General features: G+C 67.6%; 104 protein-coding genes, 3 tRNA genes and 1 pseudogene (1 of these 108 cut by a window edge). 63 read left to right on the top strand and 45 right to left on the bottom strand.

Annotated features, from left to right (window positions below; translation table 11 throughout):
* The 6 genes from BLV63_RS01165 to BLV63_RS01140 all read left to right on the top strand — a co-directional run.
* Window positions 1-1,137 carry the 3' portion of an amidohydrolase gene (locus BLV63_RS01165; protein WP_066216641.1) on the top strand. The gene continues 540 nt to the left of window position 1, outside the view, so the window shows 1,137 of its 1,677 coding nt (coding positions 541-1,677); its start codon lies beyond the left edge, outside the window; its stop codon occupies window positions 1,135-1,137.
* The gene (locus BLV63_RS01160; protein ID WP_082724287.1) at window positions 1,134-2,876 is read left to right on the top strand and encodes an ABC transporter substrate-binding protein; all 1,743 of its coding nucleotides are present in this window, start codon (window positions 1,134-1,136) and stop codon (window positions 2,874-2,876) included. Before BLV63_RS01165 ends, BLV63_RS01160 begins: the two co-directional genes overlap by 4 nt.
* Before the next feature lie 2 nt (window positions 2,877-2,878).
* A complete protein-coding gene (locus BLV63_RS01155) occupies window positions 2,879-3,955 on the top strand; it encodes an ABC transporter permease (protein ID WP_082724288.1) in 1,077 nt (358 codons plus the stop codon).
* Complete coding sequence (locus BLV63_RS01150; RefSeq protein ID WP_066216644.1) at window positions 3,952-4,809, top strand: ABC transporter permease; 858 nt, start codon at window positions 3,952-3,954, stop codon at window positions 4,807-4,809. The genes BLV63_RS01155 and BLV63_RS01150 overlap by 4 nt, the downstream gene beginning before the upstream one ends.
* Window positions 4,806-6,416, top strand: coding sequence for a dipeptide ABC transporter ATP-binding protein (locus tag BLV63_RS01145; protein ID WP_066216648.1), 1,611 nt, complete (start codon window positions 4,806-4,808; stop codon window positions 6,414-6,416). Before BLV63_RS01150 ends, BLV63_RS01145 begins: the two co-directional genes overlap by 4 nt.
* A gap of 92 nt (window positions 6,417-6,508) precedes the next feature.
* Window positions 6,509-7,921, top strand: coding sequence for an NAD(P)/FAD-dependent oxidoreductase (locus BLV63_RS01140; protein WP_066216649.1), 1,413 nt, complete (start codon window positions 6,509-6,511; stop codon window positions 7,919-7,921).
* A gap of 71 nt (window positions 7,922-7,992) precedes the next feature.
* On the opposite strand, the gene BLV63_RS01135 is transcribed toward BLV63_RS01140, so the two are convergent.
* From BLV63_RS01135 to BLV63_RS01110, 6 genes are all read right to left on the bottom strand, one after another.
* Window positions 7,993-8,664 (bottom strand): TetR/AcrR family transcriptional regulator, encoded by a 672-nt coding sequence (locus BLV63_RS01135; RefSeq protein ID WP_066216652.1) that lies wholly within the window; start codon window positions 8,662-8,664, stop codon window positions 7,993-7,995.
* The gene (locus BLV63_RS01130; RefSeq protein WP_074784403.1) at window positions 8,661-11,237 is read right to left on the bottom strand and encodes a beta-glucosidase family protein; all 2,577 of its coding nucleotides are present in this window, start codon (window positions 11,235-11,237) and stop codon (window positions 8,661-8,663) included. Before BLV63_RS01130 ends, BLV63_RS01135 begins: the two co-directional genes overlap by 4 nt.
* A gap of 107 nt (window positions 11,238-11,344) precedes the next feature.
* The gene (locus tag BLV63_RS01125) at window positions 11,345-11,950 is read right to left on the bottom strand and encodes a hypothetical protein (protein WP_066216655.1); all 606 of its coding nucleotides are present in this window, start codon (window positions 11,948-11,950) and stop codon (window positions 11,345-11,347) included.
* A gap of 159 nt (window positions 11,951-12,109) precedes the next feature.
* Window positions 12,110-13,669, bottom strand: coding sequence for an alkaline phosphatase family protein (locus BLV63_RS01120; RefSeq protein WP_139244615.1), 1,560 nt, complete (start codon window positions 13,667-13,669; stop codon window positions 12,110-12,112).
* Between the two features lie 177 nt (window positions 13,670-13,846).
* Complete coding sequence (locus BLV63_RS01115; RefSeq protein WP_066216662.1) at window positions 13,847-14,185, bottom strand: YnfA family protein; 339 nt, start codon at window positions 14,183-14,185, stop codon at window positions 13,847-13,849.
* Entirely contained in the window at window positions 14,182-15,282 is a 1,101-nt protein-coding gene (locus BLV63_RS01110) for an Lrp/AsnC family transcriptional regulator (RefSeq protein WP_139244614.1), read from the bottom strand. The genes BLV63_RS01115 and BLV63_RS01110 overlap by 4 nt, the downstream gene beginning before the upstream one ends.
* A gap of 97 nt (window positions 15,283-15,379) precedes the next feature.
* Here BLV63_RS01110 and BLV63_RS01105 point away from each other — a divergent pair, with 97 nt between their 5' ends.
* Both BLV63_RS01105 and BLV63_RS01100 read left to right on the top strand, forming a co-directional pair.
* Window positions 15,380-16,714 carry a M20 metallopeptidase family protein gene (locus BLV63_RS01105; RefSeq protein ID WP_066216669.1) on the top strand — a complete coding sequence of 445 codons (1,335 nt, stop codon included), beginning with the start codon at window positions 15,380-15,382 and terminating at the stop codon, window positions 16,712-16,714.
* A 28-nt stretch (window positions 16,715-16,742) separates the two neighbouring features.
* Window positions 16,743-18,056, top strand: coding sequence for an MFS transporter (locus BLV63_RS01100; protein ID WP_066216672.1), 1,314 nt, complete (start codon window positions 16,743-16,745; stop codon window positions 18,054-18,056).
* 67 nt (window positions 18,057-18,123) lie between these two features.
* Here the strand turns inward: BLV63_RS01100 and BLV63_RS18580 are convergent, their stop codons facing one another.
* Window positions 18,124-18,279: a hypothetical protein gene (locus tag BLV63_RS18580; protein WP_169795534.1), complete on the bottom strand. Its 156-nt coding sequence runs from the start codon at window positions 18,277-18,279 to the stop codon at window positions 18,124-18,126.
* Window positions 18,280-18,366: 87 nt separating this feature from the next.
* Between BLV63_RS18580 and BLV63_RS01095 the strand changes: the two genes are divergently transcribed.
* The 3 genes from BLV63_RS01095 (at window position 18,367) to BLV63_RS01085 (ending at window position 20,727) form a co-directional block, all read left to right on the top strand.
* On the top strand, window positions 18,367-19,749 hold the full coding sequence (locus BLV63_RS01095) for an FAD-binding oxidoreductase (protein ID WP_066216678.1): 1,383 nt from the start codon (window positions 18,367-18,369) through the stop codon (window positions 19,747-19,749).
* Window positions 19,750-19,884: 135 nt separating this feature from the next.
* A complete protein-coding gene (locus BLV63_RS01090; protein WP_066216680.1) occupies window positions 19,885-20,193 on the top strand; it encodes a GNAT family N-acetyltransferase in 309 nt (102 codons plus the stop codon).
* Between the two features lie 264 nt (window positions 20,194-20,457).
* Window positions 20,458-20,727 (top strand): hypothetical protein, encoded by a 270-nt coding sequence (locus tag BLV63_RS01085; RefSeq protein ID WP_066216682.1) that lies wholly within the window; start codon window positions 20,458-20,460, stop codon window positions 20,725-20,727.
* Between the two features lie 123 nt (window positions 20,728-20,850).
* Here the strand turns inward: BLV63_RS01085 and BLV63_RS01080 are convergent, their stop codons facing one another.
* Genes BLV63_RS01080 through BLV63_RS01070 form a run of 3 tightly spaced genes read right to left on the bottom strand, consistent with a single transcriptional unit; the run spans window position 20,851 to window position 24,694 of the window.
* Window positions 20,851-22,929 (bottom strand): PTS fructose transporter subunit IIABC, encoded by a 2,079-nt coding sequence (locus BLV63_RS01080; protein WP_066216685.1) that lies wholly within the window; start codon window positions 22,927-22,929, stop codon window positions 20,851-20,853.
* Complete coding sequence (locus BLV63_RS01075) at window positions 22,926-23,915, bottom strand: 1-phosphofructokinase family hexose kinase (RefSeq protein ID WP_066216687.1); 990 nt, start codon at window positions 23,913-23,915, stop codon at window positions 22,926-22,928. The genes BLV63_RS01080 and BLV63_RS01075 overlap by 4 nt, the downstream gene beginning before the upstream one ends.
* Entirely contained in the window at window positions 23,912-24,694 is a 783-nt protein-coding gene (locus BLV63_RS01070; protein ID WP_066216690.1) for a DeoR/GlpR family DNA-binding transcription regulator, read from the bottom strand. Before BLV63_RS01070 ends, BLV63_RS01075 begins: the two co-directional genes overlap by 4 nt.
* A 233-nt stretch (window positions 24,695-24,927) precedes the next feature.
* Here BLV63_RS01070 and BLV63_RS01065 point away from each other — a divergent pair, with 233 nt between their 5' ends.
* Both BLV63_RS01065 and BLV63_RS01060 read left to right on the top strand, forming a co-directional pair.
* Entirely contained in the window at window positions 24,928-25,572 is a 645-nt protein-coding gene (locus tag BLV63_RS01065) for an alpha/beta hydrolase (protein WP_066216693.1), read from the top strand.
* 31 nt (window positions 25,573-25,603) lie between these two features.
* Complete coding sequence (locus BLV63_RS01060) at window positions 25,604-26,530, top strand: hypothetical protein (RefSeq protein ID WP_066216696.1); 927 nt, start codon at window positions 25,604-25,606, stop codon at window positions 26,528-26,530.
* 20 nt (window positions 26,531-26,550) lie between these two features.
* On the opposite strand, the gene BLV63_RS01055 is transcribed toward BLV63_RS01060, so the two are convergent.
* Window positions 26,551-27,873 (bottom strand): DUF445 domain-containing protein, encoded by a 1,323-nt coding sequence (locus BLV63_RS01055; RefSeq protein ID WP_066216699.1) that lies wholly within the window; start codon window positions 27,871-27,873, stop codon window positions 26,551-26,553.
* A gap of 50 nt (window positions 27,874-27,923) precedes the next feature.
* Here BLV63_RS01055 and BLV63_RS01050 point away from each other — a divergent pair, with 50 nt between their 5' ends.
* The 11 genes from BLV63_RS01050 (at window position 27,924) to BLV63_RS01015 (ending at window position 47,213) form a co-directional block, all read left to right on the top strand.
* A complete protein-coding gene (locus BLV63_RS01050) occupies window positions 27,924-28,817 on the top strand; it encodes a glycerophosphodiester phosphodiesterase (protein ID WP_066216702.1) in 894 nt (297 codons plus the stop codon).
* 128 nt (window positions 28,818-28,945) lie between these two features.
* Entirely contained in the window at window positions 28,946-31,930 is a 2,985-nt protein-coding gene (locus BLV63_RS01045) for a LamG-like jellyroll fold domain-containing protein (protein ID WP_139244613.1), read from the top strand.
* Window positions 31,931-32,523: 593 nt separating this feature from the next.
* Window positions 32,524-38,241 carry an RHS repeat-associated core domain-containing protein gene (locus tag BLV63_RS01040; RefSeq protein WP_175533602.1) on the top strand — a complete coding sequence of 1,906 codons (5,718 nt, stop codon included), beginning with the start codon at window positions 32,524-32,526 and terminating at the stop codon, window positions 38,239-38,241.
* On the top strand, window positions 38,231-38,464 hold the full coding sequence (locus BLV63_RS01035; protein ID WP_074783914.1) for a hypothetical protein: 234 nt from the start codon (window positions 38,231-38,233) through the stop codon (window positions 38,462-38,464). Before BLV63_RS01040 ends, BLV63_RS01035 begins: the two co-directional genes overlap by 11 nt.
* A gap of 311 nt (window positions 38,465-38,775) precedes the next feature.
* Window positions 38,776-40,569 (top strand): RHS repeat-associated core domain-containing protein, encoded by a 1,794-nt coding sequence (locus tag BLV63_RS01030; protein WP_139244611.1) that lies wholly within the window; start codon window positions 38,776-38,778, stop codon window positions 40,567-40,569.
* Window positions 40,566-40,910, top strand: a complete 345-nt coding sequence (locus BLV63_RS18245; RefSeq protein WP_139244610.1) for a hypothetical protein — start codon at window positions 40,566-40,568, stop codon at window positions 40,908-40,910. Before BLV63_RS01030 ends, BLV63_RS18245 begins: the two co-directional genes overlap by 4 nt.
* Before the next feature lie 517 nt (window positions 40,911-41,427).
* Complete coding sequence (locus tag BLV63_RS01025; RefSeq protein WP_139244609.1) at window positions 41,428-43,335, top strand: RHS repeat-associated core domain-containing protein; 1,908 nt, start codon at window positions 41,428-41,430, stop codon at window positions 43,333-43,335.
* A complete protein-coding gene (locus BLV63_RS19190; protein ID WP_437438218.1) occupies window positions 43,332-43,697 on the top strand; it encodes a DUF7674 family protein in 366 nt (121 codons plus the stop codon). The genes BLV63_RS01025 and BLV63_RS19190 overlap by 4 nt, the downstream gene beginning before the upstream one ends.
* A gap of 202 nt (window positions 43,698-43,899) precedes the next feature.
* Window positions 43,900-44,436: a hypothetical protein gene (locus tag BLV63_RS18240; protein WP_139244608.1), complete on the top strand. Its 537-nt coding sequence runs from the start codon at window positions 43,900-43,902 to the stop codon at window positions 44,434-44,436.
* Window positions 44,437-45,002: 566 nt separating this feature from the next.
* On the top strand, window positions 45,003-45,227 hold the full coding sequence (locus tag BLV63_RS01020) for a hypothetical protein (protein ID WP_066216959.1): 225 nt from the start codon (window positions 45,003-45,005) through the stop codon (window positions 45,225-45,227).
* 201 nt (window positions 45,228-45,428) lie between these two features.
* Window positions 45,429-47,213, top strand: coding sequence for a carboxypeptidase-like regulatory domain-containing protein (locus BLV63_RS01015; protein ID WP_066216962.1), 1,785 nt, complete (start codon window positions 45,429-45,431; stop codon window positions 47,211-47,213).
* A 98-nt stretch (window positions 47,214-47,311) separates the two neighbouring features.
* Here the strand turns inward: BLV63_RS01015 and BLV63_RS01010 are convergent, their stop codons facing one another.
* The gene (locus BLV63_RS01010) at window positions 47,312-47,938 is read right to left on the bottom strand and encodes a TetR/AcrR family transcriptional regulator (RefSeq protein WP_066216965.1); all 627 of its coding nucleotides are present in this window, start codon (window positions 47,936-47,938) and stop codon (window positions 47,312-47,314) included.
* A gap of 89 nt (window positions 47,939-48,027) precedes the next feature.
* Between BLV63_RS01010 and BLV63_RS01005 the strand changes: the two genes are divergently transcribed.
* The 3 genes from BLV63_RS01005 to BLV63_RS00995 are packed head-to-tail and all read left to right on the top strand — an operon-like array spanning window position 48,028 to window position 49,963.
* Window positions 48,028-48,351, top strand: coding sequence for a thiamine-binding protein (locus BLV63_RS01005; protein ID WP_066216968.1), 324 nt, complete (start codon window positions 48,028-48,030; stop codon window positions 48,349-48,351).
* A gap of 52 nt (window positions 48,352-48,403) precedes the next feature.
* Window positions 48,404-49,081: an O-methyltransferase gene (locus tag BLV63_RS01000; protein ID WP_066216971.1), complete on the top strand. Its 678-nt coding sequence runs from the start codon at window positions 48,404-48,406 to the stop codon at window positions 49,079-49,081.
* Between the two features lie 42 nt (window positions 49,082-49,123).
* A complete protein-coding gene (locus BLV63_RS00995) occupies window positions 49,124-49,963 on the top strand; it encodes a spermidine synthase (protein WP_174521292.1) in 840 nt (279 codons plus the stop codon).
* A 34-nt stretch (window positions 49,964-49,997) separates the two neighbouring features.
* Here BLV63_RS00995 and BLV63_RS00990 read toward each other — a convergent pair whose 3' ends face one another.
* Both BLV63_RS00990 and BLV63_RS00985 read right to left on the bottom strand, forming a co-directional pair.
* On the bottom strand, window positions 49,998-50,555 hold the full coding sequence (locus tag BLV63_RS00990; RefSeq protein WP_066216977.1) for a GNAT family N-acetyltransferase: 558 nt from the start codon (window positions 50,553-50,555) through the stop codon (window positions 49,998-50,000).
* A gap of 76 nt (window positions 50,556-50,631) precedes the next feature.
* Window positions 50,632-51,207, bottom strand: coding sequence for an RBBP9/YdeN family alpha/beta hydrolase (locus tag BLV63_RS00985; protein WP_066216979.1), 576 nt, complete (start codon window positions 51,205-51,207; stop codon window positions 50,632-50,634).
* Here BLV63_RS00985 and BLV63_RS00980 point away from each other — a divergent pair.
* The 6 genes from BLV63_RS00980 to BLV63_RS00955 all read left to right on the top strand — a co-directional run bounded on the left by BLV63_RS00980 (window position 51,206) and on the right by BLV63_RS00955 (window position 57,293).
* Window positions 51,206-51,613: a MerR family transcriptional regulator gene (locus BLV63_RS00980; RefSeq protein WP_254780420.1), complete on the top strand. Its 408-nt coding sequence runs from the start codon at window positions 51,206-51,208 to the stop codon at window positions 51,611-51,613. The genes BLV63_RS00985 and BLV63_RS00980 overlap by 2 nt on opposite strands.
* A 199-nt stretch (window positions 51,614-51,812) precedes the next feature.
* Window positions 51,813-53,528, top strand: a complete 1,716-nt coding sequence (locus BLV63_RS00975; protein WP_066216982.1) for an ABC transporter substrate-binding protein — start codon at window positions 51,813-51,815, stop codon at window positions 53,526-53,528.
* Window positions 53,529-53,564: 36 nt separating this feature from the next.
* Window positions 53,565-54,539 (top strand): ABC transporter permease, encoded by a 975-nt coding sequence (locus BLV63_RS00970; protein WP_066216985.1) that lies wholly within the window; start codon window positions 53,565-53,567, stop codon window positions 54,537-54,539.
* Window positions 54,536-55,486, top strand: a complete 951-nt coding sequence (locus BLV63_RS00965) for an ABC transporter permease (RefSeq protein ID WP_082724302.1) — start codon at window positions 54,536-54,538, stop codon at window positions 55,484-55,486. The genes BLV63_RS00970 and BLV63_RS00965 overlap by 4 nt, the downstream gene beginning before the upstream one ends.
* 5 nt (window positions 55,487-55,491) lie before the next feature.
* A complete protein-coding gene (locus BLV63_RS00960) occupies window positions 55,492-56,373 on the top strand; it encodes an ABC transporter ATP-binding protein (protein ID WP_139244607.1) in 882 nt (293 codons plus the stop codon).
* Window positions 56,370-57,293 (top strand): ATP-binding cassette domain-containing protein, encoded by a 924-nt coding sequence (locus tag BLV63_RS00955; protein WP_066216990.1) that lies wholly within the window; start codon window positions 56,370-56,372, stop codon window positions 57,291-57,293. The genes BLV63_RS00960 and BLV63_RS00955 overlap by 4 nt, the downstream gene beginning before the upstream one ends.
* A gap of 81 nt (window positions 57,294-57,374) precedes the next feature.
* Here BLV63_RS00955 and BLV63_RS00950 read toward each other — a convergent pair whose 3' ends face one another.
* The gene (locus BLV63_RS00950; RefSeq protein ID WP_066216992.1) at window positions 57,375-58,676 is read right to left on the bottom strand and encodes an MFS transporter; all 1,302 of its coding nucleotides are present in this window, start codon (window positions 58,674-58,676) and stop codon (window positions 57,375-57,377) included.
* Window positions 58,677-59,166: 490 nt separating this feature from the next.
* On the opposite strand from BLV63_RS00950, the gene BLV63_RS00945 reads away from it, so the two are divergent.
* The 7 genes from BLV63_RS00945 (at window position 59,167) to BLV63_RS00915 (ending at window position 65,977) form a co-directional block, all read left to right on the top strand.
* Window positions 59,167-60,372, top strand: coding sequence for a branched-chain amino acid ABC transporter substrate-binding protein (locus BLV63_RS00945; RefSeq protein ID WP_243874700.1), 1,206 nt, complete (start codon window positions 59,167-59,169; stop codon window positions 60,370-60,372).
* An 81-nt stretch (window positions 60,373-60,453) separates the two neighbouring features.
* On the top strand, window positions 60,454-61,485 hold the full coding sequence (locus BLV63_RS00940) for a branched-chain amino acid ABC transporter permease (protein WP_066216998.1): 1,032 nt from the start codon (window positions 60,454-60,456) through the stop codon (window positions 61,483-61,485).
* Window positions 61,482-62,678, top strand: coding sequence for a branched-chain amino acid ABC transporter permease (locus BLV63_RS00935; RefSeq protein ID WP_082724304.1), 1,197 nt, complete (start codon window positions 61,482-61,484; stop codon window positions 62,676-62,678). Before BLV63_RS00940 ends, BLV63_RS00935 begins: the two co-directional genes overlap by 4 nt.
* Window positions 62,671-63,558 carry an ABC transporter ATP-binding protein gene (locus BLV63_RS00930; RefSeq protein ID WP_066217001.1) on the top strand — a complete coding sequence of 296 codons (888 nt, stop codon included), beginning with the start codon at window positions 62,671-62,673 and terminating at the stop codon, window positions 63,556-63,558. The genes BLV63_RS00935 and BLV63_RS00930 overlap by 8 nt, the downstream gene beginning before the upstream one ends.
* Window positions 63,545-64,258, top strand: a complete 714-nt coding sequence (locus BLV63_RS00925; protein WP_066217004.1) for an ABC transporter ATP-binding protein — start codon at window positions 63,545-63,547, stop codon at window positions 64,256-64,258. The genes BLV63_RS00930 and BLV63_RS00925 overlap by 14 nt, the downstream gene beginning before the upstream one ends.
* Before the next feature lie 519 nt (window positions 64,259-64,777).
* Entirely contained in the window at window positions 64,778-65,269 is a 492-nt protein-coding gene (locus BLV63_RS00920) for a MauE/DoxX family redox-associated membrane protein (protein ID WP_169795537.1), read from the top strand.
* Between the two features lie 21 nt (window positions 65,270-65,290).
* On the top strand, window positions 65,291-65,977 hold the full coding sequence (locus tag BLV63_RS00915) for a hypothetical protein (RefSeq protein WP_066217009.1): 687 nt from the start codon (window positions 65,291-65,293) through the stop codon (window positions 65,975-65,977).
* 963 nt (window positions 65,978-66,940) lie between these two features.
* On the opposite strand, the gene BLV63_RS00910 is transcribed toward BLV63_RS00915, so the two are convergent.
* Complete coding sequence (locus BLV63_RS00910; RefSeq protein WP_066217011.1) at window positions 66,941-67,381, bottom strand: SRPBCC family protein; 441 nt, start codon at window positions 67,379-67,381, stop codon at window positions 66,941-66,943.
* A gap of 235 nt (window positions 67,382-67,616) precedes the next feature.
* On the opposite strand from BLV63_RS00910, the gene BLV63_RS00905 reads away from it, so the two are divergent.
* On the top strand, window positions 67,617-68,402 hold the full coding sequence (locus BLV63_RS00905) for an IclR family transcriptional regulator (RefSeq protein ID WP_066217013.1): 786 nt from the start codon (window positions 67,617-67,619) through the stop codon (window positions 68,400-68,402).
* A gap of 13 nt (window positions 68,403-68,415) precedes the next feature.
* Here the strand turns inward: BLV63_RS00905 and BLV63_RS00900 are convergent, their stop codons facing one another.
* Window positions 68,416-69,474, bottom strand: coding sequence for a LacI family DNA-binding transcriptional regulator (locus BLV63_RS00900; RefSeq protein ID WP_254780418.1), 1,059 nt, complete (start codon window positions 69,472-69,474; stop codon window positions 68,416-68,418).
* Window positions 69,475-69,628: 154 nt separating this feature from the next.
* On the opposite strand from BLV63_RS00900, the gene uriH reads away from it, so the two are divergent.
* The 10 genes from uriH to BLV63_RS00850 all read left to right on the top strand — a co-directional run bounded on the left by uriH (window position 69,629) and on the right by BLV63_RS00850 (window position 82,504).
* The gene (gene uriH / locus BLV63_RS00895) at window positions 69,629-70,615 is read left to right on the top strand and encodes a uridine-preferring nucleoside hydrolase UriH (protein WP_066217015.1); all 987 of its coding nucleotides are present in this window, start codon (window positions 69,629-69,631) and stop codon (window positions 70,613-70,615) included.
* Window positions 70,612-72,033 (top strand): uridine transporter UriT, encoded by a 1,422-nt coding sequence (gene uriT / locus BLV63_RS00890; RefSeq protein ID WP_066217016.1) that lies wholly within the window; start codon window positions 70,612-70,614, stop codon window positions 72,031-72,033. Before uriH ends, uriT begins: the two co-directional genes overlap by 4 nt.
* A complete protein-coding gene (locus BLV63_RS00885; protein WP_066217019.1) occupies window positions 72,030-72,968 on the top strand; it encodes a ribokinase in 939 nt (312 codons plus the stop codon). The genes uriT and BLV63_RS00885 overlap by 4 nt, the downstream gene beginning before the upstream one ends.
* A gap of 127 nt (window positions 72,969-73,095) precedes the next feature.
* Window positions 73,096-73,875 carry an SHOCT domain-containing protein gene (locus BLV63_RS00880; RefSeq protein WP_139244606.1) on the top strand — a complete coding sequence of 260 codons (780 nt, stop codon included), beginning with the start codon at window positions 73,096-73,098 and terminating at the stop codon, window positions 73,873-73,875.
* 40 nt (window positions 73,876-73,915) lie between these two features.
* A complete protein-coding gene (locus tag BLV63_RS00875; protein WP_066217025.1) occupies window positions 73,916-74,872 on the top strand; it encodes a nucleoside hydrolase in 957 nt (318 codons plus the stop codon).
* 242 nt (window positions 74,873-75,114) lie between these two features.
* On the top strand, window positions 75,115-76,842 hold the full coding sequence (gene hutU, locus BLV63_RS00870; protein ID WP_066217027.1) for a urocanate hydratase: 1,728 nt from the start codon (window positions 75,115-75,117) through the stop codon (window positions 76,840-76,842).
* Window positions 76,843-76,950: 108 nt separating this feature from the next.
* Entirely contained in the window at window positions 76,951-78,540 is a 1,590-nt protein-coding gene (hutH, locus tag BLV63_RS00865) for a histidine ammonia-lyase (RefSeq protein ID WP_066217029.1), read from the top strand.
* Window positions 78,541-78,733: 193 nt separating this feature from the next.
* The gene (locus BLV63_RS00860; protein ID WP_074783906.1) at window positions 78,734-79,333 is read left to right on the top strand and encodes a TetR/AcrR family transcriptional regulator; all 600 of its coding nucleotides are present in this window, start codon (window positions 78,734-78,736) and stop codon (window positions 79,331-79,333) included.
* A complete protein-coding gene (locus BLV63_RS00855) occupies window positions 79,330-81,138 on the top strand; it encodes an alpha/beta fold hydrolase (protein WP_066217034.1) in 1,809 nt (602 codons plus the stop codon). The genes BLV63_RS00860 and BLV63_RS00855 overlap by 4 nt, the downstream gene beginning before the upstream one ends.
* A 136-nt stretch (window positions 81,139-81,274) precedes the next feature.
* Window positions 81,275-82,504 carry a cation:proton antiporter gene (locus BLV63_RS00850; protein WP_082724306.1) on the top strand — a complete coding sequence of 410 codons (1,230 nt, stop codon included), beginning with the start codon at window positions 81,275-81,277 and terminating at the stop codon, window positions 82,502-82,504.
* On the opposite strand, the gene hutG is transcribed toward BLV63_RS00850, so the two are convergent.
* The 4 genes from hutG to BLV63_RS00830 all read right to left on the bottom strand — a co-directional run bounded on the left by hutG (window position 82,494) and on the right by BLV63_RS00830 (window position 85,950).
* Window positions 82,494-83,483 carry a formimidoylglutamase gene (gene hutG / locus BLV63_RS00845; protein WP_066217037.1) on the bottom strand — a complete coding sequence of 330 codons (990 nt, stop codon included), beginning with the start codon at window positions 83,481-83,483 and terminating at the stop codon, window positions 82,494-82,496. The genes BLV63_RS00850 and hutG overlap by 11 nt on opposite strands.
* A gap of 185 nt (window positions 83,484-83,668) precedes the next feature.
* Window positions 83,669-84,022 (bottom strand): GntR family transcriptional regulator, encoded by a 354-nt coding sequence (locus tag BLV63_RS00840; RefSeq protein WP_066217040.1) that lies wholly within the window; start codon window positions 84,020-84,022, stop codon window positions 83,669-83,671.
* A complete protein-coding gene (locus BLV63_RS00835) occupies window positions 84,023-84,883 on the bottom strand; it encodes a hypothetical protein (protein ID WP_074783902.1) in 861 nt (286 codons plus the stop codon).
* Between the two features lie 191 nt (window positions 84,884-85,074).
* A complete protein-coding gene (locus BLV63_RS00830) occupies window positions 85,075-85,950 on the bottom strand; it encodes an NAD(P)-dependent oxidoreductase (RefSeq protein ID WP_066217045.1) in 876 nt (291 codons plus the stop codon).
* Between the two features lie 126 nt (window positions 85,951-86,076).
* Here BLV63_RS00830 and BLV63_RS00825 point away from each other — a divergent pair, with 126 nt between their 5' ends.
* The 6 genes from BLV63_RS00825 to BLV63_RS00800 all read left to right on the top strand — a co-directional run bounded on the left by BLV63_RS00825 (window position 86,077) and on the right by BLV63_RS00800 (window position 92,528).
* Window positions 86,077-87,126 (top strand): D-2-hydroxyacid dehydrogenase, encoded by a 1,050-nt coding sequence (locus BLV63_RS00825; protein ID WP_066217048.1) that lies wholly within the window; start codon window positions 86,077-86,079, stop codon window positions 87,124-87,126.
* A 62-nt stretch (window positions 87,127-87,188) separates the two neighbouring features.
* On the top strand, window positions 87,189-87,995 hold the full coding sequence (locus tag BLV63_RS00820; protein WP_066217050.1) for an IclR family transcriptional regulator: 807 nt from the start codon (window positions 87,189-87,191) through the stop codon (window positions 87,993-87,995).
* Between the two features lie 380 nt (window positions 87,996-88,375).
* Window positions 88,376-89,794, top strand: a complete 1,419-nt coding sequence (locus BLV63_RS00815; RefSeq protein ID WP_066217053.1) for an MFS transporter — start codon at window positions 88,376-88,378, stop codon at window positions 89,792-89,794.
* Entirely contained in the window at window positions 89,791-90,573 is a 783-nt protein-coding gene (locus BLV63_RS00810; RefSeq protein WP_066217055.1) for an SDR family oxidoreductase, read from the top strand. The genes BLV63_RS00815 and BLV63_RS00810 overlap by 4 nt, the downstream gene beginning before the upstream one ends.
* A complete protein-coding gene (locus tag BLV63_RS00805; protein ID WP_066217058.1) occupies window positions 90,573-91,322 on the top strand; it encodes a fumarylacetoacetate hydrolase family protein in 750 nt (249 codons plus the stop codon). The genes BLV63_RS00810 and BLV63_RS00805 overlap by 1 nt, the downstream gene beginning before the upstream one ends.
* 177 nt (window positions 91,323-91,499) lie before the next feature.
* Window positions 91,500-92,528, top strand: coding sequence for a zinc-binding dehydrogenase (locus BLV63_RS00800; RefSeq protein ID WP_066217060.1), 1,029 nt, complete (start codon window positions 91,500-91,502; stop codon window positions 92,526-92,528).
* Between the two features lie 96 nt (window positions 92,529-92,624).
* On the opposite strand, the gene BLV63_RS00795 is transcribed toward BLV63_RS00800, so the two are convergent.
* Window positions 92,625-93,845 (bottom strand): MFS transporter, encoded by a 1,221-nt coding sequence (locus tag BLV63_RS00795; protein ID WP_066217063.1) that lies wholly within the window; start codon window positions 93,843-93,845, stop codon window positions 92,625-92,627.
* A 165-nt stretch (window positions 93,846-94,010) separates the two neighbouring features.
* On the bottom strand, window positions 94,011-95,453 hold the full coding sequence (locus BLV63_RS00790) for an NCS2 family permease (RefSeq protein ID WP_066217068.1): 1,443 nt from the start codon (window positions 95,451-95,453) through the stop codon (window positions 94,011-94,013).
* Window positions 95,454-95,595: 142 nt separating this feature from the next.
* Between BLV63_RS00790 and BLV63_RS00785 the strand changes: the two genes are divergently transcribed.
* Window positions 95,596-96,237, top strand: coding sequence for a copper resistance CopC family protein (locus BLV63_RS00785; RefSeq protein WP_082724307.1), 642 nt, complete (start codon window positions 95,596-95,598; stop codon window positions 96,235-96,237).
* Window positions 96,238-96,338: 101 nt separating this feature from the next.
* On the opposite strand, the gene BLV63_RS00780 is transcribed toward BLV63_RS00785, so the two are convergent.
* The gene (locus tag BLV63_RS00780; protein WP_066217070.1) at window positions 96,339-97,427 is read right to left on the bottom strand and encodes a hypothetical protein; all 1,089 of its coding nucleotides are present in this window, start codon (window positions 97,425-97,427) and stop codon (window positions 96,339-96,341) included.
* A 110-nt stretch (window positions 97,428-97,537) separates the two neighbouring features.
* Complete coding sequence (locus BLV63_RS00775) at window positions 97,538-98,212, bottom strand: FAD-binding protein (RefSeq protein WP_083369895.1); 675 nt, start codon at window positions 98,210-98,212, stop codon at window positions 97,538-97,540.
* A 465-nt stretch (window positions 98,213-98,677) separates the two neighbouring features.
* Here BLV63_RS00775 and BLV63_RS00770 point away from each other — a divergent pair, with 465 nt between their 5' ends.
* Window positions 98,678-99,691 (top strand): universal stress protein, encoded by a 1,014-nt coding sequence (locus BLV63_RS00770; protein WP_066217073.1) that lies wholly within the window; start codon window positions 98,678-98,680, stop codon window positions 99,689-99,691.
* 127 nt (window positions 99,692-99,818) lie between these two features.
* On the opposite strand, the gene BLV63_RS00765 is transcribed toward BLV63_RS00770, so the two are convergent.
* From BLV63_RS00765 to BLV63_RS00755, 3 genes and pseudogenes are all read right to left on the bottom strand, one after another.
* Window positions 99,819-101,330, bottom strand: coding sequence for a C40 family peptidase (locus tag BLV63_RS00765; RefSeq protein ID WP_066217075.1), 1,512 nt, complete (start codon window positions 101,328-101,330; stop codon window positions 99,819-99,821).
* 193 nt (window positions 101,331-101,523) lie between these two features.
* Window positions 101,524-102,434: pseudogene (locus tag BLV63_RS00760) on the bottom strand (cation diffusion facilitator family transporter).
* A 157-nt stretch (window positions 102,435-102,591) separates the two neighbouring features.
* Window positions 102,592-103,080, bottom strand: a complete 489-nt coding sequence (locus BLV63_RS00755; protein ID WP_074784397.1) for a metallopeptidase family protein — start codon at window positions 103,078-103,080, stop codon at window positions 102,592-102,594.
* A gap of 138 nt (window positions 103,081-103,218) precedes the next feature.
* On the opposite strand from BLV63_RS00755, the gene BLV63_RS00750 reads away from it, so the two are divergent.
* The 4 genes from BLV63_RS00750 to BLV63_RS00735 all read left to right on the top strand — a co-directional run bounded on the left by BLV63_RS00750 (window position 103,219) and on the right by BLV63_RS00735 (window position 104,739).
* A tRNA-Glu gene (locus tag BLV63_RS00750) sits at window positions 103,219-103,291 on the top strand.
* A 101-nt stretch (window positions 103,292-103,392) separates the two neighbouring features.
* Window positions 103,393-103,466: transfer RNA gene (locus BLV63_RS00745), tRNA-Asp, on the top strand.
* A 46-nt stretch (window positions 103,467-103,512) separates the two neighbouring features.
* Window positions 103,513-103,585: transfer RNA gene (locus tag BLV63_RS00740), tRNA-Phe, on the top strand.
* 320 nt (window positions 103,586-103,905) lie between these two features.
* Entirely contained in the window at window positions 103,906-104,739 is an 834-nt protein-coding gene (locus BLV63_RS00735) for an Ltp family lipoprotein (protein WP_074783900.1), read from the top strand.
* Between the two features lie 75 nt (window positions 104,740-104,814).
* On the opposite strand, the gene BLV63_RS00730 is transcribed toward BLV63_RS00735, so the two are convergent.
* The 17 genes from BLV63_RS00730 to BLV63_RS18740 all read right to left on the bottom strand — a co-directional run.
* On the bottom strand, window positions 104,815-105,078 hold the full coding sequence (locus BLV63_RS00730; RefSeq protein ID WP_066217079.1) for a hypothetical protein: 264 nt from the start codon (window positions 105,076-105,078) through the stop codon (window positions 104,815-104,817).
* Window positions 105,071-105,985 (bottom strand): hypothetical protein, encoded by a 915-nt coding sequence (locus BLV63_RS00725; protein WP_139244603.1) that lies wholly within the window; start codon window positions 105,983-105,985, stop codon window positions 105,071-105,073. The genes BLV63_RS00730 and BLV63_RS00725 overlap by 8 nt, the downstream gene beginning before the upstream one ends.
* Before the next feature lie 38 nt (window positions 105,986-106,023).
* On the bottom strand, window positions 106,024-106,752 hold the full coding sequence (locus BLV63_RS00720; protein WP_066217489.1) for a collagen-like domain-containing protein: 729 nt from the start codon (window positions 106,750-106,752) through the stop codon (window positions 106,024-106,026).
* Window positions 106,749-106,988 (bottom strand): hypothetical protein, encoded by a 240-nt coding sequence (locus tag BLV63_RS00715; RefSeq protein WP_139244577.1) that lies wholly within the window; start codon window positions 106,986-106,988, stop codon window positions 106,749-106,751. The genes BLV63_RS00720 and BLV63_RS00715 overlap by 4 nt, the downstream gene beginning before the upstream one ends.
* Window positions 106,989-107,062: 74 nt before the next feature.
* The gene (locus BLV63_RS19020) at window positions 107,063-107,197 is read right to left on the bottom strand and encodes a hypothetical protein (protein ID WP_255218052.1); all 135 of its coding nucleotides are present in this window, start codon (window positions 107,195-107,197) and stop codon (window positions 107,063-107,065) included.
* An 11-nt stretch (window positions 107,198-107,208) separates the two neighbouring features.
* Window positions 107,209-108,597 carry a hypothetical protein gene (locus BLV63_RS00710; protein WP_066217493.1) on the bottom strand — a complete coding sequence of 463 codons (1,389 nt, stop codon included), beginning with the start codon at window positions 108,595-108,597 and terminating at the stop codon, window positions 107,209-107,211.
* Entirely contained in the window at window positions 108,590-109,288 is a 699-nt protein-coding gene (locus BLV63_RS00705; protein ID WP_074783896.1) for a hypothetical protein, read from the bottom strand. The genes BLV63_RS00710 and BLV63_RS00705 overlap by 8 nt, the downstream gene beginning before the upstream one ends.
* The gene (locus tag BLV63_RS00700) at window positions 109,285-109,716 is read right to left on the bottom strand and encodes a hypothetical protein (RefSeq protein WP_074783894.1); all 432 of its coding nucleotides are present in this window, start codon (window positions 109,714-109,716) and stop codon (window positions 109,285-109,287) included. Before BLV63_RS00700 ends, BLV63_RS00705 begins: the two co-directional genes overlap by 4 nt.
* 8 nt (window positions 109,717-109,724) lie before the next feature.
* Window positions 109,725-110,840, bottom strand: a complete 1,116-nt coding sequence (locus BLV63_RS00695) for a hypothetical protein (protein ID WP_066217497.1) — start codon at window positions 110,838-110,840, stop codon at window positions 109,725-109,727.
* A gap of 91 nt (window positions 110,841-110,931) precedes the next feature.
* Window positions 110,932-111,432, bottom strand: coding sequence for a hypothetical protein (locus BLV63_RS00690; protein ID WP_074783892.1), 501 nt, complete (start codon window positions 111,430-111,432; stop codon window positions 110,932-110,934).
* A 157-nt stretch (window positions 111,433-111,589) separates the two neighbouring features.
* Entirely contained in the window at window positions 111,590-111,952 is a 363-nt protein-coding gene (locus tag BLV63_RS18235; RefSeq protein WP_139244602.1) for a hypothetical protein, read from the bottom strand.
* 454 nt (window positions 111,953-112,406) lie between these two features.
* Entirely contained in the window at window positions 112,407-112,712 is a 306-nt protein-coding gene (locus BLV63_RS00680) for a hypothetical protein (RefSeq protein WP_074783888.1), read from the bottom strand.
* A gap of 248 nt (window positions 112,713-112,960) precedes the next feature.
* Window positions 112,961-113,179 (bottom strand): hypothetical protein, encoded by a 219-nt coding sequence (locus tag BLV63_RS18230; RefSeq protein ID WP_139244601.1) that lies wholly within the window; start codon window positions 113,177-113,179, stop codon window positions 112,961-112,963.
* A gap of 320 nt (window positions 113,180-113,499) precedes the next feature.
* The gene (locus BLV63_RS00670) at window positions 113,500-113,679 is read right to left on the bottom strand and encodes a hypothetical protein (RefSeq protein ID WP_074783883.1); all 180 of its coding nucleotides are present in this window, start codon (window positions 113,677-113,679) and stop codon (window positions 113,500-113,502) included.
* A gap of 29 nt (window positions 113,680-113,708) precedes the next feature.
* A complete protein-coding gene (locus tag BLV63_RS18225) occupies window positions 113,709-113,852 on the bottom strand; it encodes a hypothetical protein (protein ID WP_139244600.1) in 144 nt (47 codons plus the stop codon).
* Window positions 113,837-114,475: a phage tail protein gene (locus BLV63_RS00665; protein WP_074783881.1), complete on the bottom strand. Its 639-nt coding sequence runs from the start codon at window positions 114,473-114,475 to the stop codon at window positions 113,837-113,839. The genes BLV63_RS18225 and BLV63_RS00665 overlap by 16 nt, the downstream gene beginning before the upstream one ends.
* Before the next feature lie 179 nt (window positions 114,476-114,654).
* Window positions 114,655-115,036, bottom strand: a 382-nt coding sequence (locus BLV63_RS18740) for a hypothetical protein (RefSeq protein ID WP_217640432.1), incomplete at its 5' end; no start/stop codon positions are given.

Genomic DNA, 115,036 nt, shown 5'->3' with positions numbered 1-115,036 from the left:
GCCGGCACGGTGCACGAGGGCGCCATGGACCTCTTCGCCTCCGTCCGCCCGGGCACCTCCGAGGAACTCGCCTACGCCGGGCTCCTCAAGGCCCAGGAACTCCTGCTCTCCCAGGGCATCACCGCCTGGCAGGACGCCTGGGTGACCATGCCGGAGGACGGCAGCGTGGACCTCCTCCAGGTCTACCTGAAGGCCGCGCAGGCCGGGGACCTCAAGGTGCGCGTCCGCATCTGCCAGTGGTGGGACCGCACCGCCGGAGACGCCCAGCTGGAACCCATCCTGGCCCGCCGCGAAGAGGTGGCCCAGGCGGTCGCGCCGGAGCGCCTCACCGCGAGCACGGTCAAGATCATGGTGGACGGCGTCGCGGAGAACTTCACCGCCGCCATGCACGAGCCGTACCGCGACCACCACGGACACCACACGGACAACCGGGGCATCGAATTCTTCGACCCGGAGGAGATGAAGGGCTTCGTCACCGCCCTGGACGCCGCCGGGATGCAGCTCCACTTCCACGCCCTGGGAGACCGCGCCGTCACCGACGCCCTCGACGCCCTGGAACAGGCCCGCGCCGCGAACGGCGCCACCGACGGCCGCCACCACCTCGCCCACCTGCAGCTGGTCCGGGCCGAGGACACCCCGCGCTTCGCGAAGCTGGGAGCGGCCGCGAACATGCAGGCGCTCTGGGCCTGCCACGAGGACCAGATGGACGAGCTCACGCTGCCGTTCCTGGAGCCCGACGCCGAGGAACGCCACTACCCCTTCGGCGAACTCGCCGCCCACGGGACGCGGCTCGCGGCGGGCAGCGACTGGCCCGTCTCCACCGCGGACCCCCTCGCCGCCATGCACGTGGCCGTCAACCGCACCTCGCCCGGCGAGACCGGCAAGCCCCTCGGCCCCGACCACCAGAAGCTGAGCCTTCAGCAGATCCTGAACGCGTACACGCAGGGCACGGCGTGGATCAACCATCTCGACCACCTGACGGGCACGCTGGAGGAAGGACGGCTCGCGGACTTCGTGGTCCTGGACCGGGACGTCTTCCAGCTCCCCGCGGAGCAGATCCACACCGCCCGGGTCGAGGAGACCTGGATCGACGGAACCCGCGTCTACCGCAGGACCGCCCAGGAGGAGGAAGCATGAGGAAGACCCTGCGCGGCGCCGCGCCCCAGGGACGCCGCGTGAGCGCGCTCCGGCGGCTGCGGGAGCGGTTCGGCGCGCCGTCGTCGTCCGCTGCACGCCCGACGACGGCGGCCCGCGGCAAGGCGGCCATCACCCTCGCGGTGGTCGGCGGCCTGGGCCTGAGCGGCTGTGCGGCCCGGCCCGGCGCCACGGGCGATTCCGGCGAAGCGAAGTTCACCCTGAGCCAGGGGTCCCCGGCGCCGACCAAGGAGATCGACGGCTTCTCCTGGGCCATGTACGCCGAGCCGTTCTCCCTGGACTACGCCTACGCGTTCGACTACCCGGACAACACCGTCCTGGCCAACGTCTGCGAGTCCCTCTTCCGCTGGAACAAGGACCTCACCGTGTCGCCCGGTCTGGCCACCAAGGTGGACAACCCGGACCCGCTGCACTGGGTCTACACCATCCGGCAGGGCGTGAAATTCCACGACGGGACCATCATGACGGCCGACGATGTGGTGGCGTCCCTCCGCCGGCACCTCGATGAGAAGGTCGGGTCCTTCTGGGCGTCGGCGTTCCAGAACGTAGCGAGCATCGACAAGACGGCGGCGGACCAGGTGACCATCACCATGGCCAAGCCGGACTACACCCTGAACGCGGCGCTGGTCGGGTCGCCCGGCGTCGTCGAGTCCGCCAAGACCCTCGCCAAGGACGGCAAGGACTACGGCAACTCCACGAAGGGCGTGAACTGCACGGGTCCCTTCTCCTTCGTCAGCTGGGAGGCGGGGGAGAGCATCACCCTCAAGCGCTTCGACGACTACTGGGACCCGTCCCTGAAGGCGAAGTCCAAGCAGGTGACGTTCAAGATGCTGACGGACGCCAACTCGCGCATCAACGCCCTCCAGACCGGCGAGATCGACGGGGCCTTCATGATCCCGTCCAACGCCATGGACATCCTCAAGGCCAACACGGACGCGGGGAACCTCTACTTCGGCGCGGACAGCACCGTCCAGAGCCTCGTCTTCACGGACCTGGCCGGGACCTTCAAGGACGTGAGGGTCCGCAAGGCGCTCATGATGGCCATCAACCGTCCCGCCCTCATCAAGGCGGCCGAACAGGGGTACGCCCGGCCGACCGACGCCCTCACCACCCGCAATGTGTGGAACGCGGCGAAGCCGGCGACGGTGGACAAGGCCTTCGGTGACCTGGAGCCGCTGAAGTACGACCTGGCCGAGGCGAAGAAACTCGTCAAGGAGGCCGGCGCCACCGGCAAGAAGGTGGTCTTCTCCACGGCCTCGCTGAGCGCGGCCTTCGACATCGAGACCCGGGCCATCGCGTCCGCGGCGAAGGAGATCGGGCTCAACCCGGAGATCCGCACGATGTCCAACGACAAGTACACGACCCTGTTCTCCGACCCGGAGGCCCGCAAGGGAACGGACCTCGTGCTGACCTCTTGGTACCTCTCCAGCACCGAACCGCTCGAGATGTACAGCGTGCTGCGGGAAGGGGACTTCAGCAACTACGGCGGCTGGGTCAACAAGCAGTACGACAAGCTCGTCAATCAGGCGATCGGGACCAAGGACCCGGACCAGCGCGCGAAGTTCACCGGGCAGGCGGCGAAGATCGCCAGCGACGAGGTGGTCTGGGGCCCGCTGTACGAGACGGTGACGTCCATGTGGCTGGGCAAGCGCATCACCGGGGCTGACCCGTCCATCAACTACATGTACTTCCCGTGGGCTGCCAAGATCGGAGGCCGTTGAGCATGACTGCTGTTGACGTGAAACCCTCGCCCGACTCCCCGGGCCCCGGCGGCTCCGGCGCGTCCGGCGGCGCGGATGGCCCCGGCGTTCCGGGCGCCTCCGGCAAGGCCCGCAGACGCAAGGGCGGTTCCCGGCCGCGGTTCGTGCTCGTGAAGATCGGCACGCTGCTGCTGACCTTGTTCGTGGCATCGCTCGCGGTGTTCTTCTCCCGCTTCCTGGTCCCCGGCGACCCGGCCCGCTTCCTGCTGCGCGGCCGCAGTCCCAAGCCGGAGGCGCTCGCGGAGATCACCCGCCAGTACGGCCTCGACAAGCCGCCGTGGGAGCAGTACGTGAACTGGCTCGGCGGCATCCTGCACGGCGACTGGGGCCGGTCCCTGACCTACCGGCAGGACGTCTCGGACGTGCTGCTCAACCGGCTCCCCACCACCTTGCAGCTCGTGGCGCTCGCCGCCGTGTTCATCACGGTCCTGGGTCTGCTGGCCGGCATCATCGCGAGCCTCAACAAGGGGTTCGGCGACAAGTTCATCCTCATCTCCCTCACCGCGGCCGGCGCGGTCCCGCCCTTCGTGGCGGCCATCGGCCTGGTGGCGGTGTTCTCCGTCAACCTCGGCTGGTTCCCCTCCTTCGGCAGCGGTGACGGCTTCTGGGACCGGATCTGGCATCTCACCCTGCCGGCCCTGGCCCTCGGCGTCACGTACATTGCGTTCGTGGCCCGGGTGACGCGCTCCTCCATGAACGAACAGCTCATCCGGGAACACGTCGAGGTGGCCACGAGCCGCGGCCTGACGCGTCCCACGGTGGTCCTGCGCCACGTGCTGCGGAACGCCCTGGGCCCCATCCTCACGGTGAGCGGCGTCCTGATCGCCGGCCTCCTGGTCTCCAGCGCCATCATCGAGCAGACTTTCGGCCTCACCGGGATCGGCCAGCTCCTGGTCCAGTCCATCGACCGGCTGGACTTCGGCGTGGTGCAGGCCATCGTCATGGTGGTGGTCACGGCGTTCGTCGTGGTCAACACCGTGGTGGACCTGGTCCAGCCCCTCATCGACCCTCGTATCGCCGCTGGATCGGAGACCCGATGACCCTCTCAATGACGCTCCCGCAGACGGGGTTCCGGCGCTACACCTCCGCCCTGTCCCTCACGGCCTGGATCGCCGTGATCGTCACGGCCGTGGTGGTCGTGGTGTCCGTCCTGGCCCCGACGCTCGCGCCGTACGACCCGGACTACGTCGACCTGGACAACGTGCTCGCCGGTCCCAGCGCCCAGCACCTCCTCGGCACCGACGCCCTGGGCCGTGACCTGCTCAGCCGCCTCATGTTCGGCGGCCGGACCTCACTGCTCGGCCCCACGCTCGTGGTGCTCGGCTCCACGGTCCTCGGTCTGCTGCTCGGCCTGGCCGCCGGCTGGTCCGACGGCTGGCTCGGCAAGGTCCTGGGCCGCGTGTTCGACATCCTCTTCGCCTTCCCGGCCCTGCTGGTGTCGATGCTCGCCGTGGCGCTGTTCGGCAAGGGTCTCGTGGCACCGATCATCGCCATGACGATCGCCTACGTCCCCTATGTGGCGCGTCTGACCCAGGGCCTCGTGGCCTCGGAACGGTCCCGCCCGTACGTCCAGGCGTACCGGGTGCTCGGCTTCCGGACGCCGTGGGTGGTCCTGGGCCGGGTGCTGCCGAACCTGATCCCCACCGTGGGGGCCCAGTCGGCGCTGAACTTCGGCTACGTCCTGGCGGACCTCGCGGCCCTGTCCTTCATCGGCCTCGGCGTCCAGCCGCCCACGAGCGACTGGGGCGCCATGATCGAGGAGTCCCGGGGGGCTCTGCTGGGCGGCTACATCCTGCCGGCGTTCTGGCCGGCGCTCGTGGTGGTCGTCGTCGTGGTCGCCGTGAATGTCATCGGCGAGGAGATCTCGGATCGGATCGGAGGCAAGCTCTCATGAGTCACTTGCTGGAAGTGCAGGATTTCACCCTCGGTTTCGCGGGACGCGACCCGCTGCTGGACCGCGTCTCCCTCCACGTCGACGACGGCGAGGCCGTGGCGCTCGTGGGCGAGTCCGGTTCGGGGAAGTCGCTGACCACGCGGGCCGCCCTGGGACTCCTCCCGGAACGCGCCCAGCACTCCGGGCTGGTGTCCGTCCGGGGCCTCGACACCCTCACGGCGGGCCGCCAGCAGCTCCTGGACCTGCGCCGCCAGCGGGCGTCCATGATCTTCCAGGATCCCCGCGCGGGCATCAACCCGGTGCGCACCGTGGGCGACTTCCTGACGGAGACCCTGGTCCGCTGGCGCGGCCTCTCCCGCGCCGAGGCCACCGAACGGGCCGTGACCCAGCTGGAGCAGGTCGGCCTGCGCCGCGCCAAGGACCTGGTAAACCAGTACCCGCATCAGCTGTCCGGCGGCATGCTGCAGCGCGTCATGATCGCGGCCGCGCTCCTGGACTCCCCGGAGCTGCTCCTGTGCGACGAGCCCACCACGGCGCTCGACGTCACCACGCAGGCCGGGATCGTCCGGCTCCTGCGGGACGAGCAGCAGGCCCGCGGCATGGGCATGCTCTTCATCACCCACGACCTCAACCTCGCCGCGAGCCTGTGTGAGCGCGTCTACGTGCTCCGCCGCGGCAAGGTGGTGGAGCACGGCCGTACCCGGGACGTGTTCGTGAGTCCGCAGCAGGAGTACACGCGGGAGCTCGTGGGGGCCACCCCCACGATCGACCTGGATCGGATCCCCGCCCCGCCCGCCCCGTCGGCGGAGGCGCCGCTGCTGGAGGTCTCCGGCCTGAGCAAGCGGTACGAGCTCGCCCACGGCGAGGTCATCACGGCCCTCGACGACGCCGCGTTCACCCTGCCGCGCGGCGGCTCGCTCGGCGTGGTGGGCGAGTCCGGCTCGGGCAAGTCGACGCTGGCCCGCCTGGTGGTCGCGCTGGAGACCCCGAGCGACGGAGAGCTCCACCTGGACGGGACCGAGCGCCCGGCCCGTCCCCTGAAGGCGTCCGAACGCAAGCTCCTGGCCAAGGATGTGCAGATCGTTTTCCAGGATCCGTACCTGTCCCTGGACCCGCGGATCCCCGTCGGTCACGCCGTGGCGGACGTGTTCCGGCTGCACCGCAAGCAGTCCCGCAAGGCTGCCGCGGACAGCGCCCGTGAGCTGCTGGAACGGGTCGGCATCGGTCCGGAACGGTTCGGTTCCAAGCCGCGGGCGCTGTCCGGAGGTCAGCGTCAGCGGGTCGCGCTGGCCAAGGCCCTCGCGGCGCAGCCCCGGCTCCTGGTCCTCGACGAAGCCACGAGCGCCCTGGACGTCTCCGTGCAGGCCCAGGTGCTCTCGCTGGTCGAGGAACTCCGGGACCAGCTCGGCCTGACCATCCTCTTCGTCACCCATGACCTCGCCGTGGTGTCCCGGATCTGTTCGCAGGTCCTGGTGATGCACCAGGGCCGGATCGTCGAACAGGGCCCCACGTCCGAGGTGCTCGCCGCTCCCGCGGACGACTACACCCGGAACCTCCTCGGCTCCCGGCCGAGGCCCCTCTGGGACGCAGAACCGGCGGCCCTCTGAAGGCCGTCGCCCGCCACCACTCGACGCTTCCTCCGCTCAAGCGTCCTTCCACACCGCTTCATCCACCGCACCCTCAAACAGGAGAAACTCCCGTGCATACCACCGTTTTCGAACGGAACGTCCCCCAGCCCGCCGTCGTCGCGCGTTCTCTGGAAGGGGCCGTTCACCGGCCGTTCTGGATCGACGACCTGGGTCCGGACGTGACCCGCTACCCGCAGCTGGAAGGCGACGCGAGCGCCGCCCTGGTGATCGTGGGCGGCGGTTACACGGGCCTGTGGACCGCCCTGCGGGCCAAGGAACGTGAACCGGAGCGCAGCGTCATCCTGCTCGAGGGCGAGCGGATCGCCTGGGCTGCGTCCGGCCGGAACGGCGGCTTCTGCGAGGCCAGCCTGACCCACGGCTACGAGAACGGCAAGAGCCGCTGGCCGCAGGAGATCGAGACCCTCGAACGGCTGGGTCTGGAGAACCTTGAGCGCATGCAGGAGGCGATCGAACGCTACGGCATGGACTGCGAATGGGAGCGGACCGGCGAGCTGAACGTCGCCGTCGAGCCCCATCAGCTGGAGTGGCTGGCGGAGGAGAGCGGTGGCCACGTGCTGAACCGGGAGGCCACGCGGGCCGAGGTCAACTCGCCCACGTTCCTCGGCTCGGTCTGGCTCAAGGACTCCGTGGCCATGGTGCACCCGTACAAGCTCGCCACCGAACTCGCCCGGGTGGTCACCGAGCTGGGCGTGACGATCCATGAGGGCACCCGCGTGCGGGAGCTGGTGGACGTCGACGGCGGCGTGGACGTCGTGACGGACCGAGGCACCGTGCGCGCCGGGCAGGTGGTGCTGGGGACCAACGTGTTCCCGTCGCTGCTCAAGCGCAACGCGCTCATGACGGTGCCGGTCTACGACTACGCCCTCATGACGGAGCCCCTGAGCCAGGAGCAGCTCGAGGCCATCGGCTGGACGAACCGGCAGGGCATCGGGGACATGGCCAACCAGTTCCACTATTACCGGATCACTCAGGACAACCGGATCCTGTTCGGCGGCTACGACGCGCTGTACTTCTGGGGCCGTCGCGTGGACGAGGGGCACGAGTACCAGCCGGAGACGTGGGAGCGGCTGGCCTCGCACTTCTTCACCACGTTCCCCCAGCTGGAGGGCGTGAAGTTCACGCACAAGTGGGCGGGACCCATCGACTCCAGCACCCAGTTCTGCGCCTTCTTCGGCACAGCGCGGAAGGACCGGGTGGCCTACGCCGCCGGGTTCACCGGCCTGGGCGTGGGCGCCACCGCCTTCGCCGCCGACGTCCTGCTGGACCTGCTGAGCGGCGCGGACACCGAACGGACCCGCGTGGAGATGGTCCGCAAGCGGCCCCTGCCGTTCCCTCCGGAACCGTTCGCCTCGGTGGGGATCAACCTCACCCGCTGGTCGATGGACCGCGCCGACCACAACGAGGGCAAGCGCAACTTCATCCTCAAGGCCCTCGACGCAGTCGGGCTGGGCTTCGACTCCTGAGCGCCGGCTCCTCGGCGCGGGCCCCGGCCCCCCGGGGCCGGCCGGCCTGGTCGCCGGGGGCGCTGGGTGGCTCAGCGGCCCCAGCGCTCCCGGATGGTCTCGACCAGGACGGCGAAGTCGTCCGCCATGGCCGCGCCGTCGTCGTCCGGATCGGACAGCCACTGCATCTGCAGCCCGTCCATGGCCGCCACGAGGCACCGCGCCAGCGATTCTACGGGGGCGCCGGGCAGGAGCCGGCCGTCCTCGGCCGCCTCCCGGAAGGACCGGAGGATCTTCGCCTCCGCCAGCCGGTGGTGTTCCAGGAGCCAGGAGCTGGCGGGGTGGTCGTGGGCCGCCGCCTCTCCGGCCAGGGTGGTGAAGAGCCGGACCATGCCGGGCTGCCGGGTGTTGTGCCGGACCAGGTCCACCAGCCGCTCCACGGCGGCCCAGCCCCGCGGCTCCTCGCGGTCCCGACCGCTCAGCAGCGCCAAGTCCCGTGCGTCGCGCCACTCCATGACCGCCGCCAGGAGCGCGTCCTTGGTGGGGAAGTGGTGCAGCAGTCCTGTCAGGCTCAAGCCGCAGGACCGCGCCAGGGAGCTCATCGACGTGCCCCGGTACCCGTCCTCGGAGAAGACCCGTGCCGCGGCGGCCAGGATCTCCTCCCGCCGGGCGGCGCTGTCCGCGCCCTTGGGCCGGCCGCTGGCACGGCGGGCGATCCCGTCGGACTCGACGGAATCGCCGTCCGCCGTGCCCGTGGAGCTCATCTCCACGACACCCGGGCCCGGACATCGCCGAGGCCGCGGGCCAGGAGGAATTCGCCGCCCGTGAGCTCCCGCCAGGATCCGTCCGCCTCGTCCCAGCGGCGCAACAGGCGCGGATCGGCGCGGACAACAACAGGGACCGAGCCGCCCGCCGGGACCTCGACGTTCGTGTACCCGGCCAGACGGACGGGCTGCCCGGCTTCCGCGGGGACGTAGTAGAGCTGCACCACTTCACGGCTGTCCCGTGCCGAGACGTTCCGAAGCGTCAGGGACACGGAGGGCACGCCGTCGTCGTCCGTGAGAGCGGCGTCCGCGTACTCCCACGCGCCGAAGCCCAGGCCGGCGCCGAACCAGAACAGGGGCTCGGGCGCGTCGCCGGCGTGATAGCCGCGGTAGCCGATGGCGGTGCCGTCGCTGTAATCGAGGGTCAGTGTCTCGTCCGGCTGAGTGCTCCAGGCCGGGGCCGCACCGTCGGCGGAGGGGAAACTCGTGACGAGGCGGCCCGTGGGCTCGGCCTCGCCCGTGAGGACGTCGGCCACGGCATGGCCGCCCTCCTGGCCCGGCAGGCCCACGACCAGCACCGCGTCCACCGCGTCGAGCCACGGCATGAGGACCGGGGTGGCGGCGTTGACCACCACCACGGTCCGCTCGGCCGCCGCGGCGACCCGGGTCACGAGCTCGTCCTGGCGGCCGGGCAGGGCGAGGGTGTGCTTGTCCGCGGCCTCTGTCTCGTCCTCCTCCGTCAGCCCGACCACGACGACGGCGGTCCCCGCCCGGCGCGCGGCGTCCTCGGCGGCGGCGAGGGCGTCGTCGTCGCTGACGGGGATCGGCTCGGCCACGAGGGTGGCCAGCCCCACCCCGGACGCCGCGAACAGGTGGCTCTCCTCGGCGACGCGCACGTGCGGCTGCGCGGCCAGGACAGCGCGCCAGTCCACCGGCCGGAACGTCTGGGTGGCGCTGATCCGGCTGCCCTCGGGAAGGTCGAGGACCTCGGAGAAGGCGGGTGGGCGGAGGATGCCTTCACCCGGGTCGAAGCCTTCGGTGGTGACGTCACGGTCGAGCTCGGCGAGCACCGCGCCGTCCGGCCCGGTGACGACGAGGCGCCAGTGACCCGCGCCGATGCCGCCCACCCGGACGGTCCCGCCGCTGCTGAGCACGGCGTCGAGGCGGACGGCCGCGGGCGATTCCTGGCTCGGGTCGTCGAAGCCGGTGCTGAGGGAGGCCACGGGGGAGTGCGCGCTGGAGATCTCACGGCCGTCGGCGGCGAGCTGGGTGACACGGATCCCGGGCTCGCCCGAGACCGGGTCGCTGAGGAACTCCGCGGAGGCGGCGACCGGGCGGCGGCGGATGGCCACCCCGTCCACCACGGTCAGGCGGTCCCCGAGCCGGGCGCTCAGACCCTCGGCGATGGTGACCTGGTACGGCGGCGTGACCTGCGCCGAGCCGCCGCCCATGCAGACGGTGGCCACGGCGGAGCGGCCCACGAGCGCGACCGGGCCGTCGCCGGCCAGGGGGAGGACGCCGTCGGCGTTCTTCAGCAGGGTCATGCCGCGGGAGGCGATGCGGCGCAGCTGCTCCCGTCGCTCGGCGGAGTCCGGGGCCGGCATACCGGATGCGAAGGGCGAGGCCCCGTCCGCGGCGAAGGCGCCGGTGCGGCGGGCCAGGAGGAGCAGGCGGGCGATGTGCTCGTCCACGGTGCTCTCGGCCACGTCACCGCGTCGGACGGCGGCCACGAGCCGCTCGCCCCACGGGCCGGACGGACCCGGCATGACCAGGTCCAGGCCGCCGTTGGCCGACTCCACGGTGCGCTTGGTGGCGAACCAGTCGCTCATGATGAGGCCGTCCCAGCCCCACTCGCCCTTCACGATCCCGTTCTGGATGTGGTCCTGCTCGGTGGCGGTGATGCCGTTGATGTCGTTGTACGCGGCCATCATGGCCCACGGGCGAGCATCCTGAACGGCCATCTCGAACGGCAGGAGGTACACCTCGCGCAGGGCCGTTTCGGAGACCTGGGAGTTCATGAAATTGCGCAGGATCTCGGATTCGTTGGCCACGAGGTGCTTGAGGCACGCCCCCGTGCCGCCGCCGCGCCGTCCGGTGCCGTCGGGGTCTGGCGCGCCGTCCTGGAGACCGCGGACATAGGCGCTCGCCGCCCGGCCGGTCAGGTACGGGTCCTCCGAGTAGGCCTCGAAGAGCCGGCCGCCCAAGGGGGTGCGGTGCAGGTTGATGGTCGGTCCGAGGACGACGTGGATGTTCTGGCGGTGCGCCTCCTCGGACAGCATCCCGCCCACTTCCTCGGCGATCGCGTCGTCCCAGGAGGACGCGATGAGGGTGGCGTTGGGGAAGAGCGCGACGGCGTCGCCGCCCATGAACTTCAGCCCGCGCACGCCGGTGGGTCCGTCGGAGAAGGCGAGGGGCGCGAGGCCGATCGCGGCGTTTCCGGGCAAGGTGAACGCGGTCTCGCCGGTCAGGAGCCGGACCTTGTCCTCGAGGCTGAGCCGGCTGATCGCCTGGGCGATCGCCTCCCGCTGCTGGGCGTCCGTGCTGGTGCTGTCCGTGCTGGGGCTCTCGGCCATGTCGCTCACCTTCGTGACGGGCAGGGCGGCGGGCACGCCGGAACCGGCCGCCTCCTCGCAGAAATAGTTGACCCTTACTATTTCATGAGGTGACGCGGGTCACAAGGTCAGTCGTTCTCGATGTTGAACGTCCACAGGGCCAGCGCGTGACCCGCGTGGCGCAGCGTCACCTGGGCGGCGCCGTCGTGGAACGTTCCGCGCACCACCAGGTCCGCCTGCGAACCGGCGGCGACCGTCACCGTCGCCGGGCCGACCGGGTTCAGTGCCACGGTGCGGCCCCGCTGATCGCGGCAGTCCAGGTCGCCGGCGCTGATCGCCACGGACCCCGACGTCGCCTTCACCCGCACGGTGATGGTGCCCTCGATCGGGATGTCCGGGGCGGCCGTCGGATGGGAGGTGGGGACGGGGACCGGCGCGGTGTCGGGGCCGAGGGCCGTCAGGATCACCGAGGACCCGTCCGGAAGGGTTGCGGCGACCGGTGCGCCGATGGCGAGCACGGCGCCGTGACTCGCGTTCGCGCTCGCGGTGGGTTCCGCGCTCGGGGCCGAGGGGACAGGGACCGCGCCGAGCGACCGCACCACGGCCTGGGCGGAGTCCTCGGCGGTGGCCGTGGGCGCCTCTGAGGGGACCGACGACGCCGGTGCGCTGCACGCGGCGAGCGGAACCGCCAGTGCGGCGGTGAGAAGGAGAGCGGGGAGGGAGCGGGAGCGCACGATGGCCTTCCTGGGGTCTGGCTTGCTGGCGGTCTGGCCGGCTGACGGTCCGGTCCGCCGAGCTCGCTGGGGAGGGGCCGAGATCGCTACACGGTGCAGCGAGGTCAGACCCTCCCCAGCGAGCTCGCGGGCAGGAGGGGTGAAGCGACGGCGTGAGGGTCAGTGGCGGGCGTAGACGCTGCCGGCCGGGATGACCGGGATGCCCGTGTCCTTCACGCCGGCCACGGCCGGGTACGTGATCGCGCCGGACGGCGTGGGCTGGAGGGCCCGGCCGGACGGGTTGTTGTAGACGTCGCCGCCGAAGGGGCGGAGCCCGTCGGCCGCCGCGAAGCCGAGGTGTCCCCGGCCGTCCGTGCCGCCGTCGTGGACGCCGAAGAGGTCCTCCATGCTGCGCAGCCAGCTGTAGTGGTTGTACGGCTGGTTGCTGACCGAGCCCGGCTTGATGAAGCGGGAGATCATGACGGCGCCCGTGATGCCGCCGCCCGGGGTGGTGTCCTGGTTGAACGCCTGGAAGCCCGGCTGGCTGGTGTTCGGGCCGGGAAGTTCGTTGCAGCACGCGACCACGGACTGGCCCGTGTTGGCCTCGGCCTGAGCGGAGGCGCCGGTGCCGGAGTCGGTCCCCATGGCGGGGCCGCTGTTGTTGCCCCACGGACCCGTCTGGGTGCCGAGGTCCGCGATCGAGTTGCCGTACATCTTGTACGGCGGCATGGCCTCATCGAAGATGATTTGGATCAGGCCGTCCTGCTGGAACGCGGGGGAGTTCATGATCATCGGGACGTACTTCTTGAGGAAGTTGTCCGACGCGTAGAGACCGCCCTGGCGGCTGTTCGGGTCGCCGCTCATGTTCTGGCCGGGGCCCTTGCAGGTGGCATCGTGTGCGTCGGAGCAGTTGCCCGGGGTGATCCAGTTGAACTTCGGCGTGGTGCGGACGGACTTGAGGTCCTCCTCCAGGCCGGTGAGGGCCGGGTGGCCGGGGGTGGCGTGGTAGCCGGAGAGCGGGACCACGTTCTTGCAGTCCTGCGGGTTGTCGATCACGGAGTGGAACCAGGCCGTGGGGTTGTGCTTGGCGACGTACTGGTCCGTGGCGGTCGCGCCGGAGGGGTCCTTCACGCCGGCGCCGGACGGGTCGCCCGGGATGCCGCAGCGGTAGACGTCCTCGCGGCCGGCGTCGTTGCCCATGTCCTGCATGTAGGCCTTCCAGCTGACGTGCTTGTCGTCGAGCTGGTTGAAGAGCGTCTTGGTGGAGGCCGGGTAGACGCAGCCCTTGGACGCCAGGACCTGGCCATCGGCCGCGGGGGTGCCCGGCGAGACGTCCGTGTACTGGGGACAGTCGTTCTGGTTGTCCGGAGCCGGGGACTGGCCGCCGACCAGGCTGATGTAGTTGTCCAGGCTGAAGTGGCCCGTGCCGTAGTACTGCGTGAGCAGCGCGCCGTAAGACGGAAGGGTCTTCCAGAGGTAGTCGTTCTGGTTCAGGCCCGTGAAGGTGGCTTCGTAGGACTTGTTCTCGAGGATGATGGTCCAGACGTGGCCGATCTTCGACGCCCCGTCCCGTCCCTGGCTGTTCTGGCCCTGGTCGTTCTGATGCTGGGAATCGTGCGCGGGGAGGGTGGTTCCGGCGGTGGCGGCGGTGCCGCCCGCCAGCAGGGAGGCGCTCAGGGCGCCCACGGCCAGCACTCCGGCCAAGGTCTTCCCGAGGCGGCTGGTGATCCGCAATTTCATGCTTGCTCCAAAGTTCGCGATGACAGCGTGAATGCCCCGAACCCCCGTGCGAATGACGGGATGACTCTAGGATTCCTGCGCGTCATGCGCTTCGGTGAAGGGCAGATGGCGAACCGGTTAACGTTCGACGACGGCGCTCGCCGCCCGCCGTCGCCGCCCGCGTTCCGCTGCCGGTCCTCAGGCCGCGCCGCGCGGTGCGAACATGATGACGGCGACGCCCGCCAGGCAGAGGAAGGCCCCGATCAGATCCCAGCGGTCGGGGCGGAAGCCGTCCACGATCACGCCCCACGCCAGCGAGCCGGCCACGAACACGCCGCCGTACGCGGCGAGGATCCGCCCGAAGTGCGCATCCGGCTGCAGGCTGGCGACGAAGCCGTAGAGGCCCAGGGCGATCACCCCGAGCCCGGCCCACCACCAGCCCTTGTCCTCGCGCACGGCCTGCCAGATGAGCCACGCGCCACCGATCTCGGCCACGGCGGAGAGGGCGAAAAGGAGGATGGACTTGAGGATGCTCATGCGTCCATGATGCCGGGTCCCACGCCGGGCAATTCCTGCGGCATCCCGGGTCCGGGGACCACCTGGCCCGTGGCGGTGCCGTCCGGGCCGAGCATGAAGCCCACGCGCTTGGCGCTGCGCAGCATGACCGTGCTCTGCACGAGTTCGATCTGGGGGAGCCGTTCCTGCAGCGTCAGTTCGGCGGTGAGGACGTCGGCCACCGTGCGGAGCCACATCATGATGATGAAGTTGGTCCGGCCCGTCGTGGACGCGGCGAGGCGCACGTTCCGCAGCCCGCTCAGCGCCGCGGCCACCTGGGCGTGCTGTCCGGCGGGCGCCTTGGCGAGCCAGCGGCACGCGACAGGGTATCCGGCGGGACCCTGGGCGACCTCGCAGCGGAAGGTCAGGAGGTCGCTGCCCAGGATCTTCGCGAGCTGGCGGTGCACGGTGGCCGGACTCCGGTCGAGGGCGCGGGCCATGTCGGAGACGCCGGCCCGGCCGTTGAGCGCCAGGAACGGGAGGAGGTCCAGGGCGGCGTCGGGGACGGGTCCGTGGTGCGGTTCGACCGCGCCGAGGCGCGTGAAGGCGGCGATCTCCTCGCGGTCGAGCGCGGCGAGCCGCCACGAATGTCCGCCGGAGTGCAGGCGGGTGCAGAGTTCGCTGTGCACATGGAGGACCCCTGGCGCCGAGGCGACCTGCGGCAGGATGCGCTCCGTGCATTCGGCGAGCGACGGCGCCAGCACGGTGAGCGCGAGGTCCGGGTTCCCCGTGGCCACGTCGATCGTGGCCACTTCGGGGATGGCGGCCAGAGCCGTCTGAGCCTGTTCGCGGAGCCCCGGCTCGCACTCGATGTCCGCGAAGGCGAGGATCATGACGGACGGGTCGCCCGCGAGATGGGCCGTGATCCACGCCCGTCCCGAGGCCCGCAGCCGTTCCCAGCGGCGGGCCAGCGTCGCGGGGTGGGAGCCGAGGATGCCGGCGGCGTCGAGCCAGGAGACGCGCGGGGCGATCTGGAGGGCGTGCAGGAGGCGAAGGTCCTCCTCGGACAGCTCGACGGCGGGGACCCCCAGGGGATGAAAACCCGGTAGTGGATGAAAACGCTCACGTGGCACGCTCATCTGAAAAATTGTTGCACCTGACCTTCTGGACTGGAAGAGAAGCGCACACTCTTCATACGCCAGACTATGGCGTGGATCACACATGAGGAGACGGTGCATGGCCATCACGGACGACGCAAGGACGTTGCAGGACCAGCTCATCCAGTGGAGGCACGCCTTCCACCAGGCCCCCGAGATCGGGCTGGATCTGCCCCGGACGCAGGAGAAGGTCCTGGCCGCACTGGATGGCCTGGGGCTGGAGATCTCCACCGGCACGGACACCACCTCGGTCACCGCGGTCCTCCGCGGCACGGCCGGCCTCCCCGCCGCGAGCCCCTCCGCCGGGGCCGCCGGGACGGGGGCACGCCCCGCGGTCCTGCTCCGCGCCGACATGGACGCCCTCCCGGTCCAGGAGCGCACGGGCGTCGAGTACACCTCCAGGATCGACGGCGCGATGCACGCCTGCGGCCACGACCTCCACACCGCCATGCTGCTCGGCGCCGCGACCCTCCTCGCCGACAGCCGGCACCGGATCGCCGGCGACGTCGTCTTCATGTTCCAGCCGGGGGAGGAGGGCTACGACGGCGCGTCGGTCATGGTGCGCGAAGGGGTCCTGGACGCCGCCGGCCGCCGGGTGGACGCTGCGTTCGGCATGCACGTCTTCTCCTCGCTCGAGCCGCACGGCCGTTTCGTCACCCGCCCCGGCGTCATGATGAGCGCGTCGGACGGCCTGTTCGTCCGGGTGCTCGGCGCCGGCGGCCACGGCTCGGCTCCCCACGCTGCGAAGGACCCGGTCACGGTGTCCGCCGAGATGATCCTGGCCCTGCAGACCATGGTCACGCGGCAGTTCGACATGTTCGACCCGACCGTCCTCACCGTCGGCCGCCTGGCAGCCGGCACCAAGCGCAACGTCATCCCGGACACCGCCGAGTTCGACGCCACGATCCGCACCTTCTCCGAGGCGAACCGGGAGCGCATGCAGACCGCGATCCCGCGCCTGCTCCAGGGCATCGCCCACGCCCACGGTCTGGACGTGGAGGTCACCTACCTCCCCGAGTACCCGCTCACCGTCACGGACACCGCCGAGACCGAGTTCGCGGAATCCGCCATCACGGAGCTCTTCGACGGACGGCACTCCCGGCTGGCCCAGCCCCTCAGCGGCTCCGAGGACTTCTCGCGCGTGCTCGCGGAGGTGCCCGGCAGCTTCGTCGGGCTCAGCGCGGTGCCGGAGGGCGTCGATCCCCGGACGAGCGCTTTCAACCACTCGCCCTACGCCACCTTCGACGACGCGGTGCTCGCCGACGGCGCGGCAGTCTACGCGCAGCTCGCGCTGTCCCGCACCGCGCTCCTTGCGACAGCCCCGAGCGACACTGCGCCATCGGGCTCAACGTCATCGGGCTCAGCGCCATCGGACTCAGAGCAGCCGGATTCCGCCCAGCCGGCCGTCCGCTGACCAGCCCCAGGAACCTCAGGAGACCGTCATGACCGCCAGCACGCCCTCAGCCCCCACCGTCGACGCCGCCAAGCCGTCCGCGCGTCGCACCCTCATCAGCACCGGTATCGGAAACGCCGCCGAATGGTACGACTGGGCGATCTACGCGACCTTCGCGCCGTACTTCTCGAAGCAGCTCTTCAACCCCGCGGATCCCACGTCGGCCATCCTCTCGACGCTGGCGATCTTCGCCGTCGGCTTCGTGGCGCGGCCGTTCGGCGGGTTCGTCTTCGGATGGGTCGGCGACCGTTTCGGCCGCAAGAACGCGATGACCCTGACGGTCGCGATGGCGGCGATCGGCAGTCTGCTGATCGGCATCGCCCCGACCTTCGCCGCGGTCGGCGCGTTCGCGTCCCTGCTGCTCCTGGTGGCCCGCCTGATCCAGGGCCTGGCGCACGGCGGCGAGCTGCCGTCGTCGCAGACGTATCTCGCGGAGATGGCGCCGCGGGAGAAGCGAGGCTTCTGGGCCACGCTCATCTACTTCTCCGGCACCCTGGGGAACATGCTCGGCGCGCTGCTGGGCGCGATCCTGGCGGCGCTGCTGCCGAAGGCTGAGATGGCGGCGTGGGGCTGGCGGCTGCCGTTCATCCTCGGCGCCCTCATGGGCCTGTACGGCCTGGTGATGCGGGCGCGGATGCCGGAGACCGAGGCCTTCGAGGAGCTGAAGACCGGGAGTGCGACGCGGGAGCAGGGGTTCGGAGCCCTGATGCGGGACATCGTGGCACACCGGAAGCAGGCGGCACAGGTGATCGGCATGACGCTGGGCCTGACGGTCATCTACTACGTGTGGGCCATCGTTGCGCCGACCTATGCGGCCACGAGCCTCAAACTGGATCCGGGGCAGGCGCTCTGGGCGGGGTTCGCCGCCAACATCGTCTTCCTGATCGCCCTGCCGTTCTGGGGCCGTCTGAGCGACAGGATCGGCCGGAAGCCGGTCCTCATCATCGGCGGTGTGGGGTGCGCGGCGCTGCACTTCCCCATGACCTGGCTGCTCCGGGATTCGGTGTGGCAGCTGTTCGTCTCGATGGCCGTGATGCTCGTCTTCATCGCCGCCGGGGCCGCGATCGCCCCCGCGGTGTACGCGGAGCTGTTCCCGGCGAAGGTCCGCACGGCCGGCGTCGGCATCCCGTACGCCCTCGCGGTGGCGGCGTTCGGCGGCACCGCGCCTTACCTCCAGACCCTGTTCACCGATGTGGTGAAGCAGCCGTGGATGTTCAACCTCTACGCGGTGGTCCTGAGCATCATCTCGATCCTGGTGGTGCTGCGGCTTCCGGAGACCCGGGGCAAGGACCTGAGCAGCTGACGCTCTGCCGAGAGCGCGACCGGGGCCGATAGCGGGGCGGGTGCGTGCGCGCCCGCCCCGCCGCGACTCAGGGGTTGGGTTCTTCCTCGGCTTCGAGGGCTTCGTTCGTGTCGGAGAACGAATCGTCCGTCTCGGTGGCGTCCTCGGCCAGCTCGGCTTCGCGCCGGGAGACCTCCGCCACTTCTTCTTCGTGTTCCTCTTCGCGCTTCTTGCTTCCGAACATGAGGATCCTTTCTCTCCGGCCCATCGGGGATGATGCGCTGGGACCACCGTAACCCTGCGGGCTGTCACGCGGCCTACGCTTAGGACCATGCACGAGATCGCCGCCACCCTCACTCAGCAGCTCGGACCGGACAAGGTCGCCACGGATCCCGTCCTGGTGCGGGAATACAGCCAGGACCGGGCCCCGGATCGTCCGGAGGCACCCGCCCTCGCAGTGGTTTTCGCCGGCTCCGCCGAAGATGTTCAGACCACGGTGCGCGCCTGCGCCGCGGCCGGTGTCCGGGTGGTGCCGCGGGGGGCGGGATCGGGGCTCTCGGGCGGGGCGCACGCCGTCAAGGACAGCGTGATCATCAGCCTCGAACGGATGAACCGCATCCTGGACGTCCGCGCCGAGGACGAGGTCGCCGTGGTCGAGCCGGGGGTGGTGAACGCCGACCTCAACGCCGCCGCCGCGGAGCACGGCCTCATGTACGCGCCGGATCCGGCCAGCTTCACGTTCGCCACGATCGGCGGGAACATCGGCACGAACGCCGGCGGGCTGCGCTGCGCCAAGTACGGGGTGACGCGCGACTCGGTGCTGGCGCTCGACGTCGTGCTGGCCGACGGCGAGCTGGTGCGCCTGGGGCACGCCACCTTCAAGGGCGTGGCCGGCTATGACCTGGTCGCCCTCCTGGTCGGCTCCGAGGGGACGCTCGGGATCGTGGTGGGTGCGACCGTCCGGCTGCGGCATCTGCCGGTCAAGGTCGTGACGATCGCCGCCTTCTTCCCGGATCTCCCGTCCGCGGCCGCGGGTGTCCTGGCGGTCGGCCGGGCCCGCGTCCAGCCCGCGATCATGGAATTGATGGACCGCGCCTCGATCGAGGACGCCGACGCCCTCAACGGCACGGCCTTCGCCAGCCGCGGCAGCGCCCTGCTCCTCGTCCAGACCGACGGCTTCGGCGCGGACGCGGAGGCCGCCGTCGTGCGCGAGGTCCTGCGGGAGGCGGGCGGCGCCCTGGCCGACGAATCGTCGCTTCGCGCCGGCTCCTCGGACGCCGAGCGCTTCGTGCTGATCCGGCGCAACAACCGCGGGTCCGGGGCCGAGGACCGCTTGCGCGTGGGCGAGGACGTCGCGGTGCCGCGGTCGCTCCTGGTGGACTACGCGGCCGAACTGGAACGGATCGCCGCCGAGTACCGGGTGGGGATGAAGCTCGTGGCCCATGCCGGGGACGGCAATCTGCACCCGACGTTCTGGGCCGAACCGCAGCCCGGCGAGGAGGAGGCCGCGGTGGCCGATCTGGACCGGGCCCTGGATGATTCCGTGCGCGTGGCCCTCGCGATGGGCGGCACGATCACGGGCGAGCACGGGATCGGCAGTTTCAAGCTGCGCTGGCTCGGCTGGGAGCAGTCCGAGCGGGTCCGCGAACTCCAGCGCGGCATCAAGGACGTCTTCGACCCCCACGGCGTCCTCAACCCCGGCAAGGCCATCTGAGCCCCTCCTTTTCTCGATCGACTGCTCCCTACGATGTCTTTCCGGGCTGAAATCCCGGGATTCCGGCATCGTAGGGAGCAGTCGATCAGGGGGTGATTCCTTGCCACCCCGGCGACAGGGTGCGAGGCTGGACCCATGAGCCAGGACGACACCTTCAACGCCGATGTGACCACCCGTAACAACCCCGAACTGCATCGCTACGAGGTGTTCGTCGGGGAAAAGCTCGCGGGTTTCGCGCAGTACCGGCTCACCCCGGGCCGGGTGGACTTCGTGCACACCGAGGTCGCCCAGGAGTTCAGCGGGCAGGGCTTGGCGGGGGTGCTGGCGCACTTCGCGATCGACGACGTGGTCGCGGCCGGCCAGCGTGTCGTGCCGCACTGCCCGTTCATCGCCGCTTATCTGCGGAAGCACCACGCCAACGACCAGTTCATCGACTGGCCGTAGATCTGACGCGCAGGGACTGACGCCGCCATCCACGGGACGTCCGGCGCTTCCGGAGGCCGCGGCCGCCGTCGTCGGGAGCTGTTCTTTCGTCGTGCCCGGAAACCGCGCTCCGCACCCCTCCCCGGGAGGATGATTTTCGGTTCCGGATGTCCGTGATCCCTTGATTTTCCGGGGGCGCGGGCGGAGACTGCTGGGACGGCCCTTCCCACCCTCGTGGCCGGACGCGGCCGGTTCCTGGCATCGAACTCCCAAGGAGGCGTCACCATGGCAGAACATGAATCCACCCCCGCAGGCCTGGACGGCGAGATCGTTCAGAAGATGACGGCGTCCCTGGACGGGCCCGCGGCGGTTCCGCAGATTTCACTGGGGGCCTCGGCGGTCGGTGGTGACAGCGCCCGCCCGGTCTGGCCGGACGGCAACGGCAAGCACCGGCACCCCAAGGACCACTTCAGCAACCCTGGTCGCTCCGGCAACGCCGCCGGAGTGAACGCGGTCCACCGCACGAGCCGTCCGCAGATGCCGCACTCGCACTGACCGGCGGACCACACGGAAACACCCCCGGTTCCGTTGCTCACCCACACACATTTCAGTGGGTGGACAACGGAACCGGGGGTGTTTTCGCGTCCCGGGATCCTGGAGGTCCAGCGATCCGAAGGATCAGACGGCGACGGCCTCCTGAGCCTGACGGACCTCGGCCTTGCGAGCCGCGGCCCCCTTCAGGCCCACCACCGCGAAGCCGGTGATGACGGCGCCGACGGCGATCGACAGGATCCAGAGGAGGAAGTTGTCGAAGGCGAAGAAGACGAAGACGCCACCGTGGGGTGCGCGGGAGCCGGCCGCGAAGGCCATGGAGAGAGCGCCCGTCACTGCGCCACCCAGCATGGAGGCCGGGATGACGCGCAGCGGGTCGGCTGCGGCGAACGGGATGGCGCCTTCGGAGATGAAGGACGCGCCCAGGAGCCAGGCGGCCTTGCCGTTCTCGTGCTCGGCGGCGGTGAACAGCTTCGGACGGAGCACCGTGGCCAGGGCCATGCCGAGCGGCGGGACCATGCCGGCGCCCATGACGGCGGCCATGATGAGGTACGGGCCGTGGTTGTCCGCGGTGCCGGCGCTCAGGCCCGCTGCGGCGAAGGAGTAGGCCACCTTGTTGACGGGGCCGCCCAGGTCGAAGCACATCATGAGGCCGAGGACGATGCCGAGCACGATCGCTGCGGCGCCGCTCATGCCGGTCAGCCAGTTGTTCAGAGCGGTGGTCAGCCAGGCGATGGGGCCGCCGAGGACCACGAACATGAGGCCGGAGGCCACGATCGACGCGACGAGCGGGATGATCACCACGGGCATGAGGCCGCGCAGCCAGCGCGGTGCGGGCCGCTGGCCGAGCCAGGATGCCGTGTACCCGGCGAGCAGACCGCCGACGATGCCGCCGAGGAAGCCGGCGCCCATGAAGCCCGCGACGGCGCCGACCACGAAACCGGGGGCGATGCCGGGCCGGTCGGCCAGGGCGTAGGCGATGTAGCCTGCCAGCGCCGGGACCAGGAAGCTCATGGACAGCGCGCCGATCTTGAACAGCACCGCTCCGAGGTAGGCGCCCAGCGGGCCGAGCGCGTGGTCACCGAACTCGGTCGGCAGGCTGAAGAGGTTGTTCTTGACCACGATCGTGTCGGCGAACTTGGTGATGTCGAAACCACCCAGCAGGAAGCCGAGCGCGATCAGCAGACCGCCACCGGCCACGAACGGGATCATGTAGGAGACGCCGGTCAGGAGGGCGCGCTTGAGCTTGGCGCCCACGGACTCGCCGGCCGTGTCCGCGTCCGAGGAGGACGAGGAACCGGTGGCCCTCACGCGGCGGGAGTTCGGGTCCTTCGCGGCGGCCAGGGCCTCCTCGATCATCTCCTTCGGCTCGTCGATGCCGCGCTTGACCGGGGACTGGATGTACGGCAGGCCTGCGAAGCGGTCCTTGTCGCGGACGTCGACGTCGACGGCGAAGATGACGGCGTCGGCGTTGGCGATCACGTCGGCCGGCAGCGGGGTGGCGCCGGCGGAGCCTTGGGTCTCCACCTGGACGTCGACGCCCATCTCCTTGCCGGCGGCGGCGAGGGAGTCGGCGGACATGTAGGTGTGCGCGATGCCCGTGGGGCAGGCGGTCACGGCCACGATGCGGCGGGGACCCTCGGCTGCGGGAGCCGACGACGGCGCCGCGGAGGCTGCGGAGGCGGCGCCTGCCGCGGGGGCTGCGGCAGCCGGTGCCCCGGCGTCGGCGGTCGAGGCGGCCGGTGCCGCCTTGGGAGCGTCGGACAGCGCGCCCTCGACCAGCGCGACGATCTCCTCCGGGCTCGCGGCGGCCCGCAGTGCGGCGGTGAAGTCCTTTTTGATGAGCGAGCGGGCGAGCTTGGACAGGAGCTTGAGGTGCTCCTGGTCGGCCCCGGCCGGTGCCGCGATCAGGAAGATGAGGTCCGCCGGGCCGTCCTTGGCGCCGAACGGCACCGGGTTGCCCAGGCGCGCCATGGCGAGGGCGGGTTCGGTGACGGCGTCGGTCTTGGCGTGCGGGATGGCGATACCGCCGGGGATGCCGGTGGGCGTCTTCTCCTCGCGGGCCAGGGCGGAGGCGAAGAGGCCTTCCGCTTCGGCGCGGCCCAGCGCGGCGACTTTGCCGGAGAGGGTGCGGATGACGTCGGCTGGGGTGGATCCCAGGTCCGCGTCGAGGACCACGAGGTCCGGGGTGATCATCTGGCTCACAGGGAGTCCTTTGCTAGGGCCGTGACGGTCACGGCGTCGGGGGTGGTCTGGTCCAGGCCGGGGACGGTGGAACCGGGGAGGGAGGCGGCTGCGGCACCGTGGGCCACGGCCTGGGTGAGGCACTCGACGGCGGATCCACCGTCCTCGGCCCGCAGGAGGTAGCCGGCCAGCGAGGAGTCTCCCGCGCCGACCGTGCTCACCGCCTGGATGGGCGCGTGGCTCGCGTGCCAGGCGCCGTCGGCGGTGACGAGCACCGCGCCTTTCGAGCCGAGCGTCGCGAGCACGGCTCCCACGCCGCGTTCGACGACGGCGGTCGCGGCCCGGGCGGCGAGCACCGGGTCCGCTTCCAGCTCGTCTCCGCTGTGCTGCTCGCTGAACCCGGCGAGGGCCGCGAGCTCGGCGAGTTCTTCGCCGTTGGGCTTGAGGAGGTCCGGCGCCGCGTCGGCGCCGGCGTTGATGGCCTCCAGGAGCGGCGTCCCGGAGGAGTCGACGGCGATGCGCGGAGCGTCACTGCCGAGCTCGGTGCGGAGCCAGCGGGTCAGTCGCGCGTAGTAGTCGGCCGGGAAACCGGGCGGCAGCGAACCGGCCAGGACCACCCAGGAGGCCTCGCGGGATTCGTCGAGCAGGAGCGCCGTGAGGGCGTCCCGCTGCTCGGCGCTGAGCTCCGGGCCGGGTTCGTTCACCTTGGTGGTGGTGCCGTCCGGCTCTGTCAGCGTGATGTTGCTGCGGAGCGGGGCGCCGATGGGGAGCGCGTGGTGCGGGATGCCCGTGGAGGCCAGGCCGACGACCACGGGGTCCGTCGGATCGCCGGGCAGGACCGCCACGGTCTTCAGGCCCGACGCGGTGAGCGCGCGGGAGACGTTGACGCCCTTCCCTCCGGCTTCGCTCCGGACGGCCGTGGCGCGCTGGACCTCGCCCCGGGCGAGCGCCCCGGGGAGTTCCACGGTCCGGTCCAGGCTGGGATTGGCGGTGAGTGTGATGATCACGCCTGAATCACCTCTGCTTCTGCGGTTGAAAGGGCTTCGGCCAGTTCCAGGGACGGCGTCCCGTCGGTGACCAGGGTGTCCACGTCCTCCAGGGTGGCGAAGCGGACCAGGGTTTCGGCGTCGAGCTTGCTCGCGTCGGCGAGGACGACCGTCCGCCGGGCCGCCTGGACGAACGCCGTCTTGACGGCGGCCTCCTCGGGGTCCGGGGTGCTCAATCCGAAGTCGGCATGGATGCCATTGGTGCCCACGAACGCGATGTCCGGGCGGACGTTCCGCAGCTCGGCCACCGTGCCGGCTCCGACGGCCGCCTGCGTCACCCCGCGGACCTTGCCGCCGAGGATGTGGAGCGCGACGCCGGGGGTGTCGGACAGTGCGGCGGCGATCGGGATCGAGTTGGTGAGGACCAGCAGGGCCGGGGCGTCGGCGTCGCGCTGGGCGATCAGGCCGGCGAGAGCTTCCGTGGTGGTGCCGGCGTCGAGCACGATGCTGGCCGCGGAGGTGCGGGGGAGGAGGGCGAAGGCGGCCGCGGCGATCCGCTGCTTCTGCTCGGAATGGGTTGCCAGGCGCTCGGGGACCGAGGTTTCGGCGGTGCTCCCGCGGTCGACCGCCACCGCTCCGCCGTGGACCCGGCGCAGCTCTCCTTGCTCTTCGAGAAGCGCGAGGTCCCGACGGACCGTTTCCGGGGTGATGGTGAACCGCTGAGCGAGCTCGGTGACCGTGACGCGGCCGTGCGCGGTCAGGAGGTCGGCGATGGTGCTGTGCCGTTCTTCTGCGAACATGCCCGTCTCCTTTCCGCGCCATTGAGGTTGTGACAGTTGTCACAGGAATCTTTGAATGCTTGACTTTATCTGTGTTTGTTTTTGGAAGTCAAGGGGTATGTGGCGAAAACCGGAAACGAGCGGGGGGGATCCGGGGGAGGGGCCACGTACGGCAGGGGACCCCTCGGACTACCGCTGCGTCCTTCCCCGGCCTCGTGCCTCGGCAGGGGACCCCGCGGACTACGCTTAGGGCCATGGAGAAGGTCCTGTGGTCCAAGCCGGAATCTGAGCGTGCCGGCACACCGTTGCTGCTGCTGTTCCACGGCTACGGATCCTCGCCGGAACGCATGGAGAAGCTGTTCCCCCACCTGCCACAGGAATTCACCTGTGCCGCGCCCCTGGGTGTCATGGAGATCGGCGATCAGCACGGGTGGTTCCTGCTCGACTACTTCCTGACCAACGACTTCTCCCAGGTCATGGCCTCCTGCACGCAGGTTCTCGCCTGGCTGGATGGGATCAAGGCGCAGCACAGCAGCGTCTCGCTCCTCGGGTTCTCCCAGGGCATGGCCATGGCGAGCAGCCTCCTGAGGCTGCGCCCCGAACAGTTCCGCGCCACCGTGGGCCTGTCGGGGTTCGTCCTCGACAACGACCTTCTGGCGCTCACCGAGTCCTTCACGCAGCGGCCGCCCTTCTTCTGGGGCCGCGACAAGGAGGACCTGGTGATCAACGAGGACGCCACACTCTTCACGGAGGAATGGCTGGAGGAGAACACGGCCCTGACATCGCGCAGCTATCCCGGACTGGGCCACTACATGGCGGTGCAGGAGATGGTCGATGTGAGCGCGTTCCTCAAGTACTACGTGCTCAAGTCCACGGCTCCCGCCGAAGCCGCCTCCTGAGCCAAGCCCCTCGCGGACTAGGCTTAGGGCCATGGCCAAGCGCAAGAAGAACCCCGCCCTGGGAATCGCTCAGAACGCAGCACAGAACGCCATGTTCGACGAACAGGGCAAGCCCCGTTCCGGAATCCACAACGTCCTGCTGAAGGCGGTGGATGTGCAGCGTCCGCTCGTCGTCGGGCACATCTCACGGCTGCGCCGCAAGCACCCGAACGCCTCGCTGGCGGAACTCGTCGTCCGCCTGGAGCGTCAGTATCTGGCCACCGTCACGACCACCGGCGCGGGCGCCGGCGCCACCGCGGTGATCCCCGGCGTCGGGACCGGGACCGCACTGGCCGTTTCCGGCGTCGCGACGGCTGCGTTCCTCGAGGCCACCGCGCTCTTCGCCTCCAGCGTCGCCGAGCTCCACGGAGTCCGGGTGACCGACCCCGAGAAGGCCCGCACCATGGTCATGGCGATCATGCTGGGCGAGGAGGGCACCTCCTTGCTGAGTGCGTTCACCGGCCAGACCATGGGCCGAGGCCGGGGAGCGAGCCAGGTGTGGGGCAGCGTCCTGACCAAGAAGACGTCGGCCGCCACCTTCGAGCCCGTGAAGGCCGCCATCCAGAAGGCCTTCCTGAAGTCCCTGGTCAAGAAGCAGGGCGGTGCTTTCTTCGGACGGCTCCTGCCGTTCGGCGTCGGCGCGGTGATGGGCGGCGGCGGCAATCTGCTCATGGGCCGCGCGGTCATCGCGAACACCCGTGAGGCCTTCGGGGCGCTCCCGCTCGTGGCCCCCTTCGGCGAGCAGCCCGCTCTCCCGTCCGACGACGGCGCCGCGCAACTCCCGTCGCACGCGCAGCCCCCGCAGCGCGCGCCGTTGGAGCTGGACCCGTCGAGCGCCGATCGGCGGCTCCCCGACGCCCCCGGAGTGGACGCCGCCGGGAAGGACGTTCCCGGAACGCCCGGCGCCGAACCGCGCTGACCCGGACTGCGTGAGGGCCCTCAGCCCAGCAGCAGCGTGGCGACGGTGAAGATGAGCAGGCCGGCCAGTGACCCGACCACGGTGCCGTTGATCCGGATGAACTGCAGATCGCGTCCCACCTGGAGCTCGATCTTCTGTGAGGTCTCCTCGGCGTCCCAGCGTTCCACGGTGTCGGTGATGAGCCCCGTGATCTGGTCGCGGTAGTTGGACACCACGTAGGCCGCGATGTCGGCCACCCAGGTGTTGACCTTGGCCGCCAGCTCGGGGTCGTCCACCAGGCGGCGGCCGAAGTCCCGGATCGCGCTCACGAAGCGCTGGTACAACTCGCTCTGCGGGTCGTCCACGGCGTCCAGGAGTGCCTTCTTGACGGTCTCCCAGGTGCGGCCGGCGATGTCGCGGACCTGCGGATCGCCCAGGATCTGCGCCTTGATCCCCTCGGCACGTTCGATCATCGCCGGATCGTGCTGGAGGTCCTGGGCCAGTTCCTTGAGGTAGGTGTCGATGGCCTGGCGCACCTGGTGATCCGGGTCCGCCTGGATGCCCTTCACGAACTTCGCCAGCTCGATGTACACCTTGTCGCCCACGAGCGAGTCCACGAATCCGGGCACCCAGAGCGGGGAGCGGTCGCTGACCAGGCGGTTCACCGTTTCGTGGTTCCGGCCGACCCAGTCCGCGGCCCGGTCGATCAGCAGGTCCACGAGGTGCCGGTGGTGACCCTCGTCGAACACCCGCTCGGCGAGTCTGCCGACCGGTGGACCCCACGGCGGGTCGACGACGTGCTTGCGGACCAGCGCTTCGACCACGGCCTGGACGTCGTCATCCCGCAGCACGGTGAAGAGGCCGCGGATGGCGGCCGCGCCTTCCTTTGCGATGCGGTCGGCGCCGGTCGGACCGGTGGTGGGTGCGCCGTCGTCGCGCGTGCCGGAGAGCCAGCGGCCCACCGAGCGGGCCAGATCCGTCGCCGCGAGCTTGGTGCGGATGACGTCCTCGGAGAGGAAGTTGGTGCCGACGAAGTCACCCAGCGAGGCGCCGATCTGGTCCTTCTTCCGCGGGATGATCGCGGTGTGCGGGATCTTGAGGCCCATGGGGTGCCGGAAGAGCGCCGTGACGGCGAACCAGTCGGCGAGGGCGCCCACCATCCCGCCTTCGGCCGCGGCTCTGACATAGGCCAGCCACGGGTACTGGTGCTGCAGCGCGAAGGACACCCCGAACACCACGGCCAGGGCGATGAGCAGTGCCAGGGCGATGCCCTTCATCCGGGCCAGCGCGGCGGCCTTGGCGGCGTCACCCGGCGAGGGCAGCGTGCCGCTGTCCCGGGAAATTGGCGCAGTGTTCACGTCCATGCCTCCACCCTATGCCCCTGCCCTGACACGAATGTGGGTAGCTTTATCCCATGACTCAGATCAGCCGCCCCCTCGTCTACGCTCACCGGGGCGCCAGCGAGCTCTTCGCCGAGCACACCCGCGCCGCCTACCTGCAGGCGATCGCGGACGGGGCGGACGGTGTCGAGTGCGACGTCCACCTGACCGAGGACGGCCATGTGGTGCTGCTCCACGACGACGACCTCGACCGCACGTCGAACGGCACCGGGCCCGTGGCCGAGAAGACCCTCGCAGAGCTGCGCGAACTGGACTTCCACTCGTGGAAGGGCGCCGTGATCCCGCAGGAGTTCGGCTCCCCGAGTGAGCAGTTTCTGACCCTGGGCGAGCTCCTGGACATCCTGGCGGGCGCCGGGCGGGGGATCGGGCTGGCGATCGAGTTCAAGCACCCCTCGCCGTTCGGGTTCCGGCTGGAGGAGAAGACGCTGGAGCTGCTGTCGGAGCGGGGGTGGGAAGCCTCGACGGGGATGCTCGGGAACATCCGGGTCTCCTTCATGAGCTTCGACCCGCAAGCCACCGAACAGCTGCTGGAGACCGTCCCCGCTGATGCCGTGTGCCAGCTCGTGGACGACGTGGACACGGACGAGGTCAAAGAAGACCTCGAGATCGGCAGTCTGGCGGCGAGTGCGGTCGCGCTGGTGCTCCGCGCCGCCGTTCAGCGGGCCGCGAGGATGCTGGACGAAGGCACCGCAGGGATCGCCGGCCCCGGCATCGACTACCTGAAGGCGCATGCCGACCAGGCGCGGCAGTGGCTGGCGGACGGGCGCCGCTTCCGGGTCTGGACCGTGGACGACGACGCCGACGTGGACTACTGCGTGACCTTCGGCATCCAAGAGATCACCACCAACCGCCCGGCCGAGGTGCTGCGGCGGATCTCCGTGGCGCTGGGCGAGGTCCCGGCGGTCTGAGTGGGAAACTCGCCGAAGGACACGCGATCCCTTGTTCAGTTGAGGCTCAAGTCATAATGTTCTCTCATTAGTGGTTTCGGAGGAGGGCCCGAAGCCAGTCACTCGCACACAATTTCATTGGGGTCTCGTTGTTCACCATCCGAGATGGCGCTTTGCGCCGACTTTTTGCGTTTTTACTCGCCATCGCCTTCCCGTTGGCCCTCTTGTTCGTCGGTGTCGTGCCGGCTCGGGCCGAGGCGGATCCCGGGACCGGGAGTGCTGCACCGTTAGGGGAGCTGGTCGATCAGACACCTGCGTCGGAGGTGCCGTCGGGACTGAGCGTGGATGAACTCGACGCTTCCGCGCGGGCGAAGACCAGTGGTTCTCCTGTGGTGGTGCAGTCGCTGACGACAGAACAGTCGCAGACAAAGGCGATGCCTGACGGCACCTTCGCTGCGGAACTGTCGTCTTCGCCGGTCCGGGTGAAGGATTCAACCGGATGGAAAGCGCTCGACACGACGTTGCAGGCAGGCGTCAAGGATGGGGAAGCCAGCCTGATCCCGAAGAAGACCATCGCTGACGTGGCCCTGGGGCAGGGCGGGTCTGACTCCATGGCGTACATCGGCGACCACAAGGGTGCAGCCGTCACCCAGAAGTGGCCCTTCGGCGACTTGCCGGTTCCGGTCGTCGACGGTGACACGGCGACCTATCCGGAGGTTCTGCCTGGTGTTGATCTGGTTCAGCTTGTTCGTCCGGCAGGGGTGTCGCAGGTTCTGAAGGTCAAGACGCGCCAGGCCCTTTCGGATCCGAGGGTGGTGCAGATGAGGTTCTTCCTTCACACGGATGGCGCGGTGGTCCAGGACCGTGGGGACGGTAAAGGGCTCGTTGCTTTGACTCGGGACGGGCGCCCGGCGCTGGAGACCGCTGATGGTCAGTGGTGGGACTCGTCCTGGGAGGGCGCAACTGCTGAGGGGCCGGGTGGTCCGGGGCTCAGATATCCGCTGGCGCTGTCGCTCGACTCTGAAAACGGTCAGCAAGTCCAGAAGCTGGGGATGGATGCGATCGTGAATGCGAAGCGGCTCACGTTCCCGGTGTTCGTCGACCCCGATTGGAACACCGGCGAGGCGTCCTACACTTACGTCGACTCCCATTGGCCGTCGATCTCCTACTGGAACGGAGCCGGCGGATCGGATGGAACGGTCCACGTCGGATATCTTCCTGCGGAATGGGACTACACAGAGGGCGCATCCCACGTGACCCGCGGTTTCTACCAATTCAACACGGCCTGGTTGGCAGGTCGGAAGATCATGAAGGCCGTGGTCAACACCACCGAGAAGTGGTCGTCCTCGTGCGATGCCCGCCCTGTGAGCGCCTGGGTTACCGGAGGCATTGGATCGGGGACCACGTGGAACGCTCAGCCGGGCTATCTGCAAAAGGTGAGCACGCAGAACGTGGCGAAGGGTTACTCGGCCTCGTGCCCTGGCGGCGGTGTGGGCTTCGACATGGGGTCGGCCACGAGCTGGCTGACCAATTCCCCACAGTGGACGGTCGGTCTGCGGGCCGACAACGAAGGTGACGATCGGGGGTGGAAGGTGTTCACGAAAGACGCCACCCTGATCGTCACGTACGACACCCCGCCCAACACGCCGGCCCTGTGGTGGATTGAAAACGCACTCTACAGCCCCGCCAAGGGGCAACCGGGCGCTGTCTACTACACGCGGATTCCGACGCCGACATTCGGCATCATGTCCAGGGGCGACGCCGACGGTGCCAAGGGCGGAAACCTGACGATGTCCGTCGTGGTCAGAAATTCCGCAGGAACCGTCGTCGACTCCGGAACGACCGGGCCGGGGTCACCCGCCGCGAACACCCTCTTCACGTGGAAGGGTTCAAAGGTCCTGCCTGATGGCAAATACACCGTGTACTCATCAGTGAAGGACCCGCAAGGTTCCACCTCGGGGACACAGGCGTTCGTCTTCACCGTAGACACGACGCCGCCCGGCGCGCCCGACATCATCGCACCGGCGTCGTTGGGCGGGCAGACCATCACCGGCAGCACCGCGCAGGGCGTCGGCCGCGACGACCTCGGCACCGTCGGAAAGACGGTCTACAACTTCGGGATCCGGTACACCGGAAAATTCGGAGGCACGAAGGGCTTCGTCTATGCCATCACGGACTCCAATGCCCCGCAGCCGGCGTTTCCGGCATCCCTGAAATGCAATGAACGTTCGACGGTGTTCGTGTCCACCGTCCCGTGCGCATCGACCATGAACAAGGTCACCTCACTCAACATTCCCGTCGCGGCGGTAGGCGACGGCGCCCTATTGACCGTGTGGGCTGTGGATCAGGCGGGAAACGTCAGCCCTAACGTTGGAGAACCGCCGCAGGCTGTAGGTCAGCCGCGTTCGTTCAAATTCACCGTGGGCGTGAAGGATCAGCCGCAGAACACTCTGGTCCCGGTGACACCTGCTGGGGGTGCCGCCTGGAAGACGATCGCCGTGGATCCGGCGTCGGGCAAACCGGACACGGCCGACTGCACGACGGGAACCGCGGACGCAAACTCTTCGGCTTCCGGGGACGAGGGCCGTGCCCTGGAGGTCCCTGCCGGTGGCCGGGCGGTCAGCTCTGCACAGGCGGTGGACGCTTCCCACAGCTTCACGACGGCCGCGTGGATCTGCCCCACCCAAGTGGGAGGATCCATCCGTTCCATCATCACGCAGCTGGCTGCTCCGGGAAGCCCGGCCGCCCGGCTAGCGGTGAACCCGGACACGAAGTTTATCCTCCAAGGCTGGCCGCAGGGCGGAACAGCGCCTGACGAGGTGGCGACCACGACCGATATCGTCGCCGGGCAGTGGTCCTATGTGGTCGCCGCGTATGACGAGACGAACCGTCAGCTGCGCATCACGCGGTCGGATTCCAAGGGGTCCCTGACGACATGGGTGACCGCGACCTCGCCTGAAAAACAACTCGCATCGACCGACCAACCCGTCGTGCTCGGCGACAACGGAACAGCTGGCACAGACCAATTCACCGGTCAGATCTTCCGGCCCGTGATGACCCAGTCCATTCTCACGGCCGATCAGGTCAAAGCACTGGCATACACCTACCCTGCAGGCGAAGGAGTCATGAAGTGAGGAACACGTTCTTCGCTGGAAGGCACAGTCGTGTGCGGCGCAGCACCTGGGGGGTTGCTCTCGCAGCGCTCGTTGTATCGAGCGTAGGCCTGTTCCCGGAGGAGTCCTCAGTGGCGTCCGGTTGGAGTGTCCCAGCCGAGCAACAGATTGCACCAATAGCCTCGGCACCCTGGGAAGCGCGGGCGGCGGAGGCCGAACTCCCGTTTGTCCAGGGGAGCGCGCCGGGCAGTGGCGCCAAGGTTGCCGGAACGGTCACTCAGAACGATGGAACAGTCGCCGTCAGGACAGCGTCTCTGGTCCGACCGCGACTGGCCACACCTGCGACCAATGACAAGGGCGCCGGCGACTTCAAGTCTCTGCCGGGTACATCCTCAGCTCAGTGGGGTTCTGCTTCGCAGACGGGTGGATTCACATGGTCCTACCCGATGCCTGGCCGCGGCGCGCCTTCGGGGCCGACGCCGGCGCTGGGTCTCTCGTATGACTCCACTGCCGTTGACGGATTGACCTCGTCGACGAACAACCAGGCATCGACGGTGGGTGACGGATGGGCCCTGACAGGCTTGGGATCGATCACTCAGAAGTTCATGCCGTGCATGGACCAAAAAGTCAGCAAGTCCTACGATCTTTGCGGCAAAAAGGGCGGGCAGGCGTTCACCATCAGTTTCGGTGGCCGCTCTGGGCAGCTCGTCAAGGATTCATCGAGTGGCAAGTTCGTGCTGCAGAACGATGACAACACCAAAATCGAGTACCTCAAAGCTTCTGGCCAGAACGGTTCATTTGACGGTGGCTACTGGAAGCTGACCGACACCGCGGGCACTCAGTACTTCTTCGGACGTAATAAGCTGCCCGGCTGGGCGACGGGGAAACCCACCACGAACTCGGTGAACACTGTGCCGGTCGGTGCGGCGGATTCTTCCCAGCCGTGTTCGGCTGCTAGTTTCGGGGCCTCCCTGTGCCAGCAGGCCGCTGTGTGGAATCTCGACTACGTTGTAGACGTCAACGGCAATTCGCAGGCCGTCTACTACACCCAGGACACGAACTACTACGCCGCGCAGGCCGGCACGGGATCTCGGCTTAGCTATGTGCGGTCGTCGCGGCCTGTACGGATTGACTACGGAATGCGTGCAGGCGCTGAGCTGAATTCCAACGCCGCTCCACTGCAGTACGTCCTCGCGTATACCGGGCGGTGCACCGGCGTCGATTGTGCCAAGGGCAACGACATCCCGACCGGATTCGCTTGCACGGCAACGGGCACGTGCGACACCCAGTCGCCCACCTTCTATTCCGACCAGAGACTTCAGACGGTGACCACGAAAACGTTCGTGGGAACTGCGTACCAGGATGTCGACCGGTGGACACTGGCTCATTCCATGCCGGACCCGGGGGACGGCACAAAACCGGCCTTGTGGTTGGCCTCCGTGACGCATGCGGCACTCGACACCACGGGTGGTAAGACCGCTATCACGGACGCTCCCGTGGTGTTCTCCGGGCAAACCCTTCAGAACCGGGTCTGGGTCGTCGATGGCCAGGCGCCTCTTGACCGGTATCGGATCTCGAGCATCAAGCTGCCAACAGGCGGTGTCGTGTCGGTGAGCTATCTCGGTGCGGACTGCACACCGAGCAGCCTGCCGGCCTCGCCGGAGACCAACACCCGCCGGTGCTACCCGGCGTACTGGTCGCCGACAACTCCGATTCCTCAGCCGGCCCGGATGGACTATTTCCACATCTACCCGGTCGCTGCGATCGGGGTTTCAGCCGGTCCCGGCGGCGGCCTGGGGCTCCTGACGCGTTACCAGTACCTGGGCACGCCGGCGTGGAAGTACCCTTCGGCGCAGTACCAGTCCGGAGAAGGTGGTTCCCAGCTGACCTGGTCGGTGTTCGCCGGGTACGGCCAGGTGAAAACGACGACCGGTAACAACGCCGGGACTAACAACCCGACGAGCACGGTGACGTACCTGCGCGGTCTCGACGGGACGCCGTCGAACGCTTCCGGTGGAACGCGCACCTCGAGTGTGACCACATCTGATGGCACCGTCATCACCGATTCGCCCTGGTTCGCGGGCCAGGCGGTTGAGTCGCAGTCCTTCCTCGGCGACACGGCAACCCGCTTGAAGAGCACTGTGACGGTGCCGTGGGCCTCGGCGCCGACGGCCACCGATGCTGTGTCTGGCGCCACGGCACGGCACTTTGGCGTCGCGTCCTCCACGACCATCCAGACCTCTGGTCAGACCGCACCTCCGGTTTCGGGCAAGCGGTCCCGCACCACCACCTACTCCCACGACGGCTACGGCCGGACGACGGCGGTCAGTCACGGTGCGCAGACCGGATTCAGCGACGCCAGTTGCACCCTGACGAGCTATGCGGACAATGTTGGTGCGAACCTGCTGGCGTTCCCGGCGACCTCGACCGTTCGCGCCGGTGAGTGTGTCAATGGCGGAAGCAATGGCACCGTGCTCTCGGCGACGAGAACGCTGTACGACGCCTCCACGTCGGCCGAACCGGGAAGCCCCGGGTACTCCGCTCCCTCCAAGGGCCTGGTGACCAAGGCTGACACGGCAACCGATGCCGATGGCGGAACGGTGAGCCAATGGCAGCAAGGGCCCGTCCTGGCCTATGACGCTCTCGGTCGGGTGGTTTCGTCCACGGACAACTCGACCGGCAACGCTCGGGTCACCAAAACGGCTTTCACCCCGGCCGTCGGCTTGGCGACCACCGTGACGGACACGAACCCGTTGGGGTGGACCTCTTCGACAACATTCGATGCCGCTCGCGGATCGACGGTTTCGACGACCGATGTCAACGGAGGGGTAGCCACCAGCGAGTACGACGCCGCTGGGCGGCTCCTGAAGCAGTGGTCTGTGATGCGGCCGAAGGCGACTTATCCGACACCGGACCTGTCCGTCACGTACAGCCTCTCGCAGACTGCACCGTCCTGGATCCGGACCGACACCGTCAACGCGACCGGTGCGACCTACCCAGGTTTCAAGATCTTTGATGGTCTGGGTCGTCTTCGGCAGACTCAGCGCACGTCTCCGCCAGGCGGCGTGATCGCGGCAGACGTCTTTTATGACACCACTGGGCAGGTGAGCCGCACCAATAACGAGTATCTGATGACGGGCAGCCCCTCCGGAACCCTGTTGATTCCGACCGTGGCAGTGCCATCGTCGACGACGCTCACCTATGACGCGGCCGGACGGCCGGCGTCGACGTCGGCGATCGCCTACGACAACACGACCCTGTGGACCACCAGCATCGCCTACGGTGGTGCCGACACCACGACCACCACTGGCCCGACCGAACCCGGCAAGACACCTGCAGCGTCGGCGAGCCAGTCCATTTCGGACCTTGGCGGTCAGGTTCTGGTCAATAGGCTGTTCAAGAGCACCACAGCCAGCGGCGCCTCCGACGACACCGTGTACTCCTATGACACGCTGGGCCAGCTGACGTCCATGAAGGATGCTGCGGGAAGCACCTGGAAGTGGACCCACGACGTGGCTGGTCGGGAGACCTCGGCCGTGGACCCGGACACCGGGACCGTGACGAGCAGCTATGACGCCAGCGGCCGCTTGAGCTCGACCAAGGATGCTCTCGGTGTGGTGGCTTCCGCGGAGTACGACTCCTTGGACCGGACCGTCCGGACCAAGGTGCAAGAGCCCGGCAAGGACGCGAAAACTCTCCTGGAGTGGGGCTACGATTCCGTCCAGAAGGGACAGGTGACCTCTGAGACCCGCTACAACGGATCGGAGTACGACCAGCCGGTCGTGACGAGTTATGCGGGTTACAACGCTGCGGGCCAGCCCTCCAGCGTGACGACTTCTGTCCCGTCAGGGCTTGGAAGTTTCGCAGGGACCTACACCCATAAGCTGAAGTACGAGCTGAACGGTAAGGTGTCGTCGTTGGCGATGCCGGCCCTGGGCGGATTGCCTGCCGAGACCATCGGTTTCGGTTACGACGGCTTCGACAACGATTCTTCGGTGTCCAGCTCGAAGGGCGACACGATCGCCGGCGACACCCAGTACAACTCCCTGGGTAAGGTGTCCTCCTTCCGCCAGAGCGATCTGAACAACGCTCTCTCGAAGGATCCCACGGTGGGGGCGACGACCACGGTGTTCACCTGGGATGCGCAGACAGGAAGGCTTGCACAGCAGGAGTCGTCCAACTTGTCCTCCAAGGGTGCGGTGGACCTCGGAAAGACGATGTTCTCCTACGATGCGGGCGGCAAGTTGACCGGCCGGGCCATGTCCTGGACGGGACGCCCGAACAAGCCCGCCGATAACCAGTGCTACGCCTACGACTATGCGGATCGGCTCGCCTCGGTGTGGACGCCCGCAGCATCGTGTGGTGCCGCTCCTGCTGCCTCTGCCACGAGTGTGGCCGGCCTTGGCGGTGTGGCGCCGTACGCCCAGACGTACACCTACACCGATGGTGGCGACCGGGCACAGGTCAAACGCTTCAGCGCGTCGGGTGCTTTGGCCTCGACGGAAAGCTACTCCTACGAAGCCGGCACGCACCACCTGTCTCAGGTGACCACCACGCCGGCCTCGGGAACGGCTTCATCGCAGACGTTTGCCTGGGATGTTGCAGGCCGTATGACCGGTCGTGCCGGTCAGACGCTGAAATACTCGGCAGACGGCAAGATCACGGCCACGTCGGGCACGTCGGGCTCGGCGCTGAATCCTAATCCGAACACCGCAGGGCAATCGCCTGGCACCAGCGCATCTGGTGACAGCTCGCGCTTCTATACGGCGGCCGGGAATCTGATTGGTATCAAGGACGCCACCGGTGTCACGCTGGCGCTGGGCATCACCACAGCATTCGCCCCGGTGACAGGTGAAGCGAGTGCAACCCGGTCCTATTCTTTCCTGGGTAAGACGGTCGCGCAGCGTAGTGCTAAGGGCGGTGTCGTCCAGTACGCGATCGTGCTTGGCGATGGTGTGGGCACGGCTCAGACCCTGGTGCTGCCGTCAACCGCGACGGCCGGGGTCACGACCGTGGCTCGCTACACCGACCCTTACGGCCTGATCCGGGGCCCGACCCAACAAGCCGTGGGCACCGCTGCTCTGACGGCTCAGCCTGTTCAACCGGCAGGATCAGGAACTAATGCTGCAAGCCAGACCGGCTTCGGCGCAGCCCATGGGTACTTGGGCAAGCTCGCCGACACACAAAGCTCCCTGACCCAGGTCGGCGCCCGCGACTACGACCCGGTCCTGGGTGTATTCACCGCCCCAGACCCAGTATTCAACGCAACACCGGTTAGCGGATCAAGCCCCTACGCCTATGCAGGGCACGATCCAATTAACTACTCGGACCCGTCTGGACTGTTGTCGCGGTACATGTGCGACATGTGTGGTGGTAAAGGCGTCGGCGAAATCACCGGAGTTGGTGCGGGCGGCGGCATCAGCATCGCCAGCGGAGAGTCGGCTGCCATGTCTCGTGCAGGGGCATCGGTCGGTGTACGAATAACCGCTGGAGCTACCGCCGCTGGACTGGCTGCAGGTCAGTTCGCAGGAATGCTTGGTGGTGGAGGGCAGAGTCGCACCAGCGACATTTGGTCATGGTTCCTTTACGGCGGTAATCCGCCTCCTATCACAGCCCCCTCAGGTGTCCCCTGGCGAGGAATTACTTTTACAACTACGAGCGTGGGTTCTTCGAGTTCCTACAGTGGTGGCGGTGGGAGTGGTTATGTCGGTGGTGGCGGATGGGGGTACCCGCCTCAGTACGCGGATTGGGGTGTGTCTTCGGAGTCCGCTCAGAGCGGTGGCAGTGGTTCGTTTGGTGGGTATGACCCTTCTGCAGCTGCCGCGGCAGCCGCAGCGGCCAGGCGTGCGGCGGGGCTGGCAGAGAACGCTCGCCTGAAGGCCGCCTCGGAGGCCGCGACAGCTAAACTGGGTAAAGAAGGACTAGCCACTCAGGCGGCCGCCGGCTCAGGTTCAAGCGGTGGGGCCGGCGGGGAGCCTCCGGCTGGAACTGGTTTTTCGACGCCTGATGACGACGATGAATTCAGTCGGATTTTGGGAAATAGTGCTAGGCAAATTCAGAAAAAGTTCAAACATGCTGGCGACTTTGGAGTGAGTGGGAACTTCAGTAACGCAAGCCTTGCTAGGTTTATCAATGCGCTCGAAGCGCATCTCAAAGACCCCGGGACGATGAGAATTGACGGCACGTATCACGGCGAGAGCGTAATCCACTATTTTAATGGTGGAACCAGGAATAATGTAATGATAAGAAACAATCAGTTCTTGTCTGGATGGACTCTCAGCCCCGCTCAGATAGGAAACCTGCTAGAGCACGGAGGACTCGGTGGCGGATGATGTTGTGACGCTTCGGCTCACGCGGCCTGAAGCACTGGTGCTGTTCGAATGGTTGAACAATATAGACGAGGGTTTGGAGGATATTCCTTTCGGGGGCCCGGCTGAAATGAAGACAATTTGGGCTGTTATTGCGATGCTTGAGTCCGAGCTGCCCGAACCCTTTAGGGACGACTACAAGTCCATCGTTGAAGCGGCGAGAAAGCAGCTATCAGGTGACGAATAGACCCTTGAATTGTGGCCTAATTTCGAATTGTGATGATTGGGTTATGTGCGACCTCTTGTGAAGTCGGGGCCTCGGCAGACCTCAGGGCCGTCCAGTTGAGGATGCCCTGCGAGCAGCCGCGTATGTCGCCAATGTGAGAGTAAATGGTGGTGATGCCATTCGAATCGACTTGGAACATTCCGAGAGGGTGGCGATAGTCGTCCTCTTGCCCTGGTGGCGACCGGGCCCAGGTTAAGCGCTTCGGGTCATCGGGAGCTCTTGCCTCGACGGAGAACTACTCCTACGAAGCCGGCACACACCACCTGTCTCAGGTGACCACCACGCCGGCCTCGGGAACGGCTTCATCGCAGACGTTTGCCTGGGATGTTGCAGGCCGTATGACCGGTCGTGCCGGTCAGACGCTGAAATACTCGGCAGACGGCAAGATCACGGCCACGTCGGGCACGTCGGGCTCGGCGCTGAATCCTAATCCGAACACCGCAGGGCAATCGCCTGGCACCAGCGCATCTGGTGACAGCTCGCGCTTCTATACGGCGGCCGGGAATCTGATTGGTATCAAGGACGCCACCGGTGTCACGCTGGCGCTGGGCATCACCACAGCATTCGCCCCGGTGACAGGTGAAGCGAGTGCAACCCGGTCCTATTCTTTCCTGGGTAAGACGGTCGCGCAGCGTAGTGCTAAGGGCGGTGTCGTCCAGTACGCGATCGTGCTTGGCGATGGTGTGGGCACGGCTCAGACCCTGGTGCTGCCGTCAACCGCGACGGCCGGGGTCACGACCGTGGCTCGCTACACCGACCCTTACGGCCTGATCCGGGGCCCGACCCAACAAGCCGTGGGCACCGCTGCTCTGACGGCTCAGCCTGTTCAACCGGCAGGGTCAGGAACTAATGCTGCAAGCCAGACCGGCTTCGGCGCAGCCCATGGGTACTTGGGCAAGCTCGCCGATACACAAAGCTCCCTGACCCAGGTCGGCGCCCGGGATTACGACCCGGTCCTGGGTGTATTCACCGCCCCGGACCCAGTGTTCAACGCAACACCGGTTAGCGGCTCAAGCCCCTACGCCTATGCAGGGCACGATCCGATCAACTACTCGGACCCGAGTGGGCTGACGGCTGTCAAGTGCGATATGTGTGGCGGTAAACCCATTGGCGAAATTACTGGTGTTGGAGGCGGTGGCGCCGCTGGAGGTGCGTCCACTGTACTTAGGACGCTCGGACCGAGCTTCTGGGATCGGATTGCGTCCATCGGGCGTCTCCTTGGGTCGATTGCGAGCTCGCTCCAAAACTTGGGAAGTTCCGGTAGTAGTGGAGCACGTGCCGGCGGCGCTGGCTCGCGATACACCTACTACAGCGGTGATGGCTCGGTCTACGCTGATTCTCGTGCGAGCCTTCGGTTTTACCGAACAAGTGTGGGGTCATCCATTTCGTATGGAGGGGGCAGCGGTGCCGGCTTTGAGGACGACTATGGAGCTGGCTACTCGCCCAACTACGGAGATGGAGGCGCTGACTGGGGCTACGTGCCTGGTTCAGGGCAGTCCTCAAGTGCCGGATATGCTGCTGCGGCTGCCGCTGCGGCTGCCGCAGCTGAGCGACGTGCCGCCGGATTGGCCGAAAATGCTCGCCTGAAAGCAGCCTCTGAGGCCGCGACAGCTAAGCTGGGCAAAGAAGGTCTGGCGGCTCAGGCCGCGTCTGGATCAGGTTCGAGCGGTGGGGCAGGTAACAAGCCTCCGGGTGGAACCGGTTTCTCCACGCCCGATGATGATGAGAATGACCCAGATCCCGCGGAGGGTTTTAGTTCGTTCCGTTCAGCGAAGAGGTCGATGGGATCGCCGGGCGATGGGAACGTCTACGATCACGTGGTGGAGCAGTCCCAGATATCAGATAAACGGAGCGGATTCGACCCTCGAATAATACACAATCCAAGAAACCTCAATCCCGTACCTAGTGCAATAAATCAAGCCAAGGCCAATTACTACTCGTCCGTTCGTGGTTTTACGAGTAACAAGACGATTAGAGATTGGCTATCTGGGCAGAGCTTTAGAGAGCAGTATAATTTCAGCATGAGGATCACGGACATAATTCAGAATGGAGGTCCACTGCCGTGACGTCGCCGAATGAGGGAATTTCCGGTGTGTATCGTGAGATGGCGATCGCCTGGAGTCATCTGAGTTCCGAACCGAGGAAGGCCAATATAGCGTTTCGTAAACATCACGTATTTGCTAAAGCCATTCGAGCTACGGCTGAGGGGCAGCAAGCAATACTTGACCTGCTCAATGATTCAAGCGAAGTGGTGCGGCTTCTGGCCGCGACGGATGCGCTAAAATTTTCGCCAGATGAGGCGATTCGGGTCCTTGAAGAACTTGAGCAAGGTTCCACTCTTTATGCCGTTGACGCTGAGTACACGATTCGTGGATTCCGTGATGGCACCCTGGATCTCGACTGGTAGGTTATCGCTGCGGACATGAGACATTTGCGCCAGGCCCGGATTCCGTAAGTTTCTGCGAAGCGATTGTCGGACCATCAGAGTCTCAGGTGGGCCGAAGCTGGGGTGTCGTGGATACCTCGTCAATTTCACAGCCAACTATCTGCGGGTCTACGTCCGTCGGCTGTGAGTGCGAAGGGATAGCTAACGGGCTCGACACTGAATGGGGAGGTTGTGGTGGCGGGTGCTTGGCTCGCCTCACAACGGTGGGCCCTGCCCAGCGGCGTGGTGGGCTGGTTTGGTGAGATCTTGTTAGTTGGCGCGCGGCGCCAGCGTTCTTCAATGGAGGTCCAGGTCCTTCACGAGCACCTGGTCGAGACTGACCTCGCCGTCAAAAATAGTCCTGTGCCGGTGGCGGTAAACCCGCCGGCACAGGACGTGAGTCATCGGCAGAAGCCCGGCTACCTCGGTGTGGACGCCCGCAGCATCGTGTGGTGCCGCTCCTGCTGCCTCTGCCACGAGTGTGGCCGGCCTTGGCGGTGTGGCGCCGTACGCCCAGACGTACACCTACACCGATGGTGGCGACCGGGCACAGGTCAAACGCTTCAGCGCGTCGGGTGCTTTGGCCTCGACGGAAAGCTACTCCTACGAAGCCGGCACGCACCACCTGTCTCAGGTGACCACCACGCCGGCCTCGGGAACGGCTTCATCGCAGACGTTTGCCTGGGATGTTGCAGGCCGTATGACCGGTCGTGCCGGTCAGACGCTGAAATACTCGGCAGACGGCAAGATCACGGCCACGTCGGGCACGTCGGGCTCGGCGCTGAATCCTAATCCGAACACCGCAGGGCAATCGCCTGGCACCAGCGCATCTGGTGACAGCTCGCGCTTCTATACGGCGGCCGGGAATCTGATTGGTATCAAGGACGCCACCGGTGTCACGTTGGCGCTGGGCATCACCACAGCATTCGCCCCGGTGACAGGTGAAGCGAGTGCAACCCGGTCCTATTCTTTCCTGGGTAAGACGGTCGCGCAGCGTAGTGCTAAGGGCGGTGTCGTCCAGTACGCGATCGTGCTTGGCGATGGTGTGGGCACGGCTCAGACCCTGGTGCTGCCGTCAACCGCGACGGCCGGGGTCACGACCGTGGCTCGCTACACCGACCCTTACGGCCTGATCCGGGGCCCGACCCAACAAGCCGTGGGCACCGCTGCTCTGACGGCTCAGCCTGTTCAACCGGCAGGATCAGGAACTAATGCTGCAAGCCAGACCGGCTTCGGCGCAGCCCATGGGTACTTGGGCAAGCTCGCCGACACACAAAGCTCCCTGACCCAGGTCGGCGCCCGCGACTACGACCCGGTCCTGGGTGTATTCACCGCCCCAGACCCAGTATTCAACGCAACACCGGTTAGCGGATCAAGCCCCTACGCCTATGCAGGGCACGATCCAATTAACTACTCGGACCCGTCTGGACTGTTGTCGCGGTACATGTGCGACATGTGTGGTGGTAAAGGCGTCGGCGAAATCACCGGAGTTGGTGCGGGCGGCGGCATCAGCATCGCCAGCGGAGAGTCGGCTGCCATGTCTCGTGCAGGGGCATCGGTCGGTGTACGAATAACCGCTGGAGCTACCGCCGCTGGACTGGCTGCAGGTCAGTTCGCAGGAATGCTTGGTGGTGGAGGGCAGAGTCGCACCAGCGACATTTGGTCATGGTTCCTTTACGGCGGTAATCCGCCTCCTATCACAGCCCCCTCAGGTGTCCCCTGGCGAGGAATTACTTTTACAACTACGAGCGTGGGTTCTTCGAGTTCCTACAGTGGTGGCGGTGGGAGTGGTTATGTCGGTGGTGGCGGATGGGGGTACCCGCCTCAGTACGCGGATTGGGGTGTGTCTTCGGAGTCCGCTCAGAGCGGTGGCAGTGGTTCGTTTGGTGGGTATGACCCTTCTGCAGCTGCCGCGGCAGCCGCAGCGGCCAGGCGTGCGGCGGGGCTGGCAGAGAACGCTCGCCTGAAGGCCGCCTCGGAGGCCGCGACAGCTAAACTGGGTAAAGAAGGACTAGCCACTCAGGCGGCCGCCGGCTCAGGTTCAAGCGGAGGCTCCGGAGGTGGCCAACCCCCTTCCAAGGCTGGCTTCTCGACTCCCGACGACGACGATGACTTCCTGGCGACTCCTCGCGTAAGTAGTCCAAAATTGCAGAACCTCATTAATAACCTATACAAGGGAGTCCGAAATCCACAGAGAGTCGGGAACGGAACGACCATGGATGCGATCCGAAATGAATTGAGCACGGGAAATGCAACGAGCGGGCGGATGCACCTCGTGAAGGGCCAAGAAACGGTGCGTGGGCTTGAAAACTGGCTCAGGAAAAATGCTGCTGCTTCCTTCTCCGATCGACTTGTTGCCCAAAGTCTGCTTGATGAGCTATCCAGCGCACTGAAGGGTGGGATATGAAAAGTCAAACAGAACAGTTTATTGGAAATTTAGTTCAAGCATTTCCTTTGTTGAGGCCTATTCTTGACGAGTCTCTTGAAGACAATTTTGGCGAGATGTTGCCGCACCTTGTTATGTCGGACATCGTTCGATGGCTGGCAAATAGAAGTCCAAAGGATCGGGATGTCGCAGGTGCAATCCTAAGTTGGCTGGAATGCGCTTATATTGAAGGGTCGGATGAGGTTCAGGAATTGATAGTCGTCAGCGGCGTCGAAATGATTCCGGACCCGGGCGAATTGGGTTCATACCTAAGGGGTCTTTTAGGGCCGCGGCTAAGAGCGTATGATCCGTGGAAGGAGTTCCCAGATGGTCGACGAGAGTAGCTGATAGCGAAAGCCTTTCGCTCCTGTGGTTGTCGTACGACTAAGTACCAAGGACCTTTGGTGCTGATGACATGAGGTGCTTCGGAGAAGGCGTTGGTTACGTGCCCGTCTTGGCCTCGGGGGCATGTGCTCGAATACCGCATCGAAGGAACCTTCAAAGCAACATTGAAGGTCCGACTGGGCTGGCGCGGAGGCGGAACGAATGAGTGAAAACGCGGAGGACGGTCGCGAGATACGCCCGTGGGGGGAGGCTCATGCAAGACTTTCCCGCATATTCGCCCTAGACAGTCATCTTCCGGCAAATCCGTTTCGCCACAGTTTTGGTCACAAGGCTTATTTTCATTGGGATTACTTTCTAAATCGAGATTTTTCTGGCGTGCTAAAGACCTTCGCAGATCGCGTCGGTGATCGTTATATCGATCTTGTGGGAGTGGGCGAATCTCGCAATTCGCGAACCCTGCACTCCCGCGCGGATTCCATCAACGTGGCAAGCATGACGCCTGACTCGTACTGGGGGGCGCTGATGAATCCCGTTGAAGATAACTATTGCGCGGCAACTAGCGCGGCAATCTCCGGAAAATATCCGAACTGGGCTTGCTGGGCGGATAACAGCTGGGAATTGGTGATATTTGGATCCGAATTGGGATTGCCGACACTCGAGCTATTTGGCGTGCCATACTATACCAATATTTCCGATGCGCTGACTCTGATAGAGCCACTTTCCGCCGGACTGTCCTAGGATTTCGAGTATAACCGTGAAATGGAGTCCGTAGGAGGAGGTTTCTGTCCAATTTCGGAGATGCCAGTTCGTCTGCAATTCACGCCGGCTCTGATTTTTGGTGATGGGACGGGTTGAGGGCTGGGCGATCGGGTCCGGCGTTGAAATGTGGTCTAATCCCGAATTGCTACGATTGTGGTATGTGCGACCTCTGCGCTTAATTCCCGCGTTTAGTGGATTCGATCCGTGGAATGGAAGATCGAACGATGGTTCGAACCTCATGCCCTGATGAGCTCACCCCTGCCGAAGCCTATCGGGTCATGCTTCGTTTCGTCGCCGATTATCGGGGGCGTGCTGGAAATGATCTGGCGACCCTGCTCGGAGGGACAGTTCCTATGAGTGACGGAGTTCCGGGCGATCCCGCATCACCTGATGATTGGGGAGTCGCGATCAGGGATGAATTCGGGTGTCTCGACGTCGGGGACATTGAGTGGCCGTCGTCTGCTGAGAACTTTCGGCCAGATGCGTATGGGCGGTCGCTTCCGTTCTGGGCTATTCCGAGGGATCGACTCAGGATCCATGGTGACGTGGCGTACCTGACCCTTCGGGATGCGTTCTCGTTGGCGGCAGATTTTATATGGCGGTTCGAGGACCGTCCTATGGACTATCTGGATGAGTTCATCGCGAGAGCGGAGCTCGGTTCTGACGGCAGGCCCCTCGATCCAGAATATGAACATGACTGGGCTGAGTCACTGGGTGATCTGCTCGATGAATCTCCGGATGCGCTCCGCCGAGCTATTCGGTTCTTCTGACGAGACGGTCTGGTCCTCCCATCGCACCTGGTCGAAGGTGAGAAAACGGTTCATGGAGGCCGAGCGGTGAAGACTATCCGCGATCGCCCCTCCGAGCTGAAGAGTAACTGTCAGTCGAATGTGAGGGATGTTACAGTTCCTCCAGGCCCGCTCTGAGCGGTCCTCTCACTCGCACCTATTCTTGAATACCTTGGGGGATCCATGGCTCGTGCCATATCCAGGGCGCGAACGCGCCTGGCAGTCCTTGCGCTGCTCATCTCCGGTCTGGCTTTCGCGGGCCTCGCGCCGGCGCAGGCGGCCGGAACCGCCGGCATCTCCGGCACCGTCACGGCGCCGGCAGGGATCGACGTCACGCAGACCAAAGTGTCGTTGCTCGTCGTGAATCCCAACGGTGGTGCCATGCTCGATTCGGAGACTTATCCGGACGGGACCGGGGCCTACCACTTCGACGGCAAATGGCCGGGTCAGTACAAGATTCTGTTCGAGAATCCCTCTGCGGCCACCGTCTGGAACTCCGGAGCCCCCACCCGGGATTCAGCACCTTCGGTCGTCCTGGCAGAGGGGCAGTCGCTCACGGGCCAGGACGTCTTGCTGGCCCGAACCGGTTCGATTTCCGGCACGGTGCTGGTTCCGACCCGCGGGACCTCCGTCGACAACGTGAAGGTCGAAGCCTTCTCCGCTGCGTCCGGCGACCACGTTGTGGCCGAGACCGCCCCTGGCACCGACGGCAAGTACACCCTGAGCGGCCTGCTGCCGGGCACGTACAAGCTGAAGTTCACGTACGGCATTCAGTCCGACCCGCCCGTCTGGAACGGTGACGCGGCGACGCGCGCCGCGGCGCCGGGAATCGTTCTCGCCGACGGCGCCGCGGTGACCGGCCAGAACGCCTCCTTCGTCTACACCGGCAGCGTCTCGGGCACCGCGAAGACCCCGGACGGCGTCGCGCTCACGAACCGTCGCGTGATCCTGCAGACCGCCGACGGCGGATTCGCCGGCGACGCGGATCTCGACGCACAGGGCCGCTACCGCATCGAGGGGCTGGCCGCGGGCCGGTACAAGGCCGCACTCACCTCGTCGCTGCCCGGTGGCCCCAGCGTCTGGTACAAGGACGCGGAGAATGAAGCCTCTGCGACCGTCATCACCGTCGGCAAGAATGCGGCCGTCACGGGCATCGACTTCATGGCGCCCGCGGAGAGCCATGGCGTGATGACCGGCCGTGTCGCGGGCTACACGGGGGACGCAGAGGTGGCTGTGGCCATCTATCCGGCGAACGACCCTCACCCCCGATCCGGACCTCCGCTGGCGATCGGCGTGGTCAACCCGGACGGCAGCTATGCGGTCGTGGGCCTGCCGACGGCAATGGTGAAGGCGGTTCTGATCGGGGAGATCGGTGGGTTCGCGAACCAGTGGTACGGCGGCACGCTGGCGACCTCCCGCGACATCTCGGTGGTCGATGGCAAGACCACGCGGGGGATCGACTTCACCGCCGTGCCTGAGGCCGTCATCAAAGGCACCGCGAAGAAGCCGTTCGGCAGCCCTGCTTACGTCCAGGTGGTCGACCTCCAGGGGAACTACATCGGGGACGCTCTGACGAACCACGACGGCACCTACGCCGTGCACGGTCTTCCGGCCGGCTCGTACAAGGTCCAGTTCGAGGGGTTCTCCGCCGGGAGGATCACCGCCTGGTACGGCGGCAAGACCTTCGAAACCGCCGCGGTGGTCACCGTCGTGGCCGGTCAAACGGTCACCGGCATCGACAGCGACGTGATCATCGGGGGTGCCAAGCCCACCCCGGAGCCGACGACCGGTCAGCCCAAGCCGACGGCGCCGCCCGTCGTCGTCCAGCCGGCGGGCTCGACGTCGGGCGGTGAGCTCGCTGCGACGGGCACCCCGGCCACCCTGCAGCCGCTGGGCCTCGCGGGTGGCGCGCTCGGCGCCGTCGGTCTGCTCCTCCTGCTCGCCGCATGCGTCCGCATCCGGCGCTGACGACGGCACACGAAGGGCCCGGGAACCACGGTTCCCGGGCCCTTCGTGTATCGGGCGCGTGGCCGGAACGCCGACCCTCCTCGCCTTGCCCTGGCGGCTCAGCCCAGGGGCAGCTGCAGGCTCGGCACCGGGGTCTGGGGCGGGAGCTCGCGGGTCGCCGCGGCGGGGCGCAGCGAGTCCTCGATGAGGGCGACCGGGCGGCGCCAGGCGCTCGTGCCGCGTTCGATGGTGTCCACGGAGCCGATCAGCATGGCGACGATCCGGATGACGTCCTCCTGGGACACGTCGCCGCGGATCGTGCCCTGACGCTGCGCACGGCCCAGGAGCATCCCCAGGGCCTCGATGATGTTCCCGCTGATGGTGGTCAGGACGCCGCGGCGGCCCACCAGGGCGTCCAGCAGCGCGGATTCCTCGGCCGCCACCTGGACGATCGACTCGATGACCTGCAGGAGGCCGTCGCCGGCATCCGGGGCGGCCAGGGCCTGCACGACCACCGGGTCCACGTGCTCCCGCAGCTGCCGCGAAATGACCGCGAGCACCAGGGCTTCCTTGTCGGCGAAGTTCCGGAAGAGCGTCGCCGGGCCCACCTTGGCGGTCTCCGCGATGACCTGCAGCGGAACTTCCGGGCCACGCTCATGGAAGCATTCGCGGGCGGCCGTGATGATCTTCTCGACGTTCCGCGCCGCGTCTGCACGCAGCGGTCGGCCCCCCTGACGGTATTCCATCTGATCAGCATAGCCAGCCGTGGCACACTAAGGGCGGAAGCGGTCGAAGGTACCGCTTTCATGACATGACCCCGACGAAAGGCAGCCCCATGATCGTCGCATTCTCCGTCGCCCCCTCCGGCGCGCCCGAGGGATCCGAAGCCCCGAGCGACGCCTCCGTTCATGACGCGGTGGCCGCCGCGGTCAAGGTCGTCCGCGATTCCGGTCTCCCGAATCACACCAGCTCCATGTTCACCGAGATCGAAGGTGAATGGGACGAGGTGATGGACGTCGTCAAGCGCGCGACCTTCGCCGTGGCCGAGTACGGTTCGCGCGTCTCCCTGGTCCTCAAGGCCGACATCCGTCCGGGCTACACGGGCGAACTGAGCGGCAAGGTGGAACGGCTCGAAAAGGCCCTCGACGACCTCTCGTGAACCTCCTCACGACCTCTACCGGCGGGCCCGGCCGCGTGCCTAGCATGGCCTCATGAGCGCATTCGAGCACAGGTCCCAGCCGGAATGGGTGGCCATGGAGGAATGGATCTCCGGCACGGTCGTCCACCCGGATCCGGCCCTTGACCAGGCCATCCGCACCGCCCAGGACGCGGGCATGCCTCCCATCGAGGTGGCCCCGAACTCCGGCAAGCTGCTGGAACTCCTGGTCCGTATCCGCGGTGCCCGGCGGGTCCTGGAGATCGGCACCCTGGCCGGCTTCAGCACGCTCTTCATGGCTCGCGCGCTCCCGGAGGACGGGCGGCTGGTGACCATCGAGTTCAAGGCCGAGCACGCCGCCGTCGCGCGCAAGAATCTCGACGACGCCGGCGTCGGCACCCGCGTCGACCTGAGAGTGGGCGCGGCGCTGGACGTCCTGCCCACGCTGGAAGGCGGGGAACCGTTCGATCTGGTGTTCATCGACGCGGACAAGCAGAACAACTCGAACTACCTCGACTGGGCCGCGCGGCTGGGCCGCCCCGGCACCGTGGTGGTCCTCGACAACACCGTCTGGGAGGGCGCCCCGCTGCACCCCGAGATGGACCCGGTGAACGCACCGGCGATCCGGGATTCCCTGGAACTGCTGGGACAGGACCCGCGCTTCGACGCCACGGTCCTTCAGACGGTCGGGTCCAAGGGCTGGGACGGCTTCGCCCTGGCCGTGCTGCGCTGAACCGGGACTCCACGCGTCCCGTCGCCTAGTACGCTGGGCGCTATGAAACAGGGGCAGAAGGCACAGCCGACGGGGCCCGTGGAGGGCGTCCATCCTGTGGACCAGGGTGAAGCGGAACTGATCCGGGACCTCGACCTGGCGAACGGCTGGCTCTTGCGGCTCAACGGCGTGCAGAGTTCCCACATCGACCTCGACGATCCCGGCCACCTGAGCTTCGAGTACATGCGCTGGATCGCGGCGCTGATCGAGGACCGCTGGGCGCCCGGGACGAGTGATCGTGTCCGCCTGCTGCACCTCGGCGGGGCCGCCTGCTCGCTCGCCCGCTACTTCCACCACGTGTACCCGGAGTCCCGTCAGGTGGTGGTGGAGCTCGACGCCGCGCTCGCCACCGCGGTGCGCGGCTGGTTCGACCTCCCCAGGGCGCCGTTCCTCCGCATCCGCGTGGGCGAGGCCCGCGCCGTGACGGAGACGCTCAGTCCCGCCAGCCGTGACGTGGTGATCCGCGACGTGTTCGCGCAGGGGGTCACCCCCGCCTCGCTGACCAGCCGCGAGTTCACCGAGCACGTGGCACGGGTCCTCGGGCCGGACGGGATGTACGTCGTGAACTGCGGCTCCGCTCCGGACCTGAAAGCCGCCCGCGAGGAGGCCGCGACCATCGCCTCCGTCTTCCCGCACACGGCGATCGTCGCGGACGCCCCCATGCTCAAGGGCCGGCGCTTCGGCAATGTGATCATCGCGGGAAGCTTCACTGCCTTCCCCGGCTCGGCGTCCATGGTCCGGACCCTGCTGGGTGGTGGCGTTCCCGCTCAATACCTGGACGACGCGCGGGTGCGCGACTTCGCCCGCGACGCCGCCGTCCGGCACGACGCGCCGTCGTCGTAGTACGGCTTCCGGTGGACGGCCGCCGGGTAGTGGCTCAGACGGTGGGGGAGCCGGCCACCTCGCCGGTCCAGACGCCGAACCACTGCTCGGCGCCGTACTCCTCGAACACCTCGGCTTCGCGGAAACCGAGCCGCTGTGCGAGGCGCAGCGAGGCCCCGTTGGCGGTCTGCGTGGGCAGGACGACCGGTTCGCCCGGGAACGCCGTGCCGAACCACTCCAGGGCGGCCGTGCAGGCCTCGGTGGCGTAGCCCTGACCCCAGGCGCTCGGCAGGAACAAGTACCCGAGCTGGGCCTCGTTCCCCTCCGGACGGACGTGGCCGGGATGCTCCGCGTCCCGCCGGTCGAAGGTCACCATGCCGAGGAACTCGCCCTCCCGTTCGACCACGAAGAAGCCCTCGCGCCGTCCGGGGATCTCCGGCACGGAGGCCTCGAGCTCCTCCCGGGGCCTCGCCCCACCGGTGTAGGTCCCGACCTCGGGCGACGCGAACAGGTCGATGAGGCCCGCGCGGTCCCGTGCTTCCGAGACGCGCAGGGTCAGTCGCTCGGTGGTGATCGGCGGAGGTGGCCACGGGGCCGGTCCCAAGGGCTGCATGGGTCTCATCGTAGGCCGGGGTGTCCCGGGTCTGTCGAGGCCCCGCCCGGTGCGGTGCGGCTCAGCGCGGTGCGGTTCAGAGCCGTGGGGAACCGACGGCGTCGTGGATGGCCGGGGCTTCCGTGACGCCGTCGTCGGCCAGGAAGTGCCCGGCCCCGTCGACGACCTGTGGCTCCGTGCCGAGCAGGGCGGCCAGTCGGTCCGTGTGGGCCGTCGGCACGAACTCGTCACGGTCCGAGCGGAGCACCACGAGACGGTCGAGGCGCTCCGCCAGCCCGTCCACCGGGGAGCCGTCGGCGATGAAGCCGTCGAGCCCCGGAAGAGCGGGCAGGGGATCCAGGAATCCGGCCACGAGGACGAGCGTGCCCAGCCGCCACGGACCGGCGAGCGAGCCCAGCGCACGCAGCACCGTCAGGCAGCCCAGGCTGTGCGCGACGACGATCGTCCCGGCGTCGGGCGTCCCGAGCGCCGTCCGCACGGCGTCCTCCCACACCACGGGATCCGGGCCCAGAGGGTCCGGGAGCGCCGGCACCGTCACCGGGATGCCGTCGTCCTCGAGTCGTTCCGCCAGCCAGCCGAACCAGTGGTCCTCGGGAGTGGCGCCGTAGCCGTGGAAGATCAGAGCCCTTCGGCCCGTTGTCGTAGATGCCATGACAGGGACGCTAAACCTTCACGCCCGTGTGAAGGTCAAGACGGGAGGGAGCCGGATGCGGATCGGCGAACTGGCGGCGGCCAGCGGAGTGAGTGCGCGGGCGCTGCGCCATTACGAGGAGCAGGGCGTCCTGTTTCCCGGCCGCACGCGCGCCGGTTATCGCGACTACGCGGCGTCCGACGTCGTGCGCGTCCAGCAGATCAGGACGATGATCGCGGCCGGCGTGGGCACGGCGACGATCCGGCGCTACCTGGACTGCCTGCGCGACGGCGGGGACGGCGTCGCGCTGGAGCTGTGCCCGGAACTGCGGGCTGAACTCGACGGCCTCGCCGAGCGGCTGACCGCACAGGAGCGGGAGATCCAGGGGAAGCGGCAGCGGCTGAGAGGGCTGCTCGCGGGCGGGTGAATCGTCTGGCCAGTGTGACGAATCATGAACCTGACGGTTCTCATATCGACTTCTTTTTCAACCGGGCTTCTTATTCGTTCACCACGTGAAACATCACTTTCAGAGATTTCCGAGGCCTGCTTAGGCTGTGCGGGTATTCGTTCACAGGGACATCACCAATCCGCCTGTGGATTCCTCCTGCCCCCAGAAGGGTCTCAGAATGACGCTCATCAAGAAGCCGGTCGCAGCCATCGCGGGACTGCTCGCAGGTGCTCTTTTCCTCGGCGCCTGCGCCCCGGCCGTCGAGTCTGACCCGGGCACGGAGAAGGCGGACCTGAGCAAGCTGAAGGACGAGTTCTACAAGGCCTCCGACCCGGGGAAGAGCCCGGCCGCCGCCACCCAGCGCAAGGATTCGTTCGTCACCACCATCAACAAGCCGGGTGGCGTGTTCCTCCCCGGTTTCTATGACAACGGCTGGGACGGGAACGCGGTGCAGCCGATCTTCGCCTCCCTCGTGGTGTTCAATGACGCGGGCGAGCCCGTGCCGGATCTGGCTGAGAAATGGGAGGTGTCCTCCGACAATCTCAGCTACACCTTCCACCTGCGCAAGGGGCTGACCTTCAGCGACGGCTCGCCCCTCACGGCCGAGGACGTCGCGTTCACGCTGACCTTGCTCAACGATCCCGCCTACGCCGGGGGCGTGGACTTCTCCGACATCGTCATCGACGGCACCAAGGAGTTCCGCAAGGGCTCCGCAAGCTCGCTGTCCGGGATCACGGTGGTGGACCCGACGACGATCCGCATCGTCACCCAGAAACCGAACCCGCTCGCCCTGCGCACCCTCGGCGGCCCGGTGATCTCGAAGGCCTACTACGGCAAGGGCTACGTCAAGGGGAAGCTCGACTACCTCAAGAGCCTCTACTCCAAGCCCCTCGGCGCCGGCCCCTACGCCCTGGAACAGTACGTGGAGGGCCAGGAGATCCGGTACCGGGCCAATGAGCACTACTACAACGGCAAGCCCTCCATCGCGCGGGTGATCTTCAAGGTGGTCTCCAGCGACTCCGCTCTGCAGAACTTCCAGAACGGCGACATCGACCACGGCGGCTTCGGCAGTGACCCGGCGACCCTCAAGGAGCTGCAAGGGCTCGGCTTCGCCAACATCCGCGCCCGGGTGGTCTCCGACTACGGCGCCATCTGGGTGAACAACAAGAAGCCGGCGCTCGCCGACACCAAGGTCCGTCAGGCGCTGTACTACGGCCTGGACCGGCAGCAGATCGTGGACGCCAAGTTCAAGGGGCTGGGACAGGTGGCGGACGTCTTCGCCGCCCCGACCCAGTGGTCCTACACGAACGACGGCGTGACCTCCTACGGCTTCGACGCGAAGAAGGCGGGGCAGCTGCTCGACGAGGCCGGCTGGAAGACTCAGGCCGGCGGCACGCGGGAGAAGGACGGAAAGAAGCTCACCCTGTCCTACATCACCACCAAGCAGGACGATCCGGTGATCCCGATCGCGAAGAAGGACTACAAGGACCTCGGAATCGACTTCGTGCCGGAGGTGCTCGACTCGAACACGGCATTCGACCGCCTCAACAACGGGGACTACGACCTCGCAGGCTTCCGCAGCAACGGTCTGAGCGACCCCAACGACGCCGTGTCCGAGTTCGGGACCACTGATCCCGCGATCAATGTCACCGGGTACTCCAACCCGCAGGTGACCGCCTTGATCAAGAAGGGCGTCTCGACCTTCGACCGGGCGGCCCGGCAGAAGATCTACACCGAGCTGTACCAGAAGCTCAGCCAGGACCCGCCGATCATCCTGCTCGACTACCGCAAGTCCCTGTCGGCCTGGAACGCCCGCATCCAGAACGGCGAGCTGTACACGACCGGCAGCGACGAAGCGGCCCTCGCCCTGGCGAAGCTGAAGATCGCGGGCTAGCCCCGGCGTCGTCCGTCACCCCTACGAACGGTTCCCATGACCCGCTACGTCCTCAAGAGACTGGGACTGATGGCACTGCTGCTGTTCGGTGTCTCCATCCTGGTGTTCTTCCTCTTCGCCCTCATGCCGGGCGACTACTTCAGCTCGAACCGCCAGCTCACGCCGCAGCGCAAGGCCGAGCTCCGCGCCCTGAACGGCCTGGATCAGCCGGTGCCGGTGCGGTACTTCATCTGGCTGGGCAACATGCTGCGCGGCGAGTTCGGGTACTCCCTGGTGTACAACCGCCCGGTGACGGAACTCCTCGGGCCGCTGATCGGAAACTCCTTCGTGATCGCCTTCGCGGGATTCGTGCTGACCTGGGCGATCGCCCTGGTGTGCGGCGTGCTCTCGGCGACCCGGCAGTACTCCTGGTTCGACCGGCTCGTGACCGCGGGACTGTTCGCCTCCCTGTCGGTGCCGTCGTTCTTCATCGGTCTGCTCGCGATCAAGGTCTTCGCGGTCGATCTCCGGTGGCTGCCGACGGGCGGCATGCTCGACACCGCGAGTTCCTCCGATGGCTTCGCCCAGCTCCTGGAGATCGCCCGGCACATGGTGCTCCCGGTCGGCATCCTCACCTTCCTCGGGGCCGGTGCGCTCACCCGTTACTTCCGCAGCGGGATGCTGGAGGCGCTGCACGCGGACTTCATCCGCACGGCCCGGGCGAAGGGCTTGCGGGAGCGCAGCGTGGTGTTCTCCCATGCGCTGCGCAATGCCTTGCTGCCCGCGATCACGCTCCTGGCTTTCGAGCTTCCGGCGCTGTTCTCCGGGGCCATCATCACGGAACAGATCTTCAACTGGCCGGGTGTCGGGCGGATCCAGCTCGAATCGGTGCAGACGCGCGACTACGCGGTGCTCATGACCGTCACCATGCTCCTGGCGTTCCTCACGATCCTGGGCAGCTTCCTGGCCGACGTGCTCTATGCCGTCGCGGATCCCCGGGTGCGCCTTCTCGGGTCGAGGAGGGCGGCATGAGCCATATCGACACAGAGCTTTCGACCAGAGGCGCAGGGATTTCGGCAGAAGGCCCGCCCTCGACCAACGGCACGGCGCCCTCGAGCAGGAGTGCGGCGGAGCTCCGCCGCCTGCTGCGGATCCCGGCCGCGAGCATCAGCATCGGCCTGCTCGTCTTCATGCTGCTCTTCAGTTTCCTCGGACCCTTGCTCACGGGCTACACCGGCGAGGAGATCAACCTGCGCATCGCCGAGCACGGACCGGCGTCGAACCACTGGCTGGGCACCGATGAGTACGGCAGGGACGTCCTGACGAGGCTCATGCTCGCGGGACGGATCTCGCTCACGATCGGGGTCGCCTCGATGCTGCTGTCCCTGATCCTCGGCGCCGTGCTCGGCCTCGTGGCGGGGTACTACGGCGGGATCGTCGACACGCTCATCATGCGGTTCGCGGACCTCCTCATGTCCATTCCGGGCCTGCCGCTGCTCATCGTGATGGCGGCCGTGCTCTCGGAGCTGAAGGTCGCGCCCGAGTCGCGGATCTACATTGTGATGGTCCTGCTCAGCGTGATCGGCTGGCCGTCGCTGGCCCGCCTGATCCGTGGACAGGTACTGTCCCTGCGCGAGGCCCCGTACATGCGGGCGGCGGAGGTGCTGGGCCTGAGCGCCGCTTCGCGCCAGTTCCGTCACCTCCTTCCGAACGTCATGCCGCTGCTGATCGTCGTGGCCACCCTGAGCACGGCGTCGGGGATCCTCAGTGAGTCCGCGCTGAGCTTTCTGGGGCTCGGCGTCGTCCCGCCCAATGCCTCCTGGGGGAACATGATCAACGCCGCCAACAACCTGATCGACTTCCAGCAGCACTGGTGGCTGTGGGTGCCGCCCGGCGTCGCGCTCCTGATCACGGTGGCGGCGATCAACGTCCGCGGCGACCGCCTGCGGGACGTCCTCGATCCCAGGATGGGGAGGTGACCGCCGTGGCGACCGAGCCCCTGGTCCAGGTGAAGGATCTCAGTGTGCGCTTCCCGGCTGAGGGCGGTGGCCACCGCGTGGTGGTGGACCGCGTCGGCTTCGAGATCAGCCCGGGAGAGGTCCTCGGCATCGTGGGGGAGTCCGGTTCCGGCAAGAGCCTCACCGCGCTTTCGCTCCTGAAGCTCGTGGACGAACCGGGGGAGATCTCCGGCGGTCAGGTGCTGTTCGACGGCGCCGACGTCCTCACGCTGCGGCGCACCGCCTTGCAGCGTGTCCGGGGCGGCGAGGTCGGGATGATCTTCCAGGAGCCCGCCCGTTCCCTCAACCCGGTCTTCACGATCGGCCGGCAGCTGAGCGAGACGATCCGGGCTCACGAGTCCGTCTCGCGGGCCGAGGCCCGTGATCGCTCGGTGGAATGGCTCCGCCGGGTGGGCCTTCCCGCTGCGGAGCGGATCATGAGCTCCTATCCTCATGAGCTGTCCGGCGGGATGCAGCAGCGGGTGATGATCGCCGTCGCGCTCTGCTGCGGACCGCGGCTGCTCATCGCGGATGAGCCGACGACGGCGCTGGACGTCACCGTTCAGGCCCAGATCCTCGACCTGCTGCTGGAGCTTCGCGACGAGACCGGGATGGCCATGCTGTTCATCACGCACGATCTGGGCGTCATCGCCGAGGTCGCCGATTCGGTGCTCGTCATGTACGGCGGACGGACCGTGGAACGAGGAGACGTGTTCAGCATCTTCGAACAGCCGCAACACCCATACACGGAGGCGCTGCTCGACGCCCGCCCACTGCTGGGACAGCGGCTGGATCGCCTGCCCACGATCCCGGAAGACGTGCGCCGGCTGGCCGCGCACGGTCATGAGGCGGCGGGGGTGAACGCGTGACGGGGAATGCCGCGCCGGTGCTGCTCGAAGCGCGCGACGTCGTGAAGGAGTTCCGCGCACGAGGCGGCGGGCGTCGGGCTCCACGGGAGGCCGTGCGTGCCGTGGACGGCGTGAACCTGAGCATCCGTGAGGGGGAGATGTTCGGACTGGTCGGTGAGTCGGGCAGCGGCAAGACGACCCTGGGCCAGGCCGTCCTGCGGATGCACGAGCCGGATGCCGGTTCCGTGCGGTTCCGCGGGCAGGAGATCCTGGACCTGCCGCGCTCCGAACTCCGTGGACTCCGGCGGCGGATGCAATACGTGTTCCAGGACCCTTTCGGGGCGCTGAACCCGCGGCTGCGCATCGTCACGGCCATCGGCGAGCCGATGCGGACCCACGGGCTGGCGTCCCGCGACGACGAACGGCAGCGGGTCATCGAGGTGCTGGAACAGTGCGGAATGGGCGCTGACGCCCTGGACCGCTACCCGCATGAGTTCTCTGGTGGGCAGCGCCAGCGGATCGTCATCGCGCGGGCGATGGCGCTGCAGCCCGAGTTCGTCGTGGCGGACGAGCCGGTCTCGGCTCTCGACGTCTCGGTTCAGGGGCAGATCGTGAACCTCCTCTGCGATCTGCGGGAAGAGCGGAGGACATCCTTCCTGTTCATCTCGCACGATCTGAGCGTGGTGGAGCACATGTGCACCTCCGTGGCGATCATGTATCGCGGGGCCATCGTGGAGCAGGGGAGCCGCGAGCAGATCTTCGACGACCCACGCCACCCGTACACGCGGGAGCTGCTGGACGCGGTGCCGATCGTGAGCCCGCGGGAGCGCGGGCAGCGACGTCGGCGGGGCAGCGACCGTTCCTGGGACGTTCCCGGGGGACCTCGCCGCGAACTGCGGGACGTCGGAGGCGGCCACCTGGTGGCGCTGCCCGGGGAGTGAGGGGACTTGTGGCGAGGGCCGTGCACACCCGAGCTGCCGAGGGCGTCGTGGCAGGCGCATCCGAGTCGGTGAAGGATCTGCTCAGGCCGCCGTTCGCGAGAAATCTTCGTGGCGGGCACCGCGCAGGGGTGAGAAGGCGACGATCAGCGCGGCGATCAGGAACACCAGCGCCGCCAGACCGAGACTGACCTGGTACCCGAGCCACGTCGCGAGTCCTCCTGCGGCCAGGGCGCCGAAGAAGAAGACGACGCGGTTGGTGGTGCGGATGGTCGCGTTCATCCGGCCCTGAACCTCGTCGGGTGCGGCCGCCTGACGGTACGAGATGTCGTTGGCGTCCTCGATTCCCATGGACAGGCCGTACAGGAATTGAGCGGCTGCGGTGAGGGCGATGGGCCCGGAAGGATCGCCGGACGGTCCCAACGGAACGAGCGCCAGGACTGCCCAGGGGACGACGACGAGAGAGCGGCCCAGAAGGATGGCCCGGCCCGCGCCGATCCGTGCGCCGATCGAAGGGGCGAGCACTGCTCCGAGGAAGCCGCCGACGCCACCGAACGCCAGGGCGACACCCAGCGCCCATGCGGGCAGAGCGAGGTCGCGCAGCACGAACACGGCGAAGACCGTGGCGACGATGCTGTTCCCGAGGAACCACGTGTGCACCGAGAGCGCGAGCGGTCGCAGGGTCCTGTGGCCGTAGGTGAAGCGCAGGCCTTCTGCGATGTCGTGACCGATGTGCCTGCCTTGCGGGCGTGGCGGAGGGGCGGCCTCGGTGACCTTGATCTGCGCCTGCAGCACGGCGGAGACCGCGTGCATCACCGACTCGAAGGCGAAGAGGACCGGGGCCCCGAGGAGAGTGAACAGTGCTCCGCCGAGGGCCGGCCCGGCAGTGCCCGCCACGGTCTCGCTCTGCCCGAGGCGTGCGTTTGCCGACACCAGCAAGGACCGAGGGACCAGATGCGGCAGAAGCGGCTGCTCCGCGGAATGGGCGAACAGGGTCAGGACACCCAGTGCGAGGACCACGGCCGCGAGGGTCCAGAAGCTGAGTGCGTCGCAGAGAAGCAGAACGGGAACGGCAGCAAGGACCACCGCCCGGCCGACGCTGGTCAGGATCAAGGTCCGCTGACGATTCCAGCGATCCATCAGAGCGCCGATGATCAAGCCGAGGAAGAGATACGGGACGACGCTGAGGGCGCTCAGGATTCCGATCTGGAACGGCGTGGCGGCGATGACCGTGACGATCAGGACCTGGAAGGCGACTCCTGCGATCGAGCTGCCGACGGCGCGGAGGGTCGTTGCGCTCCAGAAGAGCCGGAACGCCCGGATACTGAATGCCCCCGGCGGACGACCGGCCTGGGCAGGGCCGGTACGGCGGCCGTCGTCGTTCATGCAGTCAGCTTACAAAGCGCTGTTCCGGAGAACTCGACGGGTTGCGGGCGCCGGACCACTGTCGAGGGAACCCCGCCATACACCAGGCGGCGTAACCGACTCTTTACACGAAAGTGATCTCCCCGAATCCAAGCGCCGTTCCGCGAGCCCTACGCTCACTTCAGCGGGTGCGGCACACCACGAAAGGGGGTGCCGCGCTTCATCGTTCTCCTTCCGTCGCGTGGCGGACCGGAGCCCCGATGGTCAGGCTCGACGGCGGCCGCGAACCTCCTGGACGGGGCGCTCTGGCGTCCCTGGCTGAGGCCCCACGGGGTTTTGGCTGGTGGGGCGACGTATTCGTTATCAAACCCTGACGCCAAAGTGTGGCCTATGTCACATTCCTGGGAGTACTCTCTTGGAAGTGCTCGCGGCAACACCGCCGCGGGTGCATGGATCAGACCCTGATTTGGCGCGGAGGCCACTTATGTACAGGAAGAAAGCCCTCTCAGTCATGGCTACGGCGGTGGCACTCGGCATGGTGATGTCCGGCTGCGCCAACCAGAGCGGCTCGGGCTCCACGGCCACCTCAGGTGGCGATGGAAGCAAGGTGAACATCCCCGCGATCTCGAAGGTGGATGTCCCCGCCGCCGCGGTGCTCCCGGCCGGCGATGGCAAGGGCAAGTGCCCTGCCACCACCACGATCGCCTACGCCGGTGCGGAAACCGGCCCCAACGCCCAGCTGGGCATCAACATCTTCAACGGCATCCAGCTGGCCGTGAACCAGCACAACGCCGCCAACCCCGACTGCCAGGTCAAGTTCAAGAAGTTCGACACGGAAGGCGACCCGAACAAGGCCACCGGCCCGGTGACGCAGATCGTGTCGGAGTCGGACATCATCGGCGTCGTCGGTCTCCCGTTCTCCGGCGAGTCCAAGGCCACCGGCAACATCTTCGAGCAGAAGGGCCTGGTGCACATCACCCCGTCCGCCACCAACCCGAACCTCACCAAGAACGGCTGGACCACGTTCTTCCGCGCTCTGGGCAATGACGCCGTCCAGGGCCCGGCCGCGGCGAAGTTCCTCACGGACAAGCTGATGGCCAAGAAGGTCTACGTCGTCCAGGACGACTCCGATTACGGCATCGGCCTGGGCACCCAGACCTCGCAGGCCCTCGGGTCCGCGATGGTCGGCTCCGACAAGGTCGTCACCGGTCAGAAGGACTTCTCCGCGGTGATCTCCAAGATCATGAACTCGAAGGCTGACACGGTCTACTACGCCGGCTACTACGCGGAGGCCGCGCCCTTCGACCAGCAGCTGGTGGCCAAGGGCTTCACCGGATCCTTCGTGGGTCCGGACGGCGTGAAGGATGACCAGTTCATCAAGCAGGCCGGCGACGCGTCGTCGAACTCCTTCTTCACCTGCCCCTGCATCCCCGGCGAGCTGATCCCGACGTTCGAGTCCGAGTACAAGAAGCTGGCCAACGCCGAACCGGGCACCTACTCCATTGAAGGCTACGACGCCGCCACCGTGCTGCTGTCGGGCATCGATCACGGCAAGCAGACCCGTGCGGATCTCCTCGCCTGGGTCAAGGCCTACGACGCCGACGGTCTGTCCAAGCACTACAAGTGGGACGGCACCGGCGAGCTGGCGACTCCTGACGTCTACGGCTACAAGGTCGAAAACGGCAAGATCGCTCCGATCGGCGTGATCGGCAAGTAAGGTCGGCAGTTTCAAAAGAATGCTGGGGGTATGTGCCATCTGTACCCCCAGCATTTCTCTTGATCACCTCAGGAAGCTCCCATGATCAGTGAAGCAATCCCCAGCCTCATCCACGCCGTGCCACTCGCAGTGCCCACGGACGACACCTGGATCACTTTCGACGTCGACTCCCTGGCCCAGAACTTCTGGAGCTCCACGTTCGACGGCCTGACCTTCGGCGCCATCTACGCTCTGGTGGCCCTCGGGTACACCCTCGTGTACGGCGTCCTCAACCTCATCAACTTCGCCCATTCCGAAGTCTTCATCGTCGGCTGCTACGGGGTGTTCTTCACCCTCAGCGCCCTGAACTTCGGTCCGTCCGCACCCCATCTGCCGTTCTGGGCGATCGTGGGCAATCTGCTGTTGGCCCTTGTGGTGGCGATCATCGCTTCCGCTCTGACCGCCGTCGTCGTGGAGCGTGTGGCCTACAAGCCGCTGCGTCAGCGCAAAGCCCCGCGGCTGGCGTTCCTCATCACCGCCATCGGCGTCTCCTTCGCCATCCAGTACCTCATCTACTGGTGGCGCGGCCCCAGCCCGGAAGCGGCGCTGACCATGTTCCGTCCGACCCCGATCTTCGAGGTGTTCGGCACCATCATCGACTCCCAGCAACTGGTGATCATCATCGCCGCGGTGATCCTGATGATCGCCACGGACCAGTTCATCCGGAAGTCCAAAACCGGCCGCGGCATCCGTGCCGTGGCGCAGGACCCGGACACGGCGACCCTCATGGGCGTCAACAAGGAGAAGATCATCCTCACCACCTTCGCGATCGGCGGTGTCCTGGCCGGTGCGGCCGCCTTGTTCTACGTCATGAAGATCCCGTCCGGCGTGCAGTACAACGGCGGATTCATCCTCGGCGTCAAGGCCTTCGCCGCGGCGGTCCTGGGCGGCATCGGCAATGTGCGCGGCGCCCTCCTGGGCGGTCTGCTGATCGGTCTGATCGGCAACTACGGACAGGTGCTGCTGGGGAGTTCCCAGTGGACCGACGTCGTGGCGTTCGTGGTCCTGGTCCTGGTATTGGTCGTGCGTCCCGAGGGCATCCTGGGAAGCTCGCTTGGAAAGAGTAAGGCATGAGCACCACAGACGGTCCCACTCTCATCCCCGACTCCGCCGCCGAGCAGGCGATGGCCGACCGCGAAGCCAAGGGCCGCCGTCGTCAAGGCTGGTTCCCCGGCCTCGGCGACAAATGGAACGCCCTCCCGCGCCACGTCCAGTGGCTCTGGCTCATGGTGGTCGTGGTCATCGCGTACCTGCTGCCCATCCTGAACCCTCCGCTCATCACCACGGAGCCCGGCAACAACTGGCAGATCGCACTGGCGCAGATGGCGGTCTACGCGCTCGTCGCCGTGGGCCTGAACGTGGTGGTCGGTTACGCGGGCCTCCTGGACCTCGGCTACGTGGCGTTCTTCGCCGTGGGTTCCTACACGGCGGCCATGTTCACCAGTCCGGACTCGCCGTACCTGCACATCCCCTACCTGTGGACCCTGCCGCTCGCGATGGCGATCACGATGTTCTTCGGGGTGATGCTGGGTGTGCCCACCCTGCGTCTCCGCGGTGACTATCTGGCGATCGTCACGCTCGGCTTCGGTGAGATCGTCCGCATCCTGGCCACCATCATCCCGGCCATGAAAGGCCAGGTGGGTTTCCAGAACGTGGGTCACCCTCCGGGGACGGATGCCGACGGACAGCCGATCTTCCTGAACTCGAACGGCACCCCCTGGTACTGGCTCACGCTGACGATCATCATCATCGTGCTGCTCCTGGCCGGAAACCTCGAGCGCAGCCGGGTGGGCCGCGCCTGGATCGCCATCCGCGAGGATGAGGACGCCGCGGAGATCATGGGCGTCCCCACCTTCAAGTACAAGGTGTGGGCGTTCGCCATCGGCGCGTCCGTGGGCGGTCTCTCCGGTGCGCTCTTCGCCGGTCAGGTGGGCTTCGTGAACAACCAGAAGTTCGACATCGCCACCTCCATCCTGTTCCTGGCCGCCGTGGTGCTGGGCGGCACGGGCAACAAGGTCGGAGCCATCCTGGGCGGCGCCCTGGTGGCGTACATCCCGCTGCGGTTCACCGCGATCGCGGAGTTCAAGTACCTGATCTTCGGTGTGGCACTCGTGCTCATCATGATCTTCCGTTCGGGCGGCCTCCTCCCGGCCCGCCAGCGTCTGCTGGCGTACGGGCGGCTGGCGTACAACAAGCTGAAGGAGCCGCAGACGGGCCGACGCGCCCAGGTGGTCACCGACGGCGGGAAGGCGGGCGGCCATGAATGACTCGGTCGAACCGGAAATCGACGTCGAAGCGCTCAAGGAGCAGGGCGTGGACCTCAAGGTGGCCGAACGGGTCGCGCCGGAGCGGGACATCACGGTCAACGTCGGAGAACCGCTGGTCCGGGTGAAGAACCTGACCATGAAGTTCGGCGGTCTCACGGCCCTGGACGACGTCACCTTCGACATCAACCGGGGTGAGATCCTCGGCCTGATCGGTCCCAACGGGGCCGGGAAGACCACCTGTTTCAACGCGATGACGGGCGTGTACAAGCCGACGTCGGGCACGGTCACGCTGGAAGGCAAGCCTCTCAACGGCCTGGCCCAGCACAAGATCACCCGGCGGGGCCTGGCCCGCACGTTCCAGAACATCCGCCTCTTCGGCGAGATGACCGCCCTGGAGAACGTGGTGGTGGGGCTCGACGCCCGTCATAAGACGAGCGTCGGCGGTGCGCTGCTCCGGCTCCCCACGCACGTCCGGGAGGAGAAGTCCGCCATCGAACGCGGCATGGCCCTCCTGGAGTTCGTGGGCATCGCCGATCACGCCCAGTATCTGTCCCGGCACCTGCCGTACGGGTACCAGCGCAGGCTCGAGATCGCCCGCGCGCTGGCGACGGACCCCAAGGTCCTGTGCCTGGATGAGCCGGCCGCCGGGTTCAACCCGGCGGAGAAGGAAGAGCTCATGGCGCTCATCCGGACCATCCGGGATGACGGCTACACGGTCCTGCTCATCGAGCACGACATGCGGCTGGTCATGGGCGTGACGGACCGCATCGTGGTGCTGGAGTTCGGCAAGAAGATCGCTGACGCCGTGCCCAAGGAGATCCGCGAGGACCCGAAAGTCATTTCCGCCTATCTCGGGGAGCCTGAAGATGAGCTTGCTTGAGCTGAAGAACGTGTCCGTCCACTACGGGCGCATCCAGGCCATTCACAACATGTCGTTCACCGTGGAGGAGGGGGAGATCGTCTCCCTCATCGGCGCCAACGGGGCCGGGAAGACCACCACCATGAGGACCGTGTCCGGCCTGCTGAACCCGTCCTCCGGGAGCATCACCTTCATGGGTCAGGACATCACGTCCATGAAGGCCCACCTCCGCGTGGTCAAGGGCATCTCCCAGGCGCCGGAAGGCCGCGGGATCTTCCCGGGGATGACGGTCATGGAGAACCTGGGCATGGGGTCGTACGGCCGGAAGGACAGCTCGGGGATCGCCAAGGACCTGGAGCGGGTTTTCGACCTGTTCCCGCGGCTCAAGGAGCGGTCCAAGCAGTTCGGCGGCACCATGAGCGGTGGCGAGCAGCAGATGCTCGCCATCGGGCGGGCGCTGATGTCCAACCCGAAGCTGCTCCTCCTGGATGAGCCGTCCATGGGCCTCGCTCCGCATTTCATCCGGCAGATCTTCAAGATCGTCACGGAGATCAACGAGCAGGGCACCACGGTGCTGCTGGTGGAGCAGAACGCCAATCAGGCCCTGGCCCGCTCGCACCGTGCGTTCGTCCTGGAGACCGGGACCATCACGCACGAGGGGACCGGAAAGGAACTCCTGGCCAACCCGGCGATCAAGGAGGCGTATCTCGGCGTCGCCTGAGGTGTTCCTGCGCGGAGGCCCCCGGAACCGCAATGGTTCCGGGGGCCTCCGCGTTTCAGGGGCGACGACGGCGATCCGGAGTGCGAGCAGCCGTCATCAGCGCTGCTCCAGGATCCTCTTGAGACGGGCGAGGTCCTTCATCGCACTGAAACTGATCGGCGCTGACCGCCCTATAAACCTTTTCGAGAGCCTGAAAAGGGCCAAAGGATAGACCCGCGTGCGCGTGAACGATCGCCGGGCCGATGAAGCGTAGCGACCAGGCCAGCGGCCTTCCCCCATTGGTCCGAGGCCGAGTGAGGTCCGATAGATGAGTGTGCTGGTAGAGCGGACGAGTGCGATAGGTCCTCATTGAGGCCATGCTGACTAGACTCTTCACTTCGGTGAGAATTTTTTTGTTTACTGGTTATCATATTTAGTAATATCCGATAGACTCGCTTCTTGACGTACTTCTAGGGTCGGGAACCGCGCGCCTGCCCTGGAACTGCACTCTTACCGCGTCTGCCGAGCAAGGGGTTGTCAGTGTTCTTGGATGAGCTGCTTACAGTATGCAGATTCCTAGTTGGAGGTTTCTTCGTCTGGAGCGGCAGTTCCAAGTTCGGTAACCCCGCCATGTTCTGGTCCCAAATCATGGGGTACCAGATCACGGGCGCCGGAGTGTCGAGAGTTCTAGCTGCTGTGATACCGCCGTTGGAGTTCATGTGCGGGCTGTTCTTTGCCTCGGGGATGCTGCCGCTCGTCCCAGGGATCATCCTCCTCATTCTTCTGGGAGTCTTCTGCATCGCCATCACGGTCTCGCTCGTTCGTAAGGCCGACAACGATTGCGGGTGCGGACCGAAGAGTTCAAAGGTCAGCCCTCTTCATCTTGTTCGAAATGCGCTCCTTGCGGCTTTGGTGGTAGCTGGCTTGTTCTCACCACCGCTCCACTACGTTGGCGACTACGTGGTCGCCAGCTGCGGAGCACTCATCATCATTGGTGCTTCCATCTACCGGTGGAGGATGCTCAACCGGTAGGAATTCGTCAGAGGAAATGATATGACCACAAATCGTCGCTCGATCCTGAAGGGAATCCTTTCCGGAGCCGCTTCCATCGGATTCGGTGCCGGGGTACTCGGTGCCGCACAGCCAGCCCAAGCGGCCACCCCGAACAACCTTCGCTGGGACCTCCAGCAATTCGCCAATACCCGCGAAGCCACCGCCTCAGAGCTCACGACCATGAGCAAAGTCGCACGCGTCGAAGCGCTGAAGGCCGGCTATCCGCACGCCGAAGTCCGCAGTGCCGAATCTCGAGCCACCATGTCCCTCAGCCCCCGCGGCAACGCCGTCGGCAAATGCGCTCTCATCCTGGACGACACCTCGGTATTCCTCGTGACCAAGGAGTTCGGCCACGGAAAATTCGACCGGGTTGCCGTCCAAACTCTGTGGACTGACGGGGCAACCGTCATGAAGACGATCCGACCCGATGCTCACGCCCAGCTCCTCACCGCCAGCGGGGGCAAGACGATCACCGACGTCTCTACCGCGGCATATGATGCCTGCTGCGACTCATCCGGTCAGGCCCTAGGAACGTGCTGCGACTACGACATTCAAGGCCTTTGGGAATGCTGCGGACCATGCATCTGGGCGATCCCGACCTGGCCAACCTTCATCGCGTGCGTAGGTCTCTGGTGCAACTACTGCAGCATGTCCCACTGCAAGCAGTGGTACCACTCAACCTGCTGATCGTCGCCATTCGCGAGTGTCGCGGGTGGGATTCAAGCTAGGTGAGTCCCACCTTCGGCAGATTTCGCACCCTGCGCGGGGGACTTTCGTCGGCGCAAGATGTTCGTAAGGGTGCTCGAAGCCGCGGGCATCCTCTGGAACTCTTGGAAATAGGCGCCTCTCTGCCCATGCTGCCGTGTCTTTCCGCAGCCTAGGCAATTTCCAGGTGGTGCAATGAGAGCAGAGTTCACCGGTGGAGCTCAGCTGCATCCGTCCTGGAAATCCATGGCGTCTGAGCGAAAGTCCTTTCGAGGACGTGCCGATAGCCCTTGCAGTGTCGGTGTGTCCTCATTTCGCGAGTTCTATGCGAGTGAGCGCACTGCCGACGCCTTGGTATCAGCCGCTAAGCCTGACCCAGGTTGAAGTGATTGCCGGTTTCGAGTCGTAGGCTCTGTCCAGAGCGGCGAGAACCGTTGTGGTCGTGGCATTCCAGGCAAGGGGTGCTCTACTTTTTTGTGCTCAAAACGATATTCCGGTATCCGAAGTATCCGAGCAGGATGGCACCGGCCAGTGCGATGGCTCCTGTTGCGTACGACCACCATCCGGCGGCGCCGACCAGGAAAGTCACACCCAGGACGCATACGGCCACGCACCCGAGGACCATTGCGACTCCTTATGCGCGGCTTGATGAGGTTGGATCCATTGCGCGATCGTCATTCATGTTCCGAGCCTAACCAGCACACAATCCCGACTTGCACCTTGGACGGGATCTCCGCGTTGGTCTGTGTTTCACCAGGCAAGTGGTCTGTGTTTCACCAGGTAAGTGGGGCGCAGAAGCCAGCGTCCCAGCGGTTTGACGTGCGGCTTCGGTTGAGGGGCACCTCATTCGGTCTTTGAAGCTCGTCTGGGTGCTCAGACGGGTGAGGGCTGGGTCATTATGCTGTGCGACGACGCTGATTCGCTGACAACGGCGCCCTGCCGTCGTCAGCGCTGCTCCAGGATCCTCTTGAGATGGGTGAGGTCCTTCGTCGTCGCGGCCTTCATCGCGAGGCTCTTGAATGGGGTCATGAGCGCGCCGAACCCGGACGGAGTGCCCGTGTTCTGCAGGGTCATCACGGTCGCGTCACCCTCGGCGGACCAGGTGTAGGCGGTGCGCATCGGGAACGGGCCGTCGGAGGTCCGCATGACCAGCCGTCGTCCGGGGTCGTACTCGGTGATCTCGTAGGTGTAGCTGAGCCGCCGGCCCAGGAAGTGCGCCACGAAGTCCATCTGAGCGCCGACGGCGAGCGGCGTCTCCGGGGTGTGGAGCGTGACGGCCTTGATGTTCGCATACCACTCCGGCGCGTTCAGCGGGTCGGCGGCGTACTCGGCGACGACGGCGACGGGCCGGCTGATCAGGGTCCTGACGGTGATGTCGACGTTCATGGGTCCTTACGGGTCGTGGGCGTCCTGAGGGCGCCACCTCGCCACACTATGGCCGTCGGACGCCTGGCGGTCAAGGGTGCGCTCCCGGAGAACCCGGCCCGCGGCTGCTCCCTGCCGCCGGCCCGCGTCACATCCGACCCGGCCGCGCGCCGTCGCGCATCGCCTGTCACAATGGTGTGAGCCTTCGCCCCCTCTTTCACCTCCGGGGTGGCGGCCACGCAGAAAGGACTGCCCCGTGGGTGCACCCAAACCCAAAGTCCCCGCGGCGGACAACACGCTGCGCATCCTCAGGCTCCTCAGCTCGCGGCGCGGGCCGCAGCCGGCCAGTGCGATCGCCACGGCCCTCGAACTGCCCCGCTCCACCGTCTACCAGCTGCTCGCGGTGCTGGAAGACCACGGCCTCGTCATGCATCTCAAAGAGGAGAAACGGTACGGCCTGGGGCTGGGCGCCTTCGAACTCAGCAGCGCCTACAGTCGTCAGGAACCGATCTCGCGCCTGGGCCGCCCTTTGCTCGCCGGCCTCGTCGACGCCTTGGGAGAGAGCGCCCACCTCGCCGTCCTGCACGGGCGAGACGTCCTCTACATCGTGGAGGAGCGTGCCAAGGGGCGCCCGTCCCTGGTGACCGACGTCGGCGTCCGCCTGCCGTCCCACCTCACCGCCAGCGGGCGCGCGATCCTCGCGGCCCTGCCGAAACCGCAGGTCAGAGCCCTGTACCCGAACGCGGCCGCCTTCGTCTCCCGGCACGAGACCACGAGCCCGATCTCCGGCTATTCGGCCCTGTCCCGCCACCTCGACGACGTGCGCACGCGCGGCTTCGCCACCGAACACGGGGAGGTGACGCCGGGCTTCGGGTCCGTCGCGGCCGCCGTGACGGACCACCTCGGCTGGCCGACGGCGGCCATCGCCGTGACGTTCATCGAGGACCGGGTGCCGGCGGAGGAGTGGCCCGCGCTCGCGGCCCGCATCCAGAAGGTCGCGAACGAGCTGACCACGCGCCTCTACGGCCGCGCGAAAACCTGACGGGCGAGACGCCTCAGTCCGTGGCGCCTTGAACCGCGGCCGTCGAAGCCCGTGCCACCAGCCGGCTCGGCACCTCGACGTGCTCCGTCACCGGTGACCCGCCCTCGATCAGCGCCCGCAGCGTCCTGCCGGCTGCGGAGCCGAGCTCGCCGGACGGCAGGCTGACGCTCGTCAGGGGCGGACTCGTGTGGCGCGAGTACGGCAGATCATCGAAGCCCGCGACGGCGAGCCGCCCCGGCACCGCGACGCCGGCCTCGGCGGCTGCCCCCAGGACTCCGTAGGCGTGCGTGTCCGTGCAGCCGACCACGGCGGTCACTCCGGCGGCATCCCACCCGGGCCACGCCTCCGTGAAGGTCTCCGCGGCGGCGTCGATGTCGGTCAGGGAGGCGGCGCCGTCGAGCACCTCGATCCCGAGCTCCGCGGCGGTGTCCCGGAACGCGTCGCGGCGCACGCGGAAGGTCGCGGCGTCGATGGTGCTGTCGAGATAGCCCACCCGGCGATGCCCCTGGTCGGCCAGGTGCAAGGCCAGTTGCGCGGCGCCGTCGGCCACGTCGAGGTTGACGCTCGGCAGGCCGCCCTGAAGCCCGGGGGCGTCCAGCAGCACGGCGCGCGTGCCCGACGGCAGCGCCGCGACCAGCTCGGCGTTCGGCGCGTCGATGAGGAACCCGGCCGGGCGGAGGGACAGGAGTTTACGGATGCTGGCGGCGTCGATCTGGCGCCTCGGCCCGCCGACCGAGAGCAGCAGCTCATAGCGGTCGCCGAGCGCCGCGCGGGCCTCCGAGATGAGTTCGGCGTAGAACGGGTTCGCGATGTCCGTCGCCACGAGGACCACCACGGGGCTGAATCCTTTGGAGAGAGTGCTGCCCGCGGTGTCCACCACGTAGCCGAGGCGTTCGACGGCGGCCTGCACCTTCTCGCGATTGGCGGCGGAGATGCGGCCCTGGGCCTTGCCACTGACCACGAGCGACACCGTCGCCGTGGAGACCCCGGCTTCGCGGGCGACCATGGCGGCCGTGACCCGGCCGGCGCCCGCGCGGGGGCCGGGGAGGGGGTTCGCGGCGTCGTCGTCCATGCGGTCCATCTTAGGCGAGGCCGCGCCGTCCGGGCCGCGCGGGATCAAGCGTTTGACGTTAAGCGTTTGACGCCGCTCCGTGAACGGTGTCACACTCCTTGGTGTACCCTCGCCGCCACCCCTGGCGGCCCGCCCCCGACGACGTGGAGCAACCATGCCTCTTGTCACCGCAGACAACAGCCCCCGCAAGATCATCCTGGACTGCGACCCCGGCCACGACGACGCCGTCGCCATGCTCCTGGCGCACGGCAATCCGGACATCGACCTCCTGGCGGTGACCACCGTGGTGGGCAACCAGACCCTGGAGAAGGTCACCCGCAACGCCCTGTCCGTCGCGACGATCGCCGGCATCACGGGCGTCCCCTTCGCCGCCGGCTGCGCCCGCCCGCTGGTCCGCACCATCGAGACCGCGCCGGACATCCACGGGGAGAGCGGCCTCGACGGCCCGGCTCTGCCGGAACCCGCCTTCGGCCTGGATGAGCGGCACGCGGTGGACCTCATCATCGACACGATCATGGCCCACGAGCCCGGCACTGTGACCCTGGTGCCGACGGCCGGTCTGACCAACATCGCCCTGGCGGCCCGCAAGGAGCCCCGCATCGTGGAGCGCGTCCGCGAGGTCGTCCTCATGGGCGGCGGCTACCACGTGGGCAACTGGAGCGCCGTGGCCGAGTTCAACATCAAGATCGACCCCGAGGCCGCTCACATCGTCTTCAACGAGTCCTGGCCCGTCGTCATGGTCGGCCTCGACCTGACCCACCAGGCCCTGGCCACCCCGGACGTCGTCGAGCGCATCGCCGCGATCGGCACCAAGCCCGCGCAGTTCGTCGTCGAGCTCATGGACTTCTTCGCCGCCACCTACAAGGACGCGCAGGGCTTCGACTTCCCGCCGGTCCACGACCCGTGCGCCGTCGCCTACGTCATCGACCCGACCGTCATGACGACGCAGCGCGTCCCCGTGGACATCGAACTCAACGGCACGCTGACCCTCGGCATGACCGTCGCCGACTTCCGCGCCCCCGCGCCGGAGGACTGCACCACGTCCGTGGCCGTGGACCTGGACCGCGAGAAGTTCTGGAACCTCGTCATCGACGCCATCCAGGCGATCGGTGAGCCCGAGCAGGCAGGAGCCGCGGCATGAGCACCACCACCGCCACCAAGTCCGGGCCCGGCGTCGGCGTCCTGACCGCCGCGCTGCTGACCGCCTGCATCGCCTTCCAGCTCAACGCCTCCATGCTCAGCCCCGCGCTGGTCTCCATGGAACACGAGCTGCACACGGACCAGGCCACGATCGGCCTCAGCCAGACCTGGTTCTTCACCGCCGCGGCGCTGTTCTCCCTGTTCCTGCCGCGTCTCAGCGACATCGTGGGCCGCAAACGCGTCCTCGTGGGCATGATGGCGCTCATGGCGATCGGCTCGGTCATCGCCGCCGTCGCCCCGGACGTCAGCTGGGTCTTCGTGGGCCGCATCATCCAGGGCGTCTCCGGCCCCACGGTGCCGCTCTGCCTGCTCATGCTGCGCTCCGCCGTCGACGACCCGCGCCGCTACGGCTCCCTCATGGGTCTCATCACGGCGGTCAACGGCGGCGTGGCCGGCGTCGACTCCTTCGTGGGCGGCTTCTTCACCGAGCACTACGGCTTCCGCAGCCTCTTCTGGATCATGACCGCGCTGGCCGTCGTGGCCGCCGTGCTCGTCCTCGTCCTGGCCCCCGAGTCCAAGCCCCAGGAGGGCACCCGGATGGACTGGGCCGGCGTGTTCTTCATCGTCGTGGCGGTCGGCGCCGTGCTGACGGCGCTCAACAGCGCCGCGGGCCTGGTCTCCGCGTTCGACGCCGGCACCCTCACCTTCTCGATCGTCCTCGCCCTGGTGGGCGTGGCCGCGTTCATCGGCTTCTGGACGGTGGAGAAGCGCACCGCCCAGCCGATGGTGGAGATCGCCCACCTGCGCCAGCGCTCCATGTGGGCCCTGCTCCTCACCACCACCCTGACCATGACCGGCATCTTCGCCGTCATCAACGGCATCGTCCCGGCGTTCGTGCAGGCCGCGTCCCCGGGCTTCTCCGTCGGCCCGACCGAGATGTCCCTCATGATCCTCACCCCGTACGCCCTGCTCGGCTGGCTGGTCGGACCCTTCAGCGGCCGCCTCGCCCCGGTGATCGGCTACCGCCGCACACTGCACCTGGGCATGGGCGGCAGCCTCGTGGCCCTGGCCGTCATCGCGTTCTTCGGACTCGGCAGCCTGCCGGTCATGATCATCGCGACCGCGCTGCTCGGCATCGCCTACGCTGGCACCGTGAACATCATGCTCAACGGGCTCGGAGTCGTGCTCTCGCCGCAGAGCAACCCCGGCTTCCTGCCCGGCATGAACGCCGGCGCCTTCAACCTCGGCGCCGGTCTGAGCTTCCTGGTCCTGCCCGCCGTGCTTCAGGCGACGCAGTCCCTGGCCGACCCGAAGCTGTCCTACCTCACGGTGGTGCTCACGGGCCTGGTCATCACGGTGGCCGCGTTCGCCGTCTCCTTCCTCATCCCCCGTCCCGCAGAAGCAGAGGTGCAGCAGTGAGTCATGTGGTCGTGGTCGGGTCCCTCAACGCGGACCTGACCCTGTACGCCGAGCGGATGCCGCTGCCGGGGGAGACCGTGCTCGGCACGGACTTCGTCATCCAGCCGGGTGGCAAGAGCGCCAATCAGGCCGTCGCCGCGGCGCGCCTCGGGGCCGATGTCCGGCTCATCGGGGCCGTGGGCGATGATGCCAACGGTGCCATGCTCCTCGACTCCGCCCGGAACTCCGGCGTGGACGTCTCGGCGGTGCGCCGGATCGACGGCGTGCCGACCGGCGTCGCGGGGATCACCGTGGACGCACAGGGTGAGAACAGCATCGTGATCGTGGCCGGCGCCAACGGAGAGCTCTCCCCGCAGGACGTCGAACAGGCCTCCTCGGTGTTCGACGGCGCCGCGGCCGTCTGCCTGTGCCTCGAGGTCTCGCAGGAGACCGTCCTCGCTGCGGCCCGGGCGGGCCGCGCGGCCGGCGCCTCGGTCATCCTGAACCTGTCCCCGTTCGCCCCGATCCCCGCGGACCTCGTGGCGGCCACGGACATCTTGCTCGTCAACGCCCATGAGGCCGGTCAGCTCCTGGGCCGTGAGGCTCCCGCGGCCGAGGGGGAGGACTGGGCCGCCGTGGCCGCGGCCTTCGCCGAGGCCGGGTTCCGCCGGGTCCTGGTGACGCTGGGCGCGCAGGGCGTCGTGGTGCTGGACGGCGCGGGTTCCGGGGACGACGCCGCGATCGAGCGGATCGCCGCCACGCGCATCGAGCCGGTGGACACCACCGGTTCGGGCGACGCGTTCACCGGAGGACTCGCCGCGCGGCTAGCGGCCGGTGACTCCCTCATGGAGGCGGCCCGTTACGCCTCGGTCGCCGCGGCTCACGCCGCCACCGGCCGTGGCGCCCAGGCCTCCTACGGCACGGACGCCGACGTCGTCGCGCTCCGGGACCGCTGAGTTCGCTGCGCGCGCCGTGAGTCCGCTACATCGAGTAGCGAACTCACGGCGTGGAGAGCGAACTCAGCCGGGGGTGCGGGCGGTGCCTGGCCGGTCCCGGCTCGCTTCCGCCGACTAGGCTGGTGGCATGGCCGCACCTCAGAGTCTCTTTCCCGGACCCGTGGACCGACGCGCCGTCCTGAGGATCGCCGCCACCGCGCACGACGCAGCCGTTCTGCCGGAGGGCCCTGAACGCATCGTCCCGCCCATGATGAGCGTGTGGCGTCGTCTCCTCCTGGGGGTCGTCCTGCTGGCCGGCAGCGTGCTCGCCGTCTGGGTGATCACCGTCGGCGCCTGGGACGACGAGGGATTCTTCCCCTGGTACTGGAACGTCCTGTGGCTGTTCTTCCCCTGGATCTTCCTGGTTCAAGCCTGGCTGCCATACCTCGCAGGATGGAAACGGTACGCCGAGTCGCGCCGTTTCATCGACCACTACGCGGCCTTCCGGCAGGAATCCGTGCGGGTGCCGGGCACCGTCACCGGGACACTCGTCCGGACCGCCGAAAGCAACGACGCCGTCTCCGCCCTGGTGGTGAAGGTCCACTACGAATGGCCGCCCGGCAAGCCCTCCGACGTCGTGGTGGCGTCCCGGGCACCCGGCATCCGGCGCTCCGAGGCCCCGGAGAACGGCGACCCGGCCTTCATCTGGATCGAGCGCGACGCCGGCCGCGCGAGTTCGGGGGCATCGGCCTCCTCGGCCAAGGCCCGCATGCTGGTGCAGCTCTCCCGGGCGGCGCGGACGGAACGCCGGCCGGCGTCGACGACGGTGGGGCTGGCCGAGGAACTCGAAGCGCTCGCCGTGCTGCACCGCAACGGTGAGCTGAGCAGTGAGGAATTCACCGCCGCCAAGGCCCGTCTGCTCGGCTGACCCTCTCATCCCCACCCACTGTGAACCGTGGAAGGACCCCATGGACACGATCCCCGTCTACCTCGACTGCGACACCGGCATCGACGACGCCCTTGCGATCGCGCATCTGCTCGCCTCGCCGCGGGCGGAGCTGCTGGGTGTCGGGACGGTGAGCGGCAACAGCGACGCCGCGCAGTGCGCCCGGAACACGCTGGATCTGCTCGCGCTGGCGGGCCGTCCGGACATCCCGGTCGCCGTCGGCTGCCACGATTTCCAGACGGTCGCTTACGGCGGGGGATCGCCGCACGTGCACGGTGACAACGGCCTGGGCGGGGTCGAGCTGCCGCGTGCGGACCGTGAGCCGGAGGCGGAATCCGCGGCGGAGATGCTGATCCGGCTGGCGCGGGAGCAGGAGGGGAAGCTGCACGTCATCGCCGTCGCGCCCCTGACGAATCTCGCGGAGGCGCTCTGCCGGGAGCCGCGCCTGCCGGAGCTGGTGGCGCACGTGACCATCATGGGCGGTGCGGCGCTGGCCCCCGGGAACATCACCGCGGCGGCCGAGGCGAACATCTTCCACGACCCCGAAGCCGCCGCGGAAGTCCTCGCGGCGCCGTGGCCCGTGACGCTGGTGCCGCTCGACGTGACGATGACCGAGGTCATGGAGGAGGGCCACCGGCGCCGGCTGCTCGACTCCGGCAAGGCCGTCCCCGAAACCCTTGCCCGCATGCTCGAGCACTACTTCGAGTTCTACCGCGGGATCTTCGGACGTCCGTCGTCCGCCATGCACGACCCCCTCGCCGCAGCCATCGCCCTGGGCGAGGTGGCGGTGACGCTCGGGCCGGTGGTGCGGGTCGCCGTCGAGACCGGGCAGGGCCCCGCACGCGGTGCCACCGTCTGTGACCTGCGCGGACGCTACCGCGGCGACGGCGATCAGGACGGTGCCACGTGCCGCGTGGTGCTCGAGGCCGAGCCGGGCTTCCCGGACGCTCTGGTCGACGGGATCCTGCGGGCGTTCTGACGTCCCGCTTTTCCCCGGTTGAACAGTCAGTCCCCGGCGCTGCGGCGCCGGGGACTGACTGTTTAAGGGGGGATCGCCGCCCGGAGGCACCATGTCCGGAATCCCGGACAAGACCCCTGGAAAGCCTCTCGTGACAGGGCGCGGAGTGCGGTGTCATTGAAGGGAAGCACAGCACCGCACCCGGAACGGCAACGACGCCCCCGGCGAGGTGCCCCGAACCACTGGCCACACAAGGAGTCACCATGGCACCCGCCGATTTCACCACCGGAACCCGCCCGGTCAAGGCGCCTCGCGGCACCGAGATCTCCGCCAAGAGCTGGCAGACCGAAGCGCCCCTGCGCATGCTCATGAACAACCTGGACCCGGAGGTCGCCGAGCACCCCGAGGACCTCGTGGTCTACGGCGGCACCGGCCGCGCCGCTCGTTCCTGGAAGGCGTTCGACGCCATCACGGAGACCCTCAAGGACATGGAGGAGGACGAGACCCTCCTGGTCCAGTCCGGCAAGCCGGTGGGCGTCTTCCGCACCAACAAGTGGGCCCCGCGCGTGCTCATCGCCAACTCCAACCTGGTGGGCGACTGGGCCACCTGGCCCGAGTTCCGCCGCCTCGAGGCCGAGGGCCTCATGATGTACGGCCAGATGACGGCCGGCTCCTGGATCTACATCGGCACCCAGGGCATCCTCCAGGGCACCTACGAGACCTTCGCCGCCCTCGGCAACAAGCTCATCGCCGAAGGCCGCGCCGACGGCGGCCAGGGCGAGGGCCGCGAGCATGAGGGTCCGCTGGCCGGCACCTTCACCCTCACCGGCGGCTGCGGCGGCATGGGCGGCGCCCAGCCGCTCGCCGTCACGCTGAACGACGGCGCCTGCCTGATCGTCGACGTCGACGAGTCCCGCCTGCGCCGCCGCGTCGGCAAGCGCTACCTCGACGAGGTGGAGACCGATCTGGACACCGCCATCGCCAAGGTCCTCAAGGCCAAGGAGGAGCGCCGCGGCTGGTCCGTCGGTTACGTGGGCAACGCCGCCGAGGTGTTCCCGGAGATCCTGCGCCGTCACCAGGCCGGCGAGTTCGTCGTCGACGTCGTGACCGACCAGACCTCCGCGCACGACCCGCTGTCCTACCTGCCCGAGGGCATCACCATGGACGAGTGGAAGCGCGAGGCCGAGGGCGACCCCGAAGGCTTCACCAAGAAGGCCCAGGTCTCCATGGCCCGCCACGTCCAGGCGATGGTCGAGTTCCAGGACGCCGGCGCCGAGGTCTTCGACTACGGCAACTCCATCCGCGACGAGGCCCGCAAGGGCGGCTACGAGCGCGCCTTCGAGTTCCCCGGCTTCGTCCCGGCGTATATCCGCCCGCTCTTCTGCGAGGGCCTCGGCCCGTTCCGCTGGGTGGCCCTCTCCGGTGACCCCGAGGACATCCGCGTGACCGATGAGGCCATCAAGGAGCTCTTCCCGGAGAACAAGCACCTCCACAAGTGGATCGACGCCGCGCAGGAGCGTGTGGAGTTCGAAGGCCTCCCGGCCCGCATCTGCTGGCTCGGGTACGGCGAGCGTCACCAGGCCGGCCTGCTCTTCAACAAGCTGGTCGCCGAGGGCAAGGTCAAGGCCCCGATCGTCATCGGCCGTGACCACCTCGACTCCGGTTCCGTGGCCTCCCCGTACCGCGAGACCGAAGCCATGAAGGACGGCTCCGACGCGATCGCCGACTGGCCGCTCCTGAACGCCCTGACCGCCGCCTCCTCCGGCGCGACCTGGGTCTCCATCCACCACGGTGGCGGGGTCGGCATCGGCCGCTCCATCCACACAGGCCAGGTCTCCGTGGCTGACGGCACCGAACTGGCCGCCGCCAAGCTGACCGCCCTCCTCACCAACGACCCGGGCATGGGCGTCATCCGCCACGTCGACGCCGGCTACGAGCGCGCGATCGAGGTCGCCGCCGAGCGCGGCGTCCGGATCCCGATGCAGGGCTGACACCCCGGGCCTGACCCACTTCCCATCCATTGCTCCGCAGTTGTCGTTTTGAGGGTTCAAAACGACAACTGCGGAGCAGTCGATTCCCCTAAGGAACAGAGACCTCCCATGACCCTCACCACTTCCGAGACCACCGTCGTCCTCAACTCCAGCGGCGTGACCGCCGAGGACGTGCTCGCCGTCGCGCGTCACGGCGCCCAGATCACCATTTCCCAGGAGGCCCTGGACAATGTCGCCAAGGTCCGCGCCCACATCGACGAGCTCGCCGTCAGCGAGACCCCCGCGTACGGCATCTCCACCGGCTTCGGCGCCCTGGCCAACCGCCACATCCCGAACGAGCTGCGCACCCAGCTGCAGAAGTCGCTGATCCGCAGTCACGCCGCCGGCATGGGCCCGGCCGTCGAGCGTGAAGTCATCCGCGCCATCATGTTCCTGCGCGCCAAGACCATGGCGTCCGGCCGCACCGGCGTCCGCGCCGAGGTCCTCGAGACCTTCGTGAAGGTCCTCAACGCCGGCATCACCCCGCTCGTCCGCGAGTTCGGCTCGCTCGGTTGCTCCGGCGACCTCGCTCCGCTCTCGCACTGCGCCCTCGTGGTCATGGGTGAAGGCGAGGCCTTCGGGCCCGACGGCGAGCTCTACGGCGTCGCCGGCCGTCCGACCGTCGCGGAACTGCTCGCGGAGCACGGCATCGAGCCGGTCACGCTCGCCGAGAAGGAGGGCCTGGCCCTCGTCAACGGCACCGAGGGCATGCTCGGCATGCTGCTCATGGCCATCGCCGACCTGCGCACTCTGATGACGACGGCGGACATCACCGCCGCGCTCAGCGTCGAGGCCCTGCTGGGCACGGACCAGGTGTTCCTGCCGGAGCTGCACGCCGCTCTGCGTCCGCACCCGGGCCAGGCCGCCAGCGCCGACAACATGCTGCGGGTCCTCTCCGACTCGCCGATCGTCGCCTCCCACAAGGTGGGCGATTCCCGCGTGCAGGACGCCTACTCGCTGCGCTGCGCCCCGCAGGTGGCCGGCGCCGTCCGCGACACCGTGACGCACGCCGAGCTGGTCGCCACCCGCGAGCTGGCCGCCGCGATCGACAACCCGGTGGTCCTGCCCGACGGCCGCGTCTCCTCCAACGGCAACTTCCACGGCGCCCCGGTGGCGTACGTGCTGGACTTCCTGTCCATCGCCGTGGCGGATCTGTCCTCCATCGCCGAGCGCCGCACCGACCGCATGCTGGACCCGGCCCGCTCCCACGGCCTGCCCGCCTTCCTGGCCGGTGACCCCGGGGTGGACTCCGGCCTCATGATCGCCCAGTACACCCAGGCCGGACTGGTCTCGGACAACAAGCGTCTGGCCGTCCCGGCCTCGGTGGACTCGATCCCGAGCTCCGCCATGCAGGAGGACCACGTGTCCATGGGCTGGCACGCGGCCCGCAAGCTGCGCAAGGCCATCGAGAACCTCCGCCGCGTCCTGGCGATCGAACTGGTGACCAGCTGCCGTGCCCTCGACATCCGCACCCAGCTCTCCGACGGCGAGCTGACCCCGGGCCCGGCCGGCACCGCCGTGCTCGAGGTGCTGCGCGCCGTCGTCGAGGGCCCGGGCGCCGACCGCTTCCTCTCGCCGGAGCTGGAGGCCGCCGACCAGCTCGTGGGCGCCGGCGCCGTGCGCGACGCCGCCGAGAAGGCTGTGGGCCCGCTCGCCTGATCCCTGGTCACCGGGGCACCCGATCCGCCTGCTCCGCCTGCTGAGACAGTGGGTTTCCGTCGAAACAGTGTGTTGTGCGCACTGTTTCGACGGAAACCCGCTGTTTCGGCGTTTAACGGGCCTTCGGACCGGTCGCGTGGAGCCTCGGAACTCCTGGTTGTGAAAAATATATAGACTGGTCTATTATTTTCGTATGGCATCCAAAGGAACGCTCACCAAGGCACGGCTCGCAGAGTCCATGCTCGAACTCATCCAGACCGGCGGTTACAGCGGCACGGGTCTGAACGCTGTGGCCGAACACGCCGCGGCGCCCAAGGGCTCGGTCTACTTCCACTTCCCTGACGGGAAGGAGGGCCTCGGCGTCGCCGCGATCGAACTCGCCGCGGCGCAGTTCGGAACACTCATCGCCGAAGCCGCCGCCACCGCGGGTGGCCCCGCCGACGCCGCCCGCACCGCGATCGAGGCGCTGGCCGCGATCGTCGGAGAGAGCGATTACCGCCTGGGCTGCCCCGTCTCCGTGGTGACCCTCGAAATGGGTGCGGACAGTGAACGCCTCCGCGAGGCCTGCGCCACCGCGTTCGAGTCATGGATCGCCCCGACCGCCGCCCTCCTCGAATCCGGAGGCCTCGACGCCGAGGCGGCCCGCGCGCTCGCGACCGTCATCGTCTCGACGACGGAGGGCGCGGTGATCGTCTCCCGCGCGACCCGGAGCGTTCAGCCCCTGCTCACGGCCGCCGACGTCGTGGCCGAACTCATCAACCAGCGTCTCCAGGCCGCAGGGGGTGCGCGATGACCTCGCACGGAGCATCCCGCCAGGCCCTCGTCTTCGGGGCCTCCGGCCTGATCGGCCGCCACTTGGTCCTCACCCTCGCCCAGGCCGGCGCCAACGTCACGGCCGCGGTCCGGAGCGAGGCATCGGCGGAACGGGTCCGGCGGTGGCTCGCGGACCACGGCCTGACGCGGCAGGTCGGCACGGTGATCGCCGACTTCGACGCCCCGGGGATCATCGCCGGTGGCCCGGCCGCCCTGCCCCACATCACCGAGATCCACTGCTGTGCCGGCGCCTTCCGCTTCGGCATGTCCGCCGAGGAGGCCCGCAGCGCGAACGTCGGCATCGCCGAGAAGGTCGTCGACTTCGCCGCGGACCTTCCGAAGCTGCAGCGGCTCGTCTACATCTCGGGCTACCGGGTCGGCGGACAGGACCCCACGGCCGTTCCGTGGTCCGAGGAGCATCGCGCGGCGGTGTACAAGGAACTCGGCGGCTACGAGGCCTCCAAGGTGGAATCCGACGCCGTCTTCCAGGCCCGGGCCATCGAGCGACGCGTCCCCTGGACCATCATCAACCCGGCCACCGTGATCGGTGACAGCTCGACCGGGGAGACCGAGCAGTACATCGGCATGACGAAGACCATCGAACAGATCTGGGACGGCACCGCGGCGGCACTCCCCGCCGGCGACTCGACGTTCCTCCCGGTCCTGACGGTCGATTACATGGCGTCCTTCATGGCCGCGGCTGCGGTCGATCCCGAGGCCGTCGACCGGGCCTTCTGGGTTCTCGACGACGCCACCCCGCCGCTGAGGGAACTGCTCACCCGTGCCGGCAACCGGCTGGGCGCGAAGGTCCCGCGCCTACAGGTCCCGGTCGGCGTCATCAAGCGGCTCCCGGCGTGGGTCACCAAGGCCGATCCGGAGACGCTCGGCTTCCTGTCCTCGGACCGCTACCCGACCGGACCCGCCGTCGAACTCGCCGCGAGGCACGGCATCCCGATGCCCGACGTCCTGCTCTCCATCGACCGTTGGGTCGACTACCTGGCCGCGCATCGCTTCGGCGCCGCGAAGGGCGGGGACCGGCGCTTCGTGGACGTCGCCGGCGTGCGCACCTTCGAGCTCGGTGACCCCGAGGCTTCCCGCGTGATCCTGCCCGGTCTGCCGGTCAACGCCGACACCTGGGCCGGAGTCGCCGCGGGCAGCGGCGCGCGGGCCGTCGACCTGCCCGGCCTCGGGCTCAGCGGCGGGACCGGCGTTCAGGACTGGGACGAGTGGCTGCCGGCGCTTCTCCGCGGCGACGACGTCGACCTCGTCGGCCACTCGATCGGCGCGGGGGCCGCCGTGATCGCCGCAGCGCGGTTCCCCGAGCGGGTCCGGTCCCTGACGCTGGTCGCGCCGTTCTTCCTCCAGGCATCGGGTGGCTTGCCGGCCATCCTGAGGCCGTTCGTGAGCGCGTACCTGCGGCGGACCGACGCGGTGAAGCTGTCGCGCCGTCTGACCGGGGCGGATGCGAGTGCCGCGGCTCTGGAATCCAGTGTCAGCGATCTCAAGAGGGGCGCGGCTCCTCGCGTGGCCTCACAGCTCGTCCGCGTCGGATCGAAGCGCTGGCCCGCCGAGCTTCGCGACGCGCTGGGCCGGTACACCGGTCCGGTCCGCATCGTCACGGGCAGCGAGGATCCGCTCGCTCCCGAGAGGGTGGAGGAACTCGAGGCACGGGGCAACGTCGAGCTGGTCACGATCCAAGGCGCCGGCCACCATCCGCAGCTGACGCACGCGGACGTCCTGAACGGGCTGCTGCGGAGCGCCGTGGCCCGGGGCACGCGGGTCTGACAAGCCGACCCCCGTCCAGCCGACCCCCGTCCAGCCGAAACAGTGAGTTCCCGCTGAAACAGTGATCAGAACACACGGTTTCAGCGGGAACTCACTGTTTCGGCGCGGGGCGGGTCCGGCGGCCTACAGTTGCCCCATGGGATTTCCTGCGTTGTCGCTGGTGGTGCTCGTGGCCCTGCTCGGCCCGCTCCTCGCGCTGCCCCGGAGGTGGCATCTGCCCCTGGTGCTCGGGGAGCTCGTGGCCGGCCTGGTGATCGGCCGGACCGGGTTCGGGCTGGTCGACGCGTCGGACGAGACGTTCACGTTCCTCGCGGACTTGGGATTCGCGCTCATCATGTTCGTGGCCGGAACCCACGTCCCCGTGCGGGACGCCCGGATCCGCAGAGCGCTGGGCCGGGGCGCCATCCGTTTCGGGGTGACGGCGGTGGTGTCGGTGCTCCTGGGGCTCGGCATCGCCGCCCTCTTCGGGCTCGCCCACGCCCCGCTGTACGCCGTGCTGCTCGCCTCGAGTTCGGCGGCGCTGGTCCTGCCGATCGTGGACGGCCTGCGGCTCGGGGGTCCCCAGGTGCTCCAGACCATCGCGGCCGTCGCCCTCGCGGACACGGCCGCCATCGTGGCGCTGCCGCTGGCCATCGACCCGGCTCACGCACCCCGCGCGGCGCTGGGCGCGCTCGCGGTGGGGGCGTGCGCCGTCGTGCTGTTCTTCGTCCTGCGGCAGGGGGAGCGGAGCGGGATCCGGCGCCGCATCCACACGGTGTCCGAGGACCGGCTGTTCGCGGTGGAGTTGAGGGTGCAGCTGGCGGTGCTGTTCGCCCTCGCGGCGCTGGCCACGTTGACGCACGTCTCGATCATGCTCGCCGGCTTCAGTTTCGGCCTGGCGGTGTCGGCGGTGGGGGAGCCGCGGCGGCTCGCGCGGCAGCTCTTCGCGATCACCGAGGGATTCCTGGGGCCGCTGTTCTTCGTGTGGCTCGGTGCGTCCCTCAACATGCGGGAGCTGGCGGTGAATCCGGCGATGATCGGGCTGGGCGTCGCACTGGGTTTCGGGGCGGTCCTGAGCCATGCGGTCGGACGGTTCCTCGGTGCGCCGCTGCCGCTCGCCGTCCTGGCCTGCGCGCAGCTCGGGGTTCCCGTGGCCGCCGCGACCATCGGCACGCAGAACCATCTGCTCGCGCCCGGAGAGGCGAGTGCCCTCATCCTCGGGGCGCTTCTGACCATCGCCGCCACCACGGTCTCCGGGGCGTTCGCCGCGCGGAACTTCACGGTGGCGGAGGACGACGCGAACCGCCCCGCCACCACCTCGCCGTCGTCGGCACCGCCGCCGGAGGCGACGCCGCAAGCCCCGGCAGCCGGTGACGTCAGCTCGTGAGCGCCGCGCCCAGGATCGTGTCGAGCAGGCGTGCGGCGACCTTCGCGGTGCGGCCGTCGATGTCGAAACCGGGGTTGAGCTCGGCGACATCCACGTGCAGGAGCTTCCCGCTGGCGGCGACCTGACGGCAGACGGCGTTGATGATCTCCAGCGGCACCCCGTAGGCGGCGGGGGCGCTGACTCCGGGCGCGACGGCGGCGGGCAGCACGTCCAGGTCGATCGTCAGGTAGACGACGTCCAGGCCGTCCACGAACTCACGGACGAAAGCCTCCGTCGCCTCCCGTGAGCAGTCCTCGTCGAGGAGATACGTCACGCCCAGGCTGTCGGCTTCGTCGAAGAGCACGCGGGTGTTGTTCGGCCGGCTGATGCCCAGCACGGCGTAGTGCAGTTCCCGGCCCAGGGCCTTCTCCTCGTGGGCCATCTGCAGGAACGGGGTGCCGGAGCTGGGGTTCTCCTCATCCCGGAGGTCGAAGTGGGCGTCCAGGTTCAGCACGCCCCAGCGCGCGCCCCCGGTGACCTTCGCGCTTCCGGCGACGCCCCGGTAGCTGGCGTATGCGATCTCGTGACCGCCGCCGAGGCCTACCGTCAGCGCGCCGTCGTCGATCAGCTGCGCGACCGCGGCGCCGAACCGCGCCTGCCCGTCCTCCAGCCGGTCGCCCTCCACACGGATATCTCCCGCGTCGGCGAGCACGCGCCCGTCGTGCACGGCGAGCGGGCCGAGCGCGGCGCGGATCGCGGCGGGCCCCGCGGCGGCTCCGACGCGGCCCTTGTTACGGGCCACCCCGGCGTCACTCGCGAACCCGACGACGACGGCGGGCCGCCCCGCGCTCGCCGCACCGCCGACCGCGGTGCCCGCGTCGGCCGTGGCAGGCAAGGCGTGCACGCGCTGCCAGTGGCGGGCGTGCTCGGGACCGTCGCCATCGTGGCGACCGGTCCAGGGCTGAGGCGGGACGTCGACGGAGGGTGCGCGCAGGGTCATGGTTCCATTCCATCTGGTTCCGGCCCGGAAGCCGAGAGGATCCCGGTGGAGCGTGTCCGGGGTCCCGGACAGAGGGTGTTAGCGGGTCCCTGCGCCGCCCCCGCTCCTCTTGCGTGCTCAGTAGATGCGAGTGTTCCAGCCTTGAACCCGCATCTACTGAGCACGCAAACCGTGAAGGGGGTGCTTCAGCGGTGCCGTGCCCGCAGCAGGGCGATGAGCTCGTTGAGGCCCAGCCCGGACTTCCGGCCGGCCTGGAGATACGCGTCCGCGGCGCTGTGCAGGTCCGCGTCGACGACCCGGTCCCGCGGCGCGACCCGGGTGCCCTGCCCGCGCATCGTCACGATCATGCCCGCGGCCTCGAGGGCGGCATAGCTGCGGGCCACCGTGCCGGGTGAGAGGGCCAGATCGGAGGCGAGCTGCCGGATCGGAGGCAGGCGCTCCCCGACGGGCAGCGCTCCGAGCATGATCTGGGCCGCGATTTGCTCCCGGAGCTGCTCGAAGACGGGCACGGGACTCGTGACGTCGATGGTGATGAGCATCTAAGCCGCCTGAAGCGCGGGTTGGGGCAGGATGGCGGAGCGAACCCTGACGGTCTGGTGGACTACCCGGAGTGCAGCGACCGTCCAGAGAATCACCGCCACGCCTTGGAGGGCCGTGCCGCACATGTCTGCCGGTGCCCCGAAAAATGTGCCGCCGTCGGCTCCGATGGTCCTGAACAGTGGCCCGAGCATCCAGAGCAGGACGCCGATCTCGGACAGAAGACCAGCCTCGAGGATCCGCAGAACGAGTTCGCCGAGCCGACCGCGCCAGACGAAGTCATGCGTCGGATCAGTGAAGAGCACTGGGAGCAGGTTGACTCGGCGCGCAGCGAGCCAGGAACTGAGATAGAGAAGCGGAAGCAATCCGATCAAGCTGAAGGCGAACAGCCAGCCTGGATAGGGCTGAACGATCACCGGACCCTGGCTCGACACGTACGTGTAGGCCGTGAAGAGACCATCCTCGGCAGCCGACGAACCTTGTCCGAGAATGATGGAGCCGACGATGATCACCGTGCCCAGGAGCACGAGCCGGATGAAGCGCTCCGGCGTGAGCGTTGCGACCGGAGGCCGGGGAGTGAGGCTGGCCGAACGAACCGCGGGCATCGCGCCCTTATCCCGAGACCGCATGCCCAGATCCATCAGCATCAAGATCGCTGCCAGCCCCGGTGCACAGGCGAGGGGGAGACCGTGCCAGGTGGGCATGGACGTCGTGAAAATCCAGGCGATCGCAGTCACCATGCTGAGATCGCCCGCCGCGGCAAGAGCCATGGAACGAAAGTGTGATCGGGGATGCGGCCGCTTCTCCACCCAATACGCGAACTGCGTCAGTGCTGCCCCGGCGAGTAAGAACACCCAGTACATGACATCCCCCTTGTATCCGCAGACTGGTACAAGGCCATTCTGCTTGTACCAGTCGGGAGATACAAGTGCCGCGCCGCCTCGGGCCTCAGCGTTCCGAGCCCCGGCCCGCCTCACCACTTGCGTGCTCAGTAGTTGCGGGTTCTGCGCCCGAACACCCGCAACAACTGAGCACACAACTCAGGCGGGCGGTCTCAGCGCTCCGCGACGAACCTCCGGCTCACCGCGATGTCCTGGTCGCCCAGGCCGGATTCCACGATCTCGTCGAACGCCGCGCGCAGGGTCGGCAGGAGGACCGGGCGGGTTCCGGTCGCGTCGGCGATCTCGGCGGCGGAGGCGAGGTCCTTCACCATGTACTTCGCGACGCCGGACGGGGAGTCGTCACCGGTGACGAGTTTTTCCCGGCGCGAGTCGAGCAGCCGGGACCCCGCATACCCTCCGGCGAGCAGCCCCCACATCTTGTCGAGGTCGATGCCCGAGCGGTCGGCCAGGACCGTGGCCTCGCCGAGCGCGAGGATCGTCGCGGAGACCACCATCTGATTGCAGGCCTTGGCGACCTGTCCCGCGCCGAGCGGCCCCAGGTGCACCGGGTTGCCGCAGGGGGCGAGCAGCTCCGTGGCCAGGGACGCCTCGTCGTCGGCGCCGCCGAGCATGATCGAGAGCGTGGCGGCCTTCGCGCCGTCCTCGCCGCCGGAGACGGGGCAGTCGACGACGCGGACGCGCCCGTCGGTCTCCGCGCTCAGGCGTTCGGCCAGGGCGCGGACGCCGGTCGCGGAGCTGGTGGAGCCGATCAACAGCAGCAATCCGCTGTCCCGGATGCCGGCGAGGAGGCCGTCGTCGCCGGACAGGACTTCCTCCAGCTGGGGGAGATCTGGGAGCATGACCAGGAGGGCGTCGACCGACGCGGCGAGTTCGCGCGGCGTCTCCGCCCAGGTGGCGCCGGCCTCCACGAGGTCCGGTTGTGGGCGGCGGGCGGTGATCGTCAGGCTTCCATGGATGTCGAGCAGGTGCCGGGCCATGGGCGCCCCCATGGCGCCGAGCCCGATGATGCCGAGTGTCGTGTGGGTCATGAGGCCAGCTTAAGGCAAATCCAATATTTCGAACAGTGTTCAACTGGTTGAATTCGCGCTACCCTTGGAGAAGTTGTGTGCCCCGTCACGGGGCGACGTCCGGACTGCCGCAAAGAAGGGGACACCATGTCTGAGAAAGCCCGCGCCGTCGTCGCGGTCCCGCTCTCCGAAGAGCACTGCCAGCTGATCGAGCGTCTGGAGCCGCGCCTCGACGTGATCCGGCAGCACGAGCTGTACCACCCCATGCGCGGCGCGGCCGACTGGTCCGGCGACCCCGATCACGTCCGCTCCGACGAGGAGCAGCGCGCCTTCGAGCAGCTCGTCGACTCCGCCGAGTTCCTCTTCGGCATCCCCGACGTCGACGCCGCGGCCCTGACGCGCACCGTCGCCGCCAACCCGGACCTCCGCTGGGTCCACACCACGGCGGCCGGCGGCGGCAGCCAGGTCAAAGCGGCCGACCTCTCCTCTGAGGCGCTCGAGCGGATCACCTTCACGACGTCGGCCGGCGTCCACGGCGGCCCGCTCGCCGAATTCGCGGTGTTCGGCGTCCTCGCGGGCGCCAAGTCGCTGCCGCGTCTCCAGGCGCAGCAGCGTGACCGCGAGTGGAGCGACCGCTGGGAGATGAAGCAGCTCGACGAGATGACCGTGCTCGTGGTCGGGCTCGGCGGGATCGGCGCCGAGTGCGCGCGCCGCTTCAAGGCCCTGGGCGCGACCGTGTGGGGGACCACTCGCAGCGGCGAGCCCGTCGAGGGCGTCGACCGTCTCATTCCGGTCGAGGAGCTGGCGCAGGCCGCGGCCGAGGCGGACGCCCTGGTCGTCACCCTTCCCGGCACCGAGCAGACGCATCACCTCGTGGGCCACGAGGTCCTCGGGAACATCAAGCCGGGCGCGATCGTCAGCAACGTCGGCCGCGGCACGGTCATCGACGAGGAGGCTCTGCTGGCTGCCCTCGAAGCCGGCCGCGTGTCCTTCGCTGCTCTGGATGTCTTCGAGGTGGAGCCCTTGCCGGCCGATTCGCCGCTGTGGAGCCGTGACGATGTGCTCGTCAGCCCGCACACCGCGGCGCTGAACTCCAAGGAGGAGGAGCGGATCGCGCGCCTCTTCGCCGAGAACGCCACGCGGCTGCTGGACGGGCGGCCATTGCGTAATGTGGTCAACACCGTGGAGTTCTACTGAGGGTTCCCGCGGCATCAGCACCCCGACCACCGCGTCCTGACCACCGTTCAAGGGAGACCTCCATGGCCGAGCCCGCCGCCGTCGACGTTCCGGACCGCGTGGCGCGCGATCCTGCGCCGGCCGTCACCCGCAGCCTGAAGATCCTGGGCGTGCTCGCCGATGCCGACGGCCCGCAGACGCTGACGGAGATCGCGACGGCGCTCGGGCTCGCCAAGTCCTCCACCATGAACCTGTGCCTCGCGCTGGAGGACGGCGGCATGATCCAGCGGGTCCCCGCGGGGTACCAGCTGGGCCGCCGCAACGCGGAGCTGGGAGGGGCCTTCGCCGCCCAGTTCAACCAGATCCGTGAGTTCTACGCGGTCTGCGAGGCGTCGCCGGTGCTGCGTCACGAGGTGGTGCAGGTGGCGATGCTGGACGACCACGACGCCCTCTACCTGGCCCGTCATGAGGGCTCCCGGACGGTCCGGTTCGGCACGCCGCTGGGCTCCCGGATCCACGCGGCGTTCAGCGCCACGGGCAACGCCCTGCTGATGGTCATGGACGACTCCCGTGTGGAGGAGATCATGGCCGATCAGGTGCCGTTCCCGCGCGCCTCCGAGAACAGCGTCCGGGAGATGCCGGACCTGCTGGAGAAGCTCGCCGCCGCGCGGGCTCGCGGGTACGCCCTCGATCCCGGCGAGGGTATGCAGGGTCTGTACGGCGTCGCGGTGCCGCTCGAGGGCTGGGCCCCGGGGGATCCGCCCCTCGCCCTGGGTGTGGCCATCCAGGAGGCCCGGGCGACCCCGGAGCACATCGAGCGCGTCGCGGACGCCCTCAAGGACGCGGCACGCCGCCTCACGAACCCCCTGGGCGCCTCGGCCCGGAAGTAGGCGGAGTTCCACTCGCGGTTCCGGGTCGCCCGCCGGCCTCTGACCTCGCTGTCGAAGGGCCAATCTCGCTACCCCGCGTCGCGAGTTCGGCCGTTTGGTAGCGAGGTCGGCGCATTCGCCGGCGCATCACAGCATCGACCGGCGCGACGACGGCGTCGCCCCCAGCGCCGCGCCGCTCGCCGCCCTGCCGCTCGCCGTCGCCGTGCTCACCGGCGCTTTGCCGCCGAGCTACCCCACCATCTCCTTTGTGAACGCCCCTGTGGCATCGGCCACACAAATTCTGTTCAAAGTATTGAACCGAGTTCAAAGGGTTGGTAATCTCGATCACAGGCCGCAGCGCATCGACGCGCCGGCAACCACGTTTCAGCCAATCAAAGGAGATGGCAGTGACCACTCAGGACTCGGTCCAGCATCCTGGGTCTTCGGACCCGGAGTACGCCAAGAACCTCCAGCGCGCCACCCTGGCCTCCAGCGTCGGAAGCGCCCTCGAATACTTCGATTTCGCCCTCTACGGTCTGTCCACGGCCCTGATCTTCAACCTGCTGTTCTTCCCGCAGGGTGATCCGGCCATGGCGACCGTCGCAGCCTTCGCCACCTACGGCGTCGGCTTCCTGGCGCGGCCGTTCGGCGGCCTGTTCTTCGGGCGCCTCGGCGACCGGCTCGGCCGCAAGTGGGTCCTGGTGGTGACCATCCTCCTCATGGGCGGCGCTTCCACGGCCATCGGGCTCCTGCCCACGTATGACGCCATCGGCATCTGGGCCCCGATCCTGCTGGTGACGCTGCGTCTGCTGCAGGGCTTCGGCGCCGGCGCCGAGCAGGCGGGTTCCACCGTCCTGATGGCCGAGTACGCGCCGGTCAAGCGCCGCGGGTTCTTCTCCGCCCTGCCGTTCATCGGCATCCAGGCGGGCACGCTGCTCGCCGGTCTGGTCTTCAGCGCCATCTCGCTGCTGCCCAAGGACCAGCTCATGACCTGGGGCTGGCGTGTGCCGTTCCTGATGTCCTTCGTGCTGATCATCGTCGCCATCCTCATCCGCACCAAGCTCCGTGAGACCCCCACCTTCGTCGAGCTGGAGAAGCACGAGCAGGTGCAGGACAAGCCCGTCAAGGAGATCTTCACCAAGGGCCTACCCGGTGTGATCGTGGGCATCGGCCTGCGCATGGCCGAGAACGGCGGCTCCTACATGTTCCAGACGCTGGCTCTGAGCTTCTTCGTCTCCGTGGTCGGCAAGAACGCGGACAAGGGCCTGCTGGCCTGGGGCGTCACCCTCGGCTCGCTCATCGGCGTGTTCTCCGTGCCGTTCGCCGGCGCGCTGTCCGACCGCTTCGGCCGCCGCACCGTCTACCGCTTCGGCGCCGTCTTCATGCTGTTGTACTCGTTCCCGGCCTGGTGGCTCCTGTCCCTCGGCAACCACGCACTGGCCGTGGCCGTCGTCGCGGTGGGCATCGGCGTCGCCGTGAACACCATGCTCGGTCCGCAGTGCGCCATGCTCCCCGAGCTGTTCGGCAACAAGCACCGCTACCTGGGTGTGGCCATGGCCCGCGAGATCTCGGCGGTGCTGGCCGGCGGCCTCGCCGGTGTGCTGGGCGCCTACATCATCGCCGTGAGCAACGGGAACTGGCTCCTGCTCGCCGTGTACATGGCGACTCTCGCCCTCATCACCACCTGCTCCACCTTCCTGGTCCCCGAGACGCTGCGCCGTGACCTTCTCCGCACCGACGACGCCGTCAAGGTCTCCCGCAACGAGGCCGGCGACGGTGTGGAAGCCACCACCCAGCGCCTGGTAAGGGTTGAGGCATGAGCACTCCCACAGGAATCTCCGCTTTCAGCCTGGAGGGCCGGACGGCCCTCGTGACCGGATCCAGTCAGGGCATCGGCCGGACCCTCGCGGAGGGGCTCGCCGCGGCGGGCGCCACCGTGGTCGTCCACGGACGCGACGCGGCGAAGGCCGCCCGAGCCGCGCAGGAGATCGCCGCGGCCACCGGCGCCACGACGCGCAGCGTGACCTTCGACGTGACCGACGCCGCCGCCGTCGACGCCGGCATCGCGGAACTGGAGGCCGATCTCGGCACGCCGGACATCCTCGTGAACAACGCGGGCATCCAGCGCCGGTCGCCGATCGGCGAGTTCAGCGACGAGGACTGGGACGCCCTGCTCGCGACCAATCTCTCCAGCGCCTTCTACCTGTCCCGGCGCGTCAGCCGCGGCATGGTGGAGCGGGGGAGCGGCAAGCTCATCCAGATCGGCAGCGTGCAGAGCCAGCTGGCACGGCCGGGCATCGCGCCGTACTCGGCCACCAAGGGCGCCATCGTGATGCTGACCAAGGGCCTCTGCGCGGACCTCGCGCCGCTCGGCATCCAGGCCAACGCGATCGCCCCCGGCTACTTCGCCACCGAACTCACGCAGGCCCTCGTCGACGACGAGAAGTTCTCCTCCTGGGTCCGCGGGCGCACCCCCGCCGGCCGCTGGGGAGACACGAAGGACCTCGTGGGCGCGCTCGTCTTCCTGGCGAGCTCCGCCAGCGACTTCGTCAACGGCCAGACGCTGTTCGTCGACGGCGGCATGACGGCGGTCGTCTGATGCGGCTCGCCCGCCTGGCCGCCCCGTCTTCGCCGCACGACGGCGCCGCCCGCTGGGTCCGTGCCGAGGGCGACACCTGGGTGCCGGTCGAGGATCCCTTCGCCGCCTTCGCGCGCGGTGAGGCTCCCGCGGACCTTCCCGGTGGGACGGTGACCGGGGCGTTCCTGCCTCCGTGCGAACCGCCCCTGGTGATCGGCATCGCCCAGAACGGCCCGGAGCACCACAGTCCGGTGCAGGCCTGGCTCAAGAGTCCCCGGACCGTCGTGGCGAGCGGGACGCCCGTGATGCTGCGCCGTGACGCCGGGGTTCCTGCGATCGAAGGTGAGATCGCCGTCGTCATCGGCAAGGACACCGACGGTCTGACGGCGGAGAACGCCCACGAGTACGTCCTGGGCGTGACGGCCGTGAACGACGTGTCCAGCCCCGACCGCGCCGTCCTGGACCCCCGGAACTTCGAGGGCAAGGGCGGCGCCGGGTACACCCCGCTGGGTCCGTGGATCGATACCGAGGCCGGCATCGACGAGGTGCCGATGACGGTCCGGATCGACGGGGTGGAACGGGTGTCCACGGGTACCTGGGACCTGCCCGCCTCGATCCGGGAGTGTCTCGTCTACGTGACCCACTGGCTGCGGCTCGGCCCGGGCGACGTGATCATGACGGGCGCCCCGCGTTCCAACTTCAGCGTGGAGCCGGGGGCGTTCGTGGAGATCGAGGTGGCGGGCATGGTCCTGACCACCCAGACCGGCTGAGTCCCTTCCGGCTGGATCCTCTCCGCGGGCGTCCGGCCGAAACACTCCCGGATCCGCTCGAAACACCCCGGGACCCAGCTGAAACAGTGGTTTTCCGTCGAAACAGTGTGTTGTGCTCGCTGTTTCGACGGAAAACCGCTGTTTCAGCTGGGTGCCATCCCGACGATTGGAAAGAACATGACTGAGAACCTGGGAGTGGTGGCCCACGCCGCCGAGGACCTGCGCATCGAGGCGCTGCCGGAACCCGTCCCTGCGGCGGACGAGGCCGTGGTCGAGATCGCCTTCGGCGGGGTCTGCGGATCCGATCTGCACTACTGGAAGCACGGCGCGGCCGGGGCGTCGATCCTGCGCGAACCCATGATCCTGGGCCACGAGGTGTCCGGGACGGTGGTGCAGGCCGCGGCGGACGGTTCGGGCCCGACGGCCGGAACCCGCGTGGCCGCTCACCCGCTGAGCCCGCACGGCGACGGCGTCACCCCGTACCCGGAGGACCGCCCGAACCTGGCCCCCGCCTCCACTTATCTCGGCTCGGCCATGCACCTCCCGCACACGCAGGGCGCCTTCGCCCGTCGTGTCGCCCTGCCGGCCCGCATGCTGCACGCTGTCCCGGACGGGCTGTCGCTCGAGGTGGCGGCCCTGGCCGAACCGGCCGCCGTCGCCTGGCACGGCCTGGAGCGGGCCGGTGACGTCCGTGGCAAGCGGGTGGCGGTGATCGGTGCAGGGCCCATCGGGCAGCTCGTGATCGCCGCCGCGTTCCACCATGGCGCCTCCGAGGTCATCGCGACCGACCTGTTCGACGTCCCGCGGGCCATCGCGGAACAGCACGGGGCGCGGACCCTGGATGCGCGGGACGCGGAGGCGATCGCCCAGCTGCACGCCGACGTCGTGATCGAGTCCAGCGGGACGGTGCCCGGACTCTCAGCGGCCATCTCCGCGGCCGTGCGCGGCGGGACCGTCGTGATGCTCGGCCTGCAGCGCGCGGGAAACATCGAAGTGCCCATGGCGACGGCGATCACGCGGGAGCTCACGCTGACCGGATCGTTCCGTTTCGCCGGCGAGTTCGACGCGGTCCTCGAGGCCCTCGGCGATGGCAGTCTCCGGACGGACGGGATCGTGACTCACGTGGTTCCGGCGGCCGACGCGCTGGAGGGTTTCGCCACGGCGGCGGACGCCTCGGTGTCGTCCAAGGTGCTGCTCGCCTTCTGACCCCCGAAACGCCAGTAGGCGCCCGTATCCACGCCGGATACGGGCGCCTACTGGCGTTTCGCGAGCAGCCGAGCGTCGCGCCGAGGCCGGCACCGGTCAGCGGTGCGGGCGGTGCGGAATGTAGCGGGGGATATAGCGGGCGAGGATCCCGGCGCCCACGAGCGCGAGGACGCCGATCACGCCGCTCGCCAGCGACAGCGACACCGTGGCGAGCGCCGCGATCAGCAGGGGCGACGCGGCCTGACCGGCGTCGCTGGAGAACCTCCAGGCACCGAGGAAGGCGGCGGGGTTGTCCTTCGGGGCGAGGTCTGCGCCCAGCGTCATGACGATCCCGCTGCCCATCCCGTTCGCGACGCCCAGAACGAACGCGACCGCGGTGAACCAGGCCTCACGGCCGGGCACGTCGTGGAGGAAGGCCAGCGCCAGGAAGCCGATGCCCAGTCCGACCATGCACGGCATGACGCTCCACAGCCGGCCCCGCCGGTCCATGAGCTGCCCGCTCGTGTAGAAGAGGGCGAACTCCAGGCCGCCCGCGAGACCGATCACCAGCGCCGTGTGGGCCTCGCTCATGCCGATGCTGAGGGCCCACAGGGGCAGGAGGGTGATCCGCGCGGCGCGGGTCGCTCCCACGAGAGCCACGCCGGAGCCCATCCGGACGAGGATGGCGCGGTTCGCGTGGATCGTGCGGAAGAGGCCGGGCCGTGGCGCCGCCTCCGCGACGGACGGCGGTGGGCCGACCTGCTGCTCCGGGTCCGGCAGCACGAGCAGCGCGACGACGGCGGACGCGCACCCGATCGCGAAGATCCAGAAGGCGGCCTGCGGGGTGCCCGTGCCCGCGATGACCGCCGCGGCGATGAGCGGGCCGATGAACCAGCCGGCCCGGAAGATGCCACCCAGCGCGGAGAGGGCCCGGGCCCGGTACCGCAGCGGGACGCGGGTCGTCATGAACGCGTGCCGTGCCAGGGCGAACACGGACGTGGCGAGTCCGATCAGCAGCACGCCGATCATGAGCGTCCACGGCGCCGTCGCGAGCAGACTGAGAGCGATGCCGGTCAGGGCGAGTCCTGCCGCGCCGATCATCGAGGTGCGCTCCCCGAACCGCGCCACGAACCAGCCGGCCGGGATGTCCCCGAGGAGTTCGCCGACGACCACCATCGCGGCGATCACGCCGGCGAGCGGGATGGACGCTCCCAGCGCATGCGCCATGACGGGGATCATGGGCAGCACGGCGCCCTCACCTGTGGAGAACAGGATCGTCGGGAGGTAGACGGAGAGTGCGACGGACCGGAAGTTGAAGGGCTGTTCGGCAACTGTCATGGCTTTTCCACCCTACGCCCGCTGCGGGCCACGCTTTGTCGCGGGACTCCCCGCCCGACGCCCCCGAACCACCCTCCCAACACCGCGAGCCGCCAGTAGGTGCCCGAATCCGTGGCGGATAGGGGCGCCTACTGGCGGCTCGCGTGGGGAGGGGGAGGCGTGAGCTTATTTGACCCCGAGGACCTGTTCGATCACGCCGATCCCGAAGAACAGGACGAAGGCGGCGGCGACCACCCAGAGGAGCGGGTGGACCTCCTTGGCGCGGCCTTGCGCGGAACGCAGCACCACGTAGGCGATGAAACCGGCGCCCAGGCCGTTCGCGATCGAGTACGTGAACGGCATGAGGGTGAAGGTCAGGAACGCCGGGATCGCGATGCCCCAGTCGCTCCAGTCGATCCGGGACACCTGGGAGACCATCATGAAGCCGACCACCACGAGCGCGGGGGCCACGGCCTCGAACGGCACCAGGTTGATCAGCGGCGTCAGGAACATCGAGGCCAGCAGCAGCAGACCCGTGACGATCGAGGCGAAGCCGGTCCGGGCGCCCTCGGCGATGCCGGCGCCGGACTCCACGAAGATCTGGTTCGAGGACACCGAGGAACCGCCGCCGGCGATGGCGCCGAAGGCGTCCACGATCAGGACGCGGTCCACGTTCGGGATCTCGCCGTTCTCATCGACGTTCCCGGCCTCGTTGGCCAGGCCGACCATGGTGCCCATGGCGTCGAAGAAGATGGACAGGAGGATCACGAAGGCCATGAGCAGGGCGGCGATCGTGCCCATGTGCTGGAAGGCGCCGACGGGGTTCGCCTTGCCGATCAGGGAGAGATCGGGCAGCCCCCACTCGGTGAAGTGCGGGGCCACGAGAGACCAGCCCGCAGGGTTGTGGTTCTTGCCGTCGAAGCTCGGCCCGATGTGCAGGGTGTACTCGAGGATCACGGACAGCACGGTCGAGGCGATGATGCCGATCAGGATCGCGCCCTTGACCTTGCGGACCAGCAGCACCACGGTCAGCAGCAGGCCGAACACGAACACCAGGGTGGGCCAGCCGAGCAGCTTGCCGTCGAAGCCCAGACCCACGGGCACGGTCGTGCCGGCGACGTCCGGGATACGGCGCACGAACCCGGCGTTGACCAGGCCGATCAGGGCGATGAAGAGGCCGATGCCCACCACGATCGCCGTCTTGAGGCCTTCCGGGACGGCCTTGAACACGGCGGTCCGGAAGCCGGTGAGCACCAGCACCATCATGGTCAGGCCGGAGAGCAGCACCAGACCCATGACGTCGGGCCAGGCCAGGCCCGGAGTCGTGGCGATGGTGACGGCGACGAAGGCGTTCACGCCCAGGCCGGTGGCCAGGGCGAAGGGGTGCTTGGCCCAGGCGCCCATGAGGATGGTCAGGACACCCGCCACGAAGGCGGTGACGGCGGCGACGCTGGTGAAGCCCAGGATGTCGCCGTTGGCGTCCTTGCCGGACAGGATGAGGGGGTTGAGGACCACGATGTAGCTCATGGCGAAGAAGGTGGCGAAGCCGCCGCGGATCTCGCGGGAGTAGCTGGAGCCACGCTCGGAGATCTTGAAGTAGCGGTCCAGTGCGGAACCGGCTTTGAACATGGGGATGCCTTCCAGGGAATTTGCTGGGGATTTCCGAGAAAATCATATTCCCCCCAGGGCAACACTTGAAAAGCGGAATAGGGTGGTGTAGGAATCTGCGGCGTTTCGGCCGCCCGGACCACACCCCTTCAGGAGACCCTTCATGCCCAGCCAGCCCCAGTTCACGACGGCGACGGCCACCCCAGCGCGGACCCTCTCACCTGCCGCCTGGGGAGCGGCGGTCCGCCGGGCCGGGCTCGCCGTCGTCGCACTGCTCGGGGCGGCGCTGCTGACGCTGGGGTTCGCCGCACCCGCCTCGGCTCACGACGTCCTGGAGGGGACCACGCCGAAGAACGAGCAGAAGGTGGGGACCGCGCCGGAGAAGGTGACGCTCACGTTCTCGAACAACCCCATCGCGATCGGTTCCGAGATCGTGGTGAAGGACGCCTCGGGGACCAACTGGGCCGAGGGCGGCGTGGACATCCTGGACAACGTCGTCACCCAGAAACTCAAGCCGGGTGCACCCGCCGGGACCTACACGGTGCAGTGGCGTGTGGTGTCCTCGGACTCGCATCCCATCGAGAACACCTTCACCTACGTCGTGACCACCGGTTCCGCCGCGACCGCCCCGGGCGCCTCCACGGCCGAGCCGCTCCAGACCAAGACCGAAGCGCCGCAGCCACAGGCCGAGGGCGAGCCGTTCCCGGTCATGATCGTGGTGTTCGGCGCCGTGGCGGTGGTCCTGCTGGTGATCGTGGGCGTGCTGGCTCGCCGGAAGCTCACCGGAGGATCCGAGGACTCCTGACGGCACGATCCGACGCGATCAGCTTCACGGACCTGACCCGCCCCTGAGCCGCGCTGCCGTCTCGGGCAGGCGGGCTCAGGGGCCGGGGTCTCGTCGGACGGTTACGGCTGCTGCTCCGGTCGGGGCGTGGTCTCCGGATCCTGCTGCGGCTGCGGCGTCTGCTGCTGAACCGGCTGTTGCTGGTCGGCCTGCGGGCCCTGGCCCGGCTGCTGCTGTTGCGGGGCCTCCGAGACCGGCTGCGGGGCTTCGGAAGGCTGCTGCCACCCCTGAGTCTGCGGCTGGCCGTACTGACCCTGCTGATCCGGCTGCGGGTAAGCCTGCTGCTGAGCTTGCGGCTGCTGGTAGGCCTCCTGGGCGTAGCCCTGCTGAGGGTATCCGGCCTGCGGGTAGGCGTTCTGCGGATACCCGGGCTGGGCATACTGCTGCGGGTACTCCTGCTGCCATTGCTGCGGATACGCCGGCGGCTGACCCTGCTGGGGCTGCTGCGCGTAGCCGTTCCACTGGGGGTTCGGGTTCCACTGCTGCTGCGCGTAGTCCTGCGGAGGAAGCTGATCCGCCGGGGGTTTCGGTTCGAACGCGCGGAGGACCAGCGGGATGACCAGGCCGACGATGGCGATCAATGAAGTCGCGCCTGCCGTGCGCCACCACCAGGAGGGCCAGTCCATGGCCGGGAAGGCCGCCGGGAGGACGAGTTCCAGGACGGTCAGCCACGCGAACACGAGGGTGGCCATCGAGGAGATCCGCACGCCGGTCTTGCTCGCGCCCGTGATGAAGCGGGGGACGTAGAGCTGAGTGAGCAGCAGAGCCACCCGCACGAGCAGGATCATGGACACGAACCGGGCGATCTGGCCCGTCCACACCGCGGCGCTGGCGGTGTCCGCGGGCTGAAGCCAGCCGTTCCAGATCTTGAGGAGACCGATCGCCAGGAGCACGACGTTCAGAATGGTCGAGACGGCCAGGTACCAGCGGTTGCGGCCCTCGGGCATGCTGCCGTCCAGCACCACCGCGCCGGCGAACAGACCGACCAGGAGGAGGGTCAGCCAGGCACGCCCGGCCACATTGGCCTGGTCACCCAGGATGATGAAGATCCCGCCCAGCACGGCCGCGGCCACGAGCATGGTGATCGAGAGGCCGAGGGCGATCGTGGCGGTGCGTGAGCGTTGGCGTGCCGGAGGGGCGGGGTGTGTCATGAGCGTCTCCTGGTGCTAGTTCCCGCCAGCTTATCTAAAGACGATGGCCTTTCGATAGTGGATTCGCTCTCTGTGGAGGGGAACTTGTGAGGCCTGTGGACAGGCGCGGCTCAGGCCGGGATGCGCTGGGCGCCGCCCGCGATCGCATTGCCCACGAGGCGTGCCTGATGCAGCACTTCCCGGTGCCCGGCGGAGACCTGCTGTCCCACGCCCACCAGGTAGATGCCCACATGGCGCAGGGCCGTGGCCATGTTGTCGCTGGTCTCCTGGCCGACGGCCCTGAGGAACTGCCGGACACGACGCCGGCCGGAGACGCCCGTGATCACGACGGAGTCGCAGAGGATCAGACCGCCGGGCGTCGGGAGAGCCCAGCGGCGGGAAGCGGCTCCACTCGGCGCTGCGGACGACCGGGATGCCCCCTGCTCCGGAGATGCCGGGTTCAGAGCACCGGCGACCACGCCCCGACGGATGTCCAACTGGTGGCTCTTCGCGTAGCCGTGCAACTGACGCAGGATGTCCCGGCGCTCGCGGTGGGACGCCGGATCGCCGATCGCGACCCGTTCGAGTTCTTCGGTGGTGGCGTGCCGCAGGGCTCCTGCCGCGACAGGGTCGCCCTGGTTCAGACCGTCGATCACCACGACCGCCATGCCTTTGCGGTGCAGCTGCGTCGCGACCGCCAGACCGCCCATCCCCGTGCCCACGACGACCACATCGGTGACGGTGACGCCGCCTTCCGGAGGTCCACCGGACACTCTGCTGGCACTGCGCGTGGCACTGCGTGGCATTCGATCCTCCTTCGGTGCGGCATGGCTGCCCGGCATCACGCACGGGCGGGGAGTCCCGGTCACTCCGGAACGGTCAGCGCGCAGAAAAGACCCAGGCGATCGTCACGATCCACCATGGGTCCCCTCCCACTGTGCAACTGAGAATACTCCGCTCGGGGTCACCTGAACAGGGCGCCGGGAGGGTGATGTGAAGCAATTCGTGAACGGTACCGGATGACCCTTTTCGGTCTCCGTGGACGGGCGTCCAGGGTACCGCGGGCGTGGCCCGGGAATCCGCGGTTCCGCGGACGTTCCGGACCCCTTCCCTCAGGCCCGCTGACGAGTGGCGGCGCGTCCTCCGGCGTCGGCGTTTCTTGAAACGACCAGCACAAACGGCAATAGTGGGTCATAAGCCAGCGTGGGTGGTAGGAGAGCTGCAGGGACCGTCTCCGCAGGCCGCCCACAGGGGATGAGGAGGCGAGAGTCGTGAGCACGGATACGCCGGAGACAGCACCGCAGGGAATCCACGGCGGAGTGATCGTGGGAGTGGACGGGTCCGAGCACGGGCAATGCGCTCTGAGCTGGGCCGCACGCGAGGCGGAACGACGCCGGACCACCCTCCATTTGATCACCGCCTACTCGGTGCCCATCTACGCGGCCTCGGGTCTGGACGGCGGGTACGCCGCCGTCGACGACTCCGTCATAAGGGAGGGTGCGGAGAGCGTCCTGAAGGATGCGCTGGAGCGCATCAAGGACTACGACATCGACGTCGACGCGTCCGTGGAGAACGGCGACGCTTCGGGCGTGCTGCTGGAACTCGGGCGGGAGGCGGATCTGCTCGTGGTCGGCAGCCGGGGACGGGGCGGCTTCGTCGGACGTCTGCTCGGCTCGGTGAGTTCGGCGCTGCCCGCGCATGCGAGCTGCCCCACGGTCGTGGTGCCCATGATCTGCGCCGGCCGCTTCGGTCAGGACGTGACGGACAAGCACCTGAAGGCCGAGCTGGCCAAGAACCCTCTGGAGCCTGTGAAGCCCCGCGTCGTCGTCGGCGCGGACGGCTCCGACCAGGCCAGGGTCGCCGTGCTGGAGGCCGCGGCCCAGGCTCAGCGGCTCGGCGTCGAACTGCAGATCCTGTGCGCCGTGCCGCAGTACAGCGGCAGCCTGGCCTGGGTCCCCGCGGCTATGGACCGGGAGGCGATCTTTGCGGACATCCAGGTCCAGCTCGACGCCGGCGTCCTCTGGCTCAAGAGCCACTTCCCGGAACTCGAGATCACCACACGCCTCGTCGACGGCTCGCCCGTGGAGGTCCTCGTGGACGCCAGCCGGGACTCCGAGCTCGTGGTGGTGGGCACGCGCGGTCGCGGCGGATTCGCCGGCATGCTGCTGGGCTCCACCTCGGACGGCGTCCTGCATCACGCCCAGGGACCGGTCATGGTGGTGCCGGACCGGGAGGATCCGCGGCTCGCCGACCGCGCCAGTTTCGGCCCGGTGCTGGGCGGCTGACCTCCGCGGGCTTCGAGAACCGCAGGCATGACGAAGGCCCGGCCTGTCCCGTGGATCTCCACGGGACAGGCCGGGCCTTCGTCGTCACCGCTGGGGGCGGACGCTGGTCAGATCGGGCCTGATCCGGTCACCAGTACCGGGCCGCGGTCGGCCAGAGCTGCATGCCGATCATCCAGTCGATGCGGGACACGGTGATGCCGGAACCGGGGTTCAGGGCGTTGACCACCTGGCCGCCGCCGATGTAGATGCCCACGTGGTAGAAGTAGCTGCCGTCGCCCCAGAAGATGAGGTCGCCGGGCTGCCACTGCCCCATGGGGATGTACTGAGGAGCGGAGAAATACTGCGGAGTCGCCGTGCGCGGCATGTAGACGCCGGCAGCGGCGAAGGCAGCACTCGTCAAGCCGGAGCAGTCGTAGCCCACCGGGCCATTGCCGCCCCAGACGTACGGGCCGCCCACCTTGGACATCGCGAAGTTGATCGCGGTCTGAGCCGCGCTGCCGCCGGGCGACGGGGCGGGCGGGGTGACCACGGGAGGCTTCGGCGCGGGGGGCTGAGGAGCCGGCGGCTGAGGAGCCGGTGGCTGCGGCGCGGGCGGCTGGACCACCGGCGGACGGGGAGCCGGAGGCGTGACGACGGGAGGCTGCACGACCGGCGGCTGGACCACAGGGGGCTGCACGACCGGAGGCTGCGGCTGCGACGGCTGGCCGCCGCCGGTGGAGCCCCCTCCGGTGGAACCGCCGTCGGTGGCGCCGCCCGAGTCCCCACCCTGCGCCGGGGGCTGCGGGGACGGGACCGGCTGCTGCGCGGCGCGTTCCTGGAGGGCCTTCAGTGCCGCCGCGGCGCGCTGCTGCTCGAGCCCCTGGACACGCTGCGTCTCCAGGGCCACCGTGGTGTTGCGCAGGGACGCGAGCTGGGCGATGACCTTCTCGCGGTCCTTGGATGCGCTCTGGAGTGCCTGAGTGGCGGAGGTCTGAGCCGACTCCGCGGCGGCGCGGGCCTGGTCGGCGTCACGTGCGGCGTCGTCGGCGGCCTTCTGCGCGGCCGCCGCATCGGCGGACAAGGCCGAGTTGGCCTGGCCGGACGCGATGGCCTTGTTGAACGTCTCGCTCTGCTTCTGGCTGATGGCGTCGAGCGTGGTCGCTCGGCCCAGGAGATCGCCGTCGTCGCCGTTCAGGACGCCTTCCACGGCCGGGTTCACGCCGCCGGTCTTGTAGATGGAGCTGGCGAGCGTGCCGAGATCCTTGCGGCTCTTGGCCGCCTGATCCTTGGCGGCAGCGGCCTTGGCCTTGGCGGCCGCGGCGGCGTCCTGCTTGGCCTTAAGGGTCAGCAGGGCGTTCGTGTAGGAGTCGTTGGCGCGCATGCTCGCGGTGATGGCGCTCGACTGGCGGTCCGCGAGGGTTCCGATGAGACCTTCCAGGCGCGCCTGGGTCGCTTTCGCGCTGCTCTCGTTCTTCTTCGCGGCGGCGATCTCCGACTCGCTGGGAATGGTGTCGGACTGGTCGGCCGGAACGGTGACCGGCGACGCCGGAAGGGGCGCGGCCACGGCGCCGGGAATGCCGCCGGAGCCGAGCAGAACGCTCGCGCTCAGGGCGGAGGAGTAAAGGATCGCTGCGTATTTCCTGCGCTTCGCCACTGCCATGTACACCTGCCTCGAGACCGCTGGGAGAACACCCAGCCCTACCGAGAGTACGGCCTCAAAAGTAACATTGGCAACATTGGTCCCACCATCAACATAAACAACATCACTGTCATTTCGCCGCTGATCACACGGCGTGTCGCGCGAAATCCCGCCGTCGGAGGCGCCTACTCCGCGGTCCGGAGGGCCCGGGTTCTCAGGCGTGCTGGTGGGCTTCGTGAGCCTGGTGGGACGCCGGCTCCAGCTGGAAGGTGCAGTGCTCGGTGTCGAAGTGCGAGCCGAGGCAGCGCTGCATGCGGTCCAGGATCCTGTCGGCGGATTCGGGGCTGAGAGCGTGGTCATCGACCACGACATGAGCGGAGAACACCGGGACGCCCGAGGTGATGGTCCAGATGTGGATGTCGTGGACTGACTGCACGCCCTCCACGGCGAGGATGTGCTCACGGATCATGCCGACGTCGACGCCCTTCGGGGTGGCCTCCAACAGCACGTCCACGACGTCCTTGAGCAGGCTCCAGGCCCTCGGCAGGATCATGAACGCGATCAGGATCGAGGCGATGGGGTCGGCCGCGGTGAATCCTGTGAACATGATGACGAGTGCCGCCGCGATGACGGCCAGGGACCCGAGCAGATCGCCCAGCACCTCGAGGTAGGCGCCGCGCAGATTCAGGCTCTCCTCTTGCCCGCCCCGCAGGATCAGGAGCGAGACGCCGTTGGCCACCGCGCCGATGATCGCGGCGATCAGCATGGTGTCCGTCCGGATCTCCGGAGTCTCGCCGAAGCGGCGGAAGGCCTCCAGGGCGATGATGACCGCGATCACGATCAGAATCAGGGCATTGGCCAGAGCGGCCAGGATCTCGGCGCGCTGATAGCCGTAGGTCCGCTGATCCGTGGCCGGTCGCGTGGCGATCCAGGAGGCGAGGAGCGCGATGAACACGCCTGCCGCATCCGAGAGCATGTGCCCGGCGTCGGCCAGCAGTGCCAGCGAACCCGAGAGGGCCGCGCCGGCCACCTGGATGACGACGACGCTGAGCGTGATGGAAAGGACGATGATCAGGCGCTTCCGGTGCCGGTCATTCCCTGAGTGTGATCGTGGTTGTGGCCCATGCTGTTCAGGCTAGCTTCGGAGGGCCCGGAATGCATGTCCGGAATGCGACTCATTCGCAGTGCTGGCGCGGATTTTGGGGGGTTCCGGGCGGCTGCGGGAGGCGGTCACGGAAGGTGCGTGTGAGGCGTTCGCGGGAGGCGCCCGACGTCGGCCGGATCAGCCCCAGCCGAGCTCGTGAAGGCGGGCGTCGTCCACGCCGAAGTGGTGGGCGATCTCGTGGATCACGGTCACCTGGATCTCGAACAGGACCTCCGAGCGGCTGGCGCAGATCTCGAGGATGGGGCGCCGGTAGAGCGAGATACGGTCGGGGAGCGAACCTGCGGCCCAGCCCTCGCCCCGCTCCGTGAGGGGAGTGCCTTCGTAGAGGCCGAGCAGGGGTTCGCCGGTGGCCGCATCGATGCCGTCGTCCTCGATGAAGAGCATGACGTTGTCCATGTGCCGGGAGATTTCGGGCGGGAGGTCTTCGAGAGCCTGCTGCGCGAGGGCCTGGAACTCGTCGAGGCTGAGCGTGGCGGCTTCCGTGCGCTCGAGGTGTTCGAAACCGGGCTCACCGCGCAGCGTGCACCGCGGTCCGGGCGGCCAGATGCGGATGGGCAGGCCGCGGGGGAGCGGTCGCGAAGAGGCCGGTTCCGGTCTGCTGTCCATGCCCTCCACGGTAGCCGTCTGCGGCGTTTCCGGGGCGACGGACCGCATTTTGGAAATTCCCGGACCATGCTCTAAAGTTTTACTGGTCCACTTCGCGAGGAACGCGGCAGCAGCCGGGAACTGAGCAGGTGTGTCAAGGCCCCCATCGTCTAGCGGCCTAGGACACCGCCCTTTCACGGCGGCGGCACGGGTTCGAATCCCGTTGGGGGTACGCATGAGATGCGATTTGAAAGCGGATCGAAAGATCTGCTAAGATGAAATCTTGTGAGCCGGGAGCGATTCCGGTGAAAACAACGGTAGAAATACCACCAAGGCCCTGTAGCGCAGTTGGTTAGCGCGCCGCCCTGTCACGGCGGAGGTCGCGGGTTCAAGTCCCGTCAGGGTCGCTTTGATGGCTGGAGTTATCCGGCGATCATGGTGACAAGTCACCGAGGCTCTGTAGCTCAGTTGGTAGAGCGTTCGACTGAAAATCGAAAGGTCACCGGATCGACGCCGGTCGGAGCCACTGAAACCCTCGCCTAGCTTCTACATGGCGAGGGCTTCTTCTTTTCCCCGTGATTCCGCGAGTTTTGGCAGCATGGCGGGGCTTTTTTGTGCCCGGAATCTGACTCGCAATGCCCCCGTCTGGGCGTGCGCTCGCGGGTCAGGTGTAGCCATTCGTGTAGCCATACGCATTACGGCAAGCTGGGGGACGCTGGGATGTGCTGAGGCATGCTGGCTTTATCTTCATACGGCTCTTCGCACGACCGCCGCGAGGTTATGATTTCAGGACAGCTGGTTAGGGAAGTCCAGCTACCACCACTCAACCTCTTTGAAGGATCTATTATGACGTACCCCCAAACGCCCCCTCCGTATGCCCAGCAGCAGGTTCCGTACCAGGCTCAGCCGCAGGTCGGGCAGAAGTCCTTCCTTGTGACCTGGCTGCTCTCGCTCTTGCTGGGTGGGCTCGGCATTGACCGGTTCTACCTGGGCAAGATCGGCACCGGCATCCTGAAGCTCATCACACTCGGTGGCTTCGGCATCTGGGCGTTGATCGACCTCATCTTGGTCTTGGCGAACAAGCAGACCGATAAGCAGGGTCTGAAGCTTGAGGGCTACGAGAAGCACAAGCTCATCGCGATCATCATCTCTGTGGTGGTGATCCTCATCGGTGGCATCAGTAGCGCCGTGAACGGTGCGAATGCCGGTTCCAAGGTATCGTCCCTGTCTGATGTTCCCGCCGTTTCGACGGATGCTCCTGTGGTAGAGAAGACGGTTGACCCGGCTGCGGCGGCAGCGGAATCTTCCGCGTCCGCGAAGGCTTCGGCCGAGGCTAAGGCGCAGGCTGCTGCTGATGCTAAGGCCGCTGCGGAAGAGGCCGCGAATCGTGGCACGGTCGGCCAGCAGAACGCGAAGGCCAAGGCGGAGAACTACCTCTCGTTCACTGCTTTCTCCCGTTCCGGCCTGATCAAGCAGCTTCAGTTTGAGAAGTTCCCTGCCGCTGATGCAACGTGGGCGGTTGACCACATCAAGGTTGATTGGAATGCCCAGGCCGCCGCCAAGGCCAAGCAGTACTTGGACACCACCTCGTTCTCCCGGGGTAGCCTGATTGACCAGCTCGTGTTCGAAGGCTTCACCCAGGAGCAGGCTGCTTACGGAGCGACCAAGGCTGGACTCTGATCGGAGCGCCAACTTGGCCTGTTAAACACCGATAGCGCCCCCACCACCTCATAGCGAGGTGGTGGGGGCGCTTTGTCATGCTGGGCTTTTTGGTTCGGCTCCGAGGCCGATCTTGGTGAGGAAGTCGTTGACCAGTGGGAGTGCCATGACGCGGGTGATGGCTCCGGCGACTCCGAGGACGGCCGCGGCGAGGCCTGTCGCTGCGGCCGGGTCGTGGAGGGTGGCTGCCTGATAGATGAGCGGTGCCCCTGCGATGAGTGGGAGCCCGACGGCGAGGGCGGTTCGGGCTACCGCCCGCCACGGGTAGCGGGTCTGAGTTGCTGCGCGGTGATCAGGCATCGGTTCCTCCTACTGTGACGTTGACGTCGACGCCGGATTTGAGGGCTTCCTCGGCTCCGGCTTTGGCGGCGGCCTGAACGGCACTGAGATCGATGTTCTGGCCGGTAGTTGCGGCCTTGAACGCTGCGAGTAGCCCAGCGATTTGGCCTTGGAGAGCGATGTTGCCGGTCTTCGTGTCTGCGATTTCCTGCCGCAGAGAAATTGGGCGGCCGCCGCGAGTGATCGGGCCGGTGTTGTCGCGGGCGGTCTGAGCGGCGCGCGTGCCATCAGCGATCATCTGGCGGACGCTCACGTCGCCGCTCGCGGTGCTGATGGGGCCGAGGTACTTCGCCAGGCCCTTCTCTACGGCGGAGTCGAGGTCTTTGGAGGTTGCCATGTCGAACCAGTCCTTCGTTTCAATGGGGCGGACTGCGCCGCCAGCGTTGGTGATTCCTGCGATGCCCCACGGTTCGGTGCTGTCGTAGACGTCGGCGGGGAAGTTGACTGGGTCGCCCCAGTAGAGGTCCACGGTGGATACGTGGATGTGATCGGAGTGCGGGGATTCGCCTGTGTAGGGTTGCCACTCCCAGTTCGAGAATGCTCCGGCGATCAGAGGTGTGGTCTGCCCGGGTGTCGGGTTCATGTCGTGGATGAGGTAGGAGAACCGGCCGGTGGCGCGGCCGATGGCGCGTAGCTGCTCTGCGAGCTCACGTCCCTCCGCTTCGGGGAGGTTCCCATTGTCATCGGTGAAGATGTCAATGGCATGCACGATTCCATTGGAGTCGGCGTTGTGGCCCGTGAAGTTGGTGGGCGACATGTAGCCAGTGACGAACTCGCTTGCACGGGCCGGGGTGTAGTCGTACCGCTTGTAGACCTCATCACGGAGCGTGACGAGGGATCTGTTCGGCCGATGATAGGCGATGGCCATGTTCGGCACTGAGCCTCCTCAGATGTAGGGCGAGCCCGTCACGGGGACGGGCTCGGGGTCGGGGTTGATGCTGTGCAGGTGTAGGTGGTGGATCCGGGCGGCTGCGGGGTGCACGTGTAGGTGACCCCGTCCTGAGTGAAGTTCCAGCTGCTCGGCGGGGAACCATCCTTGCCGTCCCGGCCCGGCATGCCCGGCGCTCCGGGGTCGCCCTTCGGGCCCGGCACTCCTGGGTCGCCCTTCTCTCCCGGGATTCCTGGCTGGCCAGCGCTTCCCGCCACGCCTGGGGCCCCGGGGATTCCAGGTTCTCCGGCACTCCCCGGCGCTCCAGCAGCACCCGGCGCGCCGGACGCTCCCGGGCTCCCATCCCGGCCGTCACGGCCCGGGGCACCATCTCGCCCGTCAACTCCCGGGATGCCTTGGTCCCCCTTGCTTCCCGGGACGGCCGCGGTGTCCTTGGCGACCTGGTCGGCTCGCTGGCAGACCTGCTTCCCCTGTGGACTGGACTTGAAGTCGTCCTTCGCGCACGCGGCGGCGACCTGCTCCGCCAACGATTTCTTCTCGGCTGCCTGAGCTTGTGCGGCGTCGGCGGCCTGGGCGGCGTAGTTGCCGTTCTGCCATGCCAGGATCCCGCACACCACCACCAAGAACGCGAGCAGACAGGACGAGAGCAGGAGCAGGGACTTCGTGCGCTTGTCCGCCCGGCGTGACTTGTCCACGGCCTCCTGCGCGACGGCCAGCCGCCTCTCGTTGTCTTCGAGCTGGCTCATGACACTCCTTCCGGCCAGTCTTTCGGGTCCGGTTCGATACCGGCGGCGATGAGCTGTTCACGCCACTTACCGGCTGCGCGCTTGACGAGTTTCGCTTCCTTCAACTCGGCCTCGAGGGCTTCGATGCGCTCTCTCAGTAGCTCTTCCACAGACGCCTCCCGCTTCTCGCGCTTCTTGTCTGACCGGCCGATGAGGTAACGGATGCCGCCACCGAGGACGGCCAGCAGTGCACCCACTGCGGTGAGTGTCGGTCCCCAGGACTCCACACGCTCCTACCTCCCTCTCCTGATGGGTTGTCGGTGGGGGAGGGTCACGGGACCTCCTGGATGCCGACGAGCAGTGCGGTGATCTGCTTGACGATGCTGGTGGCGATGTCGTCAGGGATGTCGCCGTTGAGGTCGATGCGCTTGCCTTCGAGAGTGATGGAGACCATTGCTTGGGCCATGATGTGGATCCTTAGCGTTTGTAGGTGTACGAGATGGTGAACAGTGCGCCGGATGCGAGGGTGAAGTTCGCCCCGACTGCGCGGATAGAAGCGGCCCCGGTAGCTAGGTTCACGAACGCGATGGCCTGGTTGTTCAAGCCGGCCCCGACGACCTGAGTGAGAACGTAGGGGGAGTCCGCGGTAGAGCTCATCGCCGCCGATGGCAGCACGGTTCCCATCGACGTGTACGCGGTGGTGGTGATGGTTACGTTCGCGCCCGTGTACTTCGGCACCAGCGCGATCGTGATCTTCGTTTCGCCAGCGAGTGGCTCGACGAAAATGGACCCGCCAACGTTCCATCCCGCAGGGCTGAGCGCGCTAACGATCGACTCGGTGCCGAGGCCGTTGAGTTTCGCCTTGTCCGCCGCTGACATCGCACCCGGCGCGCTCGTGGTCGCTGCCGGGATGTCCGTGCCGGCGAGCACGACGTCACCGGTCCTACCGGCCACACTCGTCACGGCCCCGCCCACGGGTGAGCCGTTGACAGTGAAGGTCCCCACCACGTTGACGCTGTTGCTGCCCTTCAGGGTCAGCACGCCGTCACCAGTGTGGATGACGTCTACCTTGTTGGCACCCTTCTCACTGTGGAGGGTCATCAGGCCGTCTTTGTCGAACTTGAACAGGCCCTTGTTGATGTAGGTGCCGTTGTAGTCGCTCTGCTCGTACCGGATCTGGAGACCGTCCGGTGGGCCCATCTGCCCGCCCCAGGGGCGCATGCTGAGCGCTGTGTTGGTGTGGATGACCGCTGGGTCGTCCGGTGCTGCGTTGCGCACGTAGGTTGCCACGGACAGTGCAGAATCCAGGCTGACCGACAGGCCTCCGGATTGGGACGTTCCCCCGGTGGAGGGGCTTGCCGGGTCGCCGTCTTGACGGCTCCAGTACAGGCTCGCTCCTGCCGGGTCGATGTTCGCCGCTGAACGCCAACGCCTACCTTCGCTGTCGGTGTAGTTCAGGGACTGGATTTCGATGTTGTCGCCGTAGCGTGACGTCAAAGATGCCATGTTGGCGGGGTCGGTCTGGTAGGAAGTATTCGCTAGCCAGATCCCGGGCCGCAGCACCGGCAGGCCCGTCCAGGGTTCGATCACTTCCCGGTTGCCCAGACTGGTGCTGACCTTGATTGGCTGGTTGGTATAGCGGTCGATGCCGTCGGCGGTGGTGGAGATGTTGCCGCCCCCGGTCACGCTGATCTGCCCGCCGGGGACGAGGACGCCGCCTTCGACGCGGAGTGTGCCACCTGGCGGGATGGTGGATGAGCTGTTCCGGTTGGCCCCGTCAAGGGCCTGCTGCTTCCGTGCCAGCTCATCGACCCGGTTCCGCGCATCGGTGACACCGAAGGGGCGGGGGATGAAGCTGTTATCCACTGGCACCAATGTCACCTCCTGTCAGGTCGGCAAGGGTCGGCTTCCAGGTCTTCATGTCCTGGCTCAGGGAGTACCCGATGACAGGCCAGACAGCATCAAGCTCGATGGCGAACTCGTCCAGGTCGACGGGGTCTTGCCCGACGCGGACGTTGACCTGTGCGGTATCGCCCAGGGTCAGGTCCGCCGGCCCGGTGTAGTAGTCCCCGTCGCCGGGGATCTTCGCTTCAAGAGTCACGAGGGTCTGGCCGCCGAAGAACGCTTGCTTCATGCGGGCCATGTGGGCGGCGATGGTTTCTTCGCTGTCCACGCCGGAGAAGTTGCGGCGTTCTTCCAGGCGTGGCCATCCAGCGGCTTCCCGGATGGTGTCGATCCCGGGTGCGGAGATCAGCCGGGATTCGCCTTCACCGTCGCCGACTGCGGTGACGAGGGTCGCGGCGTCTCCCTGGCCCCACCGGGTCTCTGGGGTGGCGTCGGTGATGTTCACCCCGGAGATGAACGCGTGCTCCGGGGTGGTGGTGCGGTTGCCCATGGTGGGGCGCATCCGTGCGATCTTCCGCACCCGCGACTGGGCGGCGTCGGCCCATTGGATATCAATCATCCAGTCGAAGCCGGGGGAAGCGTTGGACAGTTCCGTGAGACGGTCCCCGATCCTGGTGTTCTCCGCGTCCTGATAGAGGCGTTCCAAGATCACCCCGTCAGTGGGGCGTCCACCTCGAGGCCGATGCCGTTGACGTTCGCGGCGTTGATCATGGCGGCGAAGATGTTGGCCTGGTCGACGTCAAGGAACTCGGCGGTGGGCATGTACCGGCGCAGAAGGTATTCCTCCACGGTCCTGCAGGGGATTTCCTGACCGTTGATACCTGGTGTGGCGGTGCTGTTGGGGATCCCGTGCCAGATGATCCGGCCATCCTCGTCGGTGACGAGGATGAGGGACTTCCACGGAACGATCAGCTTCTCCCAGTACCGGCTCTTGTAGAGGCGGCCTTCCCCGTCGAAGAACGGGGCGAAGAACTTGCCCTCGCCCACGCCCTTGAGCTGGCGGGTCAGGTCCTCCGCGATGACCAGGGGCGCTTCGTCTAGGACGGTGCCGGTGATCAGGTCACAGATGATGAACCTCACGGCACCTCCTAGGCTTCGTCAGCGGGGCATTCCTCAACCCAGAACTTCGTGATCTTCGGATCCACGGACACGCCCGTGAAGACGTTGCCGGTGACCTTGTCCACCCAGAAGCGCGGGATGGGCAGGGAGTTTGCCGGGACGATGATCTCTTCGGTTTCGATGTAGCTGCTCATCAGGTAGTTGCCGGGGGCTGTCCAGCACAGCGGGGAGCGGGTCTGGGCGTTGGATGCCTGGGACTGCATGAGGGATGCGCACACATCCCACCGGCTGATCCCGGAGGCGATGGCACCCGAGTTCACGCTGGTCTGGACGAAGACCTTCATGCGCCGGTCGTAGGCTTCCGCGTTCATCGACATGGTCGCCACGGCACGGGAGCCGGTGCCATCACTGGCCGAGGTGGGGATGTTCGTGGAATTGACGGTGAAGGTGGTGCGCTTCCACGGTCCGACATGGGTCCAGACGGTGCCGTTGTAGACCTGCGTGGGGAACCCGGGAAGGTCCATGCGGAGCCTCTGCAGGCCGCGCACCTTGGGCAGGGCGCGGGCCTCGGCCAGGCTGTTGACCGGGATCGGTGCTCCCGCTGCTGCGGTGATTGGCCGCTGATCGGTTACCACGGGGGAGCCGCTTCCGGCCTTGGGGACGTCGATGAACGCCAGAGTCAGGGCCAGACCTGGTTCGGGCTTCACCCCGCCGCCCGTGGTGGCGAGCGGGTCCGGGTCCCCGGTGAGTATCCGGACGACACCCTTACGGTTCGTCCCGCCGCTGGTGCCGTCATTCTGCGGGTTGCTGGGGTCCCAGACCTGAAGGATCACCCGGTCACGGCGGGGGTTGTTCGCATCCGCTGCGACCAGGGGGTCAACGGTGGCTGAAGTGGCCAGTCCGGTGAGGTACGCTCCCGTACTGGACGCGACCGCTGCCGGCCCTGCCGTTGCCAGGACATTGTTGCCCGAGAGGGTGATCGCCAGGGCGCGGGCGTCAAGGACACCGCTGCGGCTGGTCCCCACCGCGGCACCGGGGGCCAGGAGCCCGCCGATGTCACGGCGCAGGGACTCTCCCGTGTAGAGGGGAGGGCCAGCGGGGGAGGGCGCGTTGATGAAGCTGGGGTCGATTGCGTCAAGAGGCACAGTAGGCCCTCCTAATTCCAGGTGTCAGTCCAGGCCACGGTGGCGGTGGCCTGGTTGGTGGAGAGGAACCCCTCAGCGTTGAAGGTGAGGGTCATGCCCGGGCGGGGTTGATCCACGATCCTCGTAGGGCGGTGCGCCGTGAGGCGGTGCCGTTCAGCAGGATCGTTTTCTTGTCCAGGTCGATCACGAGGAACTGCCCCACGGTCAGGACGAGGTTGAACGTCATGCGGTTGCCGAGGTCATCGGTGATCTGAGGGTTGGTCAGATGCGTGTTCACGGCGGCGATGGTCACCACGACCCGGGGAGTCCCGGTGCCGGAGGATCCGACCGTGACGGCGTTGTTCGTCACGGTCGCGGTGATCGCGAACGGCACGGTCAAACCGGCGAGCTGAACCTTCTCCGAGGTGCTCTTTCCCGCTGTGGACGTGTACCGGAACGTGTACCCGCCGGAGGGTGCGGAGCCGCCATCGAAGTAGTCCCCGGCAAAGGCGACCGCAGCGGACTGGGTAGCAGCGGCGCTGATCTTGACGGCGTCGAAGTCCAGCTTCACGCCGGAGGGGATGACGGTTCCGCCGTTGTACAGGTAGGGCACTGGCTGGGCGTAGATTGTGCCTGCCGGGGCCTGTGCCGAGTGTGTGACCCTGCCCCGGTGTTGTTGGTGGGGGCGCTCATGGACTCACTGATACGGGTGTTGGTGGAGTCGAAGAAGCGGATCCCGATCTGGCTGGTGTAGCCGGAATCGTTGGCCATCAGCATCGACACCGCCGCCCAGTCCCCGGGGAGAGGTTCACCCGCTGGTCCGTGGATGATGCGGCCAGGACGCCGGGTCGGGTTGCCCCGGAACCGGTGGTGAGTCTGCCCCAGGCCGTGCCGACGATCCACGCCGGAGGGGATACGGTCTCCCGCGTCAGGGCTCCACCGACACCGACCCAGCCAGAGGTGTCTACCTCGAAGGACGGGTTGTTGGACCAGTTGGTGTCCGCGACAGTGGTGGGCGGGATGACCAGGCCCCCATCGGTGATGGGGAGCCTGGCGACCCCGGAGCCGCTGATGTCGTTCGGTCCGGTCCCGGCGAATCGGCGGTGGTCCGTGGCGACGAACTGCACGTTCACGCTGATCGTCTCGACCCGTCCACACCACCTCCGGCGTTCCCACGACACGGACCATCGCGTACCGGGTCAGTTCCGCTTCAGCGACGATCAGGGGCTTGTAGACCTTCATGGGCAGGGCGGCGACGAACTGGTCCCGCACGAGCGCCGCACGGGCGAACGACGGGACCACGAGGACGCCCGGAGGACGTAGTTCGCGCCGTCGTAGTAGGCCGGGTCAGACCAGGCCCGTCGCGGTCGGGCCACGGGTTCACGTCCCGCGTGTTCCCGGGTTACCCCATCCTTCGATGGTGCTGTGAGGACCCGCCGACGGTGTCCGCCGGGTCAAGGTAGAGCCTGACCCGCGAACGTTCGCCCGCCGATGGTGGCCGTTACGATGTCGGTCACAGACCCTCCAATCGACGCGCCGTCTCAAGAGCGGTAGCGCGCGGGTTTGCGGTTTCGTGGATGTCGATCTTCACGGGGTCCGCCCATCGGCCCACCGTCCGTGACTTCCAGGAGCGGGCACGTAGGAGGCTGGCCGGTAGGGCTGGGAAGCGACGGCGCTGGGGATCTGCACCAGGGAATCCACAGCACGGGACACCAGCCCGTACCGTCCGGACACCAAGCGCCAGGCCAGCAGGGACCTGCCGCCGACCTCATACCGGAACACCCGCGACGGTGAGTGGATCCCGAGGTTCTTCTTCACCTGCGAGGTCATCCGGTCGGTGACCTTCTTGATCGCCGCATCCACGGCCTTGAGGTTCCCGGACAGCCCGTTCACAAGACCTGCTGCGCGGCGATCCCCGCCCCGTACATCCCATTCGCCAACGACATGCCCGCGGACTGGGACACGAACCGAGCTGTTTCCACTGCCCGTTGAGCTGACCGACAAGACCTTGCCCCGGCGATGAGGGACTTAGCGATGGAGCCGCCTTACGGTGCCAAGCTCACCGATCTGCGCGAGCAGACTGGAATCAAGGCCCATGGACCGCAGCTTGTCGAGTTGGCCCTTGAACCCTTGGACGCTGCCTACGGTCTTCTTCGCAGCCGCCACAATGCCTGAGCGCTACGCCCGGCAAGGTCCCCCAGGTTGAACTCGTCCCGGAACTTCTCAGCCGCGTCACTGGCCGCCTTGTCCCGGGTCTTGACCGCATCCGAAAGGCTCTTCTGCGCTGTCTTCAGACGGGACGCGATGCTGGCGCGCTGGGTGGTGAGTTTGGAGATCTGCGCGTTGCTGGCGCTGATCATCCGCGACGTCGCATCCAACGTCCGCCCAGAGACGTTTCCCGGTTGGCCTCGGCAAGCTTCTGCCGGCCTGAGCGACCAGGGACGCGACCTGCTTATTCCGCTTCGAGATCGCCGCGTAGTAGGCGGTCATCTTCTTCGCGTTAGCCTTCGCGTCCTTCCCCAGGGTCGGGGCCTTCACCCCGGAGACCTGAGCGGCACGGCTCATCAGCGACGAGGCGGCCTTGCGGAGCTGGTCAGCCTTTGTGAAGTGCTTCGTGGCCTCAGAGGTGACCTTCCGTGCCACAGCGGTAATGGCTGCCGTTGCCTGCGGCCCGGCTTCTTCACCCACCGGCAAGGCCCTGAACGATGAACTCACCGAACTGCCGGAACACTCGCGACGGTGAGTGGATCCCCAGGGCCGCTTTGAACGGCCCGACGATCCAGCCGGGGAGCTGGTTGAGGAAGAAGCTGCCAATGCTGGACAGGAGGCTGCCGGCACCGTTGAGAAGACCCTGGATCATGTCTCGACCGATCTGGACGAGGGAGCCCGTCAGACCGGAGAGCGCGCCGAGGATCTTGCCAGGGAGGTCACGGAAGAAGAGACCACGTTGTTGATCCCGGACGAGATCGCACCCGTGATGTTCGACCAGAGCCCGGTGAAGAACGACTTGATGCCGTTCAGGCTGAAGACCACAGCGACCCGATCAGTGAAAGGCCACTACTAATCACGGTCCGGACAATGCTGATAGCACCCGTGACGATGGACCCGATGGTGTTCCAGATGCCCTTGAAAATGTTCTGGATCCCTTGCCACACCTGGGACCAGTTGCCCGAGATGATGCCAGTGACTACTGGATCACACCCTGAACGATCTGCATGACCGATGTGATGACGTTGGCTATCGCCGAACACCGTCGTCACTACCGGCATGAGGGCCTGGATGACGGGGATCAAAACGGCCAAGAGGATATTGATCAGTGGGGTTATCGCGGACACGATCGCCGTGAACAGCGAGATCACGGGCGGCAGGACCGTTGAAACCAACATCGTGATCACCGGAACAAGCGCCGATACCAGAGCTGACACCAGCGGCATCAGAGCAGCAAGAACCTGCATCACCGCCGGGCCGATAACTTGGAAGATCTGGACGACCGCCGGTAGCAGGGTCGAAACGAGCTGTGCGAGTACGGGAGCCAGCTGCGATGCCAGTTGCGCGCCCAGTTGAGCGAATGCCGCCCCAAGAGGCTGGAAAGCAGTCGCCAATGCGCTGATTACGGGCGAGAAGGCCTGGAACTGAGCCGAAATCTGTGCCCACAACGCACGTCCAGCATCGGTTTGGGTGAAGAAGTATGCCAGTGCCGTCCGACGCAACGAGGGCAGACAGAATAGTGACGAACGGATTGGTTTTCAGACCTTCGTGAAGAGGGCCGCTGCAATTGCTGCCCCCTTAGTCACCGCGGTGTACACCGAAGTTGCGGTTGTGAGGACTTTGAAAGCTATCGCGCTAGCGCCAATTGCTGCCGCAACTGCCTTGAACGCGGAGGCGTTCTCACGCACGAAGGCCACTGCCGATGCGCCGCGAGTCCAAGGCGCTCCATGAACCCGGAGAACCCGGACGACGTGACGTCATCTCCACCTGCCTTGAAGGCAGCGAAGAAGGCCTGGACTGATCCGACAGCGCTACGCGCAAAAAGGCCGACGCGCTCGAGCACCCCAGCGAACCCGGTTGACGTCACATCTGAGCCGCCCGCTTGGTAGGCGGCGACCATCGCCGTGATCCCACCCTTGACTTCGTCGAACGCCTTGCGTGCTCCCGCGCCGATTCGGAGGAACGTTCCCACAAAACCGGTGGCATTGACCTGAGCATTTGCGTTCTGC

This window comes from Arthrobacter woluwensis (assembly GCF_900105345.1).
Lineage (GTDB): Bacteria > Actinomycetota > Actinomycetes > Actinomycetales > Micrococcaceae > Arthrobacter_E > Arthrobacter_E woluwensis.
This window is presented reverse-complemented; position numbering and strand designations above follow the sequence as displayed.

Coding starts and splice junctions, on each gene's coding strand:
- BLV63_RS00720 (WP_066217489.1), bottom strand. CDS start 106,752: ATGAGCCAGCTCGAAGACAACGAGAGGCGGCTGGCCGTCGCGCAGGAG.
- BLV63_RS00830 (WP_066217045.1), bottom strand. CDS start 85,950: ATGACCCACACGACACTCGGCATCATCGGGCTCGGCGCCATGGGGGCG.
- BLV63_RS00980 (WP_254780420.1), top strand. CDS start 51,206: ATGACAGGGACGCTAAACCTTCACGCCCGTGTGAAGGTCAAGACGGGA.
- BLV63_RS01150 (WP_066216644.1), top strand. CDS start 3,952: ATGACCCTCTCAATGACGCTCCCGCAGACGGGGTTCCGGCGCTACACC.
- BLV63_RS00860 (WP_074783906.1), top strand. CDS start 78,734: ATGGCATCCAAAGGAACGCTCACCAAGGCACGGCTCGCAGAGTCCATG.
- BLV63_RS01085 (WP_066216682.1), top strand. CDS start 20,458: ATGGCAGAACATGAATCCACCCCCGCAGGCCTGGACGGCGAGATCGTT.
- BLV63_RS01065 (WP_066216693.1), top strand. CDS start 24,928: ATGGAGAAGGTCCTGTGGTCCAAGCCGGAATCTGAGCGTGCCGGCACA.
- BLV63_RS00995 (WP_174521292.1), top strand. CDS start 49,124: ATGAAACAGGGGCAGAAGGCACAGCCGACGGGGCCCGTGGAGGGCGTC.
- hutG (WP_066217037.1), bottom strand. CDS start 83,483: ATGACCCTGCGCGCACCCTCCGTCGACGTCCCGCCTCAGCCCTGGACC.
- BLV63_RS01005 (WP_066216968.1), top strand. CDS start 48,028: ATGATCGTCGCATTCTCCGTCGCCCCCTCCGGCGCGCCCGAGGGATCC.
- BLV63_RS01105 (WP_066216669.1), top strand. CDS start 15,380: ATGGCCATCACGGACGACGCAAGGACGTTGCAGGACCAGCTCATCCAG.
- BLV63_RS18240 (WP_139244608.1), top strand. CDS start 43,900: ATGAGTGAAAACGCGGAGGACGGTCGCGAGATACGCCCGTGGGGGGAG.
- BLV63_RS00880 (WP_139244606.1), top strand. CDS start 73,096: ATGGCCGCACCTCAGAGTCTCTTTCCCGGACCCGTGGACCGACGCGCC.
- BLV63_RS01155 (WP_082724288.1), top strand. CDS start 2,879: ATGACTGCTGTTGACGTGAAACCCTCGCCCGACTCCCCGGGCCCCGGC.
- BLV63_RS00840 (WP_066217040.1), bottom strand. CDS start 84,022: ATGCTCATCACCATCGACGTCACGAGTCCCGTGCCCGTCTTCGAGCAG.
- BLV63_RS00970 (WP_066216985.1), top strand. CDS start 53,565: ATGACCCGCTACGTCCTCAAGAGACTGGGACTGATGGCACTGCTGCTG.
- BLV63_RS01145 (WP_066216648.1), top strand. CDS start 4,806: ATGAGTCACTTGCTGGAAGTGCAGGATTTCACCCTCGGTTTCGCGGGA.
- BLV63_RS00925 (WP_066217004.1), top strand. CDS start 63,545: ATGAGCTTGCTTGAGCTGAAGAACGTGTCCGTCCACTACGGGCGCATC.
- hutU (WP_066217027.1), top strand. CDS start 75,115: ATGGCACCCGCCGATTTCACCACCGGAACCCGCCCGGTCAAGGCGCCT.
- BLV63_RS00875 (WP_066217025.1), top strand. CDS start 73,916: ATGGACACGATCCCCGTCTACCTCGACTGCGACACCGGCATCGACGAC.
- BLV63_RS00915 (WP_066217009.1), top strand. CDS start 65,291: ATGACCACAAATCGTCGCTCGATCCTGAAGGGAATCCTTTCCGGAGCC.
- BLV63_RS00765 (WP_066217075.1), bottom strand. CDS start 101,330: ATGGCAGTGGCGAAGCGCAGGAAATACGCAGCGATCCTTTACTCCTCC.
- BLV63_RS00990 (WP_066216977.1), bottom strand. CDS start 50,555: ATGCAGCCCTTGGGACCGGCCCCGTGGCCACCTCCGCCGATCACCACC.
- BLV63_RS01160 (WP_082724287.1), top strand. CDS start 1,134: ATGAGGAAGACCCTGCGCGGCGCCGCGCCCCAGGGACGCCGCGTGAGC.
- BLV63_RS00755 (WP_074784397.1), bottom strand. CDS start 103,080: ATGGACAGCAGACCGGAACCGGCCTCTTCGCGACCGCTCCCCCGCGGC.
- BLV63_RS00800 (WP_066217060.1), top strand. CDS start 91,500: ATGACTGAGAACCTGGGAGTGGTGGCCCACGCCGCCGAGGACCTGCGC.
- BLV63_RS18230 (WP_139244601.1), bottom strand. CDS start 113,179: ATGATCAGCGCCAGCAACGCGCAGATCTCCAAACTCACCACCCAGCGC.
- BLV63_RS01015 (WP_066216962.1), top strand. CDS start 45,429: ATGGCTCGTGCCATATCCAGGGCGCGAACGCGCCTGGCAGTCCTTGCG.
- BLV63_RS01040 (WP_175533602.1), top strand. CDS start 32,524: ATGGACCAAAAAGTCAGCAAGTCCTACGATCTTTGCGGCAAAAAGGGC.
- BLV63_RS00775 (WP_083369895.1), bottom strand. CDS start 98,212: ATGCCACGCAGTGCCACGCGCAGTGCCAGCAGAGTGTCCGGTGGACCT.
- BLV63_RS00855 (WP_066217034.1), top strand. CDS start 79,330: ATGACCTCGCACGGAGCATCCCGCCAGGCCCTCGTCTTCGGGGCCTCC.
- BLV63_RS00730 (WP_066217079.1), bottom strand. CDS start 105,078: ATGCCTGATCACCGCGCAGCAACTCAGACCCGCTACCCGTGGCGGGCG.
- BLV63_RS00930 (WP_066217001.1), top strand. CDS start 62,671: ATGAATGACTCGGTCGAACCGGAAATCGACGTCGAAGCGCTCAAGGAG.
- BLV63_RS00945 (WP_243874700.1), top strand. CDS start 59,167: ATGGCTACGGCGGTGGCACTCGGCATGGTGATGTCCGGCTGCGCCAAC.
- BLV63_RS00940 (WP_066216998.1), top strand. CDS start 60,454: ATGATCAGTGAAGCAATCCCCAGCCTCATCCACGCCGTGCCACTCGCA.
- uriT (WP_066217016.1), top strand. CDS start 70,612: ATGAGCACCACCACCGCCACCAAGTCCGGGCCCGGCGTCGGCGTCCTG.
- BLV63_RS01130 (WP_074784403.1), bottom strand. CDS start 11,237: ATGGCCGAGAGCCCCAGCACGGACAGCACCAGCACGGACGCCCAGCAG.
- BLV63_RS00835 (WP_074783902.1), bottom strand. CDS start 84,883: ATGTACTGGGTGTTCTTACTCGCCGGGGCAGCACTGACGCAGTTCGCG.
- BLV63_RS01095 (WP_066216678.1), top strand. CDS start 18,367: ATGCACGAGATCGCCGCCACCCTCACTCAGCAGCTCGGACCGGACAAG.
- hutH (WP_066217029.1), top strand. CDS start 76,951: ATGACCCTCACCACTTCCGAGACCACCGTCGTCCTCAACTCCAGCGGC.
- BLV63_RS01100 (WP_066216672.1), top strand. CDS start 16,743: ATGACCGCCAGCACGCCCTCAGCCCCCACCGTCGACGCCGCCAAGCCG.
- BLV63_RS19020 (WP_255218052.1), bottom strand. CDS start 107,197: ATGGCCCAAGCAATGGTCTCCATCACTCTCGAAGGCAAGCGCATCGAC.
- BLV63_RS00825 (WP_066217048.1), top strand. CDS start 86,077: ATGTCTGAGAAAGCCCGCGCCGTCGTCGCGGTCCCGCTCTCCGAAGAG.
- BLV63_RS01050 (WP_066216702.1), top strand. CDS start 27,924: ATGACTCAGATCAGCCGCCCCCTCGTCTACGCTCACCGGGGCGCCAGC.
- BLV63_RS01010 (WP_066216965.1), bottom strand. CDS start 47,938: ATGGAATACCGTCAGGGGGGCCGACCGCTGCGTGCAGACGCGGCGCGG.
- BLV63_RS00910 (WP_066217011.1), bottom strand. CDS start 67,381: ATGAACGTCGACATCACCGTCAGGACCCTGATCAGCCGGCCCGTCGCC.
- BLV63_RS18580 (WP_169795534.1), bottom strand. CDS start 18,279: ATGTTCGGAAGCAAGAAGCGCGAAGAGGAACACGAAGAAGAAGTGGCG.
- BLV63_RS00935 (WP_082724304.1), top strand. CDS start 61,482: ATGAGCACCACAGACGGTCCCACTCTCATCCCCGACTCCGCCGCCGAG.
- BLV63_RS01115 (WP_066216662.1), bottom strand. CDS start 14,185: ATGAGCATCCTCAAGTCCATCCTCCTTTTCGCCCTCTCCGCCGTGGCC.
- BLV63_RS01055 (WP_066216699.1), bottom strand. CDS start 27,873: ATGGACGTGAACACTGCGCCAATTTCCCGGGACAGCGGCACGCTGCCC.
- BLV63_RS00850 (WP_082724306.1), top strand. CDS start 81,275: ATGGGATTTCCTGCGTTGTCGCTGGTGGTGCTCGTGGCCCTGCTCGGC.
- BLV63_RS00985 (WP_066216979.1), bottom strand. CDS start 51,207: ATGGCATCTACGACAACGGGCCGAAGGGCTCTGATCTTCCACGGCTAC.
- BLV63_RS00810 (WP_066217055.1), top strand. CDS start 89,791: ATGAGCACTCCCACAGGAATCTCCGCTTTCAGCCTGGAGGGCCGGACG.
- BLV63_RS00805 (WP_066217058.1), top strand. CDS start 90,573: ATGCGGCTCGCCCGCCTGGCCGCCCCGTCTTCGCCGCACGACGGCGCC.
- BLV63_RS01060 (WP_066216696.1), top strand. CDS start 25,604: ATGGCCAAGCGCAAGAAGAACCCCGCCCTGGGAATCGCTCAGAACGCA.
- BLV63_RS00670 (WP_074783883.1), bottom strand. CDS start 113,679: ATGATCCAGGGTCTTCTCAACGGTGCCGGCAGCCTCCTGTCCAGCATT.
- BLV63_RS01090 (WP_066216680.1), top strand. CDS start 19,885: ATGAGCCAGGACGACACCTTCAACGCCGATGTGACCACCCGTAACAAC.
- BLV63_RS00790 (WP_066217068.1), bottom strand. CDS start 95,453: ATGTTCAAAGCCGGTTCCGCACTGGACCGCTACTTCAAGATCTCCGAG.
- BLV63_RS00795 (WP_066217063.1), bottom strand. CDS start 93,845: ATGACAGTTGCCGAACAGCCCTTCAACTTCCGGTCCGTCGCACTCTCC.
- BLV63_RS19190 (WP_437438218.1), top strand. CDS start 43,332: ATGAAAAGTCAAACAGAACAGTTTATTGGAAATTTAGTTCAAGCATTT.
- BLV63_RS00780 (WP_066217070.1), bottom strand. CDS start 97,427: ATGACACACCCCGCCCCTCCGGCACGCCAACGCTCACGCACCGCCACG.
- BLV63_RS00735 (WP_074783900.1), top strand. CDS start 103,906: ATGACGTACCCCCAAACGCCCCCTCCGTATGCCCAGCAGCAGGTTCCG.
- BLV63_RS00965 (WP_082724302.1), top strand. CDS start 54,536: ATGAGCCATATCGACACAGAGCTTTCGACCAGAGGCGCAGGGATTTCG.
- BLV63_RS01070 (WP_066216690.1), bottom strand. CDS start 24,694: ATGTTCGCAGAAGAACGGCACAGCACCATCGCCGACCTCCTGACCGCG.
- BLV63_RS00785 (WP_082724307.1), top strand. CDS start 95,596: ATGCCCAGCCAGCCCCAGTTCACGACGGCGACGGCCACCCCAGCGCGG.
- BLV63_RS00975 (WP_066216982.1), top strand. CDS start 51,813: ATGACGCTCATCAAGAAGCCGGTCGCAGCCATCGCGGGACTGCTCGCA.
- BLV63_RS01120 (WP_139244615.1), bottom strand. CDS start 13,669: ATGAAATTGCGGATCACCAGCCGCCTCGGGAAGACCTTGGCCGGAGTG.
- BLV63_RS01135 (WP_066216652.1), bottom strand. CDS start 8,664: ATGAGCTCCACGGGCACGGCGGACGGCGATTCCGTCGAGTCCGACGGG.
- BLV63_RS00815 (WP_066217053.1), top strand. CDS start 88,376: ATGGCAGTGACCACTCAGGACTCGGTCCAGCATCCTGGGTCTTCGGAC.
- BLV63_RS01110 (WP_139244614.1), bottom strand. CDS start 15,282: ATGAGCGTGCCACGTGAGCGTTTTCATCCACTACCGGGTTTTCATCCC.
- BLV63_RS00900 (WP_254780418.1), bottom strand. CDS start 69,474: ATGGACGACGACGCCGCGAACCCCCTCCCCGGCCCCCGCGCGGGCGCC.
- BLV63_RS00725 (WP_139244603.1), bottom strand. CDS start 105,985: ATGGCCATCGCCTATCATCGGCCGAACAGATCCCTCGTCACGCTCCGT.
- uriH (WP_066217015.1), top strand. CDS start 69,629: ATGCCTCTTGTCACCGCAGACAACAGCCCCCGCAAGATCATCCTGGAC.
- BLV63_RS01000 (WP_066216971.1), top strand. CDS start 48,404: ATGAGCGCATTCGAGCACAGGTCCCAGCCGGAATGGGTGGCCATGGAG.
- BLV63_RS00820 (WP_066217050.1), top strand. CDS start 87,189: ATGGCCGAGCCCGCCGCCGTCGACGTTCCGGACCGCGTGGCGCGCGAT.
- BLV63_RS00950 (WP_066216992.1), bottom strand. CDS start 58,676: ATGAACGACGACGGCCGCCGTACCGGCCCTGCCCAGGCCGGTCGTCCG.